The following is a 111789-nucleotide window of genomic DNA, read 5'->3' as shown; positions in this document are numbered from 1 at the left end:
CCGGCAACCGGGCGCGCGGCCGCGAGGACGCCGAGTACGAACTCCTCGACACCGGGGTCTTCGACGAGAACCGCTACTTCGACGTCTTCGTCGAGTACGCCAAAGCCGGACCGGACGACCTCCTGATCGAGATCACCGCCCACAACAGGGGCCCCGACGAGGCCGTGCTGCACCTCCTGCCGACCCTGTGGTTCCGGCACACCTGGTCCTGGGCGGGCGGCACGGCGGTGCCGGGACTGAGCGCCGTCGAGGGGGCGATCCGCGCCGACCACGAGGAACTCGGGGTGCGATGGCTGTACCACCAGGGCGGCGAGACGCTCTTCACCGACAACGAGACCGACAACGAGCGCGTCTTCGGCAGCCCGAACACCACCCCGTACGTGAAGAACGGCATCGACCGGTACGTCGTCCACGGCGCGACGGACGCCGTCAACCCCGCCCGCACCGGCACCAAGGCCACCGTCCACCACGTGCTGACGATCCCCGCCGGAGACAGCGCCCGGATCCGCCTGCGCCTGACGGACACCGAACTCCCGGACCCCTGGGGCGGTTTCGACGACGTCCTCGGCCTGCGTCGCACCGAGGCCGACACCTTCTACGCCGGCGTCATCCCGCCCGCCACGGGGGAGGAGGAGCGGCGGCTCGTCCGCCAGGCCCTCGCCGGGATGCTGTGGAGCAAGCAGTACTACTACCTCGACGTCGAGCGCTGGCTCGCCGAGCACGGCGTGGACCCGCTCGCCGCCGACCCGCGGATCCGCAACAGCTCCTGGTACCACATGGTCAACGACGAGATCATGTCGATGCCGGACACCTGGGAGTACCCCTGGTTCGCCGCCTGGGACCTCGCCTTCCACACCCTCGCCCTGTCCATGGTCGACATCGGCTTCGCCAAGTCCCAGCTCGACCTGCTGCTGCGCCGCCTCTACCTCCACCCCAACGGCCAGATCCCCGCGTACGAATGGAACTTCGGAGACGTCAACCCGCCCGTGCACGCCTGGGCGGTCCTGTTCGTCTACGAACTGGAGAAGCACCGCACCGGCCACGGCGACCGCGCCTTCCTGGAGAACGCCTTCCAGAAGCTGACGAAGAACTTCACCTGGTGGCTCAACCGCAAGGACCCCGACGGCAACAACGTCTTCCAGGGCGGCTTCCTCGGCCTCGACAACATCGGCGTCTTCGACCGCAGCGCGCCGCTGCCCACCGGCGGCCGCCTCGACCAGGCCGACGGCACCGCGTGGATGGCCCTGTACTGCCAGAACCTCCTCGACATCGCCGTCGAACTCGCCGTGGACAACCCGGTCTACGTCGAGCAGGCACAGATGCTCTTCGAGCACTTCGCGTGGATCGCCGTCGCCCTGAACCGCATCGGCCAGGACAACACCAGCCTGTGGGACGAGGAGGACGGCTTCTTCTACGACGTCCTGCGGCTGCCTGACGGCAGTGCCACCCGTCTGAAGGTGCGGTCCCTGGTCGGCCTGATCCCGCTCGCGGCGACCAGCCTCGTCGGCGGCCGGGCAAACCGGGCGTTCCCCGAACTCGTCGAGGGAGCACAGGACTTCATCCGACGACACCCGGCCGTCGAGGCCTTCGTCGCCCAGCAGGCAGCCGACCACCCCGACACCGACGGCCGCTACCTCTTCGCGCTGTTCGGCGAGGACCGGCTGCGCCGCGTCCTGGCCCGCATGCTCGACGAGGACGAGTTCCTCGGCCCGCACGGCATCCGGTCCCTGTCCAGGTACCACGCGAAACACCCGTACACCTTCGACGTGCACGGGCAGACCTACGGCGTCGGCTATCTGCCCGCCGAGTCCGACTCCGGGATGTTCGGCGGCAATTCCAACTGGCGCGGCCCGGTGTGGTTCCCGATGAACATCCTCCTCATCCGGGCACTGCTGAACCTCCACGCCCACCACGGCCCCGGCTTCACCGTGGAGTGCCCGACCGGCTCCGGACGGCGGCTCAACCTGTACGAGGTCGCCCGCGAGATCTCCGACCGGCTCACCGCCACCTTCCTGCCCGACACCGACGGCCACCGGCCGGTGCACGGCGGTCGGCCGGTGTTCGCCGAGGACCCGCACTGGAAGGACCTGGTCCTCTTCTACGAGTACTTCCACGGCGACAACGGCACGGGCCTCGGCGCCAGTCACCAGACGGGCTGGACGGGCCTGGTGGCGGCCACCGCGACCCTCTTCCACGCCATCAGCGAGGAGGACTGGCAACGGGGCGGACGGGAGTCGCTGTCATGACGGTCGTCCTAGAGATCAACACCCTGGTGTGGCTCGGCGAGTTGAGCCGCCGGTACGGGCGTGACATCACGCTCGGGGAGGTACCGGAGGAGGTCTGGGACTCCCTGGTGCTTCCCGGTGCCGACACGGTGTGGCTGATGGGCGTGTGGGAGCGCAGCCCGGCGGGACTGCGGATCGCGTTGCAGGACGAGGGGCTGACGGCCTCCTTCCGCGACGCCCTCCCCGATGTCACCGAGGCGGACATCGCCGGATCGCCGTACTGCGTACGGAACTACGTCGTCGATCCGGTGCTGGGCGGCCCCGAGGGCCTCGCCGCCGCCCGTGCGCAACTGGCCACCCGTGGAATGGGGTTGCTCCTCGACTACGTGCCCAACCACATCGCTCCCGACCATCCCTGGCTCACCGAACGCCCCGACTGCCTGATCCGGGGCAGCGCGGAGGATCTCGCCCGCGACCCGGGAGCTTTCATCGAGACCGGCGGCGGGATCTGTGCCCGCGGTCGCGACCCCTACTTCCCGCCGTGGCCGGACGTGGTCCAACTGAACGCCTTCGGCGAGGAGTTGCGGACAGCGACCGTCGAGACCCTGGCGTCCATCGCCGACCAGGCCGACGGCGTGCGCTGCGACATGGCGATGCTGCTGATGAACGACGTCTTCGCCAGGACCTGGGGCGACCGCGCGGGCACGCCACCGGCCGAGGACTTCTGGCCGTACGTCATCCCCCGGGTACGAGAGCGCCACCCCCGGTTCCTGTTCGTGGCCGAGGCCTACTGGGACCTCGAAGGGACCCTCCAGCAGCAGGGCTTCGACCACTGCTACGACAAGCGCCTCTACGACCGCCTCCTGCACCAGGACGCCGACTCCGTCCGGGCCCACCTCGACGCCGACCTCACCTATCAGCGCGGTCTCGTCCGCTTCCTGGAGAACCACGACGAACCACGGGTCGCCGCGGTGGTCCCAGGGGACCGGGAACGCGCGGCCGCCGTGGCCGTCGCCACGCTGCCCGGCGCCACGCTCTGGCACGAGGGCCAGTTCGAGGGCCGCAAGGTGCGGCCACCGGTGTTCCTGAGCCGCAGACCGCAGGAAACCGTCGACGAACCCCTGCGCGCGTTCTACGGCCGTCTGCTGACCGCCGCCGCCGCCGTGCGCCGGGGCGAGTGGCGGCTCGTGACCCCCGTGGGCTGGCCCGACAACGACACCCACGGCCGGCTCCTCGCCTGGACCTGGACCCACACCGACGCCCGCCACCTGGTCGTGGTCAACGACTCCGACGGACCCGCCCAGGCCCGGCTGCCCCTTCCGTGGGACGACCTGCGCGGACGGGCACACCGCCTGACCGACCTGCTCGACGGGGTGGTGTACGACCGTGACGGAGACGAACTGAACGACTCCGGACTGTTCGTGTCGTTGCCGGCCTGGGGGTGCCACGTCCTCGAGTGGTGAGGGCCACAGCACGGGCGTACGGTCGTACGGAGACCATGAGCAGCGACCCGCAGGCCAGTTCTGCACCACGGACCACCCCACCGGACTCCGGCGGCGGTGGCAACGTCATTGCGCTGCTGGTCATCGCGTCCTGCCAGCTGATGGTGGTCCTCGACATCACCATCGTGAACATCGCGCTCCCGGACATCCAGCGCTCCCTGGACTTCTCCACGACGAGCCTGGCCTGGGTGGTCAACGCGTACACCCTCACCTTCGGCGGACTGCTGCTGCTCGGCGGCCGGGCCGGCGACATCCTCGGCAGACGGCGGGTGTTCATCTTCGGCGTGCTGCTGTTCGTGCTCGCCTCCCTGCTCGGCGGACTCGCCCAGAACGAGGGCCAACTCCTCTCCGCACGTGCCCTCCAGGGCGTCGGCGGCGCCATCGCCTCCCCGACCTCGCTCGCGCTGATCAGCACGACCTTCCGTGAAGGCCCCGAGCGCAACCGGGCGTTCGGCGTCTTCGCCGCGGTCTCCGCGGGCGGCGGCGCGATCGGACTGCTGGCCGGAGGGGTCCTCGTCGAGTGGCTGAACTGGCGGTGGGTGCTCTTCGTCAACGTGCCCATCGGACTGCTCATCGCGCTCGCCACGCCCCGCTGGATCCGCGAGTCCGAACGCCACCCCGGCAACTTCGACATCATCGGCGCGCTCACCGCCACCGCCGGGATGGTGCTGCTGGTGTACGGCTTCATCCGGGCCGCGCAGGAAGGCTGGCGGGACACCCTCACCCTGTGCTCGTTCGCCGCGGCGGTCGTCCTGCTCGTCGCGTTCGTGATGATCGAGAAGCGTTCCCGGCAGCCCATCACCCCGCTGCACATGTTCGCCGACCGCAACCGCGCGGGCACCTACGGCATCATGCTGTGCCTCGCGGCGGCGATCTTCGGCATGTTCTTCTTCCTGACGCTGTTCGTGCAGAACGTCCTCGACTTCAGCCCGCTGGCCACGGGGTTCGCGTTCCTGCCGGTCAGCGCGGTCATCGCGGTCGGCGCCGGACTGGCCTCCCGGTTCCTCCCCATCTACGGTCCCAAGCCGTTCATGGTGGGCGGAGCCATCCTGGCCGCGATCGGGCTCGGCTGGCTGACCCTCACCGACGTCCACTCCACCTACGCGGGGAGCGTCCTCGGACCGATGCTCGTCTTCAGCCTCGGCATGGGCATGGAGTTCGTCTCGCTGACCCTGATGGCACTCTCCAACGTCCCCACCGAGGAGACCGGCGCGGCCTCCGGACTCCTCAACGCCACCCAGCAGGTGGGCGGTTCACTGGGTCTGTCCATCCTGGTCACGATGTTCGGCACGGCCAGCACCAACGAGGCGGAGAAGCAGATCCCCCGCTTCCTCTCCCAGGCCACCCCGGCCGAGCACCGGATCTTCGAACGCACCGGGCAACTACCGGGATCGTGGGGCGACGAGGTCCTCACCGCGGGCGCCTCGGCCGCCTTCGTCATGGCCGCCATCTTCACCGTGCTCGCCGCGCTCATCGCGATCGTGGTCATCCAGGTCCGCCCCTCCGACCTGGAACGCCTCAAGGGCGGGCCGCCGCTGCCGCAGGGATGAGCCCCAGCCGCTGCGCGTGCAGGACCGTGCTGACGCGGTCGTGGGTGCCGAGCTTGCGGTAGATGTTCGCGATGTGCTTGTGGACCGTACGCTCCGATATCCCGAGCCTGCGGCCTATCGACAGGGCGGTCAGCGCGTCGCCGAGCAGGACCAGCACGGTCGACTCCCGGGGTGTGAGCGCCAGGTCCGCGGCCTGCCCGGACGACGCGTCGAGCCGCCGCAGGAGCTGCCGCTGCTGCTCGACGGCGGCGAGCAGCGGCTGCAACTGCTCGGCCAGCCGCAGCTCGTCGTCGCTGAAGTCCCGGCCCGAGCGGTAGACCAGGCACCCGGTGATCGGGGTGGTCGAGCCGGGCAGAGGGATCCCCAGCACGTGGTCCACGTCGAGGAGATCGTCCAGCAGACGCGCGGTCGGGCTCCCCGGCCAGGCACGGCCGGCCACCCGGCCTGCGGTCACCGGGGCCCGGTCCGCCCGGCTCGCGTAGTGCGCCGCCAGGGGGTAGCCCGCGCGCAGCAGGACCGTCTCCTCGTCCCCGATCACGGTGAACTCTGCGGTGGCGGCGGGGGACAGACCGAGGGTGCCCTCGCTCTCGTTCCAGTCGTCCAGCTTGTAGATCAGGGCGTCGCCACCGCACAGGGCCGGCAGATCCGCGGCCAGCAGCGGCCAGAGCTGCTCCGGGTCGCGTTCGTGGAGCGCGGCCACGGCGACCGACAGCACCCGCTCATACGCAGTTGTACCCATACCGGCCCCGTACCTCGCTGACCCACACTTCATCCCGACAACATCGATGTTGTCGGCATGACTCCAGCACATCGACGCTACGGCGCCGCAGCGGGGGAGACCGGGCACGGGTGGGGATGCCTGAGTCTCTCCTTTTTCGTGCGGGCCGCCGGCACGGGGGACCGGCGGCCCGCGCCACGCCTCACGACCAGGGGCGGGTCAGGCGGGGCGGATCGCGCTCCGGATGATCGACTCGCCGGTCGGGTAGATCGACTCCTCGCGGATCGAGGCCCCGGGGCCGGGCGCGTGGATCATCATGCCGTTGCCGGTGCACAGGCCCACGTGGCTGAAGTCGTCGTGGAAGAAGACCAGGTCACCGGGTTGCATCGCGTACAGCGGGACCGCCGTGCCGGTGCTCGCCTGACCGAGGGAGGTACGCGGGAGGGAGACACCCGCGACCCTCCAGGCGGCCTGCGTGAGACCGGCGTTGTCGTACGACCCCGGGCCCGCCGCACCCCAGACGCAGGGCTTGCCGATCTGGGACCGGGCGAAGGCGAGCACCTGGATGACCTTCGAGTCGTAACCGGGGTCCGCGGTGGGGAGCGAGGCGGGGGCGGCGCTCTGCGGCGGGGCCTGCCACTGCGGTTCGGGGGAGCGGGGGGAGGGGATACCGGGAGCCGGGGCGACCCCGGCGAGCGAGGTGCCGAGGTCGGTGGAGTAGTCGGCGAGCGGGGTGGGCTGGGGGGTGTAGCCGGGCAGCGGGACGGCGAACTGGCCGCTGCCGTTCGGGAGGGCGGTGCTGAACTGGCCGGTGCTGTCGGGGAGCGGGGCGGCGAACTGGCCGCTGCTGAACTGGCCGGTGCTGTCGGGGAGCGGGACGGTGAACTGGCCGCTGCCGTTCGGGAGGGCGGTGCTGAACTGGCCGGTGTCACCGGGGAGCGCGGTGCTGAACTGGCCCGTGGGCTCCGGGATTGCGGTGGCGGATGGCTGCGCCGGGTACTCCGGCAGGCCCGTGGTGAGTTGCCCGGTGTACTCGGGGAGCACGGTGCCGATCTGCCCTGTGTACTCGGGCAGACCCGTGGCGACCTGGGTGGCGTACTCCGGTGTCCCGGTGGGGAGTTGACCGCCGCCCTGCGTCCCGTACCCCGGGAGGCCCTGGCCGGTCTGCGTGCTGTACTCCGGGAACCCGGTCTCGAGCTGCGGGACGCTCACGGCAGGTATCTCACCGGTGCCGGTGAGCGGCTGGGGCGCCGGGTCCGGTGTCCACACGGGGGGCTGTTCCGGCGCGGGCGGAAGGGCGAGCATCGGCTTGGCGGTCAGCTCGGGCACGGGCTGTTCGACCGGCTTCGGCGCGCGTGCCGCGGGAGCCTCCGCGGGACGCTGACGACGCGTCTCGGCGGCGGGGGCGGGCAGCCGGTCGCCCGGCAGGGTCGCCTCGACGAACGGACCCAGCTTCGCGCGGCCCACGCCGTACCACTGCTTGGCGAGGGCTTCGAGAGCGGGCTCGCCCCCGGACCTGCGGCTGCCGCCGCTGGTCGAAGGGGTACGGCCGCGGGTGCTCGACGCCCTGGTCGCAGCCGCGCGGGTGGCGTTGTACGTGCCGGAGTCCGTCTCCGCGCGGTCGTAGAGGTTGGTGATCCGCCGGTCCACCTCGTCGCGGCTCGGCGCCTCGTCGGCCGCGGCGTTCCCGGTCTGGGAGAGAAGGGCCGCGGAGGCCATCGCGGCCGTCGCGAGTGCGGAGTTGCGCTTGGCCGGGAGGCTGAACCCTCCATTGCGCGAAGTTCGATCCGGCGCCATGAAAGATGTGCCCCTTCCGTCGTGCTGTTCGACGTAAACCTAACCAACTTGTGAGGCTCACGTGAAGATTGAAGTGTGAAAAGGGTGAGATGTAACTGTGACCTTCGTCGCGTGCGCCCGTTCCCGCAGGTGAGGGAGTCAGCGTCGGACGCGCTGTCGGCGCCAGGCATCGTAATGGTCGAGAACCGTCTCCTCCACCGGCCGGTAGACAAGGCCGAGTTCGGTCACGCTGCGGCTGTTGTCCACCTCGAAGCGGATGCCGAGATGCTTGCGGATGTAGTCCTGGGTGAGCCCGAACGCGGGGCCCAGGACCCGCACCGGCCAGTGCGGGAGCGCGGTCCGCGGAAGCCGCCGGTCGCGGGGGTACCGGGCGCGGATGACACGGGACATCTCGTGGAACGACGTCATGGTCCGGGCGGCCAGGATGTAACGGCCCTTCGCGTCGGGCTTCTCGGCGGCCGCGATGTGCGCGTCGGCCACGTCACGGACGTCGACCGTGGTGAAGCTGAAGTCCGGGGCGCCGTAGAAGAAGTAGCCCTTGAACAGCTCCTCCAGGAGGAAGAGGCTGCCGGACTCGGAGGCGGGGGTGAGGGAGGGGCCCAGGATCAGACCTGGGTTGACCGAGACCATCCGCCAGCGGCTCTGCGCGGCCTCCGCGTCCCACGCGGCGCGCTCGGCAACGGTCTTGGCGTAGTGGTACGGGTTGTTCTCCACCGTGCTGCTGGTGTTGAAGTACCGCTCCGACAGGATCCGCCCCTCCATGTCCCGTACGTCGGAGTAGTCGCCGAAGATCGCGCCGACCGTGGAGGTGAAAACCAGCCGTTCCACGGACGGCGTCCGCTCGATGCCGGCCAGGACGTTGCGCGTGCCGATCAGGGCCGGGTCGACCATGTCCTTGCGGCCGTCCTTGATCTTCTCCGGCATGAAGAAGGGTGAGGCGACGTGGAAGACCACCCGGCAGCCGGCCATGGCCGCGTCGAAGGAGCCCTCTTCGAGGAGGTCGGCCTCGAACAGGCTGAGTGCGCCGGGGAATTCGTCCTGCATGTCCCGCAACGGCCGCACCTTCGCCGGGTTCGCGAGGCTGCGCACGGTGGCGTGCACCTCGTAGCCGCGCTCCAGCAGCCGCCGCACCAGATGACTGCCGACGAACCCGCTGCCGCCGGTCACCAGGACCCTGCCCGACTCCGCACCCATGTCGCCGCTCCTCCGCCCGGGGATGACATTGAAGCACCGGGGGATCTTCCGCGGCAGGCGGTCCGTCACACCACCCGCAGGGCCACGGGTGTCCTCAGCGGTCGCCGTTCAGAACGCGGTCCGCGTTCGCCGTCCGGGTGCGGATGGCGTCCTTGGCGTGGGCGAGTTCCGGCCCCTTCGAGGCCATCATCCGCCGCTGGTAGGCGGTGTCCACGGTGAACCAGACGCCGATCACGTTGGTCTGCCGCTTGCACGCCACGTCCGCCTCGGCCAGGGCGATCTCCTGCCGGGTCGGCGCCGGGCCGGTGAACCGGGGGTCCTTGCCGGGAGCGTCGGTGGGGGCCGCGTAGGAGTATCCCCGCTTCCGCATACAGGCAGACCATGCGCGGAAGACCGCCCTGACGCGGGGGTCGGCGCGCGACTTCTGGTAGCTGACGATGTTGATCTCGTCGGCCAGCGGGTCGTTGCCGAGCGGACGGCCACCGGTCAGCCGGGCGGTCGCCCGTCCCTGACAGCCTCCCTCCGGTACCGCCCGGCCGTGATAACGGCTCGGGGCCGGTGTGCCGTCGGCGGTGCGTCCCGTCAGTACGGCCAGCGCGTCGGCGTCCGGTTGAGCGGCGGAGGACTCCTCGGTGGGCTGGGCGGCGGAGGACTCCTCGGTGGTCCGCTGCCGGGCGTCAGGAGCGAAGTGGTACCCGAGGCGGGCCGCGAGCGCGGGGTCCGTGATGCCATAGCGGCGATCCATGTTGGCCGCGTTCTTCATGCCGGGGGGCATGCCCCCGCTGTCGCCCGAGCCCGGACCGGGGTCGGGCCACGCGAAGCCGAACCGGCGCATGCAGGGGGCCACCAACTCCTGGCGGGCGCGCAGGATGGCGGACATCTGGCGGTTGGTGACCAGGTAGGGCTCGATCGGCAGCACCAGGGCCTTCACCCCGAGGATCACCGGGATGCCTGCCACCGGCGGAAACTCCTCGCCGACGTCGGTGCCCTGGTGTGTCGTGCCGTGCGCGGACTCGCGGGGCCGCGGGCTCGCGGCCCCGTCCGAGCAACCGGTGACGGCGACGAGACCGGCCAGGACGCCGAGGGTCGCAGCGGCGCGAACTCTCCTGCTGGCGACGGCTGTTGATGGTGCGCGCATGGACGTGCCCCTCCTTCGGGCGGGCAGACGGGAGTGGTGGGTCCGACGAGGACGGCCGGCCGCGGCGGGCCGGGGAGAGGTCTCCCCAGCCCGCCGCGGCGTGCACCGGGTCAGCCCACCAGCGTCCAGCTCAGCGAGGCGTTGTCGTTGCGCACCCCGACCTTCAACTGGCGTGCCTCGCCCGGGGAGAAGGTGTCCACAGCGCCCTGGTAGTTCTCGTTGTACCAAATGTGCGCGGCCCAGCGCTGGTCGTTGTTCCACGCCCGGTTGACGTTGTTCTTCACGCGCTGGCCGTAGCCGTCGACACCGCTGTTGAAGGTGTCCGCGGCGAAGTCCGGGGTGCCGCTGTAGTAGGCCCTCCAGGCGCTGTTGGCCGCGGTGCTGTAGTAGAGGTAGATGTTTCCGTCCCAGGCCGCCCTGGCGGGAGCGGCCGCGGCCTTGGCCGTGGCGGGCGCGGAGGTCTTGCGGAGCTGGTCCGACTTGGTCGGCGCGGCCGTGGCCGAGCCGACGCCGGTCAGCAGGAGCGCGGCGGTGGCCGACCCCGCCACAACGGCCGAAAGAGTACGCGTCCTCATGGTTCCCTCCCTGGAAGATCCTGTTCAGGAGCCGGCTCGGTGGCCGACCCGGGTTCCGAGCTTTCGGCCCAGGTCGTGGGCATGTCGAGATGTTTCCCGACGACCACCGTCAACGGGAAACAGGGAAACACCCGCCTCTGATCGCTGCCCGGGCCCCAACTGGCCCGCCTGTAGCGTGGAGTTGGGGCGGCGGTGCGAGACGTGACCGACGGGGGGACACGGGCCGCCGCGGGGGAGGTGGCGTGGTCGAGAACCCGCACACGACCGGGGACAGGACGGCGGACGGTGCGACCGGAGAAGGGGGTGGCGGTGGTGCGCCGCCTGACTTTCCCTCCGAGCTGAGACGGCTGCGACAGGAAAGAGGGCTGTCGCTCACCGCGCTCGCTCAGCGGGTGCACTACAGCAAGGGGTATCTCAGCAAGATCGAGAACGGTGCCAAGCCGGCCACGGCGGACGTCGGGCGCCGGTGCGACGAGGCGCTGCACGCGGGCGGCGCTCTCCTGCGGCTGCTGCCACAGGCCCCCGCCGGGGAGAGGTCAGGCCGGTCCGAGGGGCCGGAGCGGGAGTGCCCCTACCGTGGCCTGGCCGCCTTCACCGCACGGGACGCCCGCTGGTTCTTCGGGCGCGAACGGACGACCGCCGCACTGGTCGACCGGCTCTTCGAACGCGTGGGCCACGGACCGCTGTTGCTCGTGGCGCCCTCGGGAGCGGGCAAGTCCTCGCTGCTCAACGCCGGACTCGTGCCCGCCCTGCGGAACGGCGCGCTGCCGATGGCCGGGTCACGCGACTGGCCGGTCGTGGCCCTCACCCCGACGGCCCGCCCGCTCGACGAACTCCTGTCCCGCACCTCCGCGACACTGGGGCTGGACCTGGCTGTCACGGCCGCCGAACTCCGCGAGGACCCGTCCCGGCTCTCCACGGCGTTGGCGCGGGCACGGCACCGAGCCGCAGGTGAGGACCTGGCCCCGGCCGACCGTGAACCGCCGCCCAGCCGACTGGTGTTGCTGGTGGACCAGTTCGAGGAGGTCTTCACACTCTGCCCGGACGAGGGCGAACGGCGTGCCTTCATAAGGGCGTTGTGCGCCCTGTCGACGTCGGTTCAGAGGAAGGTCGCCGAGCCGGGCGTGGCTTCGTCCGCCGTGGTCATCGGCATGCGGGCCGACTTCACCGGTCGCTGCCTCGACCATCCCGAACTGGCCGCGGAGTTCGCCGCCGGGCTCTTCGTGCTGCGGCCGATGACCGTACGCGAACTGCGCGAGTCGATCACCCTCCCCGCCCGGCAGGCCGGCCTCGAACTCGCGCCCGGCCTCGTCCCCCTGCTGCTGCGGGACGTGGGACTGCGCTCGGATCCGACCGCCGCGCCACACCCATCGCACGCACCGCACGCACCGCACTCACCGCGGCCGGCGGACGGACCGCCCGACCACGACGAGTCCGCACCCGCCCCGCCCGGCGCCCTCCCCCTGCTCTCCCACGCGCTGCTGGCCACCTGGCAGCGCGGGGACGGGCGGACCCTGACCATCACGGACTACGAACTGAGCGGCGGTATCCAGGGTGCTGTCGCGAGGACCGCGGAGACCGGCTTCGCCCGCCTCTACCCCGCCGAACAGACCATGATCCGCCAGGCCCTTGTGCGACTGGTCCAGCTCGGTGACGGCAGCGAGGAGACCCGCCGCAGACTCGACCGCGCGGTGCTGCTGGACCAGCTCCCCGACCCCGCGGCCGCGGCCGCGGCCCTCGACGCCTTCGTCCGGGCCCGGCTGATCACCGTGGACCGGGACACCGTCGAGATCACCCACGAAGCGCTGCTGCACGTCTGGCCCAGACTGCGCGGCTGGATCCACGCGGACCGGGCCGGACTGCTCATCCGGCAGCAACTCGCCGACGCGGCGGCCGAATGGGAGCGCGAAGGGCGCGACCCCGCCCTGCTCTACCGGGGGCCCCGGCTCGCCACGGTCGCGGAGTGGTCACGGGAGGTCGCGGACCGGGCCGAACTCGGGCCGAGAGAGGCGGAGTTCTACGAGGCGAGCCGGTCCGAGGAACTCCGGAGGCAGCACGCCGACCGGCGCCAGGCGCGTCGGCAACGCCGCCTGCTGGCCGTGCTCGCGGCTCTGCTGGGCCTGGCCGTCACCGCCGGGGGACTCGCCTACCAGCAGCGGTCCGAGGCGCTGCGGCAGAGCCGGGTCACGCTCTCGCAGTCACTGGCCGTACGGTCCACCGCGATGGCGAGCGCCCAGCCGGAGGCCGCCCTGCTGCTCGCCGCCGAGGCCTACGCCACCGAACCGACCATGGAGGCCCGCGGCGCCCTGCTCAGCACCCAGGCGCAGTACTTCGCAGGCCGGTTGACCGGGCACGCGGGGCCCGTCAACGCCGTCGCCTTCGCTCCCGGCGGCGGTCTGCTGGCGAGCGGCAGCAGCGACGGGACGGTCAGGCTCTGGCGGACCGCCGAACGCCGGCAGACCGCGGTCCTGACCGCGCCCGGCAAAGTGCGCTCGGTGGCCTTCAGCCCCGACGGGCGCACGCTGGCCGCGGGGGTCGTGGGAGCGGCGGGCGGAACCGTGCGGGTGTGGGACGTTCCCGCGCGCCGGGTCGTCGCCACCCTCACCACCGACACCCCGGTGCGGGCCGTCGCCTACGCCCCCGACGGGCGGACCCTGGCCTCGGCGGACTCCGACGGCACGATCACCCTGTGGCGGGCCGGTGGTGCCCATGACCGGGTCGCCGTCTTCAGGGGGCACCGGGACGCCGTCAACGCCCTGGCCTACAGCCCCGACGGACGCACCCTCGCCTCGGGCGGCTCCGACCACACCGTGCGGCTGTGGGACACCGTCCGGCACCGGCCGCTGGCCGTTCTCGCCGGGCACTCGGCCGAGGTCCTGGGCGTGGCGTTCGCTCCCGACGGCCGCACGCTCGCCTCGGGCGGCGCCGATCGGGTCGTACGGCTGTGGGACCGCGCACGGCTGCGGAGCACCGCCGCGCTGACGGGTGCCAGCGACGATGTGAACGCGGTCGCCTTCACCCCTGACTCGACCACGGTGATCGGCGCGGCCGGGGACGGCGCGGTGCGCCTGTGGGACGTCCGCGGGCAGCGGATCACGACCGTCCTGTCGGGGCACACCGACTACGTCCTCGGGGTGGCGGCGGGGACCGGCGGCACGCTGCTGGCCACGGCCGGGTTCGACGAGTCCGTAGTGCTGTGGGACCTGAGCCGTTCGGCGCTGACGGCCCGGCCGTTCACGGAGGTCTGGCACGCCGCGTTCAGCCCGGACGGGCGGACCCTGGCCACCGCCGACGCGGATCACACGGTGCGCTTGTGGGACGTGGCCGGGCGTCGGGAGCTGGCGGTGCTGCGGGGGCATGCGGGCGCGGTGTTCTCGGTGGCCTTCGCCCCCGACGGACGCACCCTGGCCTCGGCCGGCTCCGGAGGCGCCGTCCGGTTGTGGGACGTGGCCGGGCGTCGGGAGCTGGCGGTGCTGCGGGGGCATGCGGGCGCGGTGTTCTCGGTGGCCTTCGCCCCCGACGGACGCACCCTCGCGTCCGCCGGCCTCGACGGCACGGTCCGCCTCTGGGACGTGGCCCGGGGCAAGCCGCTCGCCACCCTTCTCGGACACACCGACTTCGTGAACGCGGTGGCGTTCAGCCCCGACGGCCGTACCCTCGCGAGCGCGAGCGACGACCTGACCGTACGGCTGTGGGACGTGCCCCGCCGGCAGCCGCTCGCCACGCTCCGCGGACACACGGGCGCCGTACGCGCCGTGGCGTTCGCCCCGGACGGGCGCACGCTGGCCAGCAGCGGCAACGACGGCACCGTGCGGCTGTGGGACCCCGCGGGGCGCCGGGCCCTGGCCACGCTCACCGGGCACACCGGCTCGGTCCGCGGACTCGCCTTCGCCCCGGACGGGCGGACACTGGCCAGCAGCGGTCATGACGGCACCGTGCGCCTGTGGGACACACGGGCGCGAGAGCCGGTGGCCACGCTGACCGGTCATACCAACGCGGTGTGGGGCGTGGCCTTCGCCCCCGACGGCCGGACGCTCGCCAGCAGCGGTGTCGACGGCACGGTACGGCTGTGGAACCCCGACGTCCGCGACCGGGCCGCAGCGGTGTGCAGACTGACGCGCGCCCAGGAAGGCCCCCGCTGGCAGCAACTCGTCACGGACCTGCCCGTGGACCGCTGCCGGAAGGAGAACTGACCGGGAGAGGGGCGCCCGGAGCCACCCGGGCGCCCTTCCCACGGGGGCGACTCACCAGCGGGGCAGCCGGAGTTCGTAGTCGGGCCGGAAGCGGCGCATGTATCCGGTGTCGTCCCGGCTGCGCATCCCGGAGCCGACGTACAGGCGGTGCAGCCGCTCCAGGACCTCGTGGTCGAGCTCCACGCCGAGGCCGGGGCCGGTCGGGACCGTGACCTCGCCGTCGCGGAACTCCAGGACGCCCGGGCGGATCACGTCGTCGGCGTGGTTCCACGGGTAGTGCGTGTCGCAGGAGTGGTCGAGGTTCGGGATCGCCGCCGCCACATGGGTCATGGCGGCGAGGCTGATGCCGAGGTGCGAGTTGGAGTGCATCGACAGGGCCAGGCCGAACGCCTCGCAGACGGCGGCCAGTTCACGGGTGCGGCGCAGCCCGCCCCAGTAGTGGTGGTCCGTCAGCAGCACCTGGATGGCGTTCTGTTCGACCGCCGGCCTCAGATGCTCCCAGGCGACCACGCACATGTTGGTGCCCAACGGCATCGGCGCGTCCTTCGCCACCGCCGCCATCCCCTCGATGCCCTTGGTCGGGTCCTCCAAGTACTCCAGGACACCGTCGAGTTCACGCGCCACGTACCTCGACGTCTCCACCGTCCACGCCACGTTCGGGTCCAGCCGCAGCGGCTGTCCGGGGAACGCCTCCGCGAGCGCCCGGATCGCGGCGATCTCCTCGTCCGGAGGGAACACCCCGCCCTTCAGCTTGAAGGACCTGAAGCCGTACCGCTCCTGCATGAGCCGGGCCTGCTCGACGATGCCCGCCGGGTCCAGGGCCTCGCCCCACTCGTCCGCCACGGCGGCGCGGCCGTCGAGAGCGGGGTGCTCGGCCCACTTGTAGAAGAGGTACGCGGCGAACGGCACCGAGTCCCGGACCCGGCCGCCCAGCAGATCGCTGACCGGGCGGCCGAGCAGCTTGCCCTGCGCGTCGAGACAGGCCACCTCCACGGCCGAGGTGGTCCAGCCGCGCTCGTGCGAGGAGGGCACGGTCGGCAGCAGCGCGGCGTCGATCGCGGCCGAGACGGCAGTCGAGTCGAAGACGTCCATGCCCACGACGACCTTCGCCGCCGCCTCGAGCCGTTCCAGGCGGGCCACCCCGCCCGGGGACTCGCCCAGGCCCACCGTGCCGTCCTCCAGGACGAGTTGGAGGATGATCCGCAGGGCGAGCGGTTCGTGCACGCCGTTGGAGTTGAGCAGGGGCGGGTCCCGGAAGGCGATGGGAGTGACGATCAGTTCCTTGATGCGGGTCGGGTCGCTCATGCGCCGACCACCTCCAGTCCACGGTCGATGAGCTTCGCCAGCCGCGCGAGGTGCTCGGGGCCCGGATCGACGAGGGGTGCCCGTACGCCCCCCACGTCCAGGCCACGCAGGGCCACTCCCGACTTGACCAACGCCACGGCGTACCCCGGTACTTCGTCGCGGAGCCGGACGAAGGGGCCGTAGAACTCGTCGAGGAGCATGTCCACGAGCGGTCGGTCGCCCGCGGCGAGCGCCCGGTGGAAGGCGAGGGCGATCTCGGGCGCGAAGGCGAACACGGCGGAGGAGTACAGGGGGACGCCGATGCCCCGGTAGGCGGGCGCCGTCGTCTCCGCCGTCGGCAGGCCGTTGAAGAACTGGAAGTCCTCCGTGCCCGGCACGGCCCGCACCGCGCGCACGACGCGGTGCATGTGCTCGATGTCGCCGAGGCCGTCCTTGATGCCGGCCACCTTGGGCAGCGCGGCGATCTCGGCGGCAGTCTCCGCGCTGAGGCGGGCGGTGCCGCGCTGGTAGAAGATCACCGGGAGGTCGCTCGCGGCGGTGACCTCCTCGACGTAGCGCACCAGGCCCTGCTGCGGGGCCCTCACCAGGTACGGCGGGAGCAGCAGGACGCCGTCGGCGCCCGCGCGCGCCACGCGGGCGGCCTGGTCGCGGGCGACCGGTGCCGGGCCGCCCGCGGCGGCGAGTACCGGTACCCGGCCCGCGGTCGTCTCCACCGCGACCCGGGTCGCCCGCTCCACCTCGTCCGAGGTCAGGGCGTGGAACTCACCGGTGCCGCAGGCGACGAACACACCGCCCGCACCGGCCGCGACGCCGTTCTCGATGTGCCGGGCGAGGCGTTCCTCGTCCAGCGAGCCGTCCGCGGCGAACGGTGTCACCGGGAAGAACAGCACTCCTTGGAACTTCATGTCTCCCTCGTCATCACGGTGGTCTCAGCCCTTGGTGGCACCGGCGGCGATGCCGGTGACCAGCGAGCGCTGGAGGAGCAGATAGACGATCAGGCTGGGGATCAGGGCGATGACCGCACCGGCCAGCACCACACCCGAGCCGACCACGGGGTCGGTGCGCAGGGTGGCCAGGGCGACGGTGACCGTGTAGTCGGTGGGGTCCTTGGCGGCGATCAGGGGCAGCAGGTACTGGTCCCAGATCATGATGAAGCCGAGCACGCCGGCCACGCCCAGCGCGGGCCTGCACAGCGGCAGGACGATCTGCCACAGCATCCGCAGCTCGCCGACGCCGTCCAGGCGGGCCGCCTCCTCGATCTCGTCGGGGATGTCCCGCATGAACTCGGTCATCATCATCACCGAGAAGCCCCAGGCGCCCAGCGGCAGGATCACGCCCCACACCGTGCCCTTGAGGTCCAGATGCAGCACCGGCACGTCACCGAGGACCAGCGACAGCGGGATCGCGATGACCTCCTCGGGCAGCATCAGCGTCATCATGAACAACATCATGATCAGTGCCTGACCGCGGAACCTGTGCCGCGCCAGCGCGTACGCCGCCAGGGTGCACACGACGAGCTGGAGCAGCAGTCCGCCGCCCGCGATGACCAGCGAGTTGCCGAGGTAGTCCCACATGCCCTGGGCGGCCGCCACCTTGAAGTTCGACAGGGTCGTGCCGTGCGGCAGGAACGACAGCGAGGAGCCGCTGGGGTGGGTGGTGAAGGCGCCGGAGAAGATCGTCAGGAAGGGCGCCGCGAACACCGCGAGGGCGATCACACAGAGCAGGACGCGCAGGCCCCAGGCGAGCCCGGGCCGGTCGTCCCAGCCGAGCGCGGTGTCGAAGCGGGCCGGGGTGCTCCGGTGGCCCCGGGTGCCCCGGCCGGCCGGGGTGTCGGCGGCCGTGGGCCGGACGGAGTCGATGACGGGAGCGCTCATCGCGCTGCTCCCCTCTTGCGGAGGCGGTTGACCATGACGGTGAGCAGGAGCGTCACGCACAGCAGCACGACCGAGGCCGCCGAGGCGCCGCCGATGTCGTTGCGGGTGAAGCCCAGGGTGTAGGCCCGGGTCATCCACACCTCGGTCGACCCGGCGGGGCCGCCGCCGGTGAGGACGTAGACCTCGGTGAAGACACGCAGACCGCGGATGGTGGCGAGGGTGAGCACGATCATCAGCGCGGGACGGATCGCGGGGAGCGTCACGTACCGCAGCCGCTGCCACAGCGAGACGCCGTCCATCGCCGCCGCCTCGTACAGCGAGCGGTCCACGCCCGCTAGACCGGCCAGGAAGATCACCATGTTGTACGGGGCCCAGATCCAGATGCCCATCGCCATCGTCGAGTACAGCGCGATGTTCGGGTTGTCGAGGAACTGCACGGTGCCGAGCCCGAGGAAGTGCAGCCCGCTGTTGATCAGGCCGTCCGAGGTCGGGTAGTACATCAGCCGCCACAGCTCACCGACGACGGCGGTCGCGGTGACCGCGGGCAGGAACACGGCGGTCCGCAGGATCCTCAGCGAGCGGGCCTGACCCTCCAGCAGCAGCGCGAGGGCGAAGCCGGCCACGATCGCGCCGACCGACTGCCCGATCCCCAGGACCAGGGTGTGCCCGATGGCCTCCTGGAAGCGGTGGTCGGTGAGGACCCGGGTGTAATTGTCGAGGCCGATCCACCGGTCGCCGAGGAAGGGCCGCACGTCGAAGAAGCTGAGCCAGATGCCCTTGGCCATCGGCCAGAACTTGAAGACGAGCGCGAGCAGCAGACCCGGGGCCAGGAACAGCCAGGGGACGACGGCCTTCTTGCTGAGGGCCCTGCGCGCTGTGAGGGCGGGTACGGTCGCTGTCATTTCAGCAGGTCCTGGTCCTTGAGGTCACCGGCGAGGGTGTCGTTCAGTTCCTTGAGCTGGGAGCGGACGTCACCGCCGCAGTACGTGAAGATCGAGTTGAGGGCGTCGGCGGTGTCCTGCTTGATGGGCGCGAAGTCCGGCGCGTTCGGGAACTGCTCGGAGGCGGTCTCGTAGGCCTTCTGCACGACGCTCCAGCGGGGGTCGTGCCGCACCTCGGCCGCGTCCAGGGTCGAGTTGACCGGGATGCGGACGACCGGCTGGTGGCCGTCGACGCTGGTCATGGCGATCCGCTGGCCCTCCGGCGAGACCAGGAACGCGGCCAGTGCCAGCTCCTGCCGGTCCTTGCCGGTCCTCGCGCCGAGGTAGACGTTCTCGCCGTCGGCCAGCACATCGCCGCCGGCCGGGCCCGCGGGGGCGGGGACGACCTCGTACGTCTTCCTGCCGGGCGTGGTGTCGTAGGTGGTGATGTTGTACGGCCCGGTCAGGTACATCCCGGCGTTGCCGTCCTGGAAGTTGGTGGCGGTGCCCGTGACGGCGGTGATCGCGCCGGGCTGGACGATCCCCTTGGCGCCGCAGAAGAGGTTGTCCTTCATCCACGTCACGGTGTCGACGGCGGCGGCCGAGTCCATGGCGGGGGAGTACTTGCCCTTGCCGTCCGGCTTGATGATCTGCGCGCCGCCCTGCCACAGGAAACTCGAACCCCACATGGCCGCGTAGCCGTTCTGGGCGCTGGCCGGGGCGACGATGCCGTAGGTGTCGGCCCTGCCGTCGCCGTCGGGGTCCTCGGTGGCGAAGGCCTTCGCGACCGAGAGCATCTCCTGCCAGGTCGTGGGCGCCTTGAGCCCCAGCTTCTTCAGCCAGTCCTTGCGGATCATGAGGGTCTGGGCCTGACGGGAGTACGGGATGCCGTAGTGCTTCCCGTCGACGCCCACCGTGGAGGACCAGGACTTGGCGGTGATCTGGTCGCCACCCGCGAGCGCGTGCGGATCGATCGGCTTGAGCAGCCCCTGGCTCTGGTAACTGCCCATCAGGGCCGTGTCGTTGATCATCACGTCCGGCAGGTCCTTGGTGGACGCCCGGCTCTGGAGCTGCTGGTCGAAGGTGATGACCGGCTGGTAGTCGATCCTGATGCCGGTCTTCTTCGTGAAGGCGGCGAAGACCCGGTCGTAGGTGGCGGCGTCGTCCGGATTGCTCCGGGTCCACACTTCCAATGTGTTCGGATCGCTGCTGCCCGCGGCGTCGGAGCCGGAGCCACAGGCGGCCGTTCCGAACATCAGTCCCGCGACGGTGGCAGCCGCGGCCAGGCGGCGTCGTCGTCGGCGATCGCCCATGGACACTCTCCGCTCAGTTCATATCCGTGAACGTCCTTCACGGATCTAAATGATCGGCCAAGCTACGGATCCCTCTTTCCGTATGTCAAGACATGGCCGGGAGTCTTCACAGAGGCTGTGCAGGAGCCCCTCGGGCACCATGGGGGCTGTGCTGACGAGGGAGGTCCAGGTGTACGACGACGATGACGGCCCGGGTGCGGCGGCGGCGCGGCTCACCGGCCGGACGGCGACCGGGGAGCGCCCGGTGTCCGGCGCGCTGACCGAAGTCACCCTCGACGACGGCCGGCCGGTGATGGTCAAGCGGGGCGAGGCGCCCGGCGAAGTGGCGGCCGAAGCGGCGGGTCTGCGCTGGCTGGGAGGGGCGGGGACCGGGGGCGTGGGGGTACGGGTGCCCCTCGTGCACGGCCATGACGACCGGTGGCTGGTCACGGATCTGGTGCCCCGGGGCCGGCCGGGCCGGGACGCGGCGGCCGGCCTGGGACACGCGCTGGCCGCCCTGCACGCCGCCGGTGCCCCCGCCTTCGGTTCGGCGCCGCCCGGCGGCCCGCGGGAGGCGTACATCGGGCGGGCGCCGATGCCGAACGTCGAGGGCGCCGACTGGCCCGAGTGGTACGCCGGGCACCGGGTGCTGCCGTATCTGCGGAGCGCCGTGGACGACGGCACCATCGCCTCGGGGGAGGCACTGGTGATCGAGCGGCTCTGCGAACGGCTGCCGGACCTGGCGGGCCCCGCCGAACCGCCCGCCCGGCTGCACGGCGACCTCTGGAACGGCAACGTCCTCTGGGGCGCCGACGGTCACGCCTGGCTGATCGACCCGGCCGCGCACGGCGGCCACCGCGAGACCGACCTCGCGATGCTTCACCTGTTCGGCTGCCCGCACCTGGACGAGGTGCTGCGCGGCTACGAGCGGGCCGCACCGCTCGCCGACGGATGGCGGGACCGCATCGGACTGCACCAGCTCTTCCCGCTGCTGGTGCACGCCGTGCTGTTCGGGCGCGGATACGCGGAGCAGGCGCTCAGCACGGCGAAGGCGGCCCTGGAACGGTGAGACACCGTCCGGGACCGCCTGGGCTCGTGACGTCGCGGTGAGGAGAGCGAAGGAACTGGGGCCGTTGCAAGGCCGGTTTTCGAGACCGGTGAGAAGGAAGCCCCTTCATGGCCTCACCACGAGCGTCACATCGAGGACGAGGAAAGCGGAAGGACTGAAATCCGAGCCCCATGGGGTCTCATCGCAAGTGAGAAGGAAGCCCTTCCATGGCCTCGCCATCCGTAACGCTAACAGTCACTCGGGGATCAAGTCGCGCAGATTTTCCGCGGTGATCACCACCGAGTCCGGGTGTAGACCCTCGGGCCGCTCCAGACCGACGTAGGTCACCGGCTCGTCCGGTACCGCCGCGGCGTCCCACGTCGACACGTCCGTACCGCCGTTCGCCATCAGCCCGGTCAGGTAACCGACCGTGAGCTGCTCGCCCTCGACGACGGAGCGCAGCAGGTTCGCCACCGACACCTGGTTGCCCTCGACGCGGTTGTACGCCGGATGCCCCTTCAGGTACAGGTGCAGCCACTTGGCGTGCCAACTCCCGTCCTCCGCACGCCGGAACGCCAGCGGCAGCGCCACCCGGCCCGGACCGCGCAGCTCCGACTTCATGCGCACGGTACGGGGCTCGAAGGGCCGCCCCTTCTGCTCGCCCTCGCGCAGCATGAACCCGAAGAACGACTCCTCGGCCTCCTCGAACTGCTCCCCGGCGAAGATGTTGACCTGCGGGACGACATACGTGCCGCGCACGTTCCCGAGCCTCAGGTCGATGAACTCCGAGGCGCCGTCGGGGGCGTTGGTGATGTCACCGGAGTGCTCGCCCTCCACCGCGCGGAGATTGGTGTACGACAGCCACGACACCGTGTCGTACTCCGCGTCCAGCAGCAGCGCCGACAGGTCGTAGTCGGTGACGCGCTGCTTCTGCTTCCAGTACACGAAGAACCGCAGCAGCTCCCCGTCGACCCGCGAGACGGACCCCCGCGGCAGCACGCCGAGCCCGGCCGCGGTCGCCCGCCCGCTGAGCGGAAGCGCCACCCCGAGCACCTCGGGATCCACCAACAGCCGCTCAGGAGACGGGAGTCGGCGGGCCGTCTCCGCGTCGAGCACCGCGATCAGACGCTTGCGCTCGTCCTCCGGTACGGCCCGACGCGCGTCGTCGGTGACATGGGCGCGCCCGCCCCGGTTGATGAAAACCCGCTTGCGGCCCGTCTCCTCGGCCCGGTTGTGCAGGTACTCACGCACCGACAGCACGACCCGCCCGGAGACCTCCGGTGCGACCTCCTCGACGGCGGCCACCACGGCGTCCCGCTCCTCCTGGCCGGCGGCGGAACGCAGCAGCCGGTCCAGCCCGCGGAACAGCTTGCCCGGCGCGGACTTGAGCAGCTCCGCGGCCCCGGTCACGTCACCGGCCTCGAACAGCGCCTCCACCCGGCCGTCGAAGGAGTACGCCTTCTTCTCGCCCCGGGCGACGGCGAACACCTCGGCGGCATGCGGCCACCGCGGGTACTCGTGCGGGTGCAGACGCTCGCCGAGCCGCTTGAAGGCCTCGCGGTGCGCGAGGACGTCGGCGAGCTTGGCGGGAGCCCCGGCGACGACCTCGTCCAGTCCCGCGAGCAGGGCGCGGCGCACAGGCCGGGACATCGTGCGGAACCGGGTCGGCTGCTGAAGGCTCACGTCCCCGTCCGACACCGCGCAGGCCAGCCGCAGCACATCGGTCACGGTGTCCAGCAGCGGAGCCGAGCCCACCTTCAGCCGGGCCGCGTTGACCACGGCACGGTTCTCCCGGACCGGGATCGTCTCCGGCTGGGGGCCGTCCGCGCAGTGCCCGGCGAGCACCCCGAGGTCGGCCAGAGGCTCCTCGCCCAGCGGGGTGCTGCTGCCGGCCAGCGCCAGATACAGGGCGGTGACCTCGGCTTCCAGAGGCTCGCCCAGGTGCAGGACGGTCAGCCGGTCGCCCGCCGCCGCGAGCAGCTCGTCGTGCGCGGCCAGCATCTCCTCGTAGGTGTGCTGGTAGGTGCCGTACGACGGCAGCGTGAGCAAGTTGATCACACCGGTGCGGAGCTGGGCGATGATGCCGGGTCGGGCCTTGCGGTCCTCCAGCGCCTCGGTCACGCAGCGCGTCCAGAACTCGAAGGTGTCCGGGACGTTCGCCGGGAAGTCGACGAAGTAGACGTTGTGCCGCACATGGTCGCCGACCAGCTCGCGGACGGTGGCCAGGGTGCGGACGGCGGTGTCGACGACCGTGCCCTCGGACAGCCCCGACAGCGTCCTCAGCGCGTCGGCCGACAGCTTGAAGCCGACGGACGTCAACGCGGCGTCGAACTGCCGCGCGGCGACGTCACCCGCCCCGGCGGGACCCGCGGGGGCGGGGATGCGCAGGGTGTGCCGGATGACCAGGCGTTCCAGACGGTGGATCATGCCGGAATGGTCGCAGAGGTGTTCGACCGGGCGCATCGGAGTTTTCCGGGGCCCGCGGAGGGTGCTCGCTCATGAGGGGCACGGGCAGGGGCTAGTCCTCCTGCTGGGCCTTCTTCTCCTTCAGGCGGGCAGTCTCCTTGCGGACCTCCGCCTGCGTGGCGCGCTCCTTCTCCAGCCACTCGGGGCCGGCCTCGCGCAGCGCCTCGATCTGCTCGGTGGTGAGCGCCTCCGTGATCCCGCCGCGGGCGAGTCCGGCGATGGAGACACCCAGCCGGGCCGCGACGACGGGACGGGGGTGCGGGCCGTTGCGTCGCAGGTCCTGGAGCCACTGGGGCGGGTTCGTCTGGAGCTCGTTCAGCTCGGCGCGCGAGACGACACCCTCCTGGAACTCGGCAGGGGTGGCGGGGAGGTACACACCCAGCTTCTTCGCCGCGGTCGCGGGCTTCATCGTCTGGGTGTTCTGGTGCGACGTCATGGCACCAAGACTATCGGCCGCGCACGAGACGTCCGACCACAGTGGGTAACCTTGCCGCGTGACAGACTCGCCAGCATCCCCGTCCTTCCGGCTCGCGTACGTCCCTGGGGTGACGCCCGCCAAGTGGGTGCGGATCTGGCAGGAGCGTCTGCCGGACATCCCCCTGGAGCTCCTCCAGGTGACGGCTTCCGAGGCCTCCGACGTGTTGCGCGATGGCCGCGCGGACGCCGGGCTCGTGCGACTCCCGGTCGACCGTACGGTGTTCAGCGCGATCCCCCTCTACACCGAGACCACGGTCGTCGTCGTCCCCAAGGACCACGTGGTGACCGCCGCCGAGGAGATCACCTTGGACGACCTCGCCGACGAGGTCGTCGTCCATCCCCTCGACGACGTCATCGGCTGGGAGCGACCGCCCGGCGAACCGGCCTTCGAACGTCCGGCCACCACGGCCGACGCGATCGAGCTCGTGGCGGCGAACATCGGCGTCCTCGTCGTCCCGCAGTCCCTGGCCCGCCTCCACCACCGCCGTGACCTCACCTACCGCCCCGTCACCGACGCCCCGGAGTCCGCCGTCGCCCTCGCCTGGCCCGAGGACGCCACGACGGACCTGGTCGAGGACTTCATCGGCATCGTCAGGGGCCGGACCGTGAACAGCTCACGGGGACGGACACAGTCGAAGCCGGAGCCGGAATCAAAGAAGGGACCAGCCGGAAAGGGCGGCAAGCCGGGAGGGGGCGCCGGGAAGGGCGCGGCGCGTGGAGCCTCCGGCGGGGCCAGGGCCGCCAGGGGAGGCTCCGGGAGGTCCGGCGGAACCGGCGGCGGGTCCGGCAGGGCCGGCGGCGCCAAGGGCGGCGCGGCTGGTCGACGGGGCAAGCCCAAGCGCAGGGGGTAGGCGCCCTGGCCGTTACGGCTGCGACGGCGGCCACGGCTGGGATCGCCGCCACGGCCTCCCGCCTTCCCGCCCCTCGAGCCGCCCCCTCAGGCGCCGTCACCCCCGAACACCCCGTCCGCCCCGAACACCGCCCCCGCGAACCGTTCCCCTATGAGCCGGTGCGTCGCCGCGTCCGGGTGGAGGTCGTCCGGGAGCGGGAGGTCGGCCGCGTCGGGCTCTCCGTACAGCTCACGGCCGTCCAGGTAGTGCAGGTGCGGATCCTCGGCGGCCCGCTGCTTGACGATCCGGGCCAGTTCCTCGCGGATCACCTGGAGGGTCAGCTTCCCGGTGGCGCGCTCCGCCGGGTCGCCCATCGTCCTGAACCGGAACCGCCCCTCCTCGATCTCGCTGAAGTCCGGGAAGCAGGGCCCCGGCGTCTCCTCGTGGATCGGGCACAGGATCGGCGAGACGACCAGCAGGGGTGTGTCCGGGTGGCCCTCGCGGACCGTGTCGAGGAAACCGTGGACCGCCGGGCCGAAGGCCCGCAGCCGCATCAGGTCATGGTTGACGATGTTGATGCCGATCTTGAGGCTGATCACGTCGGCGGGGGTGTCCCGCACCGCCCGGGCGGTGAACGGGTCGAGCAGTGCGCTGCCCGCGAGGCCCAGGTTGATCAGCTCCACCCCGCCCAGCGTCGCGGCGACCGCAGGCCAGGTCCGTGAGGGGCTCGCCGCGTCGGAGCCGTGGCTGATGGAGCTGCCGTGGTGGAGCCACACCCGGCGGTCGGTGGGAGGTGCCGGTTCGACGGGTGCGTCGGTGCGCAGGGCGATCAGCTCGGTGGTCTCGTTGTGCGGCAGCCATATCTCGACGTCCTTGACCTCGCCTGACAACCCGTCGAACCGCACGGTCCCGGGCGGGCCCGGCCGTGTCTCGGAGGTCCCCTCGGTCATGTCGACGGTGATGACGTTGCCGCCGAGCACGCTGCCCTGACCGGCCGGTCGCCCGTCGACCACCAGGTCGTACAGGCCGTGCGGCCGCGGTGGCGCACCCACGTAGGTCCGCTTGGTCGGCAGGCTCTCCAGCTCCACCACGGTGGCCCGGGTGCGGAAGACCAGCCGTACCCCCGCGGGCTGGGACTCGGCCATGGCCAGCTGTTCGTCGGTGTTCTGGGCGCGGGCCCGCGCGGGCAGCCGGTGCGGCAGCACACCGAGCTCGGTCCGCTCCACGTCGAGGGCGCCGCGCAGCAGGTCGGCGGTGACGGGTGTGGTGATCCAGTCGGGCATGTCCTCAGCCTGTCGGTCAGCGGGTGGGCCAGTTGCGCAACAGCGTGTCGAGGGCGTCCAGGATGCGTCTCCAGGACTCCTCGGAGTCGGGGGAGCTGTGGCTGAACCCGCCTGCCCCCTCCAGGCTGGCGTATCCGTGAAAGGTGCTGCCCAGCAGCCGTACGGCATCGGTCTGGGCGGGTTCGGGCAGGTCGTATCCGCGCAGGATCGCCCGCATCATCTGCGAGTGCCGTACGCCCGCACTGAGAGCCGCAGTCTCGGGGTCGAGCCTCGTCCGGGCAGCCTCGGCGCGGCCGGGATGTGCGTGGGCGTAGTCGCGGTAGACGTCGGCGTACGCGATCAGGGCGTCCTTGCCGGCCCGCCCGGCCACCGCGTCGGCGGAGAGGTCGGCGAGCTCCGCCAGGGCGAACAGGCAGATCCGGGTCCTGAGGTCCTGCGAGTTCTTGACGTGCGAGTACAGGCTCGCGACCTTCACGTCGAAGCGCCGGGCCAGCTCCGAGACGGTCACGTGCTCGAAGCCCACCTCGTCGGCCAGCTCCGCGCCCGCCCGGACCAGTCGTTCCGTCGTCAGCCCTGCCCGTGCCATGCATGTCCTCTCGTCCGCCTGAACCGATTATGTGTTTGCCTAAAGCTTTTAGGCAAACTAGCGTGAAGTTATGGAACCGCTGACCGAGCAAGAGATCCGCGCCGCCTTCGTGAACTGCACCAAGGGTGAGGCGAAGCGCCTGTCCGTCCCGCGCGACCTGGCCGAGCGGCCGTGGGAGGACCTCGACTACCTCGGCTGGCGCGATCCGCAGGCCCCCGACCGCGCCTACCTCGTGACCGTGCTGGAAGGACGCCCGAGGGCCCTCCAGCTACGGGCCGGTGCGCGCGGTTTCTCGCAGACGCGCAAGAGCATGTGCTCGATGTGCCTGACCACCCACACCGGCGGCGTCTCGCTGATGGTCGCCCCGAAGGCGGGCAAGGCCGGGCAGCAGGGCAACTCGGTCGGCGCCTACATATGCGAGGACCTCGCGTGTTCGCTGTACGTGCGGGGCAAGCGGGACGCGGGGGCTGGCGCGCGCCTGCACGAGACGCTCACGCTGGAGGAGAAGGTCCAGCGGACGGTCACGAACCTGGCGGCGTTCGTCGCCAAGGTGCTGGGGTCGTGACGATGCCGCGTTCCGGAGGTATCCCGAGTGGCCCGGAGGACTTCAGGCCGCCCCCGTCACCCACGCGAACGCCGCCCGCGCCGTGAACTCCGCCTGGCCTCCCCGCAGCAGCAGGCCGGCGTGGGCGAAGTCCGGTGCGTCGGCCTGGGCGGGGACGTACGGGATCGCGACGCAGCGCATTCCGGCCGCGTGTGCGGCGGCCGCGCCCGGGGCCGCGTCCTCCAGGACCACACAGTCGGACGGAGCCGCACCCAGCCGGCGGGCCGCCTCCAGGAAGATGTCCGGCGCGGGCTTGCCGTGGGCGACCTCGTCGGCCGAGACGACCGTCCGCAGATACGCGTCCAGGCCCGTCCCGGCCAGGATCGCCTCGATGGCCTCCCGCGACGACCCAGAGGCCACGGCCATCGGCACCCCCTCGGCCGCGAGCAGCTCCACGAACCTCCGCATCTCGGGGTACACGCGCGTGGCGGCCCGGGCCAGCTCCAGATAGCGCCGGTTCTTGTCCGCGAGCAGCTCCGCCACGGACGCCCGCAGTCCGTACAGCGACTTCCACCGCGCGACCGTCTCGCGCGTGCTGATCCCCACGTACCGCTCGTGGTCGGCCCAGCCGAAGTCCGGGACACCGTGCTCGGCGAGGAGCTGCCGGCCCGCCTCGTAGTAGTTCGGCTCGCTGTCCACGAGCGTTCCGTCGAGATCGAAGACGACCGATGTGCCGCTGAGCCTGCTCATGGCACCAGGATGACAAGGATCAACTCCGGGCCGCGCGCCCCACCGACTCCACGAGCGGCAGCAGCCGGTGCGCGACCCGCTCCCGCAGCGCCACCTCCGTACGCGTCCGCACCACCCCCGGTAGGCTGATCACCGTCTGGATGACGTCCTCCAGATGCGCGTTGTCCCTGGCCACGACCCGCGTCAGCAGATCCCCGCCGCCCGCGATCGAGAACGCCTCCACGATCTCCGGCACCGCAGCCAGCGCGTCCCCCACGTCGTCCAGCCGCCCCTGCGTCACTTCGATGTGCACGAACGCCAGCACCGGATGCCCCAGCGCGGCGGCCGACAGCGAGGGTCCCGTCCCGGTGATCACCCCGTCCCGCTCCAGGCGGTCCAGCCGGGCCTGAAGTGTCCCGCGGGCCACGCCCAGAATCCGGGCGTACTCCCGCACGCTCGTCCGCGGCTGCTCCAGCAGCAGTCGCAGGATCCGGGTGTCGAGTTCGTCCACGGCCATGCCGTACGACCTCCCGCGCTCACTTGGTCCGATGGTCCGCCGATGGACGCCTCGGGACCGCTCTTCCTGTACCAATGGCCCAGCATATCCGGGCTCGCTTGAGCCGACAGTGGTGAGGATGCTGCAATGAGCCCGTCGATGGCGCTGCGGATCCCCGCGGCGCCTTTTCCATGCCGGTGTCCGGTGAGTTCCAGGGGGCGGTACGTGCTGAAGAGGGTGTTCATGGCTCCGGACCCGGGGCGGGTCCGGCTGCGCTTCGCCGCGCGAGCGGTGCTCGGCATCGGTGGCGCGGTCGTCGTGTGCGGCCTCGCGGGGCACTCCCTCACGGGTGCCGTCGCCGGTGGCCTGGCCGCACTGCTCGCCCTGTTCACCGTCACGGACGCCACCGTGCGGGGCCAGGCGGTCACCACCGCGCTGCTGCCCGTCGTCGGCCTGCCGGTGCTCACCGCGGCGGCCGGGCTGCACGACCACCCCGTCGCCCGTGACCTCACCTTCCTCGCCGTGGTCGGCGTCGGCGTCTACGCCCGCCGCTGGGGCCCGCGCGGGCACAGCCTCGGGGTCTTCGCGTTCATGACCTTCTTCGTGGCGCAGTTCCTGCACGCAGGCACCGGGCACCTGCCCGAGCTGTACGCCGCCGTCCTGCTGTCCGTCCTCACCGCGGCCGCGGTCCGCTTCGGACTGTGGTGCTACGAGCGTCGGCTGCCCCCGGCACCCGCGCCCGCCCCGCCCGCCGGCACCGGCCTTGCCCGCGCGACCACCCGCCAGGCGGTCCAGGCCACGGCCGGCGCGGGCTTCGCCCTCGTCGTCGGACAGTTGATCTCGGGACAGCGCTGGTACTGGGCCGTCGGCGCCACCTGGTGGATCTTCGTGAACACCACCTCGCGCGGCGAGACCCTGGTGCGCGGCTTCCGCCGTGTCCTCGGCACGCTGATCGGCATCGGACTCGGTCTCCTCGTCGCCGTACCACTGCACGGGGCCCCGGCCCCGACGGCCGTACTCGTCGCCGTCTGCGTCTTCGGCATCTTCTACACGGCCGCCGTGTCGTACACCTGGATGATGCTCTGGGTCACCCTGCTCGCCGAGCTCCTCTACGGCCTTCTCGGCGTCCTGGAGCCCGGTCTGCTGGTCCTGCGCCTCGCGGAGACCGGCGTCGGTGCGGTCGGTGCCGTCCTCGCGGTGCTCTTCGTGCTGCCGATCACCACCCATGCCGTCACCGACGCCTGGATCCAGCGCGCCCTGCGCTGTGTGCACGTCTGCACGGCCGAGGCGGCGGCCCGGCTCGCCGGCGTGCCGGACGCCGACCCGGCCGGCCGGGTGGCCGAACTGGAGCAGCTGCTCGGCAGGGTCCGTCTCTCGGTGGCCCCGCTGGTACACCCCCTCACCCCCATGTCGGCCCGCAAGCGACGCGCCCGCCGGGTGCTCGCCCTCCTCGACGACTGCGCCCGGGAGATCCGCGGCCTGGTCGCCGTCGCCGCCGACCCGGAGGCCTCGCACGACGCCCGGCTGGCCGCCGCGTGCTGGCGGGTGGAGGCCGCGGTGGAGGCGCTCACCGGCGGCAGGGACCTCCCGGTGACGGACCGCCCGCTCGCGGAGGAGCCCGCGCTGGCCCATCTCCACGGCCTGGAAAGGGCGCTCGCGGAACTGGCCACGCCCCTGCGGGCGCCGTCGGGCTCACGGCTGGTCGGAGCCTGACGCCGGCTCCCCGGACGCCCGCTCGTCCGCTGCGCCTGTGAAGGTGGCCGCTGCTGGTCTCGACTTGTGAATCTCGACTTGTGAAGATGACCGGTGCTGGTCTAGACCGGTCGTGATCGACTGCTACCGTCGCCCCGAACGGCACAGGACCGAGAGGGGACCACGGTGGCAGAAGGCGGCGGGCGGCGACGGGCCTACATCGGGTCGTTCACGGCGGCCGGGGGCCCCGGCATCGTGACGGCGACCGTGTTCCCGGACACCGGGGCGCTGAAGGCCCTGGGGGCCCTGAAGGGCGTGCCCGATCCGTCGTACCTGGCCCTGTCGGCCGACCGCGAGGTGCTGTACGCGGTCAGCGAGACGGCCGAGGGTGCGGTGGCCGCGTACCGGGTGACCGGCGAGCGGCCCGAGCCGGCGGGCCCGCCGGTGCAGGTGGACGGGGACAGCCCGACCCATCTCGCGGTGCACGGCGGGCACGTCCTCACCGCCAACTACGGCTCCGGCAGCGTCACCGCCGTGCCCCTGCGCGCGGACGGCGCCCTCGAGGCCGCCCCCTCCGCCGTGCTCCGGCACACCGGGTCGGGGCCCCACACACCCCGCCAGCAGGGCCCGCACGCCCACCAGGTGCAGCCCGACCCCAGCGGCCGGTGGATCGTCACCGTCGACCTCGGCACCGACTCGGTACGGGTGTGCACGCTGACGGACGGCACCCTCGCCGTCCACCGCGAGATCGCCCTGCGACCCGGCTCCGGCCCCCGTCACCTGGCCTTCCATCCCGGCGGCCGCCACGCGTACGTCCTCAACGAGCTGACACCGACCCTGACCGTCTGCCGCTGGGACGCCGAGGAAGGGCTCCTGAGGCCCCTGGGCGAGACACGGGTGCTGGCCGGCCCCCCGGCGGGCAACGCCTACCCCTCGGGCGTGGTCGTCTCTCCCGACGGCCGGTTCGTGTGGACCGCCACCCGTGGCGAGGACGTCCTGTCGACGTTCGCCGTCGAGGGCGACGAACTGCGGCTGGTCGGCACGGTCTTCTGCGGCGGCGACTGGCCCCGGGCGCTCGCCGAGTCCGGCGGATACCTGTACGTGGCCAACGAGCGCTCCGGCGAGGTGACCTGGTTCGCCGTGGACCCGGACACGGGCCTTCCCCGCTACGAGGGCTCGATCGACGTACCGGCCGCGTCCTGCGTCGTCTTCGGCTGACATCGCGCCCGCTCGCCCCACGGCCGCCCGCTGTGCCCGGGGGCCGGACCGCCGTACACATGCCGAAGGGGCCACCGCACACATGCCGAAGGGACCGCTCCGACAGCTGGAGTGGTCCCTTTCGGCACAAGCGGCGTTCAGGCGCGGTCAGCGCACCGGCGCGCCCTGCGCCTGCTGCGGGGCGATGCCCAGCGCGGTCGTGTACTTGGCGAGGGCGAGCTTGCCGATCGCCGGGTAGGGGCCGAGCGGATCGGCGGCGGAGCAGCCGGCCTCCTTGGCGGCCTCCTCGATCACGGCGGGGTCGATCTCCGGCCCTATCAGGTAGGGCGCCAGCGCCAGCTGCTGCGAACCGGAGGACCGCAGCTGGTCCGCGATGGACGCGATCGAGCCCTCCTGGTCGAGCGCCGCCGCCATCACCGGCACCGCGAGGCGCGCGGCGAGCAGCATGCCCGTGATCCCGGCCGCCTGCACGGCCTCCTCGCCGCCCACGGCCGCCAGGACGATGCCGTCCGCGGCCGTGGCCACGGTGAACAGCCTGGCCCGGTCCGCGCGGGCCAGCCCGGCCTCGGACAGCCGCACGTGCAGCGCCTCGGCGAGCAGCGGGTGCGGGCCCAGCACATCGGTGAGGTCGGCGGAGATCCGGCTGTCCATCACGGCCTGGCGGATCCGGCGCAGCAGCGCGTTGTCCGGGCCGGCGAGCAGCGGCACGACGACGGCGACGGGACCCTCGGGCTCCCTGACGTCCACCCCGGCGGCCTTGGCCTGCTCGTAACGGGCCGTGCGCTCCTCGGCGGCGTGCACCAGGACGCCCTGGAGCGTGGGGAACTCCGAGTCGTCGCCGTCGAGGTAGCCGATCCGGGCGTCGAGGCCGGGCAGCTCGGAGCGCGCGATGCTCACGACCTCCTCGGCGAGACCGCGCGTGGCAGCACCGGGCGTGCCCGGGACCGCGAGGACGAGCGCGGGCGCGCCCTCGGGAGCCGCCAGGGGCTCGGGTCGGCGGTGCCGCCCGGGCTGGCGAGGTCGCGGCATTCGTACTGGCAGGCCGGACGCGGGCCCAGTGGGGGAGCTCATGGCGACGCATGTTACTGGTTTCCTGGGCTTCCCTGTTCGGGGAGGGTGCAGGTGAGCGGTATCCGTCCGGTTTTGTCTGATGAGTTACGTCCCCTTCAGCCCCTCTTTGGGGTCACCAGGTGCACCATCGACTCGTCACTCGGCAGGGCGAACGAACCCTGCGCCAGTTCTGTGGCGATCTGTACCGATCCTTCCAACGGCCCGCCCGCCGCGGGGACGTTCCGGGCGTGCGGCAGCAGCCGCCTCAGCTCTTCCTCCAGCGGGACGACGAGTGCGGCACCCGTCCGGAACAAGCCACCGGTGAGACAGACACGCGGTTCGCCCTCCGTCGGGCAGACCGCGGCCGCCGATCCGGCCATGTGCCGGGCCGCCTCGCGCAGGATGCCGCTCGCGACCGGGTCGAGGTCGGCGCAGGCGGCCACTTGGGGCGCGAAGGAGGCGAGCACGGCGGCCCGGTCCGGCCTCGGGTAGAGCTTCCCGGGCAGCTCCCGCAACGGCCCGAACATCTCTTCGGCCAGCGCCAGCAGGGCCGCGGAGCCGCCGGGCCGCCCGTCGTGGGCGCGCAGCGCGGCCTCCAGCCCGGCCCGCCCGATCCACGCCCCGCCGCCGCAGTCGCCCAGCAGATGGCCCCAACCGTCCGCGCGGCGCCATTCCTTGAGGTCGGTGCCGATCGCGATCAGACCGGTGCCGGCCGCGATCACCGCGCCGGGGCGCGGGCCGAGGGCGCCGGTGTAGGCGGTCACCGCGTCCGCGACGAGCGCGACGGTCCGGACCCCGAACTCCCGGGCCAGCGCGGCGGGCAGCTCGGCCCGCAGGGCGTCGCCCAGGGTCGCCATACCGGCCGCTCCGACGACGGCCGTGCCCAGCGCGGTCACTCCCGCCTCGGGCAGCAGGGACCGGACCATGGGCACGAGCTGTTCCATCAGATGCGCCGGATCGATCCCGCGCGGGCCCGTCCGCACGGGCACCCCGGACTCCCGCGGGGCCGTGGCCTCCCGCCCCGGGACACCCACGACCGCCCGCAGACCGGACCCGCCGGAGTCGACGGCCAGGAATCCTTCCGCCACGAACTCGCCCCTTTCCCGGCCGTCGGCCCCGTGAGCCGGCGGCCGCGTGAGCCGCCAGCGCTTTGAGCTGTCGGCCCCGTGAGCCGGCGGCCGCGTGAGTGGAGGAAGAGTAGCGGCCCGGGGGGCCTGGCTTCCCTGCGTACACGGGGTGTCGGTGCGGGCCAGTAGGGTGACGCGCTGTGGCACCACGACCTTTGCATGAACTAGTTGAAGCGGGCTGGGCGAAGGCCCTGGAACCCGTGGCCGAACGCATCGCCGCGATGGGGGACTTCCTGCGGGCCGAGATAGCGGCCGGCCGGACTTACCTGCCGGCCGGACAGAACGTGCTGCGAGCCTTCCAGCAGCCCTTCGACGACGTACGCGTCCTGATCGTGGGTCAGGACCCGTACCCCACGCCGGGGATGGCCATCGGGCTGAGCTTCGCGGTGGCGCCGGAGGTGCGCTCGCTGCCGGGGAGCCTGGAGAACATCTTCCGCGAGATGCACTCCGACCTCGGGCTGCCCAGACCGTCGAACGGCGACCTGACGCCGTGGACCCGGCAGGGCGTGCTGCTGCTCAACAGGGCGCTGACGACGGCCCCGCGCAAGCCCGGAGCGCACCGCGGCCAGGGCTGGGAGGAGGTCACCGAGCAGGCGATCCGCGCTCTCGCGGCGCGGGGCAAGCCGCTCGTGTCGATCCTGTGGGGCCGTGACGCGCGCAATCTGCGCCCGCTGCTGGGGGAGTTGCCCGCGATCGAGTCCGCGCATCCGTCCCCGATGTCGGCGGACCGGGGCTTCTTCGGCTCCCGCCCGTTCAGCCGGGCGAACGACCTTCTCGTCGGGCAGGGTGTGCAGCCGGTGGACTGGCGGCTTCCCTGAGGCGTCGGTCCGGGCCGGTCGAGCGGACGACGCGCCGCTCGACCAGCCCTACGCGGCACTCAGGGGCAGATCAGCAACCCGTGGCGTTGTAATTCCAGAACGCGGCCCTGGTCTGCGGACCGGCGATCCCGTCGGGGGTTCCGGCGTTCTCGCCGACATTGTTCAGGAACTTCTGGAGCGCCGTGATCGTATTGCTGCCGACGATTCCGTCGACGGTACCGGCGTTGTAACCCCAGGCGTTCAGCATGCGCTGCGCCGCTTTCCAGCTGTTGGTGCCCAGCTGCCCGTCCTCGGTACCGGCGTTGAAGCCCCACGCGTTCAGGCAGCTCTGCCAGTTCTTGGCCCGGGCGGTGTCCAGGCCGAGGTTGTTGACCGCGAGGGGTGCGAGCCGCGAGCTGCTGACCGCGGCCGTGGCGGCGTGCTGCGGGGCCGCCACGCTCGCACCCGCTCCCGCGAGGCCTCCCAGGGCGATGCCGACGACGGCGCTGGTGGTGACGAGTGTCCTGGCCAGATAAGTTCGCACTGCTTTCTCTTTCCTGTCGACTGCGACGGATATGACGCGACCGCCGGTGCCTGCGGTCGCGTCGACCACAGCGTGCCAGGGGAAATGCGCTCGAATCCCGTGCTCATGCGAGCTTCTTTTTCGTATGACTGAATACGGGCCAAATTCTGCGAATGCGCCGCAGGGGATCTGCTTCAGGAATCCGCGAACTGTGGCCGATAAGCCACTTGTTCGTCGGACGTGGTGGTGAGGGGCCTCGGCACGGTGGTCAAGCACCGCAGGCCGACCGGGGGCTCGCCGAAATCCGGCTGCGTGCTCCCCTCCGCGCCGCCTACCGTGCCCTTGTGGAGGATCGCGAAGTGCTGAGCGGCGGAATCAACGAGGTCGTGCGCGAAGGGGACCGCGTCAGACGCCCGGCGGCTCCATGGAGCGCGACCGTGCAGCGGTTCCTCGCCCATCTCGCGGCGGCGGGGTTCACCGGGGCACCGCGGCCGTACGGGGTGAGTGAGGACGGCCAGGAGGAGATCGTCGAGTTCCTGCCCGGAGAGGTCGGGCACGACTTCGACGCGCCCCAGGTGCGCAGCGACGCGTCGCTGATCGCCGCGGCCCGGCTTCTGCGGGACTTCCACGATGCTTCGGCGAGCTTCCTGCGACTTCCCGACGACGTATGGCAGTTCGCACCGCGCGAGCCCGCGGAGGTCGTCTGTCACGGCGACGCGGCCACCTACAACACCGTCTTCCGGGACCGGCTCCCGGTCGCGTTCATCGACTTCGACACCGCCCACCCGGCCCCGCGCCTGTGGGACGTGGCGTACACCGCCTACCGCTTTGTGCCGCTGTACGCCCCGGACGCGGCCGAACCCTCGCTGCCCATCCCCGAGGGAAGGCGCCGCCTGAGTCTCTTCGCCCACGCCTACCGCCTGTCCGAAGCGGAGCGAGCGACACTTCCCACTGTCGCGGGGGCACGGCTGCGGGCGCTGGTGGAGTGGATGCACGCCGAAGCGGCGGCGGGTCGCACGGCCGTACAGCGGCACGTCGCCGAGGGACACGACCAGCGGTACCTCACGGACGCCCGGTGGATCGAGGAGACCTACGGGCCGGACACGGACGGGCGCCCGTAGTCCCCGCAGGCTGCTTTCACGCCGGATACGCGTGGGTCTGCGTCGCCTTCACCGTGGCCCATACGCCGGCCCCGGGGCGCAGGTCGAGTTCCGCGGCGGCGATGGTCGTGAGGTCGGCGGCGAGGGGGAGCGGGCCGGTGAGCGCGGCGCGGATCTGGTCGCCGTGGGTCTCCAGTCCGGCGACCTCGCAGCGCCAGAGGTTGCGGGCGCTGGAGCCGGTGGGCCGGTCCCGGTGCAGGGTGACCGCACTGGGCGGGAAGGCGACGAAGACGGGACCGGTGAGGTCCTCCGTGGTGGTGACCTCCGCCCCGCCCGCCACCCGGACGGTGTGCCCCTCCGCCTCGCCCCGGTAGAGGTTGAGGCCGACCAGGTGGGCGATGTAGTCGGTGCGGGGATGCCGGGCGATGTGCGCCGGGGTGCCCTCCTGGACGATCCGGCCGTCCTCGACGACGACGAGGCGGTCGGCCAGCACCATGGCGTCCAGCGGATCGTGCGTGACGAGGACGGCGACCGCCTCGAACTCGGCCAGATGGTGCCGGAGCTGAGCCCGGACCTCGAGTCGGGTGCGGGCGTCGAGGGCGGCGAGGGGTTCGTCGAGCAGGAGCAGTCGCGGGTGCGTGGCCAACGCGCGGGCGAGCGCCACCCGTTGGGCCTGGCCGCCCGACAGGCGCCGGGGCTTGGCGGACGCGTGCGCGGTGAGGTCCAGACGTTCCAGCCATACGGCGGCCTGCGCGCGGGCCGCCGCCCTGCTCGCCCCGTGACATCGCGGGCCGAAGGCCACGTTGTCCAGTGCGCTCAGGTGCGGGAAGAGCAGATAGTCCTGGAAGACGACACCGACCGGGCGGGACTCCGGCGGTGTGCCGTCCAACTCGGCTCCGTCCAGCCGCAGATGACCGGCGGACAGCGGTACGAGACCGGCGAGCGCGCGCAGCGCCGTGGTCTTGCCGGCGCCGTTCGGGCCGAGGAGCGCGACCACGTCACCGGGGGCCGCCGCGAGGGTGACGTCGAGGTGGAAGGAGCCGCGCTCGACCACGAGACGGACGTCCAGGCCCGCAGCGGCGCCGGTTTTGCCTGTCTCGGTCATTGGGGGCTCATCCAGCGGTCGCGCAGTCCGGCCAGGACCGCGACGGAGACGGCGAGCAGGACCAGGCTGAGGGCGATCGCGGACTCCGGGTCGTTCTGGAGGGCGAGGTAGACGGCCAGCGGCATGGTCTGGGTACGGCCCGGGAAGTTGCCCGCGAAGGTGATCGTCGCGCCGAACTCGCCCAGCGCACGCGCCCAGGCCAGGACCGCGCCGGCCGCGACGCCGGGGGCGATGAGCGGGAGGGTGACGCGGCGGAACGCGGTGAAGGGGGACGCGCCGAGCGTGGTGGCGGCCTCCTCGTAGCGGGGGTCGGCGGCGCGCAGGGTGCCCTCGACGCTGATGACGAGGAACGGCATCGCCACGAACGCTTCGGCGATCACCACCCCGGTGGTGGTGAAGGGCAGCGTGACGCCGAACCAGGAGTCCAGCCACTTGCCGACGACCCCGTTGCGGCCCAGCGCCATGAGCAGGGCGACACCGCCGACCACCGGTGGCAGCACCAGCGGCAGGGTGACCAGGGCCCGTACGAGTCCGCGGCCGGGGAAGTCCACGCGGGCCAGCAGCCAGGCCAGCGGCACCCCGATCACCAGACACACCGCTGTCGCCGCCGTCGCGCACACCAGGGAGAGCCGGAGCGCCTGCCAGACCTCGGGGCTGGTGAGCAGGTCGGGCATGCTGCGCCAGGGAGCCCTGATCAGCAGAGCGACGAGCGGCAGGGTCAGGAAGGCCAGGCCGATCAGGGCGGGCACGAGCAGCGGCAGCGGAGCACCGCCGCGAGCCCGCCGACTCCCACGCAACCCGGAGGCACGGCGTCGCCGCGGGCCACCGGTGACGGTGTCCGCGGCGTCGGTGCGGCGGGGGGAGCTGAGCGTCATGGCTGGAGGAACCCGGCCGCGGTCAGGACCTTCTGGCCCTCGGCGGACCGCACCAGCGCGATGAACGCCTTGGCGGTCTCGGTGTTCTTCGACTCCTTGAGCAGGGTGATCGGGTAGGCGTTGATGGCGTCTGCGGACTCGGGGAACTCCACACCCTCCACCTTGTCACCTGCCGCCCTCACATCGGTCCGGTACACGACGGCCGCGTCGGCCTCCTTCAACACCACCTTGTTGAGAGCCGACTTGACGTCCTCCTCGTAGGACACCGGGGTGAGCTTCAGCCTGCTCGCCGTGAGCGCCTTCTTGGCGGCGGCGCCACAGGGGACCGTCCTGTCGCAGAGGACCACCTTCAGGCTCTTGTCGGTGAGGTCCTTCAGCGAGGCGACCTTGGCGGGGTTGCCGGGCAGGGTGGCGATCTCCAGCTGGTTGCGCACGAAGGTGGCGGGCGCGCCGGCGTTGTCCTTGGCGTCCGTGACGGCCTTCATCGTCTTGGGGCTGGCGGAGGCGAACACGTCCGCCGGTGCCCCGCCGGTGATGGAGGCGGCGAGTGAGTCGCTGCCGCCGAAGCTGAAGGTGACCTTCGTGCCGGGGTGCGCCATCTCGAAGTCCTTGCCCAGCGTCGTGAAGCTCTCCTTCAGCGAGGCCGCGGCGAAGACGGTGATGTCGCCGGAGACCTTCGTCCCGGACCCCGACTGCGCGGAGCCCGACTTCGCAGAGCCCAAGTCGTCGGAGGAGGAGCAGGCGCTCAGGGCCAGCAGCGCGGCGGTGCCCAGGGCGGCCGCCTGTACGGGCCGACGGCTGCGGGCGTGCACGGAACGGGTCATCACGGGTCCACTCCTCAAGGTCCTCACGGACCCCACTACGGCCTCGCGGCCTGGCCAACGGTCGCTCGACGTCACGCTCGGCGGTGCGACTCCCACGGTCGATCATAGTGCCGCAGATGCGAGGCCAGAGTCTCCTGTGTCATCGCATGAGCCGGAACCTTGATCCATCAGGTTGGCATGTGCGTTTGTACGGACGACATGCTGGAGGCCGTCGGGGAGACACCGCCCACCGGGATACTTGATCCATGGGGAGTGTGGCGGCGTTGTACCGCTATCCGGTGAAGTCGATGCTGGGCGAGGCCGTGAGCGCGGTGGCGGTCACGGAGCGCGGGTTCCGCGGGGACCGGACACATGCCGTGCTCGACGGGACCGGCGCGGTCGCCAGTGCCAAACACCCGCGCAAGTGGGGTGCCTTGCTGCGCCTGCCGCAGCCGGTGGGACGACCGCGGCAGCGTACGGATCGTCCTGCCCGACGGGACCGCACTGCCGGTCGAGGACCCTGAGCTGCACGTACGGCTGTCCGAGGTGCTGGGCCGCAAGGTCTTCCTGTCGGCTGGCGCGCCCGACCACAGCAGACTCGAACGTGCCGTGCCCGAGTACGAGGGCGGGGTCCCGGACGTGGTGCGGGAGTCGGCGTCCGTCGATGCCACCGGGACGAGCATCACGACGGGCAGCGTCGCCCCGGGCACCTTCTACGACTTCGGCCGGGTCCATGTCCTCACCACGGCCTCCCTCGCCCGGATGCGCGAGGTCCATCCCGCCGGGGACTTCGACGCCCGGCGTTTCCGGCCGAACATGGTCGTCGACACCGGCGGGGAACCGGGTTTTCCCGAGGACACCTGGCCGGGCGCCCGGCTGCGGGCCGGCGAGGCGCTGTTCCGGGTGGTGGTGCCCACGCCCCGCTGCGTGATCCCGACCCTCGGCCACGACGAGCTCCTGCCGGACCCGGGCATCATGCGCGCGGTCGCCCGCGAGCACCGGATCCCCGTCCTCGACCTGGGCCGGCTCTCCTGTCTCGGCGTCTACCTGGACGTCCTCGAGGCGGGCACGGTCCGGGTGGGCGACACGGTCACCCTCTGCTGAGGCCGCCCCTGGCACCTCAGGGTCACCTCCTGCCGGCATAAGCCACGGAGGTCCGGATCAGCCGATCACCGCCGCCCGTACACACAGCACGTCCGGCAGATGGGAGGCCAGCTGCCGCCAGCTGTCGCCGTCGTCGGCCGAGGCGTACACCTCGCCGTTGCGGTTTCCGAAGTAGACGCCGGCCGGGTCCGCGTCGTCCGTGCACATCGCGTCCCGCAGCACCGTGCCGTAGTGGTCCTCCTGCGGCAGCCCCGCGGTCAGGGGTTCCCAGCTCCTGCCGGCGTCCGCCGTGCGGAACACCCGGCACCGGTGGTCGGCCGGGACCCGGTCCGCGTCGGCGTTGATCGGGAAGACGTACGCCGTCCCGCCACGGTGCGGGTGCGCGGCCGTGGCGAAGCCGAAGGTGGACGGCAGTCCCTCGCCGATGTCCGTCCAGTGGGCGCCCGCGTCGTCGCTTCTGTACACACCCCAGTGGTTCTGGAGATACAGGCGGTCCGGGTCGGCCGCGTCCCGCGCGACCTTGTGCACGCACTGGCCGAACTCCGGGTTCGGGTCCGGCAGGAACACCGCGGAGACACCGGAGTTGGACGGCTCCCAGCTCGCCCCGCCGTCCTTCGTACGGAACACCCCGGCCGTGGAGACGGCCACCGTGACCGCACGCGGGTCCCGCCGGTCGGTCAGGACGGTGTGCAGGCCCTCACCGCCGCCGCCCGGCACCCACTTCGAGCGCGTCGGGTGCTCCCACAGGGGCCGGACCAGCTCGAAGCTCTCCCCACGGTCCTCGGAGCGGTACAGCGCGGCCGGTTCCGTGCCCGCGTACACCACGTCCGGCTCGGCGGCCGCCGGGTGCAGCTGCCAGACCCGCTCCAGCGAGGCCCCGGTGTCCTTCGGGAACTTCACCGCCGGCTGGGCGGGCTCGGTCCAGGTGCGGCCCAGGTCGTCGGAGTGGAACACGGACGGCCCCCAGTGCGCGCTGTCCCCTCCGGCCAGCAGTCGCGGGCGCTCGCCCCGGGTGTCGATCGCCACCGAGTACACGGCCTGCGCGTTGAAGTAAGGGCTCTCGTCGAACTCCCAGGTGCCGCCGCGCGCCCGCCCGATGAACAGACCCTTGCGTGTCCCCACGGCAAGCAGCTTCTCCGTCATTCCGGTCACCTCCGCTGTGCTTCGACGTCTTTGTCCCAGCCACCGGCCAGTCTGCACCCCACCACTGACAGTCACCTCTGGAGACGGCTTCGCCGCAGGTCAGAGCAGGTAAAGGCGGGGATGATAACCGTCCGCCGCGCTTGACGGGCGGCTTTCGCCAAGATGCCCGCGCGGGCGCACGGCCGGGGGACGGTGGTGACGGAGAACTCGCCGAGACCCGTGAGCATCGAGGGGAACTCTCCCGTATGGAAGAGCGGTCCGGCATGTTCGTGCGCCCGTCGCTCATGAGGAGGATGCCTTCGATGGCGTTCCGTGGTCCCAAGGTCTGGCTGTGGCGGTGGCGGCGCAATCCGCTCAGACGCCGTGCCGACACCCTCGAGGCGTGGGTCCTGCTCGGTGCCTGGCTGCTCACCCTGTTAGCGGGAGTGGGCGCGGGGCTGGCGGTGAGCCGGGCCGTCGAGCATCAGCTGGCGCGGGAGCGCGTCGAATGGCAGCCGGTCGTGGCCCGGCTCACCGAACACGCTCCCGGCACGGCCGATCCGGGTACGTCAAGCGGCGAGCGGGTCTGGGGCGAGGTGGCGTGGACCGGGGCCGACGGCTCCGAACACAGGGGTCAGGTCCGCGTCGACCCCGGCAGCACCCAGGGCACGCCGGTCACGATCTGGACCGACGCCCAGGGCCGTCTGATGACCCAGCCCGCGACCGAGGGCCAGGCCCAGATCCGTGCCGCGCTCATCGGTGCCCTGGTCGGTGTCAGCACCGCCGCCGTCCCCTTCGTCGGCGCCCGAGTCCTCCGCGGCCGTCTGGAACGCCGCCGCCTGGACCAGTGGGACACGGACTGGGCCCACTTCGGCCCCCTGTGGGGCGGGAGACGCGCGGACGGGAGGTGAGCGGCGGGGGCGAGGGCCGGTCCGGGGTGTGAGCGGCCGGGGAATGGCCGTCCAGATCATCGGGGGCGCCAGGGGCATGCCCTCCGGCCCCGGACACTCACGTCCTCCGGCCACGGACACCCATGTCCTCCGGCCACGGCCAGTCACGCCTCGGCCGCCTTCGGTCACCCACGCCCCGGCTTTGGGTCACCCACGCCCCGGGCTTTGGGTCACCCACGCCCCGGCCTTCGGCCACCCCACGCCCCCTCGCCGGGTCACTCCGGCCCCGGCGCCCCCGCCAGCACCTCCCCGCACGCCTGCACCAGCCGTTCGTCGTCCAGCACGTCCTGGCTCCCGCGGCCGCCGCCCGGCAGCGCGAGATGCCGTCGCCGGGCGGTGACTTCCGCGCGGACGAGATCGTGCAGCGGCGCGCCCGCGGGACCCAGCGCGGCGAGGCAGGACGTGATGGTCCGGCGCGTGTACGGGTTCTGCGTCCAGGCCGCTCTCAGCACCGGCGCGGACAGGTCCGCGTCCCCACTGATCCGCCACACCGCGCATGCGGCGGCGACCCGATCCCACAGGTCGTCCGCCCGGACCGTCCGCCCCAGCTCCGCCAGGGCCGGAGCCGCCGCGCGCCCCAGCCGTGCCAGCGCTCCCGCGGCGGCCCGTCGCCGTGGCCGCCCTTCGGCCAACTCCGCGGTCAACACGGGCAGTACGGCCGACGCGTCGCCCTCCACGGACCACAACGGCCCCGCCACGACCGCCGCGTACTCCGTCCCCAGCAGCTGACGCAGCACCGATAGGACCTCGGGCGCGTGGGCGCCCGCCCCCTCCTTCCCGATGGCGTCGAGCGCACGGACTGCCGACTCCACGACCGCGTCTCGCAGCCGCGCCCCCGCCGGCACGCCGCGCAACACCCGCAGCACCTCCGGCACCGCCTCCGCGTCACCCAGCGCGGCCACCGCCGACAGCAGCGGTACGGCCCGCTCGAACAACCCGGGAGACTCCAGAGGAGTCTCGCCCAGCCGTCGGCGCAACGCGGGGGCGAGGGGGACGGCGGAACGGCCCAGACGGCCGATCACATACCCCAGATCGTCCGGAACGACAGGACCGTCCAGCACCTCCGACAGTACCGGCACCGCCCGGCGGTCCCCGCTCCTCGCCAGTGCCTTGAGCGGGCCGCCCAGTGTCGGCGCCCCGCGCTCCCACCGCCGTACCCAGAGATCGGGGCGGGAGGCCACCAGAGTGGCGAGGTCGTCGGCGGCGGGGGCGGCCAGGGTGTGGAGATCCTCCAGGACGGACACCGCCGCCTCCCGCAACCGGCCCTCCTCCACACCGAGTTGAGCGCCAATCAGGGACACCGGCTCGGCCCAGTCGGCCCGCCACTCGCGGAAGAGGCCCGCCGCCATCCATACGGCGTTGCAGCGGTCGACGACGTCCGGGCTGGTCAACTGCCCCCGGATGAGGGCTTTCCGCAGGTCGACCCGGTCGCCGAGACCGCGGTGCAGGGTGCGCAGCAGCTGCGAGCCCTCCTCGTCCGACGGCCGTAGCCGCCGTAACCGGCTCGCGAGGGTGTCGGAGTGCGGACAGCCGACGCCGTCCCGTCCGGCGGACCGCCGCGCGGAACGCTCCCTGAGCAGTCCGACGGCGACGGGCACCAGGTCCACGGGCAGGTGGTCGGGGGCACAGGCAACGAGCTGGCCGAGTGCTGCCAGTCGCAGTCCCGGGGCGTACGGCTCGGAGCTGAGGTTCGTCAGCAACTCCAGTGCCTCGGAAGCGTGTCCGGGACGGCGCCGGACGAACAGACCCAGGCTCTCGGTGAGGGCTTGCAGGACCCGGTCGTCCCGCTCCAGGGCGCAGCGCTCCCGCAACAGCCCCAGCACACGGGCCGGTTCGTCGAGGAAGCCCACGAGTGCGGCGGGTGCGGCCCGACGGACGGAGGGGTCGGCGTCCCCCGCCAGCCGGACGAACACCTCGGCGCCGGCCCGCACCCCGACAGCGGCACGCGCGCACAGGTCGCCGTCCGCGGCGACACGCGCCGAGGGCCCGTCCTGAAAGCCTGCGGAGTCCGGGGTCCCGTCGTGGAAGCCCGCGTGGCCCGGGACCCCGTCCTCCCGCCCCTCACCCCCGATGCTCACCAGCAGTTCGACGATGCCGGCCCGGTCCGCGACCTCCCCGCTCGCCACGAGCGCGAGCAGAAACGGAACGCAGGCCAGGGTCGAGTCGTACACGTCGCCCTGGTGGTGCACGGCGCCGTACATCCCGTCGAGGGCGGTCTCCCGCTCGTGCCGGTCCGCGGAGGCGAGTCCCCGCAGCAGGGCGGGTACGTCCTCCGCGCTGCCGTACGCATGCCGCAGCGAGGCCCAGTCGACCTCGTCGATCCCCGTGAACACGTTGTCCTCCCCAGGCGAAGCACCAACTGATCGGAGTCTGCACCACGGGACTGACAACGAAGCGGAATCGGTGGGTGACGGTGAGCGATCCGGACAGTGCGGGGGCCGGTTCTCGCCAGGAGGTCCTGGAACGGCCTCAGTTGTCGCCGGGCAGCGCCCTCGCGAGGACCGCGTCCAGGTCCGTGGCGTCTGGCAGGGTGCCGAAGGCATGGCCCCAGTCGCCGCCCAGCCGGCTCGCGCAGAACGCGTCGGCGACCGCGGCCGGGGCGTGCCGGACGAGGAGGGAGGCCTGGAGCGTCAGCGCCATGTGCTCCACCAGGCGTCGGGCACCTGTCTCGGACGCCGTCGTCAACAGGTCCTTCAACCGGGCCACGGCCGCGTCCAGACGGGCGTCCGCCCCCTGGGCCAGGGCGAGTTCGCCGAACAACGCCTCAGCGGTCTCCGGCTCGCGGCGCAACGCCCGCAGGACGTCGAGGGCGTTGACGTTGCCCGACCCCTCCCAGATCGACAGCAGGGGCGCCTCCCGGTAGTGCCGGGGCATGCCCGACTCCTCCACGTAGCCGTTGCCGCCGAGGCACTCCAGGGCCTCCGCGGTGAAGGCCGGACCCCGCTTGGTGACCCAGTACTTGCCCACCGCGGTGGCGATCCGGCGGAACGCCTGCTCACCGGTGTCCCCGCGCACCGCGCGGTCGGCCGCGCCCGCCAGCCGTAGCGTGAACGTGGTGGCGGCCTCGGACTCCAGCGCGAGGTCGGCCAGGACGTTGCGCATCAGCGGCTGGTCGACCAGCCGGGCGCCGAACGCGCTGCGGTGCCGGACGTGGTGGCCGGCCTCGACGAGAGTCTTGCGCATCAGGGTCGCCGACATCGTCACGCAGTCCAGGCGCGTGCAGTTGACCATCTCGATGATCGTCTTGACGCCCTGTCCCTCGGGACCGACGAGCCAGGCCACGGTCCGGTCGAACTCGGGCTCGGACGAGGCGTTCGACCGGTTGCCGAGCTTGTCCTTGAGGCGCTGGATGCGGAAGGTGTTGCGGCTGCCGTCCGGCAGGATCCGCGGCACGAGGAAGCACGACAGCCCACCGGGCGCCTGCGCCAGCACCAGGAAGACATCGCACATCGGGGCCGAGGTGAACCACTTGTGGCCGCGCAGGGTGTACACGCCGGGCTCGGCGGTCGGCGTGGCCGCCGTGGTGTTCGTGCGGACGTCGGAGCCGCCCTGTTTCTCGGTCATCCCCATGCCCGCCAGCAGCCCGCGCTTCTCGGTCGGGACCCTGAGGTCCGGCTCGTACACGCGGCCGGTCAGCAGGGGTTCGTAGACCTTCGCCAGGTCCGGTTCCCGGCGCAGTGCCGGGATGGCCGCGTACGTCATCGACGTGGGACAGCCGTGGCCCGCGTCCGTGTGCCCCCACACCAACCCGCCCGCGGTGCGGGCCACATGGGCGCCCGGCCGGTCCTCCGCCCACGGGGTGCCGGCCAGCCCTTCGGCCACGGCGGTCCGCAGCAGGTGGTGCCAGCCCGGATGGAAGTCGACCTCGTCGACACGGTTGCCGTAGCGGTCGTGCGTGCGCAGCACCGGCTCGTGCCGGTTGGCCAGATCCGCCCACTCCTGGGCCTCGGCGGAGCCCGCCCGCAGCCCGAGCCGCCGCACCTGCTCCTCGGCCCAGCCGGCGCCCTCGCGGCGCAGCCCCTCCAGCAGAACGAGGTCGGCGGAGGCGTCGTAGGGAGCGAAGGGCGGCGGCTGGTTGGTGACGGTGTGGGTGGCGGACGCATCGAGCGCGGGTGGAGAGGCCATGGAGACCATGTTGCACATGCCCTGCGGTCGTAGCAATAGTGCAACAGGACGTACAGTGACTGGCCATGCGGAGGAACGTGTCGGTGCGGCCCGGTGGGGTGGACCTGCGACCGCTCTCCGCGCGGTCGGTCGTGCTGAGCCTGCTGCTCGGCGCGCATCCACCGGAGATGCCGGTGAAGGACCTGATCCGCGCGGTGGAGCCGTTCGGGGTCGGCGGCTCCACACTGCGAGCCGCGCTCAGTCGGATGGTCGGCGCCGGTGACCTGCGGCGCGCCGACTCCGTCTACGGCCTCAGCGACCGTCTGCTCGCGCGGCAGCGCCGCCAGGACGACGCCGTGCACCCCTCCACGCGCGCGTGGAGCGGCGACTGGGAGATGGTCGTGATCACCGCGACGGGCCGTGGCCCGGCCGAACGCGCCGAGCTGCGCGCCCGGTTGACCGCCCTCAGGCTCGCGGAACTCCGTGAGGGCGTCTGGCTGCGCCCCGCCAACCTGCTACGGCGGCTCCCCGACGACCTCGACGCGGTCGCCCAGCGCTGCACGGCCCGCCCCGAGGGCCCTGGGCCCGAGCTGGCCGCCGCGCTCTGGCCCCTCGACCTCTGGGCAGCCGACGCCCAGGCGCTGCTCGCCCATGTCGCCCGCGCGGAGGGGCCCGCGGACCGGCTCACCGGGTTCGCGGCGGTCGTACGGCATCTGCTGGCCGATCCGGTCCTGCCGCCCGAACTCCTGCCGCCGGACTGGCCCGGAGCGCGGCTGCGGTCCGCGTACGAGGCCTACCGGCGGGAGCTGACGGACACCGTCCCCCAGCGCGATCGGCCTGTGTGACACGGAGGCCGTACGGAGCGTCGGGCGGAGACGCTCCGTACGGCCTTCTTCACCTGCCGACGGGACTACCTGTAGGTGATGTCGGAGGTCGTGTACTTGCAGTAGGTGCCGTCAGGGTCCTTGCCGTTGGTGGTCGGCTCCTTGCCGGTGTTGTTCCCGATGTACTTCTGGCACGGGACGATCTTCTTGCCGGAGTCGCCGACAATCGTGATCTTCTTCAGGGTCGCGCTGTCGCCGTAGTTGGTGTTGATGCCGACGAGCTTGTTCCCCGAGTAGGTCGCCTCGATGGTGTTGAGGTTGATCGTCCTCTTGTACTGCGTCGAGCAGTTGCCGCAGGAGCGCACGAAGGTGCCGAAGTTCTGCACCGCGAAGTTCGACACGTTGAGCGTCCCGGCCCCGTTGAACTGGAACACCTTGTCGCTGGCCGACCGCGCGCCACCGCCGGAGACGGTGTACACGTTGGACGACGAGGAGCCGCGGAAGGTCGCCGCGTCCTCGCCGACGTCCTCCCACCACACGTTCTGGAGCGTGCAGCTGCCCGCGCAGTGGATGCCGTCGGCGGCGGGCGCCCCGATGATGACGTTCTTGAGGACGGTCCCGGCGGCCAGGTTCAGGATCGGCCCCTGGTCCTCGTCCTGGCTGCCGCTGCCCAGGTCGCCGGTGCCGTACAGGCGCTTCATCCCGTAGTCCTTGGTGCCGGACAGCTGGATGGTCGAGGAGACCGCCTGGCTGCCGTTCGCGGAGGGCCAGGTGGCGGCGCTCGCGGCCGGCGCCTGCATAGTCATGATCATGCCAAACGGGAGGCCGAGTGCGGCCGCGGCTGCGGTCAGCGCACGCTTATGCGCGCGTGGAGGTTTTGAAGAAGTCATGTCCCGAGTCCTTCTTCCGTAGGGGGTGGACGGTTGAACGATGTGGGCGGTCAGAGCTTTCCGGCACCCGCGCCGCCGGTCACCGAGGCGACGACGGAGGAGGCGGGCTCGGCGGTGTAGCCGTACGGCGCGGCGGTGAAGGTGCCGACGCGGGAGATCTCGGTGGCGGCTCCGCCGAGGTCGTTGCCGCGCAGGTTGGCGTAGCCGTCGACGTCACTGCTCCGGTTCGTGGTGACGGCGACTCCGGTGCCGCGGAAGACGTTGTTCTCCACGAGCATCTGGGCGCCCATCCGCGAGTGCACCGCGGTCTCGGCGCCGACGACGTAGTTGTCGTAGAAGTGCCCGGTGCCGAACCGCAGACTGGGGATGCGCGAGTTGACGTTGTCGAACCAGTTGTGGTGGTACGTCACCTTCAGATGGCCGGTGTCCTCGCTCGCGTTGTTGTCGCTGTGGCCGACGAGCGAGCCCTTGAAGTGGTCCTTGAAGGTGTTCCAGGAGACCGTGACGTTGTCCGAGGCGTGATTGATGTCCAGCAGACCGTCGTAGTAGTCCTTGTCGTGATCGCGGTCCGCCGAGAAGGAGTTGTGGTCGATCCACACCTTGGTCGAGGCCTGCACCTCGATGCCGTCGGCGGGCGCGAGGGGCTTGCTGATGTTCAGGTTGCGCACCACGACGTTCGTGACCTTCTTCAGCCGCAGTCCGCCGCCGGTGAACCCGGACGACGAACCGACGCCCACCACCGTGGTGTTGGAGCCGACGTCGACCGTGCCGCTCAGTGGGATCAGGCCGTTGACCTTCACGACCTTCGCCGTGCCACCCGTGACGGCGGTCTTGAAGGCGGCCAGGGTCGAGACGGTCACCGCCGAAGCGCTGCCGCCGCCGGTGGTTCCGGCGCCGAAACCCATGGGGGAGGTCTCGGCGGCCCCGGCCGGCTGCGGGACGGCCAGCGCGGCCGCCGTCGCGAGCACGGCCGCACCGGCGGCCAGAGCGGATCTTTGCGCGTGTGCACGTGGGGGGCGAGTACGCATGCGGGTGCGTCCCTTCGTGGTGCCTGTGTGGAGCCAGATTGGACATGTACGTGATCAGTGATCGACATGCTGAACATCAGATGCAGTGCGAAGCGGTGACGTGTGGCTCGGGCACCGCCGAAGTGTTCACATCGCTGAACGGAAGGTAGGGGGCAAGCGCTTTCTAGTCAACGCTTTGCGCCTGGCGAATTCTTTCGACGTGTGGGAGCGCTTCCATGGCGGCCATGTGCATGCCACGATGCTCGCCGGACGCTTCCCCTCCGAGAGATCCCCCCATCATCCCGCTGAAGGAAAGGGGCATCGACGTGTCCGCCACCCCCCACAACTCCGCGACGAGGCGGCTGTGTTCGGCGTTGACGGCCGTGCTGTCGTTACTCGCGGCGGTTCTCCTCTGTGCACCCACCGCCTCGGCACGCACCGAGGCGGTACCGGCCGCGACCCTCACCGAGGTGACGGGCTTCGGTACGAACCCCAGCAACCTCCAGATGTACCTGTACGTGCCGGCCAACGTCACCCCGCACCCGGCCGTCGTCGTGGCCGTTCACTACTGCACGGGCTCAGGACCGGCCATGTACAACGGCACCGAGTGGGCCCGACTGGCCGACACCCACGGCTTCGTGGTGATCTACCCCTCGGTCACCCGCGCCAGCAAGTGCTTCGACGTGTCCTCGCCTCAGGCGCTGAAGCGAGGCGGCGGCAGCGATCCCGTCGGCATCAAGTCGATGATCGACTGGACGGTCCGCACCTACTCCGCCGACACCGCCAGGATCTACGCCACCGGCAACTCCTCCGGCGCGATGATGACCAACGTCCTGCTCGGCGACTACCCGGACGTCTTCGCGGCGGGCGCGGCCTTCGCCGGCGTCCCCTTCGGCTGCTTCGCGACCACGGACGGCTCGGAGTGGAACAGCGCCTGCGCGGGCGGCACGATCATCCGCACCCCGCAGGAGTGGGGCAACCTGGTGCGCGCCGCCTACCCCGGCTACACCGGCCCCCGGCCCCGCATGCAGGTGTGGCACGGCACCGAGGACGACGTGCTGCGCTACCCCAACTTCGGGGAGGAGATCAAGCAGTGGACGAACGTCCTCGGCGTCGGTCAGACGCCCGCGGCCACCGACTCGCCCGTCTCCGGCTGGACCCGCACCCGCTACGGCGCCACCGGTGACCGCGCCCCCGTGGAGGCCGTCAGCCTCCGGGGCGTCGGCCACAACGCCTACGGCGCGGGCATGGCCGCCCGCGCCCTGACCTTCTTCGGTCTGGACGGCGGCGGGTCGGCACCCCAACCCGAGCCCGGCGCCTGCAAGGTGACGGCCACGACCAACGCCTGGAGCACCGGTCTGACGGCGTCGGTCACCGTCACCAACACCGGCACCTCGGCCATCGACGGCTGGCGACTCGCCTTCACCCTGCCCGGCGGCCAGACCATCACCGGCGGCTGGGGCGCCACGTACACGCCGAGTTCGGGGGCGGTTACCGCCACGAACGTGTCGTACAACGGGACGATCGCCCCGAACGCGAGCGTCGGCATCGGATACCAGGCGAACCACGGCGGCAACAGTGCGGCGCCGAGCGGCTTCACGCTCAACGGGAAGGCGTGCACGGCGGGTTGAGCACCGTGCGCCCCTGGGTGGGACGTCCGGTGTCAGACCGAGCGGTGGTACTGGTCCGGCACGTGGACGTCCCCGCCCAGCTCGCGCGCCGCGTGCCGGGCCCAGGACGGGTTGCGCAGCAGCTCGCGGCCCAGCAGGACCGCGTCCGCCTCGCCGTTGGAGAGGATCTTCTCCGCCTGCTCGGCGTCCGTGATGAGGCCCACCGCGGCCACCGGCAGGGTCGTCTCGGCCTTGACCCGGGCGGCGAAGGGGACCTGGTAGCCAGGGCCGACCGGGATGCGGACGCCGGACGCGTTGCCGCCGCTGGAGACGTCCAGGAGGTCGACGCCGTGCGCCTGGAGGTCGCGGGCGAGGCGGACGGTGTCGTCCGGGGTCCAGCCGCCCTCGGTGAGCCAGTCGGTCGCCGAGATGCGGAAGAAGAGTGGCTTGTCGTCGGGCCAGACAGCGCGCACCGCGTCGACGACCTCCAGCGCGAAGCGGGTGCGGTTCCCGTAGGAGCCGCCGTACTCGTCGGTACGCCGGTTGCTGTGCGGGGAGAGGAAGTTGCCGATCAGGTAGCCGTGGGCGCCGTGGATCTCGGCGACCTCGAAACCGGCGGCGAGGGCACGGCGGGCCCCGTCCGCGAACTGTCCCACCACTGAGGCGATCTGAGCTGTCGTCAGTTCCGACGGGACCGGGTGCCTCTCGTCGAAGGCCACCGGGCTCGGGCCCAGCGGCTGCCACCCCAGGTGGTCCGGGGCGAGGGGCGCGCCGCCCTTCCAGGGCTGGTCGGTGGCGGCCTTGCGGCCGGCGTGGGCGAGCTGGATGCCCGGGACCGTGCCCTGCGAGACCAGGAAGCGGGTGATGCGACGGAACGCCTCGACCTGGGTGTCGTTCCAGATGCCGAGATCGTAGGGGGAGATGCGGCCCTCGGGGCTGACGCCGGTGGCCTCGACGATGACCAGACCCGTCCCGCCTGCCGCGCGGGCCGCGTAGTGCGCGAAGTGCCAGTCGTTCGGGGCGCCGGTCTCGGGACCCTCAGGAACCGCCGAGTACTGGCACATCGGCGGCATCCACACCCGGTTCGGGATCGTCACATCGCGCAGGGTGAAGGGCTCGAAGAGTGCGCTCACGGCGGGCTCCAATCGTCATAGGACCGGTGCTGGTCGACTCGTACGATAGGCATCGTAGTACGCCAGATGTCAAACTACGAGAGTTCTCGTACTATGGGCTCGCCCGAAGCTTTCCCGGAACACCGGTAGACCGGAAGAAGTGAGCCGCCGTGACCTCCCCCGCCGTCAGCAGCCGCGATCTTCCGCACCCCGGGCGCGACGAGATCCGCCTGGAGGGCGTCCTGCACGCGCTCTCCGACCCGATGCGTCTGCGGATCGTGCGGGAACTCGCCGCGGCCGGCGCCGAGCTCTCCTGTTCGCACTTCGACCTGCCCGTCACCAAGTCGACGACCACCCACCACTTCCGGGTGCTGCGCGAGAGCGGGGTGATCCGCCAGGTCTACCAGGGCACGGCCAAGATGAACGGCCTGCGCGGGGACGACCTAGACGATCTCTTCCCGGGGCTTCTCGACGCCCTCCTCGACGCCGCCGCCCGCCAGGCCGTCCGGGTCGGGAGCGGCTGAACCGGACCGCGCGGGAAGGTGGTTGAAAAGCAGGTTCAGCACGATCGCCGTCAGGCAGCCCGCGCTGATCCCGCTGTTCATCACCGTCTGGAACCAGTCGGGGAACTTCCCGTAGATCGTCGGGACCCCGACCGGCAGCACCCCCATGGCGACCGAGACGGCCACCACCGTCAGGTTGTTGTTGCCCCTGAAGTCCACCTGGGTGAGGGTCCTGAGGCCGCTCGCCGCCACCGTCCCGAACATCACCAGGCCCGCGCCTCCGAGTACGGGTGCCGGAATCGCCGCGACCACCGCGCCCAGCTTGGGCAGCAGACCCAGCAGCACCAGGATGCCGCCGGCCGTGGCGACGACCCAGCGGCTGCGCACCCGGGTCATGCCGACGAGGCCGACGTTCTGGGCGTACGCCGTGTACGGGAAGGTGTTGAAGACGCCACCGAGCACGGTGGAGAGGCCGTCCGCGCGCAGACCGTCCGCGAGGGAGCGCGGCTGCACCTTGCGGTCCGTCATCTCGCCGACCGCGATCAGGTCGCCGGTCGTCTCGGTCATCGTCACCAGCGCCACCACCAGCATCGACACGATCGCCGAGAACTCGAAGGTGGGCGCACCGAAGTGGAACGGGGTGCTGATCCCGACCCAGTCGGCGTCCCCGACCCCGTCGAAGTCCGTGAACCCGAAGGGCACGGCCACCGCCAGACCCACCCCGATGCCGATCAGTACGGCGATCCGGCTCAGGAAGGCCGGGGCGAACCGCTGCACACCCAGCACCACCACCAGCACGAACACGGCCAGCGCGATGTTCTTCGGCGCGCCGAAGTCCGCGGAGCCGGCGCCACCGGCCACCCAGTTGCCCGCGACCGGCAGCAACGAGATCCCGATGATCAGGATCACGGTGCCGGTGACCAGGGGCGGGAAGAAGCGGAGCAGCCTGCCGAAGACCGGTGCGAGCAGCATGATCGCCAGTCCGGCGACGATCACCGAGCCGTAGATCGCGGGCAGTCCGCCGCCGGTCGTACCGATCAGCACCATCGGTGACACGGCCGCGAAGGTGCAGCCCTGCATGATGGGGAGCCGTACACCGAAGCGCCAGAAGCCGACGCACTGGATGAGTGTGGCGATGCCGCACACCAGGAGATCGGCCGTGATGAGGTACGCGAGGTCGGCGGGCGACAGCTTCATGGCGCTGCCGACGATCAGGGGCACGGCAACCGCGCCGGCGTACATCGCGAGGACGTGCTGGAGGCCGAAGGCGGCGAGCTGCCGGACCGGGGGGACTTCGTCGACGGGGTGCGGGGTCATGGCGGGGTGCTGGGTCATGGGGGGACCGTAGGCTCCTTGCACAGTTTGTTGATTTCGAGGGCGTTGCGGGTTCGTTGCCGGGTGCGGGCTCGTTGTGGCCGGTCGTGCCCGCGCGGCGGCAGCCGCACATGGCCACGCCCCGCTCCCCTAGATGCCGTGAGCGGCGTTCAGAAGGGACTGCCAGTCCGGAAGCTTCACCACGCGTCGGCCCAGAGACGCGCCCAGTTCCGCCTCCGCGTGCTCTATCGCGCACCACCCCGCCCATTCCACCGGCTCGACACCGTCCGCTCGCAGCGCGTCGAGCGGGTCGCCGGGCAGTTCGCGCTGTACGAGGGCGGGGGCGTCCTCGAGCAGGGAGGCCACCGTCTCCTTGGCGTCCGGGCGGTTGGTGCCGATCACTCCGGTCGGGCCGCGCTTGATCCAGCCGGCCACGTACTCGCCCCGCATGACGAAGCAGCCGCGCACGACACGGCCGTCGACGTTGGGTACCGTGCCGCTCTCCGCGTCGAACGGCAGTCCCTCCACCGGCAGGCCCCGGTAGCCCACCGACCGCAGCACCAACTGCGCCTCGATCTGCTCGAATTCACCGGTGCCACGAACGCCCCCGCTGCCGTCCGGCGCGGTCCGTTCGAAGCGGACCGCGCCCACCCGGCCGCCGTCGGCGAGGAGTTCGACCGGGCGGAGGAAGAAGCGCAACGAGATCCTGCGGGGTGCCGGCCGTGGGGCGGCGGCCGCCCAGCCCCGCAGCACCTCCACGTTCCGGCGCTGCGGCGCGGGCAGGGGAGCGGGGTCGGGATACGCCGGGTCCAGTGCCAACTCGTCTTCCCGCACCGCCACTTCGACGTCCGGCAGCGAGCCCAGCTCGCGCAGCTCCTTGGTGGTGAAGCGGGCCTGGGAGGGGCCGCGCCGGCCCACCATGTGGACGTCGGTCACCCCGCTCGCCGCCAGGGCGGTCAGCGCGGACTGCGGGATGTCGGTGGCGCTGAGCTCCGTCGCCCCGCGCGCCAGCATCCGGGTCACGTCGACCGCCACGTTGCCCACGCCGATGACCACCGCCGAGCGGGCGCCGGCGACGAAACCGTCGGCCGTGGAGTCGGGGTGCGCGCTGTACCAGGACACGAACTCCGTGGCCGACCAGCTGCCCGGCAGGTCCTCGCCCGGGATGCCCAGATGGCGATCGGTCGCGGCGCCCACGCAGTGGACCACCGCGTGGTACAGCTCGCGCAGCCGCGCGGCGGGCACTCCGCCCGGACCGATCCCGACTCCGCCGAGGAACCGCACCCGGTCGTGCTCCAGGACGGTGCGCAGGGTGTTCTGGAGCGACTTGATCTTCTCGTGGTCCGGTGCCACGCCGTAGCGCACCAGGCCGTAGGGGCAGGGCAGCCGGTCGAGGACGTCCACGAGCACCTCGGGGTCCTGCTGGACGAGGCTCTGGGCGGTGTAGCAGCCGCTGGGCCCGGAGCCGATGACGGCGACACGCAGCACGGCTGAACTCCTTACGAGAGGAGTCGCTGACCTCTTCAGGATCGCACCGCCGGAGCTGCTCTGACAGGGTGCCGGAGGGACCTCGGCGTGCGTGTCCGTTCGTATGGAATGTGATCATGCGGTTACTTTGCGTGTGTGCTAGAAGCATCCTTTCTTAATCTTTCTGATCGTTGTCCGACGGACGGCAGCGTGTCCGTGTGGCCCGCGTGGGAAGTGCGGGAGGACGGGGGCGCGATGGCGTGGTTCCACGTCCGGCTGGCCTTCGCCGACGGCGCCAGGGTGGACACGCTCGCGGTCGTGACCGAGGACGGTGTGTCCCTGGAGGACGTGCGGGCACAGCCCGCGCTGTCGCTCGACGACCTGGGTGTGCTCGCCGACTGGATCGAGGGGCCGCTCTTCGAGGCGTGCGGCAGGGAGCCCGGGGCGGAGGTTGGTGCAGAGGCGGCCGGTTCGCGCCGCGCCCGCCCGGCCTGGCCCCGCGGGATGGAGGGGCGCTGGCTGATCGCGCAGGAGTACCGGGCCGCCCAGGAGGACGGCGTCGACCCGGTCCTCGCGGTGATGTGCGCGACCGGGCACAGCCGCCGCAAGTCGCTCCGGCTCATCTCGCAGGCGCGCGACGCGGGGTTTCTGACGCCGCGTCACGCACGGCGCTGAGAAGTCCCGTTGGGCAGGCCCGGGCGGCCCCGTCGGGCGGTCTCGTTGGGCGCGGGGCTCAGAGCATGTCCCGCATCCGGTTGATCTCGCTCGTCTGCTGGGCCACCACGTCGTCCGCCATCTCCTCGATCCGGATGTTGTTGCCCTGCCCCTTCACCTCCGTCGCCATGGTGATCGCCCCCTGGTGGTGAGTGATCATCAGGGTGAGGAAGAGCTCGTCGAACGCCTTCCCCTTCGCCGCGCGCAGGTTCTTCAACTGGGATTCGGTCGCCATGCCGGGCATCGCGGTGTGCATGTGCCCGTCGCTCTTCCCGGACTTGCCGTGCTCCTTCAGCCAGGCCCTCATCGACTCGATCTCCGGCCCCTGGGCGGCCTGGATCCGCTCGGCGAGGGCCTTGAGCTGCGCCGACTCGGCCCGCTGCGGCACCAGTTCGGTCATGTCCAGGGCCTGGGCGTGGTGCGCGATCATCATCCGCGCGTACGAGACGTCCGCCGAGTTGGGAGTGTCGTCGTCGGCCCGTTGTTCCTCCGCGTCCTGTGCGGAGAGCGTGCGGTTCGCCTCACCCGGCTTGCCCGGGACCAGGACCGAAGGCCCGGTCGCCGAGGCTGACTTGGGGTCCGCGTCGGAGTCGCAGCCCGTGAGGGCCAGGGCTGCGACAGCTGCCAGGACGGCCGTCACGTACCGCACACGGCCGAAAAGCACAGTACTCACCCATGGTCCTCTCATTACAGGTTCGTTGCCCTCTTTTGATCTGTGCATGGTGCAGACGATACTGCGGTGACGCGTGAACCGTTCCACATGAACGGCACAGGGAGGAAACAGTGATCCTGTTGAATGAGTCCCGAACCCGGCACAGACGTCTGGGAGTTGCCGCGGCCGCCGCAGGTCTCCTGGCCGCGCTGCTGACCGCCGGTCCGGCCGTCGCGACCCCCGACCCCGGGGACGGGCCGGCCGCGAGCAAGGGGGTGTCCAGGAGCGCCGAGGCCGAGGTGCGCGCGGCGATAGCCGACGGGGAGATCCCCGGCCAGGACGAGATCGTCCACTCCGCCAACATCGAACACCTCGTCAACGTCCCCAAGGACGCGCTGCCCGGCACCAATTCGGACCTGGCCTTCCAGGGCCGGTACGCGTTCGCCGGCAACTACGACGGCTTCCGCATCTTCGACATCAGCAACCCGAAGGCGCCGAAGACGATCGCCCAGGTGCTGTGCCCCGGCTCGCAGAACGACATCTCCGTCTCCGGGAACCTGCTGTTCCTCTCCACCGACTCCTCGCGCAGCGACAGCAGTTGCAACAGCACCACCCAGCCGGTGACCGAGAAGTCGTCCTGGGAGGGCATGAAGGTCTTCGACATCAGCGACAAGCGCAACCCCAAGTACGTCGCCGCCGTGGAGACCGCCTGCGGTTCGCACACCCACACGCTGGTGCCGGAGCGCAGGGACGTCTACCTCTACGTCTCCTCGTACTCCCCGAACGCCGCCTACCCCGACTGCCAGCCCCCGCACGACGGCATCTCGGTCATCAAGGTGCCGCGCAACGCCCCCGAGCAGGCGGCGGTCGTGAACTTCCCGGTGCTCTTCCCGGGTGAAGGCCCCGACGGCGGCGGCAACCCCGGCGCACCTACCAACCCGGGCGTCTCCAAGACCACCGGCTGCCACGACATCACGGTGCTCCCGGACAAGGACCTCGCGGCGGGTGCCTGCATGGGTGACGGCATCCTGTTCTCCATCAAGGACCCGGAGCACCCGAAGGTCATCGACCGGGTGCAGGACAACGTGAACTTCGCGTTCTGGCACTCGGCGACCTTCAACCAGAAGGCGAACAAGGTCGTCTTCACCGACGAGTTGGGCGGCGGCGGCGCGGCCACCTGCAACGCGGCGATCGGCCCGAACCGCGGCGCAGACGGCATCTACGACATCGTCGGCAAGGGCGACAAGCGCAAGCTCGTCTTCCGCAGCTACTACAAGATCCCCCGCTACCAGGCCGACACCGAGAACTGCGTCGCCCACAACGGCTCGCTGATCCCGGTCAAGGGCAAGGACCTCATGGTCCAGGCCTGGTATCAGGGTGGCGTGTCCGTCTGGGACTTCACCGACTCGTCGAAGCCGCGGGAGATCGCGTACTTCGAGCGCGGTCCGCTCAGCACGACCACCATGCAGACCGGTGGGACCTGGTCGGCGTACTACTACAACGGCTACATCTACTCCAACGACATCGTCAAAGGCTTCGACGTCCTGAAGCTCAGCGACAAGCGGACGGACCCGGCCAGGAAGGTGCGGCTCGGGGAGCTCAACGTCCAGACGCAGCCTGACTACTTCGACTGATCCCCGGTCTCCGGGCCCGTATCGAAGAACCGCGACAGATCCGCGTCACACGTCCCGCCGGGCGCCTCGGTGCCCGGCGGGGCGCCCTGCTCCCAGTCGAGCCGGTACCGCGTGAACAGCTCGGCGCGCAGGGTCGCGAGGGGCATCGGGACGTTGGGGACGACCATGGCGTAGACCGCGCCCATGAGCTGGGAGCGCAGCATCGGGTAGTCGGTCTCGACCGTCTGGGAGCCGTGCCGCTCCATGGTGTCCCGCAGCAGTTCGGCCAGGCGCTGCTGCTCCGGGCACTGCACGAAGCCGTCGGTGTCCAGCAGGCCGGCCATGTGCTGACGCATCAGCACGGTCCGGTCCCGGGCCAGGCCGAGGACGGCGTCGATGGCCCGCGCCATCCGCTCCCTGCCGTCCTCGGTCCGCGGCTCGCGTTCCAGGGCCTCCTCCAGCGTGCGGTGCATGAGCCGGTGCACGGCGGACTGCACCAGCCGGCGCTTGCCGGGGAAGTAGTACGACACCAGACCGCGCGCCGAACCCGCCCGGTCCGCGATGTCGCCGAGGGTCGTGGCCTCGTAGCCGCGCTCGGAGACCAGCTCGATGGCCGCCCGCAGAAGCCGCTCCCGGGAACGGCGGCGCAACTCTTCATTGACCAAGGGGCTGCGCGGGGACATGCTTAACTCCTGCGTTGACTGGCTATCAGCCAACTATACTCAGCGCATCCGGGCAGGCCCGCGAAAGGCCTGTTCGGACTGCCGCCTGCTCTGGGCGACGCGGGGGATCGTCCAGGGTGGGCGAGCTTATGCCCCATTAGTGGCCTCAGGCGACCTTCCAGGCGGGGTGACCGCCCCGTTTTCGGCCGTCGATTTCCGGGCTCCGATCCAGGTTCTCAGCCCACCAGATCCAGCACCGGCCGCAGCCCGTCGGGGCGTTGGGACACCGGCAGATGGTCCACGAAGTGCACCCCGCAGCCCAGGGCCGCCGCACCGCCGTCCGCCCGCCGGTCGTCGCCGACCATCAGCGCGTCCCCCGGCTCGACGCCGAGCGCCGCGCAGGCCGTCTTGAAGAGCCTGGCGTCCGGCTTCTGGACCCCGTGCTCGTACGACAGCACGTACGCGTCGACGTACGGATCGAGGCCGTGCGCGCGGAAGACGGGCCGGAGGTCCCAGCCGATGTTGCTCACCACGCCCACCCCGATCCCGCGCTCGCGCAACGTGCGCAGCACCTCGGCGGCGTCGGGGTACGGCTGCCAGGCGGCGGGCGCCATGTGCCGTTCGTAGAGGGCGTCGTGCAGGGCCGGGTCCGGCAGCGGGACCAGCCGCGAGAGTCCGAGGTAGGCCGCCCGGTGCAGTTCGGCGCTCTCGTCCCGCACCCCCCACACCGCGGCGACCTCGTCCGGCATCCGTATCTGGGGCGCCGCCCCTCCGGGCAGCGCCCCCGCGCTCTCCAGCGCCTGCACGGCACGCGCCAACTCGGCCTCGTCGAGGGTGAGTCCCGCCTCGTCGAGGACGGCCCGCAACCAGGACTCGGTGGACTCGATCCGGAAGAGGGTGCCCGAGAAGTCGAAGAGGACGGCAGTCATGCGGCGATCCTAGGCGTACGTGCTCAGCCGTCGTGCGGGCCCGCCCCCGGCTTCAGTTGTCGCGCGGGCCCGCCCGGCCCCCAACGCCGGTGGACCAGGACCGCCAGCGCCACCAGGGTCGCGCCCAGGACCCACCCGCCCAGCACGTCCGAGGGCCAGTGGACGCCCAGCCAGATGCGCGTCAGGCCCACGCCGACGACGGAGAGCACGGCGACTGCCAGGGCCGTGCCCCACAGGGTGCCGCGGACGCCCTCATCACGCAGGAGCCACAGCAGGAGGCCGCAGACGACTGTGGCCGTCAGGGCGTGTCCCGAGGGGTAGGCGGCGAAGTGCGCGGTGTCGACGGGGTCCGGCCAGACGGGGCGTTCGCGGCCGACCGCGGCCTTCAGGACCTGCTGGACCAGGGTGCCCACCGCACAGGCGGCCACCAGCCATACGGCCGTCCAGCGGGCGTTGCGCCGCCACACCAGCCAGATCGCCGCGACCGCGGCCAGGATGCGCATCGTCCAGGGGTCCCAGACCCAGTCGGACAGGATCCGGAAGACATGCGTGAGCCCCGGTTCGTCCACCGCCCAGCGGTGGGTGGTGTCGGCGATGTCGCCGTCGGCGGTGAGCAGCGGGCTCCACCCGGCGACGACCAGCACGAGCAGCAGAACCGAGCACAGGGCGAGGACACCGGTGGCGCGAGCCGTGGTCCGGTGCTCCGGCGGTCGGGGAGGGGAGGCGACGGACGGGGTGTGCATATCACCGATCCTCGCCGACCGGTGCGCCTTGAGGCGAATCCCCGGGGTCGGGGCGACTCCGGGCGGCCGCGCCGAGGACGACCGTGCGGCCGTGCCGAGGACGACCGTGCGGCCGCGACGGAACCGACCGTGCGGCCGCGACGAAGGCGATCGGGCGGCTGCGACGAGGGTGATCGGGTGGCTGCGTTGAAGGTGATCGGGTGGCTGCGCTGAAAGCGGCAGGCCCGGCGTGGCCCCGTCTCACATGGTCAGCAGCATGGCCACCATCGCGATGCCCATCGACAGCCGGCACGCCCGCGCGAGCTCGGGCCGGTCGGCCCAGCCGACGGCTCCGACGCCGGCGGTCGCGGGTACCAGACGGACGCCGGACAGCAGGACGTATCCGGTGAAGTAGAGGAGCAGCAGGCCCGTCACCAGGGGCACTCCCGCGCCGGCGTGGTGTCCGGCCGAGGTCGCCATCACCACCGCCATGTAGACCATGGCTCCGGCCCCCACCAGGTGATGCAGATGGTGGGCGCTCGTGCGGGCCGCCCACAGCGCGCGCAGCGCGGCGGCTCCGAACACGGCTGTGTAGAGCGGCCAGGCCCACGACGGCGGTGTGAACACCGCGGTCGGTACGGCCATCGCGGCCATGCCGAAACCCATCAGCGCCTCGCCGCCCGCGGTCCGGCGCTGTTCCTCGACACCGCTGCGCATGCGCAGCAGGCAGTACGCCCCGGTCGCCGCGCAGAGTGCCACCAGCAGCCAGCCGGGCGAAGCCGGTCCGTGCACGTCCACCTCCCCCGTCGACGGTCGGTCAAGGAATGCCCGGGCCGTGCGGCGCGCAATCGAGCGCAAGGGTGTACGCGGGGAGCGTGCGACGGAGCACACCAGGTCGGAGCAGGTGCCGTCAGATCGTTTACTGGTAAAACACCTGTTAAGGTTGTGGCCATGAACGCCCGTCTCCCGCTGGCCGGTGTGCTGCGCCTGGGCAGGCCCTCGGACATCTGGTTCAAGCCCGCCCTCAGCGTGGTCGTCGCGGTCGCCCCGCCCAACCTGACCCTGCTGGCCCTCGGCCGGCTCGATCTGGCGATGTACACCATGGCCGGTTCCCTATGCGCCCTGTACGCGCACAGCCGGCCCTACGCCGCCCGGGCCCGCGCCCTGGCCTGGGTGCTGCTCGGCATGGTCACCGGCCTCGGCGTCGCTCTGGTCACGGCCTCCCTCACCGGCAGCGCGGTCGTCCTCGTCACCGTGGGCGCCCTGCTGGCCGCCGTGCAGAAGGCCCTGTGCGACGCGACCCGGATCGGCCCGCCGGGCCACGTGATCCTGACTTTCATCAGCTCCGCCGCCCTGTTCGCCCCGCAGACCCTCGCCCAGGTCCCCGGCCACCTCGCCCTGGCCCTCGCGGCGGGTGCCTGGGCCTGGCTGATCTGCATGGCACCCGGCCTGCTGCGCCCGCACGGCCCGGAGCGACGGGCCACCGCCCACGCGCTGCTCGCCGCCGCGGCGTACGTGGAGAGCCGAAGCGCCCACACAGGCCGGGCCGAGGCGAGCCGGGGCGCCCACACCGACCTGACTCCCGAGAGCCGGACCGCCCACACCGCCGTCCAGGCCGCCTGGCACACCCTCCTCTCGCGCGGAGCCCGCTCCGAGACGAGGCGTGCCCTCGAACGCCTCGTCGTCCGCGCCGAGATCGCCCTCGCCGCCCCCGCGGACACGGACCCGGCCCGACTGCGCGCCTGGGCCCGCGCACTGCGCGGCAACGGACCGGTGCCCAGGACGCCGTACGACGACGAACTCCTCGGCGTGGACGTCGAACTGGCCCTCCCCGCCCACCCCTGGTGGCGCGCCCTCGGACCCCTTGCCCCGATCGCCGTACGCACCGCCCTCGGCTGCGCCCTGGCCGGAGACGCCTCCCTCGCGCTCGGCGTCGGCCGCCCCTACTGGGCGCTGGTCACCGCGGCCTCCCTCTACCAGGCCAACATCACCCTCACCTGGAGCCGGGGCGTCCAGCGGGTCGTCGGCAACCTCGTCGGGGTGCTGGTGTTCGCCGCCGTGGTCCCGCTCGCGCACCTCGGGGCGGTGGCGCTCGTGCTGTGCTGCCTCGCGTTCAACTTCGGCGCCGAGGCGCTCATCGCCCGGAACTACTGGCTGGGCAGCATCTGTGTGACCCCGATGGCGCTGCTCATCACCGAGTTCGTCGGGTACCAGGAGCCGGGCCGGCTGATCACCGAGCGGCTCGTGGACACCCTCGTCGGCGCCGTGGTCGGATTCCTGGCCGCCGTCGCCGTCACCAACCGGCGGGCCGGCGACCGGGTCGAGCTGGCGCTGGCCGCCGTGGAAGCGGCGCGGGAGCGCACCGCACGGCTCCTCGCGGAGCCGCGCCCGGCGCCCGGCGCGCTCGATCACGCCCGGTGCGCCCTCGCCGCCGCCCTGGTGGATCTGCGCGCCGGAGTCGAGGCCGCCTCCGGCGAATGGTGGCAGCGGGCCCTGCCCCAGGAGAGGGTCGTGCACGCCGAGCGGAACGGACACCGTACGCTCGCCGCGACGGTCCGGCACCACAGAGCGGAGGGCGCAGACGCATGACGGCACCGAACGGACGATCGGCGGACACGGCGAGGAACGACACCGTCGCCGCCGTCGTCCGGCAGTGGCAGACCGTCCACCCCGGCCTCGACACCGGCCCCATGGAGATCATCGGCCGGGTCAACCGCTGCGCCGCCCTCCTCCAGCAGGCCGAGGACGCCCCGCTGCGCCGGGCCGGGCTCAGCCGCCCCGAGTTCGACCTGCTGGGCGCCCTGCGGCGCACCGGCCGCGAACTCACCCCCGGCGACCTGGCCCGCGAGACCTTCTCCTCCGGTGCCGCCGTCACCAAACGTCTCAAGCAGCTGACCGAGCGGGGGCTGGTGGAGCGCCGGGGCGACACTCGTGACCGGCGGGTCGCCCACGTCCGGCTCACCGACGCCGGGCGCGAGCTGGTCGACGGGATCCTGCCCGAGCAACTGGCGTACGAGACGGCCGTGCTGTCCGTCCTCGCCCCCGAGGCGCGGGAGGAACTCGCCACCCGGCTCGGCGAACTGCTCGCCCGTCTGGAGGGCAGCCTCGGGGTGCTGAGGGCCTGACTGGAGGGCGGCCCGGGAGCGCTGCGGGCCCGACTGGAGAGCTGCCCTGGAGTGCTGCGGGCCTGACGCCCGACCTGCGGTTTCGGAAGTTCTTGAACTTGTCGCCTGTTGACGCGGCGCCTCCCCGGTTCCTACGTTCGTCCAGGTCGGTGCGGATCATCGTCGGATCATCGACCGTCGTGCGGAATATCGAACGAAGGAGGGTTGCCGTGGCAGTCGAAGTCCCCACCCCCGACCGGCTCACCATCGACCTCGGCACCGAGACCGGCCCCTTCCACGGTGGAGCGAGCGGCACGCTCTACGGCCTCTACGGCGACGGAGTGCCCAGCCGTGTGGTGGTCGAGGGCATGTACCCGCGCACGGTGACCACCAAGGCCCAGGACGGCGTCCAGCATCCCGGCGGCGACGCCCTGGAGATCCTGCCGCCCTTCGTGGCGGCCGGCGGCAAGGACGTCTACGTCTATCTGCCCGACTTCTACCGCGGCTTCCCCTATGAGTGGCCCGGCGCCACCGGCGAGGAGCGGCTCGCCGGACACCTGGACGTGATCCGCCGCCAGGTCGAACACGTCCTCACGCTGGGGGAGTTGAGGTCCCACGTCGTGTACGTGCCGTTCAACGAGCCCGAGGGCAACATGTTCGGCGAGGGGGAGTGGAGCTACGACGGGGTCTCCTGGCGGACCCGGCCCGACCACTACTTCGGCGCCTGGGAGGCCGCCTGCCGCCTCATCAAGGACCTCGACCCGGACGCACGCATCGCCGGACCCAACACCTGCATCCTGTACCCCGAGGTCAGGGACTTCCTGGAGTTCGCGAAGTCCCGGGACGTGCTCCCCGACATCGTCACCTGGCACGAACTGTCCTCGCCCGCCGAGGTCCGCACCAACATAGCCAAGTACCGTGCTCTGGAGCGCGAGTTGGGCATCGGCCCGGTGCCCGTCAACATCAACGAGTACGCCCACAACTACCACGTCTCGGTCCCCGGCCAGATGATCCAGTGGATCGCCGCGATCGAGGAGTCCAAGGTCGACGCCGACCTCGCCTACTGGAACATCGCCGGCAATCTCAACGACTCGGCGGTGGAGGCGAACAAGGCCAACGGCCAGTGGTGGCTGTACAACGCCTACGGACAGCTGACCGGCAACACCGTCCGGGTCCTCGCCCCGCACCCCAACGTGCAGTACACCCTCCAGGGCGTCGCCACCCTCGACCGCGAGAAGCGGCAGGCCCGGGCGCTGTTCGGGGGAGCCGGCGGCGCCGCCGACCTCGTCTTCGAGCACGTGGACGAGGAGGTCTTCGGCACCGCGGTCCACGCACGGCTCGTGGAGATCCCCTGGACGGGCCAAGTGGGCTCCTCGGAACAGCCGTTGCGGCTGCGGGACGAGGAACTGCCGGTCGTCGAAGGCAGGGTGACGGTCGGTCTGAGCGGCCTCGACACCATGTCGGCCTACCAGGTGATCCTGTCGCCCGGCGGCAACGGGGCCGCGTCGCTGCCGCCCGCGGTGCGCTGGCGGGGGACGTACGAAGCCGAGGACGCGACCTACACGGGCGGCGGCTACACGAGGAACGGGCCCGAGGGCTCCCCGTCCGCCGTCGACCGGTTCGCCACCTCCGGCGGCTACCACGTGGGCGGCCTGCGCACCGGCTCCGACGGGGTGCTCGCCTTCGACGTCGAGGTCCCGCAGGACGGCACGTACGACCTGCTGGTGTTCGCCAATTCGCACAATCTCGCGGACCTCGTGCGCGAACAGGGCCCCACCAACGTCTTCCTGCGCGTCGACGGCGAGGACCCGCGCGAACTGCGGCTGCCGCTCGGCTACAAGTGGGCGGTGTGGGGGCACACCGACACGCGGGTGCGGCTGACCGCGGGCCGGCACCGGATCACCCTCGCCGCCCAGGACCCCGATCTCGGTGTCACCCAGGGCGACGCGGTCGTCGACAAGCTGGACCTCGTTCTGCGGGGCGAGGACGAAACCGCCCTGTACGACGCCGAGTTCGCGGACCTCGGCGGTGGCGCCCGGGTCAGCCACGCCCATCGAGGTGCCTCGGGACCGGGAGTCGCCGTGCTCCCGCGCGGCGGCACCGTCACCTTCTGGGCGCACGCGGCCGACGACGGTGAGGCCTCCGTGACCCTCGACGTACTCGGGCCCGGGGAAGGGGTGTTGAACGTCAACGGCGAGGAGATCGGACGGGTCGAGCGCGGTGCCGTCCCGCTCTTCCTGGCCGGCGGCGTCAACAGGATCACCGTCACCGGCACCTCGGACCGCCTGATCGTGGACCGGCTGCGGATCGCCCCTTCGCGCGGACTGCTGCCCACGAGCGTGTACGCCGCCGAGGAGGGCGTCCTGACCGGGACCGCGAGGGTGGTCGGACACTCCTGCGCCCACGGTGGCAAGGCGGTCGAGGGAGTCGGGGCCGGTCCGGCCAACGCGCTCTCCCTGACGGTCACCTCGGACCGCGCCGGGCGCCATGCGCTGACCGTGCGCTACTCCAACGGCGAGCAGCCGCCGTCCACGCACTACAACCCGGACCCGGTCTGCCGCCACGCCGACATCTCCGTCAACGGCGGCCCCGCGCACCGGGTCCTGTTCCCCACGACCTTCCACTTCAACAACTTCTGGACGCTCGCCGTGCCTGTCACGCTGCGCCCGGGCCCCAACACCCTCACCTTCACCTCCGACCGGCTCCCCGACCTGGTGGGCGGCACCGAGGACGCCTACGGCCGGCGCTCCGCGTACGCCCCCGTCATCGACCAGGTGACGGTGACACCGCTGGCCCAGGGGGAGGAGCCTGCCTGACCGGGGCCGAACCCCCGCGGCTCAATCCCGCCCGGCCGCCGCCGCAAGCCCGATTTCCGTGGCTCAACCCCGCCCGGCCTCCGTCACAAGCTCAATCTCCGCGGCTCAATCCCGCCCGGCCTCCGTCACAAGCTCAATCTCCGCGGCTCAACCCCGCCCCGCCGTCGCCGCGAGCTTCCGCAACCGCCGCCAGTTCAGGCGGGGTTGTTCAACCGGCACCCCGGGTCGTTTCCGCGGTACGCGGACGCGCAGTGCCCCGGGGGCGATACGGCAGTGGACCGGGGTGGGCAGGACCAGGGCCTCGCCGTCGACGCCGACCTCGATCTGCGTCCGGTCGGCATCGACGACCGCCTCCCGCGCGGAGAGCACCACGAGCCCCTGCGGATCGGGAGCGAGCAGCATTGCCGCGACCTCGGCCGCGCTGTCCACCTTGACGCCGAGCACACCGAGTCGCCCGGAGTCGAGCCGTCGGCGCCGGCCGAGACCCGCCAGGTCGCCGGTGCGGTAGGCGTTGTTGCTCACCAGCAGCGCCTGCGGTCCGTCGAGGGTCGTGTCGCCGACCCGCGCGGTCAGACGCGGGCCCCGCTGGCGGGTGAGCAGGTCTGGCAGGAGCTCCAGAGTGGTGCCGATCTTGTCGTCGCGGTAGGCGGGACTCTGCACGACCGCCGCGTACGCGCCGAAGGAGGCGTTGTTGACGAACGGATGGTCCCCGGCGAAACCCAGGTCCACGTGCAGTTCGACCCCGTCGGTGAGCGCGTCCAGGCAGGTCGACGGGTCGGTGCGGTCGAGGCCGAGGTCCATGGCGAAGTGGTTGCGGGTTCCGGCCGAGATGACGAGGAAGGGCAGGTCGTGCTCGGCGGCGACGGCGGCGACCAGCGCCTGGGTGCCGTCACCGCCCGCGACGCCGAGCAGGTCGGCGCCCTCCGCCACGGCCGCCCGTGCCAGCGCGGTCACGTCCTGGTGCTCCTCCGGGTCGAGCAGCACGACCCGCGCCCCCAGCCCCTCGGCCCTCTCCTTCAGTGCGAACCGCTCGACCTTCCCGCCCCCGGAACGGGGGTTCATGATCAGGAACGGCCGCTCCACCGGCCGCGCCCGGTGCTCCTTCGTCCGGCGTGGAAGGCGGCCGGTGCTGCGCAGCGCGTACCGTCCGCTCGACACGGCCACGGTCCACAGCGCGAGCGACAGCAGGAGCACCCAGCCCAGCGTCACCGCGAACAGCAGCACGAGGAGGGTGGGCGTGACGGCCGCGACCACGGCCGCCAGCCAGCGCTCGGGGCCGCGCCGGGTCAGCGTCCACCACAGCGCCGCCGCCGTGACGACCGAGCCCGAGAGGCCGGCCGCGAGCAGTAGTACTCCGCCGAGTCCGCCGTAGGCGAGCGGCAGCAGGACAGCGAGCGCCGCCGCTGCCAGCGACACCCGGGCGGCCCAGCGCTGTCCGTCCCAGGCCGCGCCGGTCAGGTCCACGCTCATCCACTCCTCCACTGCTCGACGCCCTCGGGGCGACGGCGGTCGGCGGAGCATATCCGGGCCGGAGGAACGAACGGTGTCGCGCGGGATGCGGTCAGATTCCGGGCCGGTACCGGATCGGATGGTCCGCCGGCACCTCCACCAGCACGATCGGTGTCCCGTCCGGGTCCGCCACCCACATCTCGACCAGCCCCCACGGCTCCTTCACCGGCGGCCGGACGATCTCGACGCCCTTCGCGAGCAGCTCCTCGTGGGCAGCGGTCACGTCCGGGACCTGGAGCCACAGCCGGACGTCCGCGGCGGGCGGTGCCTCGGAGCGTCCCGACAGTTCCAGGAAGCCGCCGCCGAGGAAGTAGACGGTGCCCCGCTCCGGGCCCGTCCCGAACTCGCGGTACACGGCGAGGCCCAGCTGGTCGCCGTAGAAGACGCGGGAACGCTCCGGATCGCTGGGCCGCAGCAGGACGCGGCCGCTCAGTACGTGCACCATGCGGGCGAGCCTATCGGGGGCGTTACGCTCGGCCGTGCCCGAGTCGTGCCGCTGAAGTGGAGATGCACCCCATGGAGACCACCGCCGGACTCACCTTCCGTGACGCCACGGACGCCGATGTGGACACCCTCGTCGCGCTGGTCGAGTCGGCCTACCGGGGAGACGACAGCCGGGCCGGGTGGACCACGGAGGCGGACATCCTGGAGGGTCAGCGCACCGACCCCGAGGGCGTGCTCGCGGTCATCAAGTCGCCCGACAGCCGGCTGCTGACCGTGGAGCGGGACGGCCGGGTCGTCGCCTGCTGCCAGCTCGAACACCGGGGCTCCTACGCCTACTTCGGGATGTTCGCGGTCAGCCCGGCGCTCCAGGGCGGCGGCCTCGGCAAGGTGGTCATCGCTCAGGCGGAGCGGCTGGCCGTCGAGACCTGGGGCGTCACCGAGATGCACATGACGGTGATCTCCGTGCGCGACGAGCTCATCGCCTGGTACGAGCGGCGCGGCTACCGCCGTACGGGAAGGATGACGCCCTTCCCGTACGGCGACGAGCGCTTCGGCATCCCGCAGCGCGCGGACCTCCGGTTCGAGCTGCTGGTCAAGCCGTTGGTGTGACGTTCCTGCCGCGGGTCAGGCGGTGAAGCGGCCGGTGCGCTTGATCTCGGGGTAGTCGGTCGTGGCGCCGTCCAGCTCCAGCGCGCGCACCAGGCGCAGGTGGTCCTGGGTGTTCACCACCCAGCCGATGATCTTCAGGTCCGCCTTGCGGGCCGCCTCCACGACCTCCAGGGTGAGGCGGCGGATGTTGAGGCAGACGGTCCCGGCGCCGGCCTCGACGGCGCGCTCCACGATGTCGGGGCCGAACCGGCTGCCGATCAGCGCGGTCCGTACGCCGGGCACGAGCCGGCCGATCTCGGCGATCGCCTCGTCGTGGAACGAGGACACCTCGACCCGGGAGACCAGGTCCCGCCGGAGCATGACCTCGGCCAGGGCCCGGGCCGCCGCGATGTCCTTGATCTCGGCCTGGAGCGGTGAGCGGACGGTGTCCAGCACCTCCTCGAACACCGGCACCCGTTCCCCGCGCCCGGCGTCCAGGGCGCGCAGCTCGGTGAGGGTCTTCTCGGCGATCGGGCCGGTTCCGTCGGTCGTGCGGTCCACGTGGGTGTCGTGCATGACGACGAGGGCGCCGTCCTTGCTCAGGTGCAGATCGAGTTCGATGACGTCGAGGCCGGCCTGCTGGGCGGCGACGAAGGAACGGAGGGTGTTCTCGGGTTCGGTACCCATGACTCCGCGATGACCGATGGTAAGGAAGTTCAAGGTTCAACTCGCTTCCGTCGACGGCGGCTCGGTGCAGGGCCGCAGCCTAACGGCTACGCCGTGTGATGGACCCGCGCGTACATGAGGGATCGCGGCGATCTGGGGAAACCCGTAACTCGTACCCGCAATCGCGGTGTTCATGGCACTCGACAGGAAAAAGTTCGGTGACCATTGCGTTGCGCAGGATAACTTCCCGTGGTCGCTCTTGCTGGAAGGAAGGCCGTATGTATACGGTCTCCATACGCGAGGTTCTCCCGTGGAGGATGGGACATGACGGAAATTCTTGTGCAGGCGACGACGGGGGAGAAGGTTCCTCCCATGGACAGGGTGGTGGAGCACCCGGCATGGCCTGTGCTCAAGGATGCCGTGGAGCGGATCCGGCCATGGCAGTCCAAGGACGGGTCGATCGACTTCGAGGCCGAGGGCGCCCCCGCCCGCTCCGACGCCGAGGCCGCCGTCCGGCGTGTCGTCGAGGCCGTCGAAGAGCTGTCCCCGCTGCTCCCGCACGACGCCGACTACCACGCGGCCCTCGTGAAGGACCTGCGGCGCTGGGCCGAGGGCGGCTTCGCGGTGCCCGACTTCCTGGACTCCCTGCTGGCCTTCCAGCCCGCCGCGAACCGCGCGGACGGACTCCAGCACCTGGTCGTCTTCGCGATGTACACGCAGAACGGCAACCCCGACCGCAACCTCGAGGCGGTCGTGCTGCGCATGGTCTGGCCCGACTGGCTGGCCGAGCTGGAGCGCACCCGCTACGACAACCCGCTGTTCTGCGGCATCAAGTTCGAGGACTTCACGGCCGGTTACGACACCAACTCCGCCGTCCTCTTCCCCGAGACCATCGCCGTGCGCGAGGCGCCGGAACGATTCTCCTGGGGTGGCATCTTCTGCGACCGCGAGGCCGCCCGCTTCCGCCGCGTCACCGACGCCGCGGTCGGCATCCTCGGTCTGGAGCTGCCCGAGGACATCGCCGCGATGGTCCACGACCAGAAGCGCTGCGAGGAGGCCTTCGTGCTGTGGGACATGGTCCACGACCGCACCCACAGCCACGGCGACCTGCCATTCGACCCGTTCATGATCAAGCAGCGCCAGCCGTTCTGGATGTACGGCCTCGAAGAGCTGCGCTGCGACCTCACCGCCTTCAAGGAGGCCGTGAAGCTCCAGGAGGACGGCGTCCCGCAGGCCCGTGACGTGCAGTACGCGGTCCTGTTCGACCGCATGTTCCGCTTCCCGGTCACCGGCGAGCGGGTGCGCAACTACGACGGCCTCGGCGGCCAGCTCCTCTTCGCCTACCTGCACAAGCACGACGTCGTCCGCTGGACCGACAACAAGCTGTTCATCGACTGGCAGCGCGCCCCGCAGGTCACCAACCAGCTGTGCGCCGAGATCGAGGACCTGTACCGGGCCGGCATCGACCGCCCGAAGCTGGTCCACTGGTTCGCCGCCTACGACCTGGTCTCCCAGTACCTCGCCCCGCACCCCGGATCCCGGTGGGCCAAGGGCCCGGACGCCCTCGACCTGTCCCAGCCGCCCCGGAAACTCGTCGATGACGTGCTTCCGGACGAGTTTCCGCTGAGCATGTTCTATGAGGCCCTCTCCAAGAAGCTCAGGAACGTGATCGCCTCCACCCGGGGCATCACGGCGGAGAGTGCCGAGCAGGTCGCCGCGTGAGCGACCGCACCACAACTGCTCAGGAGGCGAAGCGCATGGTGGGGAACGGAGCTCTCAGCGGTGCGGTGATCGCGGTGGCCGGAGCGGGCGGCCCCGCCGGCCGGGCGGCACTGCTGCGCCTGGCCGAGGCGGGCGCGACCGTCGTCGGCGCCGACAACGACCCCGAGCGGCTCGCGGAGGCCGTGGACGCGGCGCGCTACGCGTCCGGCGGCGCCACCGTGACCGGTGAGCCGGTCGACCTGCTCGACCTGGGATCCACCCAGGACTGGGCCAGGCACATCGAGAAGGACTTCGGCCGGGTCGACGGCCTGGTCCACCTCGTCGGCGGCTGGCGCGGCAGCGAGACCTTCATCAAGTCGAGCCTGGACGACTGGGACTTCCTGGAACTGCTGCTCATCCGCACCGTGCAGCACACCTCGCTGGCCTTCTACGAGGGCCTCCAGCGCAGCGAGCGCGGCCGGTACGTCCTGATCAGCGCGGCCGGCGCGACCAGGCCGACCGCGGGCAACGCCTCGTACGCCGCCGCCAAGGCCGCCGCCGAGGCCTGGACGCTCGCCCTCGCCGACGCCTTCCGCAAGGCCGGGGGCGCCGACGGGCCGACGTCGGCTGCTGCGATCCTGGTGGTGAAGGCGCTGGTGCACGAGGCGATGCGCGCCGAGCGGCCCAACGCGAAGTTCGCGGGCTTCACCGATGTCGAGGAGCTGGCCGAGGCCATCGTCGGGGTCTGGGAGAAGCCCGCCGCCGAAGTGAACGGAAACCGTCTGTGGCTGACCGAGAAGCCGTGAACCCGACCGCTTTCACACAGGCAAGCCGCCGTCACGACCCGCAGGTCCGCGGCTTCGCCAGCGACAACTACGCCGGGGCCCACCCGGAGGTGCTCGCCGCCCTGGCCCTCGCCAACGGCGGGCACCAGGTCGCGTACGGCGAGGACGACTACACCGAGCACCTCCAGAGCATCGTCCGCAGCCACTTCGGTGCCACGGCGGAGGCCTTCCCGGTCTTCAACGGCACCGGCGCCAACGTCGTCGCGCTCCAGGCGGTCACCGACCGCTGGGGCGCGGTGATCTGCGCCGAGAGCGCGCACATCAACGTCGACGAGGGCGGCGCCCCCGAGCGGATGGGCGGCCTGAAGCTGCTCACCGTGCCGACGCCGGACGGCAAGCTCACACCCGAGCTGATCGACCGGCAGGCGTACGGCTGGGAGGACGAGCACCGTGCGATGCCGCAGGTCGTCTCGATCACCCAGTCCACCGAGCTCGGCACCCTCTACACGCCGGACGAGATCCGAGCGATCTGCGACCACGCGCACGCGCACGGCATGAAGGTCCACCTGGACGGCTCGCGCATAGCCAACGCGGCCGCCTCCCTGGACGTGCCCATGCGGACGTTCACCAACGCGGTCGGCGTCGACATCCTCTCGCTGGGCGGCACAAAGAACGGCGCGCTGTTCGGCGAGGCGGTCGTGGTGATCAACCAGGACGCGGTCTCCCACATGAAGCACCTGCGCAAGCTGTCGATGCAGCTCGCCTCCAAGATGCGCTTCGTTTCGGTGCAGTTGGAGGCCCTGCTCGCCAAGGACCTGTGGCTGCGCAACGCCCGCCACGCCAACGAGATGGCCCAGCGCCTCGCCGAGGGCGTGCGCGCGGTCCACGGCGTGGAGATCCTCTACCCGGTGCAGGCCAACGGCGTCTTCGCCCGACTCCCGCACGACGTGAGCGAACGCCTCCAGAAGCGCTTCCGCTTCTACTTCTGGGACGAGGCCGCGGGCGATGTCCGCTGGATGTGCGCCTTCGACACGACGGAGGACGACGTGGACTCGTTCGTGGCAGCGCTCAAGGAGGAGATGGCCCGGTAGGACCGTGAGCCCGGGCGCTCCTGTGCTTGCATGGCGGCGTGAACGCGGAGCGCCGGGTCCGGCCCAGGACCGATGACGACGTCGAGGCATGCGTACGGGTGCTGGAGGAGGTCCACCGCGGCGACGGCTACCCGGTGAACTGGCCTGCACGGCCCGGCGACTGGCTGTCGCAGCCGGCCGGGCTCGGAGCCTGGGTCGCCGAACTCCACGGCCGGGTGGCCGGCCATGTCGGTCTCTCCTCCAGCGCCGAGGACGACATGGCCCCCGGGCTCTGGAGCGAACGGCACGGCACGAGCCGGGAACGGGCCGCGGTCGTGGGGCGGTTGTTCGTCGCCCCGTGGGCCCGAGGGCAGGGGATCGGCGCGCTGCTGATGGCCCGGGTGACGGAGGAGGCGCGGCATCGCGGACTGCATCCGGTGCTCGACGTCGTCGCGTCCGACGCCGCCGCGGCGGCCCTGTACGAACGGCTGGGCTGGACGCGGCTGGCCACGGTCGAGCAGCGGTGGAGCGCCTTCCAGACGGTAACTGTCCACTGCTATGCGGCGCCTGCATAAATATACTGAGCATCGTAAATTGATTGACTCGGCAGTGATCCTTTTCCTATGCTCTGCGGGCATGGAGCTGATCCAGAACACCCCCGACCTGTCCGCCTACTTGGCGGCCGACGACGTCATCGATCATGACCATCCGGTGGTCCGGGAGGTCGCCGCGCGGCTCGCCCAGGAGGCCGTGGACTCGTATTCCTATGCGCGACTGGCCTTCGAGTTCGTCCGGGACGCCGTCCCGCACTCCCAGGACTCCGGCGATCCGCGCGTCACCTGGCGGGCGTCGGACGTGCTGGAGCAGGGCACCGGCATCTGCTACGCCAAGGCGCACGCGCTGGCCGCCCTGCTGCGCGCCGAGGACATCCCGACCGCTCTCTGCTACCAGAAGCTGGATGTGGTGCACGGTCTGGTCGCCGTGCGCTTCAACGGCGCCTGGCACCGCCAGGACCCCCGGGGCAACAAGCCCGGCGTGGACGCGCAGTTCTCCTTGGACGGGGAGCGGTTGGCGTTCACGCCCCAGCCGGAGTCCAGCGAGATGGACTACCCGGTCCTGTACGCTGAACCGCACCCAGCGGTCCTGGCGGTCCTGAAAGCGGCCCCGGACCGCCCGCACCTCTGGCAAACGCTCCCCGTCGCACTCCGAGGCACTCCATGACCCTCTCCCTGACCGTGTCCGACGAGGTCCGTGCCCTCGCGCCGGGCTTCACGCACCTGGTCGTCGAGGCACACGGTCTCGTCAACGGGCCCAGCACCGAAGCCAGTTCGGCGCTCCTCGACGACGCGGCCCGCCGTCTCGCCGTACGACTGGACGGGCGCGCCCCGCACGAGGACCCGCACATGGCGGCCTGGCGGGAGGTGTACACGGCGTTCGGCGCGAAGCCGTCCCGCACCCGCAACTCCGCGGAGGCGCTGGCGAAGAGGGCGCTGTCGGGGGCGGGCCTGCCGCGCGTCAACCGTCTGGTCGACCTCTACAACGCGATCAGCGTCGCCCACCTCGTCCCCGTCGGCGGCGAGGACCTCGACCGGATCCAGGGCGGCATGCGCCTCGTACGGGCCACGGGTGACGAGGAGTTCGTGACGGTGGCCGCGGGGGAGGAGGTCGTCGAGGCCCCCGAGGCGGGGGAGGTGGTGTGGCGCGACGACGCCGGTGTGACCTGCCGGCGCTGGAACTGGCGCCAGGGGCCCCGCACCAGGCTCACGGAGGAGACGGTCTCGGGGATCTTCCTGCTGGAGAGCCTGGCGCCGATGCCGGTGGCCGACGTGGAGCGGGCCGCCGCCGAACTGGCCGAACTGATCGAGAAGTTCAGCCCGGGAGCACGGATCGAGACGGCGGGGGCGGCACGCTAGCGGGCCTCGGCCTCGCGCACCGCCTCCGGCGTGGGTGCCGTCCCCCCGAGATGCGCCGGCATCCACCAGGTGTCGTCCGGCCCCTTCGGCCGTACGGGATACGCCCGCTGAGCCGCTTCCAGCAACTCGTTGACACGTTCGCGGACCTGACGGGTGATGGCTCCGGCGTACTTGTCCCGGGACGCCTCGATCGCCTCGCCGACCCGGATCGTGATCGGGATGTGGCTGCGCTTGAAGTTGCGAGGGTGCCCCTTGGTCCACAGCCGCTGAGTGCCCCAGACGGCCATCGGGATCAGGGGGACGCCCGCCTCCTGCGCCATCCGCGCCGCACCAGACTTGAAGCTCTTCAGGGTGAAGGACTGCGAGATCGTCGCCTCCGGGAAGACCCCGACGATCTCACCCGACCGCAGCGACTCCAGGGCGTGGGCGTACGCCGTCTCGCCCTGCTGGCGGTCGACCGGGATGTGCTTCATCCCGCGCATCAGCGGACCCGAGACCTTGTGGCGGAACACCGACTCCTTCGCCATGAAGCGCACGAGACGCTTCTGCGGGAGCGCGGCCAGGCCGTTGAAGACGAAGTCCAGGTAGCTGATGTGGTTGCTCACCAGAACGGCGCCGCCCGAGCGCGGGATGTTCTCCGAACCCTTGCAGTCGATCTTGAGGTCCCAGGCCTTGAACAGCGCCTGGGCGAATCCGACGACGGGACGGTAGACAAGCTCTGCCATGGGCGGGGTGAGCCCTTCCTGCTTCGCCGGGGGAGGGGGCCCGGCATTAAGTTACGCAGCCGTAGGTTTACGGCATCTCGCAGATCGTGCCCCAATAACGGGCGGGGAGCCAGTCCTGGTGCCCGACGCGGGCGAGATTCTCGTCACGTCCCTCCAGTGATCCACCTTGGGCTTTTAAGCCGCCTTTACTCGGCACGTACCGCCACCCGCCGCACGAGCAGGTACATCTCGCAGCCGAGGCAGTACCCGAACACGGCATTGAGGAAGGCCGCCGCGAGGGCCGCCCCGGTGGCGGCGAGTCCCAGCCACTCCGGCCCGATCCCGTACCCCACGAGTCCGAGGGCGGCGAAGGCGAGGCCCACCGCCTGCGCGAAACGCGGCGGTTGGGGCGACTCGAACTCGGTCGGCGGCCCGATCCGCGGCCGTACCACCTTGCGGAACAGCCAGCCGTAGGGCGAACGCCCGACCCCGCCTGCCGCGCCCAGCGCGAACGCCAGCGTCTGCCAGGCCAGCAGCCAGACGCTGCCCGTGATCAGGACGGCCGCCAGAACGACGGTCGTCACGGCCGCTCCGAAGCGCGGCCCCCTTGCGTCAATGTCCATGAATCAAGCATTCCGCAACGGAAAGACTCAGGGGAGGCGGGAATCTTTGCAGTCTCGTGAATGCTTGTGCAGGTGATGACCGGACTCGTGGTGTGTGGGGTGGTGCTCGCGGCGGCGAGCGCCTACGGAGTGCTGCAACGGCGGCGGAGCGGGAGAGTACGGGTGCGCGGGCGCGACGACGGCAAGAGGCTCGGCGCCGCCGAGTTGGGTGCGGAACTCGGTGCACGCGCCACGCTCGTCCAGTTCTCCAGCGCCTTCTGCGCACCCTGCCGGGCGACCCGGCGGGTGCTCGGCGAGGTCGCCGGCATGGTTCCCGGAGTGACCCACGTCGAGATCGACGCCGAGAAGAACCTCGACCTGGTCCGTGAGCTCGACATCCTCAAGACGCCGACCGTGCTGGTCCTCGACGCCGGCGGCCGGGTCGTCCGCCGGGCCGCGGGGCAGCCGCGCAAGGCCGACGTCATCGCGGCGATCGGGGAGGCGGTTTGACGCGGGACGAGCGGACGGTGAGGCATCTCCCAGATGCCGGAACGTACTTGACTGCGCGCCGCACCTATCGTCAACCTGACCGTATGCCAACGGAACTCCTTCTGTACGGGCGGGTCCACGTCGACCTCGCCCGCACCGCGAGCGCGCGCTGTCCGGCTTCTTGAGCAGCCACGGTCCCGCTCGCCACCCCTCGCAGAAGGATTCCCGCATGACGGCCATCTCCGACCCTGGCACCGCCCGGCTCGCCTCTCCCGACCTCCTGCGCTCCCTCTTCCGGCGGCACGCCGCGGGCGTCGCCGTGATCACCGCACGGGGTGACGAGGGTCCGGTCGGGTTCACCGCCACCTCTCTCGCCTCGGTCTCCGCCGAACCGCCCATGCTCTCCTTCGGGATCGGCACGGGCGCCTCCAGCTGGCCCGCGATATCCCGGGCCGAGCACGTGGGGGTGCACATACTGGGCGAGCACCAGAAGGAGCTGGCCGCCACCTTCGCCCGCAGCGGCGCGGACCGCTTCGGCGCGCCCACGGCCTGGCACGAGGGACCCGAGGGCGTCCCCGTCCTCGACGACGTCCTCGCCTGGACGGTCTGCCGGGTGCACACGCGTGTGCCCGCCGGGGACCACCGCATCGTGCTGGCCGAGGTGCGGATCGGCGACCCCGCCGGGGTGGGCCGGCCTTTGCTGTACCACCAGGGCCGCTTCAACGCCCTGCGCGACTGATCCGCCGCGGCCGGTCCAAGGGGCCGCACTTCAGCGGATCGCGTGACCGATCGGATCGTCGGCTCTTCCTCTGGTATGCGCGCCCGTCGAGTTCCGATTACGCTGCGTTGCAAAGGTCACAGTTCAAAGCGCTTGCTTAGCGGGCACGTAGTGGGTGTACTGGCGAGTAATATTTCGGCCGGAGCGCAGCCCGCCCCGACCGGGATCGGCCGCTTGGGGCGCCTATGCTGCCTGCAAGAGGCAGCCGAGAAATGACGATGCAGTAGGAGAGCCGGCGTGAGCTTGAGGATCGTTGTCACTGTGAAGTACGTGCCCGACGCCACTGGCGACCGGCACTTCGCCGATGACCTGACCGTCGACCGGGACGACGTGGACGGTCTGCTCTCCGAGCTGGACGAGTACGCGGTCGAGCAGGCGCTACAGATCTCCGAGAACTCCGACGACGACGTCGAGGTCACCGTCCTGACCGTGGGCCCCGAGGACGCCAAGGACGCGCTGCGCAAGGCGCTGTCCATGGGCGCCGACAAGGCCATCCACGTCGAGGACGACGACCTGCACGGCACCGACGCCCTCGGCACCTCCCTGGTGCTGGCCAAGGCGATCGAGAAGGCCGGCTACGACCTGGTCGTCTCCGGCATGGCCTCCACCGACGGCACCATGGGCGTCGTTCCGGCCCTGCTCGCCGAGCGCCTGGGCGTCCCGCAGGTCACCCTGCTCTCCGAGGTCTCGGTCGAGGACGGCACCGTCAAGGGCCGCCGCGACGGCGACGCCGCCTCGGAGCAGCTGGAGGCGTCCCTGCCGGCCGTGGTCTCGGTGACCGACCAGTCGGGCGAGGCGCGTTACCCGTCCTTCAAGGGCATCATGGCGGCCAAGAAGAAGCCCGTGGAGTCCTGGGACCTGTCCGACCTGGACCTGGAGGCCGAGCAGGTCGGCCTCGAGGGCGCCTGGACCAAGGTCGACTCCGCCGCGGAGCGTCCGGCCCGCACCGCCGGCACGATCGTCAAGGACGAGGGCGAGGGCGGCAAGCAGCTCGCCGAGTACCTCGCGAGCCAGAAGTTCATCTAAGGGTCTGGCCCGCTGAGGCTCAACCCCCCTTCCGCCCCTCAGACTTCGCAATCCGCAGGAGAGCATTCCCATGGCTGAAGTTCTCGTCTACGTCGACCACGTGGACGGTGCCGTCCGCAAGCCCACCCTGGAGCTGCTGACCCTCGCCCGCCGTATCGGCGAGCCGGTCGCCGTCGCGCTGGGCAACGGAGCCGCCGACACCGCCGCCGCCCTCGCCGAGCACGGCGCCGTCAAGGTCCTCACCCACGACGCCTCCGAGTACGCCGACTACCTGGTCGTACCGAAGGTCGACGCCCTCCAGGTCGCCGTCGAGGCTGTGTCCCCGGCCGCCGTCCTGGTCCCGTCCTCCGCCGAGGGCAAGGAGGTCGCCGCCCGTCTGGCGCTGCGCATCGGCTCCGGCATCATCACCGACGCCGTCGACCTCGAGGCCGGCGACGAGGGCCCGGTGGCCACCCAGTCGGTGTTCGCCGCCTCCTTCACCACCAAGTCCCGCGTCTCCAAGGGCACCCCGGTCATCACCGTCAAGCCCAACTCCGCCGCCGTCGAGGCCGCCCCGGCCGCCGGTGACGTCTCGGAGCTGAGCGTGACCTTCTCCCCGCAGGCCACCGGCACCAAGGTCACCGGCCGCACCCCGCGCGAGTCGACCGGCCGTCCGGAGCTGACCGAGGCCGCGATCGTGGTCTCCGGCGGCCGCGGTGTCAACGGCGCCGACAACTTCGCGATCATCGAGGCCCTCGCCGACTCCCTCGGCGCGGCCGTGGGCGCCTCGCGTGCCGCGGTGGACGCGGGCTGGTACCCGCACACCAACCAGGTCGGCCAGACCGGCAAGTCGGTCTCCCCGCAGCTGTACATCGCCAACGGCATCTCCGGCGCCATCCAGCACCGCGCGGGCATGCAGACCTCGAAGACCATCGTGGCCGTCAACAAGGACGCCGAGGCCCCGATCTTCGACCTGGTCGACTACGGCGTCGTCGGCGACCTCTTCGACGTCGTCCCCGCCCTCACCGAGGAGATCAAGACCCGCAAGGGCTGATCCCGGCTCCGGGCGTACGAGGCCCCCGTGACCGCCGACGCGGTCGCGGGGGCCTCGGCTCATCCCAGGGTCACCGTGGCCTGCACCGGAAGGTGGTCGCTCGGGTACTGCCCGTCGAGCGCGAAGGTGTTGACGGAGGCCCGGTGGACGGTGACGCCGGGGGTGGTGAGGATCCAGTCGATGCGGTCGCCGTCGGGCGTCAGGGGCTTGTAGCCGTGGAAGGTGGCGTACTGCCGGCCCCGCTCGACAGCCGCGTCCCAGGTGTCGACCAGCCCGTCGGCCAGCAGGATGTCGTACGCCCGGTTGTCGTGGGCCGTGGCGTTGAAGTCGCCGGTCACGACGACCGGCAGGGCGGGGTCGAACCCGGCGATCGTCTCGCCGAGGAGCTGCGCCGACCGCTCGCGCGCGTACTGGCCCACGTGGTCGAAGTGGGTGTTGACGACGTAGAACTCCCGGCCGTCGGCGCTCCGGTCGCGGAAGCGGACCCACGTGAGGATCCGGGGCAGCGATCCGCCCCAGGTGTTCGAGCCGATCACCCTCGGGGTGTCGGAGAGCCAGAGCGTGTCGTGCTCGACGGGGGCGAGGCGCCGGTTGTCGTAGAAGACCGCCGTGGACTCGTCCCGGCTGCCGCCCTCGCGGCCGGTGCCGATCCAGTCGTAGCGCGGTCCGAGGTCGGCGTGGATGTCCAGCAGTTGCTGGTAGAGGCCTTCCTGGGTGCCGATCAGTGTGGGCGTCTCCCGGCGCAACAGGCGGCGCATCACCGGGCGGCGGGTGGCCCAGCTGTTGGGTTCGGCGGTGTCGGCGTACCGCAGGTTGAACGTCATGAGATCGAGTCGTCGGTTGGACGGTCTGGCGGCCGAGGCCGGCAGCGTGCCCATCAGCGGCACGATGACGGCGGCGGCCACGGCGGTTCTGAGCCCCATGCGACGCGTCAATCTGTGGGTGTCCGGCATGTGAGGTCCCTCCCGACGGACCAGGATGAATGGTCGAACCGGAGTGTGGAAGACGGCGTAGGGGTTCTCGGCAGTTCGGATGAACGCGATCGCTCATGCTGTGGACAGGGTGTTGACCGTCGGGAAGCTTCACGGATAACTTCGTTCTACGGATTGTTGATTCCGTAGAGCGGAAAACTGGAGGGTGCAGCATGGGTCAGGGCCGGCAGGAGCAGGTCGCGACGAGCCTCGCGGGTGCCGTCAGCGAGGAGATCAGCGCCTCCCTCGCGCCGGTCGACGCCGAACTGGAGCGCCGCTACCCCGGCGACCCCGGGACCCGTCAGCCCGTGCACACCGTCTACGTCCCCGGCGACGCCTTCGCCGCCGACACGATCCGCACCTGGGGCGACCGGGCCCTCGCCGCCCTGGACGAACACGCCCCGGACGCCGGGTCCTTCGCCGCCGTCCTCGGGCTGTCCGACGAACTCGCCGAGCCCGTGTACACGCGCGTGCGCGCCAAACTGGAGCGCGAGCCGATCGAGGACCTCCGGGTCGACTTCGAGGACGGCTACGGCCCACGCCCGGACGCCGAGGAGGACGAGACGGCGGCCCGCGCGGCCCGTCTGATCGCCGAGGCGTACGAGAACGGCACGGCGGCGCCGTACATGGGCATCCGCATGAAGTGCATGGAGGCGGCCGTCCGGGACCGCGGCATCCGCACCCTGGACGTCTTCCTCACCGGCCTGATGGCGGCGGGCGGGCTCCCCGACGGGCTGGTGCTGACCCTGCCGAAGGTGACGTACGCCGAGCAGGTCGGGGCGTTCACGCGGCTCCTCGAGGCCTTCGAGAAGGCGCACGGACTGGACTCCGGACGGCTCGGCTTCGAGATCCAGATCGAGACCAGCCAGTCCATCCTCGCCGGCGACGGCACCGCCACCGTCGCCCGTATGATCCGGGCCGCCGAAGGACGCGCCACCGGACTGCACTACGGCACCTTCGACTACAGCGCCTGCCTCGGCGTCTCCGCCGCCCACCAGGCCAGCGACCACCCCGCCGCCGACCACGCCAAGGCGGTCATGCAGGTCGCCGCCGCGGGCACCGGAGTACGGGTCTCGGACGGCTCCACCAACGTGCTGCCCGTCGGCCCCACCGCGAAGGTCCACGACGCCTGGCGGCTCCACTACGGCCTCACCCGCCGCGCCCTGGCCCGCGCCTACTACCAGGGCTGGGACATGCACCCCGGCCACATCCCGACCCGGTACGCGGCCGTGTTCGCCTTCTACCGCGAGGGCTTCGAGCAGGCCGCCGCCCGGCTCGCCCGGTACGCGGGCAGGGTCGGCGGTGACGTCATGGACGAGCCCGCCACCGCCAAGGCGCTCAGCGGCTATCTGCTGCGCGGGCTGGACTGCGGTGCCCTGGACATCGGGGAGGTGGCCCGGCTGACCGGTCTGACCCGCGCCGACCTGGAGGGGTACGCGGCCCCGCGGCGCGGCGACCTCACCGTCGCCGACCGGTAGCCGGACACGTCGCCGCCGGCCGACCGGTAGCCGCGCACGTCGCGGACCTGTCACAGTCGCAACCTCGCACTGGAGTTGTCACCCCTGCCCCGTAGTCTGTGTCGCACGCATTGACGTGTCACAGGAACGGGGCAGCGGTGTCTTCGGGGGAGACCAACGGAAAGGGCCAGGACGACGCCGGTCGGCTGCTGGCCGGGCGATACCGGGTCGTGGGCCAGCTCGGCCGCGGCGGCATGGGCGTGGTCTGGCGGGCGGTCGACGAGGTGCTCGGCCGCGAGGTCGCGGTCAAGGAACTGCGCACCTACAACGACGCCGACGGGCCCGAACTGGCGGATTTGCGGCTGCGGATGCAGCGCGAGGCCCGCGCGGCGGCCCGGGTCCGGCATCCCGGAGTCGTCGCGGTGCACGACATCGGTGAGGTCGAGGGACGCCCGCTGATCGTCATGGAGCTGGTCGAGGGCCCGTCCCTGGACCAGGTGCTGCGCAGGAGCGGACCCCTCGACCCCCGCGAGGCGGCCGGCATCGGCGCCAGGGTCATGGACGCGCTCGCCGCCGCCCACCGGGCCGGTGTCCTGCACCGGGACGTCAAGCCCGGCAACATCCTGCTCGACCGCTCCGGCCGGGTGCTGCTCACCGACTTCGGCATCGCCACCATGGAGGACCCGGGCGACGGCGCCGCCACCAGCCTCACCCGCACCGGTCATCTCGTCGGCTCCCTCGACTACATGGCCCCCGAGCGCGCCCAGGGCGCGGATCCCGGGGCGGCCTCCGACGTCTGGGCCCTCGGCGCCACGCTGTACGCGGCCGTCGAGGGAGCCGCGCCGTTCCGCCGCACCTCGACGTTCTCCACGCTCACCGCGATCGTCGGTGAACCGCTGCCCGAGCCGCAGCGCGCCGGGCCCCTCGCACCGGTTCTGCGACGCCTCCTCGACAAGCGGCCCGAGGCGCGTCCCGGGGCCGAGGAGGCCCGCGACCTGCTCCAGGCCGTGGCGGACGCCCCCGCCACCGACAGCGCGACGACCACTCTGCGCGGTACGGAGGCGCAGGAGACGCGGGTGCGCACGGAGCCGGGCGGCCCGGCCCTCCCGGCCGCCTTCCGGATGCCGGGAGCGGCGGGAGCCGCCCCCGGACCGCAGTCGTCGGAGGGGACGGGGGCCGGCAGTCCGTCGACCGATCCCACGGCGGTGCCGGGGCAGGGGGCCGTGACGCCGGCCGCGACCGGGTTCGGCGCCGCGGAGCAGGGTCATGCGGCCGAGGTCCACGCTCCGGGCGCGGGCTTTCCCACGGCTCAGGTTCATGCTCCGGGCGCGGGGCTTCCCGGCGCGCAGGGCGGGGCTCAGGGCGGCGGATTTTCCGGGGCGCAAGGCCTGGTTCCGGGACAGGCCGGCCCTCTCGTGCACGGACCGGGCTCGCAGGTCTCCCAGGAGCAGCCGCCGACCGCCGCGATAGCCGCTTCCGGCTCACCTCGCCGCAAGGGGCGGGCCCTGCTCGCCGCCGTGGCCGTCGCCGTCGTGCTCGCGGCGGCCGGGACGACCGCAGCGCTGCTGAACGGCTCGGGTGAGGCCGATGCCGACGCCCGGCCGATCGGGTCCGGGGCGAGCCCGTCGGCCTCCTCCACCCCGTCCGGGCGGACCGACGCCGACCGTTCCGCCGGCCCCAAGCCCACGGGCGGGGACGAGAAGAAAACGCCGAGCGCGAAGGCGACCTCCGGCGACAAGGGCGGCGGCTCCGACCCCACGAGCGGTGCCTCCCCGTCCGCCAAGGCGACCTCCGGAGGCGGCACTTCGGGGAAGGGCGACGAGCACGGCGGCGGCTCCGGCGAGTCGGGGGGCGGCGGTCCGACCGGCGACCCCAGCACTCCAGCCCCGGCCTGCACGGCGATCGGCGGCGGCAAGTACAACTGCACGGTCTGGAAGACCGCCAAGTCCTACACGGCCTCCGGCGCCGAGGCCGGGGTCCTCTACGCGGGCACCAACTATTTCTTCTGCCAGTCGAACCTGGGGCGCCGCGAGACCTCGGGGGAGTGGACCAACGTGTGGTGGGCCAAGACCGACGACGACAGCGGCAACACCGGGGTGTACGTCAGCGTCGTCTACGTCAAGGGCGGCGGCAACGACGAGCCGGTGCCGGGGCTCCCGGTCTGCTGAACCCTCAGGTACCGCTCCAGGCCGGACTCCGTCACCCGTTTCTCCTCGGCGAAGAGCCGGGTGCCGGCCTCGCACCGCCTGCGGTCGGCGCGGGCCCGGGTCACGAACTCCTCGGGTGTGACCCCGAACAGGTCTCTCAACCGGGCTGATCCCACGAGGAGTTCGGTGAGCAGCGCCCGCTGCCCGGGGTGGGTGCGGGGCAGGCCGGTGCCGTCGTGCAGCACGCCGTGGCGGTTGACGTAGGAGTGGACGCCGGGCAGGGTCACGCCGTCCTCCAGCTCGACCCGCACCTCGGGCGAGGGCAGCCAGGCGCGGCCGTAGTTGCCGTTCCTCAGGGGGACGCCTTCGCTCGCGTCGACGACCGCGAGCTGCTCGGCGTCCAGCCAGATGACGAACAACTCCCGTGTGGAGCCCGGGGCGTGGAAGGGAGAGGCGGAGACGTATCCCATCCGGCTGACATGCGCGGACACCCCGACGCCGACGCCGGTCACCTGTGCCCTGACCATCGGGACCGGAGAGACGATCCCGAACTCGGCCATCTTGTGCCGCAGTTGCCCGGGGCTGGCGTTGGACCCGATCGCGAGGACGGGGGTGCGGTCCTCGTGCACCAGCCGGTCGAGCGGGTGCAGCCGGTCGCCGTCGAGCAGCACGGAGCGCGTCGGCCAGGCGCCGGGGTAGCGCAGCGGATGATCACGCGGGGCCTCGGCGAGCCCCAGCGACTCCAGGGAAGGGGCGGCGGCCGGGTCAGGGCTCCCCGCCTCCGGCGCCGCCCTCTCGCCGTCGCCCCTGTCCAGCCACGTCACCTCACCCACTCGACGATTCTCCCCGCTCCCCTGCACTTCGCTCAGTCCGCCGGAGGCAACTCGCCCGAGCCGCGCGTGATCAACCGAGTGGGCAGTTCGATGCGTTCCGGGGTCAGGAGCGTGCCGTCCAGTTGGCGGAAGAGCCGTTCCGCGGCCGTGCGGCCCAAGGCCGCCGCGTCCTGGGCGACGACCGTGACACCCGGCTGGAGGAGGTCCGCGAGCTCGATGTCGTCGAAGCCGACGAAGGCGACCCGCCGGGTGTGCTCGGCGAGGACGCGGACCACGGTGACCGTCACGCGGTTGTTGCCGGCGAAGATCGCGGTGACGGGGGACGGCCCGGAGAGCATTTCCTCGGCCGCCCGCCGTACCCGCTCGGGGTCGGTGACCCCCAGGGAGGTCCACGCGTCCTCGACCGCTATGCCCGCGTCCTCCATCGCCGCCCGGTACCCGCGCAGTCGCTCGGCGGCGGTGTGGATGCGGGGCATGTCGCCGATGAAGCCGATCCTGCGGTGCCCGTGCGCGATGAGGTGGGCCACCCCGTCCCGCGCCCCCCCGAAGTTGTCGGACAGGACCACGTCGGCGTCGATCCGGCCCGCCGGACGGTCCACGAACACCGTCGCCACGCCCGCTTTGAGCTCCGGCTCCAGATACCGGTGATCGTCGCCGGCCGGGATCACCACCAGCCCGTCCACGCGCCGCGCGCACAACGCCAGCACCAGCTCCTGCTCCCGCTCCGGGTCCTCCGCGCTGGAACCGTTGATGAGCAGCGCCCCGTTGGCCCGGGCGACCTCCTCCACCGCACGGCTCAGCGGGCCGTAGAAGGGGTCGGCGAGGTCCTCCAGGACCAGGCCGATGCTCGCGGTACGCCCCTTGCGCAGCACCCGCGCGCTGTCGTTGCGGCGGAAACCGAGCGCCTCGATGGCCTCCTTGACCCGGTGCTCGGTCTCGGCCGTGACCCCCGCTTCGCCGTTGACCACGCGGGAGACCGTCTTGAGCCCCACGCCGGCCCGGGCGGCCACGTCCTTCATGGTCGGGCGGTTGCCGTACCGGGTCGCGGAGAGACGGTCTGCTCGGCTGTGGGTCTCGGGCACGATACGGCGTCCTGTCCTGTCGGGATGCGGTGGTCGCAAAGGGGTGTGGCGGCCCATGATTTTGTATGAGGATGTGGCGTCGAGCATAGAGCCTGGACAACGTTGTCAGATGCAGGAGACACTGTCCACCGCAATCTGCTGGCCAGCGCCCCCACCGCGAGACCGGCCCCTCCATTCCTCAAGGTGACGCGGAGAACTGACACTGATGCACACCGACCTCGTGGCTGCGCTCGACATCGGCGGCACCAAGATCGCCGGGGCGCTGGTGGACGCCCACGGCCGGATCCTGCACCGCGCCCAGCGCGCCACACCCGCCCAGGAGGACGGCGAGACCGTCATGCGCGCCGTCGAGGAGACCGTCGGCGAGCTGACCGGCTCGCCGCTGTGGGGACGGACCGGCGCCCTCGGTATCGGCAGCGCGGGTCCGGTGGACGCCTCCACCGGCACGGTTAGCCCGGTGAACGTGCCCGGCTGGCGCGACTATCCGCTGGTCCGGCGGGTCCAGGAGGCGGCGGGCGGGCTCCCCGTCGAGCTGATCGGCGACGGTGTGGCGATCACGGCCGCGGAGCACTGGCAGGGCGCGGCACGCGGGCACGACAACGCGCTGTGCATGGTCGTCTCGACCGGTGTCGGGGGCGGTCTGGTGCTGAACGGCCAGTTGCACGCCGGTCCGACCGGGAACGCCGGTCACATCGGGCACATCAGCGTCGACCTGGACGGCGACCCGTGCCCGTGCGGTGCGCGCGGCTGTGTGGAGCGCATCGCGAGCGGTCCGAACATCGCCCGCCGCGCGCTGGAGAACGGCTGGCGGCCCGGCCCGGACGGCGACACCTCCGCCGCCGCGGTGGCCGAGGCGGCCCGGGCCGGTGACCCGGTCGCCGTGGCCTCCTTCGCGCGGGCGGCCCAGGCGCTGGCCGCCGGTATCGCCGCCACCGCGACCCTCGTCGAGATCGACATCGCCGTGATCGGCGGCGGGGTGGGCAAGGCCGGAGACATCCTCTTCGAGCCCCTCCGCAAGGCCCTGGGCAGCTACGCGACCCTGTCCTTCGTCCAGCGCCTGACGATCGTGCCCGCGCAGATGGGCACGGACGCGGGCCTGGTCGGGGCGGCCGCGGCGGCGCTCGCCCGGCAGTCGGACACCGCCGCGGCCCTCTGACGGCGGGGGCGGCGGTGCGGTGGCGGAACGTTCCGCCCGGTGAGTGAGGCGGCTGGGCGCGACCCAGGTGGGACGTTCCACCCGGTGGGCGGAGTGCCGGGCGTGACCCATCGCGCGTGGTCGCGTTGATCAGCTCATGAAGAAGCGCAGCATGCTCGCCATCGCCTCCCTCGCCACCGGCTTCGTCGTCGCGGCGGTCACCCCCTCGCACGCCGCGGGCGGCGCACTCGGCGACCTCGACCTCGACAGGACCCTCACCGCCGTCGACCCCCACCACACCATCGCCGACGCCAGTCTGGACGGCGTGGAGGAGAGTGCGCTGGGGGACAACGTCTGACGGGGCCCGCCCCCGCGAGGCCACGGCGCCGGAGCTCTCGAAGGAGGGCTCCGGCGCCGTTTCGTGTGCTCTCAACTGCGGCTGGTTTCCGTGGCAGGGTGGAACGGGCAAGCCACAGGGGGCCAAACAGAAGAGGGGGAGTCCGTGATCGTCTGGATCAACGGCGCGTTCGGTGCGGGGAAGACCACCGCCGCACGGGAACTGATCGAACTGATCCCGAACAGCACGCTCTTCGACCCCGAGGAGATCGGCGCAGCGGTCGTGCGCCTGCTGCCGCCCAAGCACCTCGCCGAGGTCGGCGACTTCCAGGACCTGCCGATCTGGCGACGTCTGGTGATCGACACGGCGGCCGCGATGCTCGCCGAGCTCGGCGGGACCCTCGTGGTCCCCATGACCCTGCTGCGCCAGGAGTACCGCGACGAGATCTTCGGTGGCCTCGCCGCCCGCCGGATCAGTGTCCGGCATGTGCTCCTCGCTCCGGCGGAAACGATCCTGCGTGAACGAATAGCCGGGCGGAGCGCCACACCGGCCCTGCCGCTCGGCGCGACGGGACAGGGCCACTGGGCGGACGACCGCATCGAGCCCTACCGGGCCGCCCTCGCCTCCTGGCTCACCACCGACGCCCATCCGATCGACACCAGCGCGCTCACCCCGTACGAGACGGCCGTCCGGATCGCCGAGGACCTCGGTGCCGGGACCGTGCCCGCGTGCGACATCGTGCAGACCCCGGAGCCCACCGCCGAGACGGTGGCCGCCGGGGTCCTCCTCTTCGACGAGCAGGACCGCGTGCTGCTGGTCGACCCCACCTACAAGGCCGGCTGGGAGTTCCCCGGCGGAGTCGTCGAACCCGGCGAGGCGCCCGCGCGGGCCGGGGTGCGCGAGGTCGCCGAGGAGACCGGCATCCAGCTGGACGACGTACCCCGTCTCCTGGTCGTCGACTGGGAACCGCCCGCGCCTCCCGGGTACGGCGGACTGCGGCTGCTCTTCGACGGCGGACGGCTCGACTCCACCGAGGCGGGCCGGGTCCTGCTGCCCGGACCCGAGCTGCGCGGCTGGTGCTTCGCGAGCGAGGAGGAGGCCGCGGAGCTGCTGCCGCCGGTGCGCTACGAGCGGTTGCGATGGGCGCTCAGGGCACGGGAGCGCGGGGCCGCCCTGTACCTGGAAGCGGGGATTCCGACAGGCTGAGGACCGTTCGGGGCCCCGTCGGCGTTCGCGGTCGGCGGGGCCTTGTCGCGTTCGAAGCACGTTCGGATCTGGCAAGTGGAAGGCGAGAACCCGCCAAGGGAATCGTCGCGTTACCTCCATGTCAGAGCTAACGGAACACCCCGCCCTCGCCAACTCTTGGCAACGAGCGCAAACAATCCCCTTTTCGGTCATTTTCCGGCTTGACCGGCCTTCCGGCATGTTGCGACAGTCCCGCTCAGCCTCACGGCGCCGACAACGGCCGGCGACCGACGCCTTTTCCTCCAGGGGACAGCCTCATGCCGAGACCCCCGCGCCCGCTTCAGCACATACCCGGGACGTCCGCACGATGACGACGCAACAGCAGCCGATGCCCGCCACCGGCGCCACGCAAGCAGCCGGCGAACCCTCGCCGACCCCGCTGAGCGACGGCACCGCCATCACCGGACGGTCGCCCGCCCGCATGGCCTGGCGGCGCATCAGACGCGACAAGGTCACCATGGCCGCGTTCGTGATCACGGTGCTCTTCATCCTGATCGCGCTGCTGGCGCCGGTCCTGACCGACATCACCGGCTGGGGCCCGATCACCCCCGACGGGAAAGCGATCAATCCCGACACCGGCAACTTCCCCCGCGGTTCGCTGGGCGGCATCAGCCTCACCCATCTGCTGGGCGTCGAACCGGGCACCGGCTACGACCTGTTCGCCCGGATCGTCTACGGCCTGCGCACCTCGCTCTTCGTCGGCTTCGCCTCGGCCGTCCTGTCCACCGTCGTCGGCGTCGTGGCCGGCCTCGCGGCCGGGTACTCCGGCGGCTGGGTCGACTCCGTGCTATCGCGGATCATGGACGTGATGCTGGCCTTCCCGCAGCTGCTGTTCATCATCGCGCTGACCCCGGTCATCCAGAACGCGATGCAGACCAACGACCACGGCGGCACCGACGAGAACCTCCGGCTGCTCGTCCTCGTCCTGAACATCGCGGTGTTCGCCTGGGCCTACACCGCCCGCCTGGTCCGCGGACAGGTCCTGTCCCTGCGCGAGCGGGAGTTCGTCGACGCGGCACGGATCATGAGCGCCGGCAAGTGGCACATCCTCTTCCGGCAGTTGCTGCCGAACCTGTGGGCGCCGGTGCTGATCTCGTTCGCGCTGGCCGTCCCGCAGAACATCACCACCGAGGCGGCCCTGTCCTACCTCGGCGTGGGCGTCATCCCGCCCAACCCGGACTGGGGAGCGCTGCTCTCGGACGCCTCCCAGTTCTTCCTCCAGGACCCCATGTACCTGTTCGTTCCCGGAGTCCTGCTGCTGATTCTCGTCCTGGCGCTGAACCTCCTCGGCGACGGCGTCCGGGACGCCCTGGACCCCCGCGCGGCCCGCGGCTGACGCGGTCCCCCTCAACACCGGCGCATGCGGCCCCACTTGAGCCGTCGTCGCCGAGCCGTAGAAGAACGGAGTGTTACCTCATGACGCGCAGAAGGCGCTCGATCGCGCTCACGGCCACCGCCGTGGCGATCGCCCTGGGGGCCACCGCATGCGGAGGCTCCTCCAGCACCAGCGGAAGCGGCTCCCCGGCCAAGGGCGGCACCCTGACCGTCCTCGACCACGCAGACTTCGACCACCTCGACCCCCAGCGCGTCTACACGACCGAGGGTTCGAGCATGGACCAGGAGCTCGTGCGCACCCTGACCGGCTGGGACGAGACGGGCTCGACGCCCAGGCTGGTCGGCGACCTGGCCACCGACACCGGAACGCCCAGCGCGAACGACACGGTGTGGACCTTCCACCTGCGCAAGGGCGTCACCTGGCAGGACGGCACGGCGGTCACCTCGCAGGACGTCAAGTACGGCGTCGAGCGGACCTTCTCACCCGACATCAACGGCGGCCCGCCGTACGCCAGTCAGTGGCTGGTCGGCGGCTCCTCCTACAAGGGCCCCTACTCGGGCAAGGAACTCGCCTCCATCCAGACGCCCGACGCGTCCACCATCGTCTTCCACCTGAACCAGCCGGTCGCCGACTTCAACCAGACGACCGCCATGCCCGGTTGGTCGGGGGTGCCCAAGGCGCACGACACCGGCGCCACGTACGACACGCACGTCTGGTCCGACGGGCCGTACATGATCAAGTCGTACACCAAGAACAAGGAACTCGTCCTCGTCAGGAACACCCACTGGAAGCAGTCGACCGACCCGATCCGGCAGCAGAACGTCAACGAGATCGACGTGCAGCTCGGCCAGGACCAGTCGGCGATCGACCAGCAGATCAAGTCCGACGCGGGCACCGCCCAGACCTCGATCATGCAGTGGCCGATCGCGGGTTCCGACCTGACGACGATCACCAATGACCCGTCCCTGAAGTCACGCCTCTACAACATCCCGGCGCCCGGCATCAACTACCTGGCCATCAACACCACCCGGACCAAGAACCTGAAGGTCCGTCAGGCCATCGAGTACGCGATCGACAAGACCACCGTCCGCGGCGCGTTCGGCGGTTCGGCGTACGGCGCCTACGCGAGCACCATGCTCAGCCCCGGCATCGGCGGCTACCAGAAGTTCAACTTCTACAGCGCCGACCCCGCCGGGGACCTCACCAAGGCCAAGGCGCTGATGAAGCAGGCCGGCGACCCCAAGCTCACCATGTCGCTCGCGGTCGAGAACACCCCCACCCTGGAGCACTTCGGCGACGCCGTGAAGACCTCGCTCGCGAAGATCGGCATCACGGTGAACATCACCCCGATCGACGCGGCGAACTACTTCAGCAACATCGACAACGTCAAGAACCAGTACGACCTCACCTGGGGCGACTGGATCGCGGACTGGCCGAACGCCTCCACCGTGCTGCCCGTCCTCTTCGACGGACGTCAGATCGCGAAGCTGCCGCAGTCCAACCAGGACCTGTCGTACCTGAACGACCCGGCCGTCAACGCGCAGATCGACAAGATCGCCAAGATGACGGACGTCAAGCAGGCCGACGCCGCCTACGGCGCCCTCGACCAGCAGATCATGAAGGACGCCGCTGTGATCCCGCTGATGTACATGAAGTTCAGCGATCTGGCGGGCTCCAAGGTCGGCGGAGTCATCTCGGACCCGATCCTCGCCGAGCCCAGCCTGGTCCACGTCTACGTCAAGAGCTGACGCACCCCTCCCAGCCCCGCCGGCGGTCCCGGCCGGCGGGGCACCCCCTCTCACGTCAGGGTCCAGCACGACATGCTTCGTTACCTCATCCGGCGCCTGCTGGCAGCGGTCGCGATCCTCCTGGTGATCACCGTGATCACCTTCGTGATCTTCTTCGCGCTGCCGTCCGACCCCGCCCTCCTGGCCTGCGGCAAGACCTGTTCGCCGTCCCGGCTGGCCGAGATCAAGCATTCGCTGGGGCTCGACCAGACCTTCCTCAAGCAGTTCTGGGAGTTCTTCAAGGGACTCTTCGTCGGCCGGGACTTCGGCGACGAGAGCGTGCACATTCACTGCGGCGCGCCCTGCCTCGGCATCTCCTTCCAGACCGACACCCCGGTCCTGACCACCCTCCTCGACGACTTCCCCGCCGACCTCTCGCTGGGTCTCGGCGCGGCGGTGTTCTTCCTGATCCTGGGCGTCGGCCTTGGCACGGTCGCCGCCGTCCGCCGGGGCAAGGCCGCGGACAAGGCGGCGGTGGGACTCGCCCTGCTCGGTGTCTCCGTGCAGATCTACTTCGTCGGACTGCTGCTGCTCTACCTGTTCGTCGACAAGTGGCAGATCCTGCCAGCCTCCGGCTACACCCCGATCACCCAGGACCCGGGCGCCTGGTTCCAGGGGCTGATCCTGCCCTGGTTCACCCTGGTCATCGTCTACCTCGCGCTGTACACCCGGCTCACCCGCTCCTCCATGCTGGAGGTCTTCGCCGAGGACTACATGCGCACCGCCCGCGCCAAGGGCCTGTCGAGTCGGCGCGTCGTCCTCAAGCACGGTCTGCGGGCCGCGATCACCCCGATCATCACCATCTTCGGCATGGACGTCGGCTCGCTGATCGGCGGCTCCGCGGTCATCACCGAGTCGGTGTTCGGCATCAACGGCATCGGCAAGCTCGCGGTCGACTCGGTACAGAACTCCGACCTGCCGGTCATCCTCGGCACCACGCTCTTCGCGGCCACCTTCGTCGTCCTCGCCAACGTGGTCGTCGACGTGGTCTACGGCCTCATCGACCCCCGTGTCCGCCTCGCCTGAGCCCCTCACCCGCAGCAAGGAAAGCCCGTGTCCCTCCTGACCTCACCGCAACCGGCGGCCGCCGACGACGCGGCCGCGCCCTTCCTCGACGTACGGGACCTGCGTGTGCACTTCCCCACCGAGGACGGGATCGTCAAGTCCGTCGACGGCGTCTCCTTCACCCTGGAGAAGGGCAGCACTCTCGGCATCGTCGGAGAGTCCGGCTCGGGGAAGTCGGTCACCTCGCTGGCCCTGCTCGGACTGCACAAGGGCACGCGCGCCCAGGTCTCCGGCGAGATCCGCCTGGACGGACGGGAGTTGGTCTCCCTGCCCGAGCACGCCATGCGCTCGCTGCGCGGCCGTACCGTCTCCATGATCTTCCAGGATCCGCTGTCCGCGCTGCACCCCTACTTCACCGTCGGCGCCCAGATAGCCGAGGCCTACCAGGTCCACCACAAGGTCTCCAGGAAGGAGGCCCGGGAGCGGGCCGTGGAGATGCTGAAGCGGGTCGGCATCCCGCAGCCCGAGCGCCGGGTGCGGGACTACCCCCATCAGTTCTCCGGCGGTATGCGCCAGCGCGCCATGATCGCCATGGCGCTGGTCTGCGACCCCGAACTGCTCATCGCCGACGAGCCCACCACCGCCCTGGACGTCACCGTCCAGGCGCAGATCCTGGACCTGATCCGGGACCTCCAGGAGGAGTTCGGCTCCGCGGTCATCCTCATCACCCACGACCTCGGGGTGGTGGCCGACATCGCCGACGACATCCTGGTGATGTACGGCGGCCGCCGCATCGAGTACGGCACCGTCCACGACGTCCTCAAGGAGCCCCAGCACCCCTACACCTGGGGCCTGTTGGAGTCCATGCCGCAGATCACCGGGGACGTCGGACGCCGGCTGAACCCGATCGCGGGTTCTCCGCCGAGTCTGATCAACCCACCCCCCGGCTGCGCCTTCCACCCCCGCTGCACCTACAAGGGCTGGGTGCCCGACGGGCGTTGCGCGGTCGACCGGCCCGAGCTGGTGGCCGTCCCCGGCACCGGACGGCACCTCGCCGCCTGCCACCTCACCCCCGAGACCCGGCAAGAGATCCGCGTCCGTACGGCCACGGGGGCCGCGCAGTGAGCGCGGCGGACGAACAGGAGCAGCCCGTGAGCACCACCCAGCCCGCCGTCGGGGAGCACCTGCTCGAAGTCAGCGGCCTCACCAAGCACTTCCCGATCCGCCGCGGGATCGTCTTCCAGCGGCAGATCGGGGCCGTGCACGCCGTCGACGGCATCGACTTCACGGTCGGCGCGGGCCAGTCGCTCGGACTGGTCGGCGAGTCCGGCTGCGGCAAGTCGACCACGGGCCGGCTCATCACCCGGCTGCTGGAACCCACGGCCGGGAAGGTGATGTTCGACGGGGAGGACATCACCCACACCCCGGAGAACCGGATGAAGGAGGCCCGCCGCAACCTCCAGATGATCTTCCAGGACCCGTACTCGTCCCTGAACCCCCGGCACACGGTCGGCACGATCGTCGAGACGCCGATGCGGCTCAACGACATCAACCCGCCGCAGGGGCACAAGAAGCGCGCCCAGGAACTCCTGGAGACCGTCGGCCTCAACCCCGAGCACTACAACCGCTACCCGAACGAGTTCTCCGGCGGCCAGCGCCAGCGCATCGGGATCGCCCGCGCCCTCGCACTGCGGCCCAAGCTGATCGTGGCCGACGAGCCGGTCTCCGCACTGGACGTGTCCATCCAGGCGCAGATCGTCAACCTGCTCCAGGACCTCCAGCGGGAACTGGGCATCGCGTTCGTCTTCATCGCCCACGACCTCGCCGTCGTACGGCACTTCTGCGAGCGGGTCGCGGTGATGTACCTCGGCAAGATCGTCGAGGTAGCCGACCGGCAGACCCTTTACACCGGGCCCCGGCACCCCTACACCCACGCGCTGCTGTCCGCGGTCCCCGAGGCCGACCCGGACGCCGTGCACCGGCGCGAGCGCATCCGGCTCGCCGGGGACGTGCCCTCACCGGTCGACCCGCCCTCCGGCTGCCGCTTCCGCACCCGCTGCTGGAAGGCCCAGGAGCGGTGCGCGACCGAGGAACCGCCGCTGGTACGGCTCGGGGGCAACGCGGAGGGCCACTTGACGGCCTGTCACTTCCCGGAGGAGCCGAGCGTCGAGGCACGCGCCGAGGACATCGTGCTCGACCCGGCGCTGACGGCCCTGGAGGACAACGCGTCAGCCGCCTCGTGAGGGTAGGGAGTCAGCCGGCTCTCCTGCTCCAGGCGCCGGTTGAAGTCCCCCACGACGACGGCGAGCCGGGCGTGACGTGAGATGAGCTCGGCGGCGGCCCGGGGGATCCCCTCTGGCCGCCTGCCGTCCGCGCATGCGCGAATGAAGTCCTCGCGCTCGTCCCGGTCGAGGCCGTACTGGTCGACGACCAGCCAGTGGACGAGGTACGAGAAGACGTAGGCGCGGTCGTAGGGGCAATGCCGGTCGAAGAAGTCGCGTTCCCGCGGGTCGAGTCGGAAGCGGCCGGACAGGGAGAGGCCGTAGTCGGTCAGGTGGAGCCGGTGCCCGTCGGTGAGGATGTTGCGGAAGTGGGCGTCGAAGTGGACGAGTTGCTGCTCCCGCAGGAATCCGGTGACGGCGTCGAGCCCCTGCTCCACCAGGGCGCAGGCCGAGTCGGCGTCGTCCGTGCGCAGTTGTGCGTGGAACCAGTCGTGGAGGGTGTGCGGCACATACTCCAGGAACAGGGTGAGGCTCGCGGACGCGGTTCGCAGCGCTTCGAGGCGGTCACGTCCGCCGCCCCAGTAGGCCACGGTCCGCTCCCCGTCGGCGAGTTCCTCGGGCAGCGGCTGCGGAGTGTCGGGAAGCACGCGCCAGTGGTGGAGCAGCGGAAACCCCGGGAAGCGGCCCGACCGGACCCAGTTCGTCGTCATCTCGTGCACGGCCAGCTCTCGCCAGGCGCCGAAGCCGGGGCTGCCGATCGCACCGAAGCCGTAGTGGCAGTGGACCGGCAGGTCGAAGACGTTCGCTGTGGAGCGGACGTGGTGCGGGCGGAGTTCGGTGTCGGTGAGCGGTACCCGCTTCACGAACACCTGCACCCCGTCCATCTCCAACAGCACCGCCCGCCCGCCGATACCGGTACCGGCGGGCGTACCCGACGCCACCAGCTCCGCGAGGTCGCCGTCGCTCAGGAGCGCGAAGGTGGTGGCGAGGTCGGCGTGGGTGCTCAGGCGCGCGGGGGAGGTCATGCCTTCAGGATCGGCCCCCGGATCAGCTTGCCGCGTAGTTGCGCAGGAACAGGGCCTCCGCGATCGACAGGCGCTCCAGCTCCTGCGGGGAGACGCTTTCGTTCACGGCGTGGATCTGGGCCGCCGGCTCGCTGAGGCCGATGAGGAGGATCTCCGCGTGCGGGTAGAGCGCCGCGAGGGTGTTGCACAGGGGGATCGAGCCGCCCTGGCCGGCGTACTGCATCTCCTGGCCCGGGTAGGCCACCGCCATCGCGTCGGCCATCGCCGCGTAGGCCGGACTGGTGGTGTCCGCGCTGAACGGCTGGCCCTGGCCGACCTGTTCGATGCTCACGCGGGCGCCCCACGGCGTGTGCGCCTCGATGTGGGCCCGGAGCAGCTTGTTCGCCTCGGCCGCGTCGATGCCCGGCGGCACCCGCAGGCTGACCAGGGCGCGGGCGCTCGCCTGCACGGACGGGGTGGCGCCGACCACCGGCGGGCAGTCGATGCCGAGGACCGTGACCGCCGGGCGGGCCCAGATGCGGTCGGCGACCGTGCCGTCGCCGATCAGCTCGACGCCGTCCAGGACCTTCGCGTCCTTGCGGAACTGCTCCTCGTCGTACGCGAGGCCCTCCCAGGACGCGTCCGGGGTGAGCCCGTCGATCGTGGTCGAACCGTCCTTCGCGCGCAGCGAGTCCAGGACCCGGATCAGCGCCGCCAGCGCGTCCGGGGCGGCACCGCCGAACTGGCCCGAGTGGAGGTTGCCCTCCAGGGTGTCGATCCGGACCCGCATCATGGTCATGCCGCGCAGGGTCGCGGTCACCGTCGGCAGACCGGTGCGGAAGTTGCCCGCGTCGCCGATGACGACGGCGTTCGCGTCAAGGAGCCCGGGGTGCGCCTCCGCGTACCGCTCCAGGCCGCCCGTGCCCTGCTCCTCCGAGCCCTCGGCGATGAACTTGACGTGCACCGGGATCCCGCCGTCGGCCTTGAGGGCGCGCAGCGCGAGCAGGTGCATGATCAGCCCGCCCTTGCAGTCGGCGGCCCCGCGCCCGTACCAGCGGCCGTCCTCCCGCTCGGTGAGCTCGAAGGGCGGGGTCTGCCAGCCCGCCTCGTCCAGCGGGGGCTGCACGTCGTAGTGGGCGTAGAGCAGGACGGTCTTCGCGCCCTCGGGGCCCGGCAGGTAGCCGTAGACCGACTGGGTGCCGTCCGGGGTGTCGAGCAGGGCCACGTCCTGGAAACCCTCGGCGGTGAGCGCGTCCGCGACCCAGTTCGCGGCGGCCTCGCTCTCGCTCCTCGGGAACTGCTCGAAGTCCGCCACCGACCTGAACGCCACCAGTTCGGTGAGCTCCGCCCGCGCCCTCGGCATCAGCGAGGCGACGGTCTCGGCGACCGGATTCGACGACATGGGCACGCTCCTTGTGGGTGCGACGTTGTACCTGTGAGTGCCGTAGATCCTCCCACAGTGGGTTGTGGGCGGGCCCGCCGTAGGATGCGGGAGACAGGTGCGGCAGCGGCTTGATCAGGAGCAGTAGACCATCGTGAGCAGCGAGAACTCTTCGGCGGGCGATCCTTCGACGGACGGCTCTTCGGCGGCCGGCCCCTCGGCGGGCGGCTCCCCGGCGGACGGCGCCCGGGACGAGGCGCAGCGGGTGTGGGACGTCGTCGTGGTGGGCGCGGGACCCGCGGGGGCCTCGGCCGCCTACGCGGCAGCGGTCACGGGACGGCGGGTGCTGTTGCTGGAGAAGGCCGAGCTGCCGCGGTACAAGACGTGCGGCGGCGGCATCATCGGCCCCTCGCGGGACGCGTTGCCGCCCGGCTTCGAGCTGCCCTTCCGGGACAAGGTGCACGCGGTCACCTTCTCGAACAACGGCCGGTTCACCCGCACCCGCCGCTCCAAGCAGATGCTGTTCGGGCTGATCAACCGGCCCGAGTTCGACCAGCAGCTCGTCGAGCACGCGCAGAAGGCGGGCGCCGAGTTGCGCACCGGCGTCACCGTGCAGCGCGTCGAGCAGCACGGCTCGGCGGTGCCCGACCGGCGCACGGTCGCGGTGGTGCTCCAGGGCGGCGAGACCGTCCTCGCTCGGGCGGTCGTCGGGGCCGACGGCAGCGCCAGCCGGATAGGAGCGCATGTCGGGGTCAAGCTCGACCAGGTCGACCTCGGTCTGGAGTCGGAGATTCCGGTGCCGGAGACCGTCGCCGAGGACTGGAAGGGGCGGGTTCTCATCGACTGGGGCCCGATGCCCGGCAGTTACGGCTGGGTCTTCCCGAAGGGGGACACCCTGACGGTCGGCGTGATCTCGGCGCGCGGTGAAGGCGCGGCCACCAAGCGGTACCTGGAGGACTTCGTCGCGCGGCTCGGCCTCGCGGGGTTCGAACCGAGCATCTCCTCGGGCCACTTGACCCGCTGCCGTGCCGACGACTCGCCGCTCTCGCGCGGGCGGGTGCTGGTGTGCGGCGACGCGGCGGGGCTGCTGGAGCCGTGGACCCGTGAGGGCATCTCCTTCGCGCTGCGCTCCGGCCGGCTCGCGGGGGAGTGGGCGGTACGGATCGCGGAGGCCCATGACGCGGTCGACGCCCGGCGCCAGGCGCTGAACTACGCGTTCGCCATCAAGGCGGGGCTCGGCGTCGAGATGAGCGTCGGCAAGCGGATGCTGACCGCGTTCGAGCGCCGCCCCGGCCTCTTCCACGCGGCGCTGACGGGTTTCCGGCCCGCGTGGAACGCGTTCAAGGAGATCACCCAGGGCGCGACCTCGCTGGGTGAGCTGGTCCGGGGACGGCCGATGGCCCAGCGGGCGCTGGCGGCGCTGGACCCGCGTCCCGCGGTGGCCCCCGAGGGCGGGGAGGTCAGTTCTTGACCGTGATGCGGAACACGGGGTGGTCGGGCGCGATGCGGCGCAGTTCGGCGTCGGGGGAGTCGGGGCCGACCCCCTTGAAGAAGACGCCGACCTCGGCCTTCCAGCGCTTGAGGTAGGCACGCAGGAGCGGGACCTTGTCGTCGTCGCTCACCTCGGTCGCGGTGAAGACCTCCACATGCTTGCCGAGGTGCAGTTCGCCGCCGCCGGCCGCGCGCATGTTGTGCGTCCACTGGACATGGCCGCGCGGCGCCACCAGGTACTGCCGGCCCTCCACCGTCAGCAGGTTCACCGGGGTGGTCCGCCACTCGCCGCTCTTGCGGCCGCGGACCGCCAGGACACGGGACCCCCAGACGCTGAGGCCTCGGCGGGTGAGCCAGGCCACCATGCGGTTGAAGACGTTGACCGTGAACCAGCCGGGCTTCTGGACGTGCGTGGACATGAGGATCCCCCATTGTTTGAGAGAGCAGTGCTCTCGTTTTCGTTGGCATCAGTCTGCATGGATCGGCATGGCAAAGCAAGAGCAGTGCTCTCGATTGTGTGCACCGCTCTCTGTCTGTGCGAGACTGAAGCCCATGAGCACCACACAGGGCGCCCGGGCCCGCGCCCGGATCGAAGTCACCGCAGCCATCAAGGACGAGGCGCGCCGCCAGCTCGCGGCCGAGGGGGCGGCCAAGCTCTCGCTGCGGGCCGTGGCGCGCGAGCTGGGGATGGTCTCCTCCGCGCTGTACCGCTACTTCCCGAGCCGCGACGAACTGCTCACCGCGCTGATCATCGACGCGTACGACTCGCTGGGGGAGAGCGCGGAACGGGCCCATGAGGCGGCAGCGGGAGGGGAACCGCTGGACCGGTGGGTCGCGGTGTGCGAGGCGGTCCGCGGCTGGTCCCTCGACCATCCGCACGAGTACGCGCTGATCTACGGCTCCCCCGTCCCCGGCTACACCGCGCCGCAGACGACGGTCCCGCCCGCCGCCCGGGTCGGCCTCCTCCTGATCGGTGTGGTGCGCGACGCCCACCACACCCCGGGCGGCCTGCGCCCTCTTCCCCCGCTGCCCGAGGAACTCCGCCCCGAGGCCGACCGCGTCGCCGCCGACCTCGCTCCCGACCTCCCGCCCGAGGCGGTCACGGCCCTGGTGGCGGCCTGGTCCCAGCTCTACGGCCTGGTCGGCTTCGAGCTCTTCGGCCAGTTCAACCGGGTCGTGGAGGACCGCGCTCCGTTCTTCCGCCATGCGGTACGGCAGCTGGGGTGGGGCGTGGGGCTGCGGTAGGGCTTTCGGGCGCGTCGCACGGGCCTGCGGCTCGCGTGGGTCCCACCGTCCTACGACGCGGGTACCTGCGGCTCCCGTACTTCGCCAGGAGTACGGGTGATCACCCCGCTCAGAGGACGCCCGGACCGGTACGGGGCCCTAGCGTGGCTGTCATGGACGGTGTGCGGGGCATGCGGGGGGATCGTTCGCCGTGGTGGCAACGGTTCGGGGGTGAGCGGCGGCAGAGCCGGTGGCCGTGGGTGTCCACCCTGCTGCTGACCCTCTTCGTGCTCGTGGGGTCGAACTTCGCGGCCCACCAGCAGGCCGGGGCACAGGCACTCGATCCGTTCGCGCGGGCGCTCCTGGTGATCGGCTCGGGGCTGCTGCTGTGGCGGCACCGGCACCCGGTCCTCGTCGTGTTCGGGACCGCGGTCGCCGCCGTGCTGTACCTGGGCGCCGGGTATCCCTACGGGCCCGTCTTCCTCCCCGTCGCCCTCGCCTGCTTCGGCGCCGTCGTGGCCGGACACCGCAAGGCCGCCTGGAGCGCGCTCGGAATGCTCTGGGCCGGGCACGTCCTGGTCGCCCACTGGCTGTACCGGTGGCTGCCGCCGGACCACGACTCCGCCGCGCCCTGGGGACAGGAGGGCGTGGTCGCGGCCTGGGTGGTCGCGATCGTCGCCGTGTCGGAGCTGGCCCGCACCCGGCGCGAACAGTGGGCCCGGGAACGCGCCGAACGCACCCGGGCCGCCCGGCGCCGGGCCGACGAGGAACGGCTGCGGATCGCCCGCGAACTCCACGACGTCCTCGCGCACAGCATCTCCGTGATCAACGTCCAGGCGGGCGTCGGCCTCGCCCTCCTCGACTCCGACCCCGAACAGGCCCGCACCGCGCTCACCACCATCAAGGCCGCCAGCAAGGAGGCGCTCGGCGAGGTCCGCCAGGTCCTCGACACCCTGCGCGCCCCGGGCGACGCGCCCCGCGCCCCCGCCCCGGGGCTCGACCGCCTCCCCGAGCTGACCTCCCAGGCCGCGGCCGCCGGCCTCACCGTCGAAGTGACGGGAACGGCACCGCCCCTGCCGCCCGGCGCCGACCTGGCCGCCTTCCGCATCGTCCAGGAGGCGCTCACCAACGTCGTACGGCACTCGGGATCGCGGCACGCCCGCGTGCGGCTCGATCACGACAAGGACGCCCTACGGCTCCGTATCGACGACGACGGACCCGCGACCGGCGCCGACGCGGGCGGCAGCGGCAACGGCCTGGCCGGAATGCGGGAGCGGGCCGCGGCGCTCGGTGGCACCATCGAGGCGGGCCCGCGTCCCGACGGAGGGTTCCGGGTGCTCGCCGTACTGCCGCTCAAGGTGAAGGCCAAGGAGGACGACCGGTGATCCGCGTACTGCTCGCCGACGACCAGTCACTCGTGCGGGCGGGCTTCCGGGCGCTGCTCGACGCCCAGCCGGACATCGAGGTGGCCGGGGAGGCCTCCGACGGCGAGGAGGCGGTCCGCAAGGTGCGTGAACTGCGGCCCGACATCGTCCTGATGGACATCCGGATGCCGCTGCTCGACGGCCTCGCCGCGACCCGGCGCGTCACGGAGGACACCGCTCTCGGCGAGGTGAAGGTGGTCGTGCTCACCACCTTCGAACTGGACGAGTACGTCTTCGAGGCGATCCGCTCCGGAGCCTCCGGCTTCCTCGTCAAGGACACCGAACCGGAGGAACTCCTGCGTGCCGTGAGGGCGGTGGTCGGCGGGGACGCGCTGCTCTCCCCGGGGGTGACCCGCCGTCTGATCGCCGAGTTCGCGGCCCGCTCCAAGGAGCCCGCGGCCGACGGGGCCCTCGCCGAACTCACCGAGCGGGAACGGGAGGTGATGGCGCTGGTCGGTATCGGCCTGTCCAACGACGAGATCGCCCGGCGCCTGGTCGTCAGCCCCCTGACCGCCAAGACCCACGTGAGCCGCACGATGGTCAAGCTCGGCGCACGCGACCGGGCCCAACTGGTGGTGCTGGCCTACGAGTCGGGACTGGTGCGGCCGGGCTGGCTGGGCTGAGCGCCCTCCCGCCGGAACCGCACCAGCACGCTCACGACCCGCGCAAAGAAGAGCAGGGGAGCGAGGACGAGTCCCGCGCGGAGCAGCAACAGCTCGACGGAGCGCGGAAGTTCGAACAGCAGCGCAGGTCCGGCCACCGCCCCGAACAGCACCGCGGCCGCGAACAGCGCGCTGCACAGGGCGTATCCGATCTCCACGGTGATGGCATCCCGCTCGGCCTGGCTCCTGCGTCCCCCGTACGTCTCCATCCCCGAAGTCTCACAGCCGTGCGCCCGGCCGAGCAAGCATGCTCCGCCGGGCGCACGGTGTCGGAGGCGTCCCCCTAGTCCCCCTAGTCGCGCTAGTCGCGCTAGTCGCGTACGGCGACGCGCTCCGCCTCCCGCGCAGTGGACTTGGCGACCACGACCGACGGCTGCGGCCGGCGCGCGGTGCGGACTCCCGTGAGGGTGATCAGCAGTCCGGCCGCGGCTACGGCCGTGACCACGATCAGTCCGGGGCGGTAGCTGTCGAGGACGGCCTGCGGGGTGGCGTGCTCGGGGGCGCCCGCGGTCACCACGGCGGTCACGACGGCCAGGAAGATCGCACCGCCCACCTGGACCGAGGTGTTGAGCAGCCCGGAGACCATGCCCTGCTCGTGGTCCTCGACGCCGTTGGTGGCCTGGATGTTCAGCGAGGGGAAGACCAGCGCGCAGGCGGCGCCGATGAGCAGCATCGACGGCAGGATCGCGGCGGCGTACACGGGGCTGAGGTCGACGCCCAGGAACAGCGCGTACCCGACGACCATCAGTGCGAAGCCGGCCGGGATCAGCCGGTGGGTGCCGAACCGGTCGACGATCGAGCCGACCTTCGTGGAGGACACCGCCACCAGCGCGCCGGCGGGCAGGAAGGCCAGCGCGGTGTGCAGCGCCGACCAACCGAGCAGTGACTGCATGTACAGGGTCACCAGGAACTGGAAGCCGACGTACGAGCCGAAGAAGGCCATGGCGCCGAGCTGGGCCCGGAGCTGGGTGCCGGAGCGCAGCACCCCGAGGCGGATCAGCGGGCCCGGCGAGCGCCGCTCGACCCGGACGAACACGGTGAGCAGGACGGCCACGGCGAGGAAGGACAGCAGCGTGCGGGCGGAGGCCCAGCCGGACTCCGGGGCCTGGACGACGGTGAAGACCAGCAGCAGCATCGAGGCGGTGCCGAGTACGGCGCCGGGGACGTCGTAGCCGTTGTGGTCCTTCTCCCGGGCGCTGCGCGGCAGCAGCTTCAGGCCGGCGACCAGGGCGAGGAGCGCGATCGGGGCGGGCAGCAGCATGGTCAGCCGCCAACTGGCCTCGGTGAGCAGGCCGGAGAGCACCAGGCCCATGGAGAAGCCGGTGGCGGCGCAGGTGGTGTAGATGGAGAGCGCGCGATTGCGCAGCGGGCCCTCGGGGAACGTCGTGGTGATGATGGACAGGCCCGCGGGCGCGGTGAAGGCGGCGCTCAGGCCCTTGATGAAGCGGCTGGCGATCAGCAGCGGTCCCGAGTCGACGAGGCCGCCGAGCAGCGAGGCGACCGCGAAGACGCCGAGGGCCACCAGGAAGACCTGACGGCGCCCCAGCAGGTCGGCGGCCCGGCCGCCCAGGAGCAGGAGACCGCCGTAACCGAGGATGTAGCCGCTGACGATCCATTGCAGCGTCGAGGTGGAGAGGTCCAGGTCGGCGCCGATGGAGGGCAGGGCGACGCCGACCATCGACACGTCCAGCGCGTCCAGGAACATGGCGGCGCACAGCACCAGCAGGGTGCCCCAGAGCCTGGGTGTCCAGCGGACCGCTGAGGAAGGGTCCGCGGGGGTGGTGAGCGGAGAGGTCATGCCGAGGACACTACATGCGTATGCATCGAATGCAAACGCATTTAATTCCGATGCAATAATCTGCGTTCTCTGCTACGGTGCCGCGCATGGTGGCGAAGAAGCCCGGGCGGGAGCTGGCGGAGCAGTGGCGGGACATCCTGGCCCTGCACGCGCGCACGCAGTGCGAACTGGACCGCGCGCTGCACGGCCACGGCCTGTGCGCGAGTGACTTCGAGGTGCTGGACGTACTGGCCGACGGCGACTGCGCCTACCGGGTCCAGGAGATCTCCGAGCGCGTCCACCTGAGCCAGAGCGCCCTGTCCCGGCTGATCGCCCGCCTGGAGAAGGACGGCCTCGTCGAACGCGGGATGTGCGCGGAGGACCGCCGGGGCGTCCGGGTGTCGCTCACCCCGAAGGGACGCGCGCTGCATGGCGACGTCCTTCCGGTGCAGCGCGCGGTCCTCACCAGGATGCTGGAGCCCTCCTAGTCCCCGGCGGCCTTCCTGTCCCCGGCGGCCGACTTGGTCCACGGCGGCCCTCCTGGCCCCGGCGGCCCTGTCAGTCCACGGCGGACCGCTGCCGCCAGAACTCGGCGACCGAGGCGTCCCCGGTCACGCGGGGGAACGGCAGCCGGTTCCACATCGCCAGATACAGGTCCGCCGCCGGCCCGGACACCTCGCAGTCGGCGGGCCCCTGCTCGCCGCGCTCCGCCGCGGGCGGCTCCTCGGTCAGTCGTACGGTCCACACCGCGCCGTCGGTGTCGTTCGCCCGCACCCGCAGGACCCGGGGCTCGGCGCTGCGGGCCCCGCTCTTGGTGCGGGCGTGGAACCCGCGCAGCAACTCGTCGATGCCGTCGGCCGCGAAGTCCTGCCCGAGTCCGCCGGAGGTGCCGCCGTGGGCCGCCTCCGCGTCGAAGCGGTGCACGGCCGTCTCGTGCGCCTGGCGCCGGGCCCAGAACGCCAGCGGTGAGGGGGCCGGCAGGAAGTGCCAGCACTCCACGTCGGGTGCCGCCGAGTCGAGCGTGTCGACCAGACGGCGGTGGCCGGTGCGGAACCAGGTCAGCAATTCCTCACCGTCCAGGGCGGGTTCTTCGGCCATGGGGCGGAACGCGGTGTGTCCCTCGGCCACGAACGCGGTCGCCCAGCGATGCACCACCCCCGTGTGCCGGAGCAGATCCCGTACCTGCCACTCCGGGCAGGTCGGCACCTTGGCGTCGGTGCCCGCCTGCTCTGCGGCGGACGCCAGCGACCGGCCTTCCCGCTCCAGGATCCGGATGAACTCGGCTGTCTCCATGGGGGGAGTGTGCCCCACGGCGGCGCCCGGCGGGACTACCAGTCGCGGGCCGCCGCCAGCAGGTGGTCGCGGACCACGGCCACGTGCGGGTTGCCGGAGGTGCCGGGACGCTGCACCAGGAAGCTGGTGTTGATGGGCGGGTCCTCGGGATCGTGCAGCAGGACCAGTGATCCCGACGCCAGTTCGGCGGCGCACAGGTAGCGGGGCAGCACGGTGAATCCGGTGCCGCCGACGACGGCGGCCTTCACCGCGTTCAGGTCGGGCATGGTCACCTCGGGCTGCCGCACCAGGCGCCCTCCGAACACGTGCCGCCAGTACCGGCGCACGATGGGCAGGTCCTCGGCGTAGGCGACGAGGGGGACGGCGTGCAGGGCGGCCTGGAGGCGGGCGGTGGTGCCGGGTCGCTCCGCTCGGGCGGGGGAGGCGAGCCGTTCCGTCCGCGTGGCGGTGAGCCGGTCCGCCTGGGTGGGGGACGTGACCAGGACGAACTCCTCGTCGGTCAGGGGCAGGGCCGTGAGGGCGCGGCCGCGGGGCCGGTAGGTGGCGATCACCAGGTCGTGCCGGCCCGCGCGCAGATCCTCCAGGAGCGGTTCGGTCAGACCCGGCGTGATGCGCAGCCGTACCCCCGCGTCCACCAGCGGAGCCAGCCCCGGCAGCACGCAGCGGGACAGCAGCTCGGCGGGGCCGGCCAGGTGCACCGGCTCGGCCGGGGTGTCGTCCGTGCCGTCGGCCGGCCCGGCGACCGCGGCCAGCTCGTCCAGGGGCCGCACGAGCCGGGCGGCGAGCTCGTCCGCGTGCGGTGCCGGGGTCACGCCCCGCGCCTGGCGCTCGAACAACTCGTGGCCCAACTGTCTTTCCAGACTGCGGATCTGAGTGGTGACCGTGGGCTGCGAGAGGCCGAGAAGTCGGGCGGCGGCGGTGAAGGAGCCGGTGCGGTGGACCGTCAGGAACGTCCGCAGCAGATTCAGGTCCAGCGGTGCGCCGACGCCCCGCACGGGCTCTCCGGAGCCATTGGTGTTCCTATCCCTCATATGCGCCAGCCTATTGGCCCGCCCAGGCGGGGCGGGGCTACGGTTTCACCATGTCGAAGATCCTTTTTGTGATGACCGGCGCCGACCACTGGACGCTGGCCGACGGTTCGCAGCACCCCACCGGCTTCTGGGCCGAGGAGGCCGTCGCCCCGTACGAGGCCTTCAAGGCCGCCGGCCACGAGATCGTGGTGGCCACCCCCGGCGGAGTCGTACCGACCGTGGACAAGGGCAGCCTCGCCGCCGAGGTCAACGGCGGGCAGGAGAACGCCGACCGGATCGCCGGGGTGCTCGCCTCGGCCGCCGAACTCCAGCGGCCCCTGCGCCTGGAGGACGTCCGGCTCGACGACTACGCGGCCGTGTTCTACCCCGGCGGCCACGGGCCGATGGAGGACCTGGCGGTCGACGCGGACTCCGGCCGGCTGCTCACCGCCGCCCTGGAGAGCGGCAAGCCCCTCGGTGTCGTCTGCCACGCTCCCGCCGCGCTGCTCGCCGCGACCGGCGCCGACGGCTCCAACGCGTTCGCCGGGCGCCGGGTGGCCGCGTTCACCAACGCCGAGGAGACCCAGGCGGGCCTCGCCGACAAGGCCAAGTGGCTGCTCCAGGACCGGCTCACCGAGGCGGGTGTGCTGGTCGACGCGGCCGAGCCGTGGGCTCCGCACGTGATCGTCGACGGCAACCTGGTGACCGGGCAGAACCCGGCGTCCTCCGCGCCGCTCGCTGTCGAACTGCTGAAGAAGCTGGGCTGAGGCCCCGGGGCGGGGCGGGCGGTCGGCCCGAGGCCGGGGGCGCCTGCCCGCCTCGTCGGCCGCCTGGGGAGGCGCTCAGATGTCCAGGGCGGGCAGAACAACCGCGTCGACGTAGTCCCGGACGAAGGCGGGGTCGGCCGGCTCGGCCTCCGCCAGCTGGTGGGCGAGCAGCAGGCCGACGAGCGTGTGCGGGACGAAGCGCAGGGCCGGGGTGTCCGGGGAGACCTCACCCCGCTCGACGGCATGTCCCAACATCTCGGCGAGAGCGGTCAGTTCGGGGAACACGAACAGCTCGCGCAGCGCCTCGAGCAGGTCGGGGTGGGCGGGGGAGACCTGGACGAGCCCGCGCAGCAGTGCGGTGTCCCGCTCCATCCGCCGCTTGCTCAACCGGTCCACCACCGCCAGGAAGTCGCCGCGCAGCGAGCCGGTGTCGATACCGGCCAGGGCGACCGGCTTCTCGTGGCGCAGCGCCTCGGCGACCAGCTGCGGCTTTCCCGTCCACTGACGGTAGAGAGTGGCCTTGCTGCACCGGGTGCGGGCGGCGACGGCCTCCATGGTGAGACCGTCGTAGCCGACCTCCCGCAGCAGGTCGAGGACGGCCGTGTACAGCTCCGCCTGCCGCGCCCGCGTCAGCTTGCTGCGGCGGCTGCCGGGGACGCGGGCGGTGCCGGTGCCGTCCCTGTCGCTGCCGACCATGCCCACCTCATCCAAACGAAACGGTTTCGTACACGTTCAGATTACTCCGCGGTTGTTCAATACGAAACCGTCCTGACGGTGCAGCGGGTCCCGGGGTGAGCCTCTGAAGCTCCTCAAGTCGCTTGGCGGGGGCGGGACATGACCGTCACGATGATCCGCATGCCAGGAATCACGGGACTGAACAAGAAACACAACTTCGTGCTGCTGCTCCGGGACGCCGACGTCGTCCGAGCGGCCCTGCGGCAGGCGCTGGCCGAGGCCACGCCCGAGGAGCGCCCCGGGCTGGAACGCGCCGCCGCCCTCGTCGAGTCCACCGCGGCCGCCACCGGGACGGACTTGCGCGCCCGCTGGGTCCGCTCCCGGCTGGCCGACGTCGGCTTCACGGGTGACATCACCTCGGTGGCGGCGGTGCGTGCGCTGCGGAAGGCGGAGCCGAAGCTGAGTCTGGCGGCCGCCGTCCAGCTGCGGGGGGAGGCGGTGGCTCACGCGGAGTGATGCAACGGGTAACTGATCGCGAACAGACCGCGCGGACCAGCCGTTCTTCCGCGCAGAACGGTTCCTTCCTGCGAAGCTCGGTGTGTGACGTACGTAGTGACTGTGGACACCCGCATCCCGGAAGGCACTCCGGAGATGGACCCCCTCCAGCGAGCGGGCGCCGTGGCGCTCCTCGAGGACGGATTCCAGTCCGTCAAGTCCCTGGAGGGCGCCGACGGTGCGGAAGCCGAGCTCCTCGACAGCATCGTGGCCGTCCACCCGGACGGCGCCCTGCTGAAGGTCTTCGTGGACGCTCCGGCGCTGGAGTTCGCCGAGGACGCGGTGCAGGTCCTGGTGGACGAACTGCTGGAACGTTCCGAACTGCTCGCGGACTGGCGGATCGAGCGCTGCGAGGTCGAACTCCACCAGGATCTCGCCAAGGAGAGCCTCGACGCCGCCGACGGTCCCGACGCCCCGCCCGACGACCCGGCCGCCCGCAAGGCCCGGCACACACAGCCCCCGGCCGGTGAGCGCGTCGGCGAGGAGTACGACGCGGACGTACGGGCCAAGTCCGTTCGGAACCGGATGTTGGAACTGGCGGATCAGCTGCGTTCGTTCCCTCCTGCCGTCTTCGGCGTGCTCGACGGCGCGGAGGGGCGGGAGGGTGAGGCCGGGGGCTTCTCCGTCTCGCCGGAGGGTGCCGCGCTCGTCGCCGGCGCGCTCGTCCTCGCGACCGACGTCCTGGTCGCCGAGCTGTTCGAGGACGTGCAGGTCCTGACGCAGGAGGACAGCAGCGTCGCCGAATGCGAGGGGCCCCTGTGGCACCTGGAGCGGCTGCCCGACCGGTACGCCCTGCGCTACGACGCCCTGTTCGCCCGCCGCTTCCTGGTGACCGTGATCGCCCTGACCACCCGCTTCACCGACGGAAGCTTCCGGCGGCCCGGCTGTGTGGCCGAGGAGCTCGCCCTGCGGTTCCTCCTGCGCGAGGCGACGGCGACCCTGGAGGTCTACGGCCTTCTCGACGACGACGTCTCGGCGGCGCTCGACGCCTTCGCCGGGCTCGTCTTCGAGGACATGGATCACGAGTGGCTCTACGACTGCTCGATGGACGCCGAGGACGAGGAGGCGCTCGGCAATCCCCTCGGGGTCGAACTCGTGGCGTTCGAGGAGTGGTTCACGCCGTTCGACGAGGGCCGGTACGTCCACCCGTCGGTGGCCGACGGTCCCGACGGGGCGCGCCGGTAGGGCTCCCGCTCTCCCCGGACCCGGAGCGCCCGGCTTCGGCCCGGTGCCCGGGCGGGGCGTCCACGGGCCGGCTCTCCACCAGCCGCTCGCCGTCCCCGGTCCGCTCGACCAGCAGGAGGTGTGCGGCCGGCATCCCGCCGTACGCGCCGATCCAGTCCCGGAACTTGTCGCGGGCCGTGGCCTCCCGGGACCACCAGCGTGCATCACCGGGCGGCCGCTGGAGGACACCTTGAGGTGGAAGCGCTGCGGATCGGGCGCGGGGGTCATGTGAGTCTGATCCCGCGCGGTCTGTGCGGCTCACGGGCGATGTATCCGAGCGCCTCGATCCGGCCCAGGTGGTAGTGCACGGAGGAACGGCTGCGCAGTCCGACCCACGCGCCGATCTCCCGAACGGTGGGGGCTTCGCCGCGCTCGGCGATCGACTCGCGGATGCAGCGCAGGATCTGCTCCTGGGTGCCGGTGAGGTAGTCGACCCTGTGGTTCGCCATGGTCGAATTAGATCGCGTGTTCGAATTTGGCGGCAAGTCGACATGATCGGTATGCGGGAGTGAGGGGGTGCGGTTGCCATGAGTCGGCAGGGAGCCGCTGGTCAGGGGTGCGTCCGGACAGTGAGTAAGTGGGTGATCGCCCAGGCTCCGCCAACCCCCGACACGCCTTGTCCCCGCCAACCCCCGACACGCCGTGTTCAGCCCGCCGCCCGGCGGGTCAGCAGGGCGATGGCCGCGGCCGTCGCGGCGAGGACCGCAACGCTGGTGAGGGCGGCGGGCAGGGAGAGCCAGTCGGCCATGAAACCGATCGCGGGCGGGCCGAGGAGCATGCCGCCGTAGCCGAGGGTGGAGGCGATCGCGACCCCGTCCGGTCCGGCCAGCCGGCCCGCACGCTCGACGGCGACGGGGAAAAGGTTGGCGAGGCCGAGCCCGGTGATCATGAAGCCGAGGAGTGCGGCCCAGACGGAGGGGGCGAGGGCGCCGAGCAGCATGCCGAGTGCGGCGGTGGTGCCGCCGCCCGCCAGCGTGCGGGTCTGGCCGAGGCGTTCGAGCAGCTTCGTGCCGGTCAGGCGGCCGATGGTCATGGCGAGCGCGAAGCAGGAGTAGCCGGCCGCGGCGACACCCGGTGCGGCGTCGAGGTCGTGCTCCAGGTGCAGCGCGCTCCAGTCGGCCAGGGCGCCCTCGCCGTAGGCCGTGCACAGGGCGATCAGGCCGAAGGTGATGACGAGACCGCGGGTACGGGGGTCCGGGCGGCGGGGTGCGGAGGGCGGGTGGCTGGTGTCCTCCGGAGCGCTCGGTGGCTGGACGCGCAGCAGGGTCCGGCCCGCGACGGCGGTGACGAGCAGCCCGATCACGCTGAGCCCGAGCAGGTGCCGGACGGGGGAGAGACTGCCGGCGACCAGTCCGCCGAGACCGGCGCCGATCATGCCCCCGAGACTGAAGGCGGCGTGGAAGCTGGGCATGATCGGCCGGCGCAGGGCAGTCACGAGATCGACGGCGGCGCTGTTGAACGCCACGTTTAGGCTGCCGTAGGCCGCGCCGAACAGCAGCAGGACGGTGCCGAGTGCCACCGCGGAGTGGGTCAGTGGCGGCAACGCGACGCTGAGGGAGAGCAGGACGGCGCAGGCGACGGTGACGCGGTGGGTGCCGTAGCGTCCGCACAGGCGGCCGGTCAGCATCATGGTGATCACCGCTCCGGCCGACACGCCGAGGAGGGCGAGGCCGAGGGCGCTGGCGGAGGCACCCGTCTGTTCCTTGATCGCGGGGATGCGGACGACCCATCCGGCGAAGATGAACCCATCGAGGGCGAAGAAGACGGTGAGGGCGATGCGGAGCCGGCCTAGGTCGCTGCGACGGCCCCGCACGGCGTTGTGCGACCGGGCTTTGTTTATTTGCGGCACAAAATCAGGGTAGGTGGGCGCTCGGTTGTGGGCAAGGGTGTTCGGTTGAGCGTTGAGCGGTGACGGGGGGCTTGGAGCGGAGGCGGGGCTGCGGCGGTTCGGGTACGCAGGTGTCTTGCACGGCGGTCTGGCCCAGCCTGTCCGCTTCGCTTCCACGTCAACGAATTCGCGCCGATCTGCATGTCGACTTCACTTCGGTGCCGTTGAGTCGACCGTGCCGGTGGGGATACTGGGGCCAGGCGGACGATCCGCCGCCCTGCCGGACGGCGGCGAGGGCCCGGTCCGTTCGGCGGGCCGGTGGCGCGGAGCGGTCCCTCGGGGGTGAGGGGAGCCTCTT

General features: G+C 71.6%; 104 protein-coding genes (1 of these 104 cut by a window edge). 51 read left to right on the top strand and 53 right to left on the bottom strand.

The features are described 5' to 3' along the window. The 3 genes in view from IF54_RS0123815 to IF54_RS0123805 are tightly spaced (at most 35 nt apart) and all read left to right on the top strand, a layout consistent with a single transcriptional unit that may run on beyond the window. A protein-coding gene (locus tag IF54_RS0123815; protein ID WP_030321974.1) for an MGH1-like glycoside hydrolase domain-containing protein crosses the window boundary here: on the top strand, positions 1 to 2246 show its 3' portion. The gene continues 439 nt to the left of window position 1, outside the view; the window shows 2246 of its 2685 coding nt (coding positions 440-2685); the start codon falls outside the window, past its left edge; its stop codon occupies positions 2244 to 2246. Further along, positions 2243 to 3688, top strand: coding sequence for an alpha-amylase (locus IF54_RS0123810; protein ID WP_030321972.1), 1446 nt, complete (start codon positions 2243 to 2245; stop codon positions 3686 to 3688). Before IF54_RS0123815 ends, IF54_RS0123810 begins: the two co-directional genes overlap by 4 nt. A 35-nt stretch (positions 3689 to 3723) precedes the next feature. Continuing rightward, the gene (locus tag IF54_RS0123805) at positions 3724 to 5277 is read left to right on the top strand and encodes an MFS transporter (protein ID WP_199821238.1); all 1554 of its coding nucleotides are present in this window, start codon (positions 3724 to 3726) and stop codon (positions 5275 to 5277) included. Here IF54_RS0123805 and IF54_RS0123800 read toward each other — a convergent pair. From IF54_RS0123800 to IF54_RS0123780, 5 genes are all read right to left on the bottom strand, one after another. After that, positions 5246 to 6016 carry a response regulator transcription factor gene (locus IF54_RS0123800; protein WP_030321968.1) on the bottom strand — a complete coding sequence of 257 codons (771 nt, stop codon included), beginning with the start codon at positions 6014 to 6016 and terminating at the stop codon, positions 5246 to 5248. The two genes, IF54_RS0123805 and IF54_RS0123800, sit on opposite strands and share 32 nt — an antisense overlap. Before the next feature lie 198 nt (positions 6017 to 6214). Then, the gene (locus IF54_RS0123795; RefSeq protein ID WP_030321966.1) at positions 6215 to 7792 is read right to left on the bottom strand and encodes an NlpC/P60 family protein; all 1578 of its coding nucleotides are present in this window, start codon (positions 7790 to 7792) and stop codon (positions 6215 to 6217) included. A 138-nt stretch (positions 7793 to 7930) separates the two neighbouring features. After that, the gene (locus IF54_RS0123790; protein WP_030321963.1) at positions 7931 to 8986 is read right to left on the bottom strand and encodes an NAD-dependent epimerase/dehydratase family protein; all 1056 of its coding nucleotides are present in this window, start codon (positions 8984 to 8986) and stop codon (positions 7931 to 7933) included. A gap of 94 nt (positions 8987 to 9080) precedes the next feature. Then, the gene (locus tag IF54_RS0123785) at positions 9081 to 10124 is read right to left on the bottom strand and encodes a hypothetical protein (protein WP_030321961.1); all 1044 of its coding nucleotides are present in this window, start codon (positions 10122 to 10124) and stop codon (positions 9081 to 9083) included. Between the two features lie 110 nt (positions 10125 to 10234). Further along, positions 10235 to 10699, bottom strand: a complete 465-nt coding sequence (locus tag IF54_RS0123780) for a hypothetical protein (protein WP_234439043.1) — start codon at positions 10697 to 10699, stop codon at positions 10235 to 10237. A 242-nt stretch (positions 10700 to 10941) separates the two neighbouring features. Between IF54_RS0123780 and IF54_RS0123775 the strand changes: the two genes are divergently transcribed. Beyond that, positions 10942 to 14892 carry a helix-turn-helix domain-containing protein gene (locus IF54_RS0123775; RefSeq protein WP_030321958.1) on the top strand — a complete coding sequence of 1317 codons (3951 nt, stop codon included), beginning with the start codon at positions 10942 to 10944 and terminating at the stop codon, positions 14890 to 14892. Positions 14893 to 14943: 51 nt separating this feature from the next. On the opposite strand, the gene IF54_RS0123770 is transcribed toward IF54_RS0123775, so the two are convergent. Genes IF54_RS0123770 through IF54_RS0123750 form a run of 5 tightly spaced genes read right to left on the bottom strand, consistent with a single transcriptional unit; the run spans position 14944 to position 20304 of the window. Next, positions 14944 to 16197 carry a glucarate dehydratase family protein gene (locus tag IF54_RS0123770; protein WP_030321956.1) on the bottom strand — a complete coding sequence of 418 codons (1254 nt, stop codon included), beginning with the start codon at positions 16195 to 16197 and terminating at the stop codon, positions 14944 to 14946. Next, positions 16194 to 17102 (bottom strand): 5-dehydro-4-deoxyglucarate dehydratase, encoded by a 909-nt coding sequence (locus IF54_RS0123765; RefSeq protein WP_030321955.1) that lies wholly within the window; start codon positions 17100 to 17102, stop codon positions 16194 to 16196. The genes IF54_RS0123770 and IF54_RS0123765 overlap by 4 nt, the downstream gene beginning before the upstream one ends. A 24-nt stretch (positions 17103 to 17126) precedes the next feature. Beyond that, on the bottom strand, positions 17127 to 18071 hold the full coding sequence (locus tag IF54_RS0123760) for a carbohydrate ABC transporter permease (RefSeq protein ID WP_030321954.1): 945 nt from the start codon (positions 18069 to 18071) through the stop codon (positions 17127 to 17129). Next, the gene (locus tag IF54_RS0123755; RefSeq protein ID WP_030321953.1) at positions 18068 to 18973 is read right to left on the bottom strand and encodes a carbohydrate ABC transporter permease; all 906 of its coding nucleotides are present in this window, start codon (positions 18971 to 18973) and stop codon (positions 18068 to 18070) included. Before IF54_RS0123755 ends, IF54_RS0123760 begins: the two co-directional genes overlap by 4 nt. Beyond that, a complete protein-coding gene (locus IF54_RS0123750) occupies positions 18970 to 20304 on the bottom strand; it encodes a sugar ABC transporter substrate-binding protein (protein ID WP_030321952.1) in 1335 nt (444 codons plus the stop codon). Before IF54_RS0123750 ends, IF54_RS0123755 begins: the two co-directional genes overlap by 4 nt. A gap of 169 nt (positions 20305 to 20473) precedes the next feature. Here IF54_RS0123750 and IF54_RS0123745 point away from each other — a divergent pair, with 169 nt between their 5' ends. Then, positions 20474 to 21352 (top strand): fructosamine kinase family protein, encoded by an 879-nt coding sequence (locus IF54_RS0123745; protein WP_030321951.1) that lies wholly within the window; start codon positions 20474 to 20476, stop codon positions 21350 to 21352. 234 nt (positions 21353 to 21586) lie between these two features. On the opposite strand, the gene IF54_RS0123740 is transcribed toward IF54_RS0123745, so the two are convergent. Together IF54_RS0123740 and IF54_RS0123735 are read right to left on the bottom strand one after the other, a co-directional pair. Further along, positions 21587 to 23758, bottom strand: coding sequence for a TerD family protein (locus IF54_RS0123740; protein WP_030321949.1), 2172 nt, complete (start codon positions 23756 to 23758; stop codon positions 21587 to 21589). 91 nt (positions 23759 to 23849) lie between these two features. Continuing rightward, positions 23850 to 24233 (bottom strand): DUF5997 family protein, encoded by a 384-nt coding sequence (locus IF54_RS0123735; protein ID WP_030321947.1) that lies wholly within the window; start codon positions 24231 to 24233, stop codon positions 23850 to 23852. Positions 24234 to 24291: 58 nt separating this feature from the next. On the opposite strand from IF54_RS0123735, the gene IF54_RS0123730 reads away from it, so the two are divergent. After that, entirely contained in the window at positions 24292 to 25125 is an 834-nt protein-coding gene (locus tag IF54_RS0123730) for a LysR substrate-binding domain-containing protein (protein WP_030321946.1), read from the top strand. Between the two features lie 86 nt (positions 25126 to 25211). Here IF54_RS0123730 and IF54_RS0123725 read toward each other — a convergent pair whose 3' ends face one another. Together IF54_RS0123725 and IF54_RS0123720 are read right to left on the bottom strand one after the other, a co-directional pair. Continuing rightward, entirely contained in the window at positions 25212 to 26387 is a 1176-nt protein-coding gene (locus tag IF54_RS0123725; protein WP_030321944.1) for a GDSL-type esterase/lipase family protein, read from the bottom strand. Between the two features lie 16 nt (positions 26388 to 26403). After that, positions 26404 to 26973 carry a TetR/AcrR family transcriptional regulator gene (locus tag IF54_RS0123720; RefSeq protein ID WP_030321942.1) on the bottom strand — a complete coding sequence of 190 codons (570 nt, stop codon included), beginning with the start codon at positions 26971 to 26973 and terminating at the stop codon, positions 26404 to 26406. A gap of 70 nt (positions 26974 to 27043) precedes the next feature. Here IF54_RS0123720 and IF54_RS0123715 point away from each other — a divergent pair, with 70 nt between their 5' ends. Then, a complete protein-coding gene (locus tag IF54_RS0123715) occupies positions 27044 to 27538 on the top strand; it encodes an FBP domain-containing protein (protein ID WP_030321940.1) in 495 nt (164 codons plus the stop codon). Between the two features lie 42 nt (positions 27539 to 27580). On the opposite strand, the gene IF54_RS0123710 is transcribed toward IF54_RS0123715, so the two are convergent. After that, the gene (locus IF54_RS0123710) at positions 27581 to 28267 is read right to left on the bottom strand and encodes an HAD family hydrolase (protein WP_030321939.1); all 687 of its coding nucleotides are present in this window, start codon (positions 28265 to 28267) and stop codon (positions 27581 to 27583) included. A 19-nt stretch (positions 28268 to 28286) separates the two neighbouring features. Further along, positions 28287 to 28763 (bottom strand): Lrp/AsnC family transcriptional regulator, encoded by a 477-nt coding sequence (locus IF54_RS0123705; RefSeq protein WP_030321937.1) that lies wholly within the window; start codon positions 28761 to 28763, stop codon positions 28287 to 28289. 204 nt (positions 28764 to 28967) lie between these two features. On the opposite strand from IF54_RS0123705, the gene IF54_RS0123700 reads away from it, so the two are divergent. Then, complete coding sequence (locus tag IF54_RS0123700; RefSeq protein WP_030321933.1) at positions 28968 to 30455, top strand: FUSC family protein; 1488 nt, start codon at positions 28968 to 28970, stop codon at positions 30453 to 30455. Between the two features lie 165 nt (positions 30456 to 30620). After that, on the top strand, positions 30621 to 31652 hold the full coding sequence (locus IF54_RS0123695; RefSeq protein WP_030321931.1) for a lactonase family protein: 1032 nt from the start codon (positions 30621 to 30623) through the stop codon (positions 31650 to 31652). Between the two features lie 147 nt (positions 31653 to 31799). Here IF54_RS0123695 and IF54_RS0123690 read toward each other — a convergent pair whose 3' ends face one another. Then, on the bottom strand, positions 31800 to 32723 hold the full coding sequence (locus tag IF54_RS0123690; protein WP_063754952.1) for a sirohydrochlorin chelatase: 924 nt from the start codon (positions 32721 to 32723) through the stop codon (positions 31800 to 31802). A gap of 95 nt (positions 32724 to 32818) precedes the next feature. Beyond that, positions 32819 to 33790 carry an N-acetylglucosamine kinase gene (locus IF54_RS0123685; RefSeq protein WP_030321927.1) on the bottom strand — a complete coding sequence of 324 codons (972 nt, stop codon included), beginning with the start codon at positions 33788 to 33790 and terminating at the stop codon, positions 32819 to 32821. Positions 33791 to 33969: 179 nt separating this feature from the next. On the opposite strand from IF54_RS0123685, the gene IF54_RS0123680 reads away from it, so the two are divergent. Then, on the top strand, positions 33970 to 34647 hold the full coding sequence (locus IF54_RS0123680; RefSeq protein WP_028809551.1) for a uracil-DNA glycosylase: 678 nt from the start codon (positions 33970 to 33972) through the stop codon (positions 34645 to 34647). A 70-nt stretch (positions 34648 to 34717) separates the two neighbouring features. Here the strand turns inward: IF54_RS0123680 and IF54_RS0123675 are convergent, their stop codons facing one another. Next, complete coding sequence (locus IF54_RS0123675) at positions 34718 to 35170, bottom strand: peptidoglycan-binding domain-containing protein (RefSeq protein ID WP_030321924.1); 453 nt, start codon at positions 35168 to 35170, stop codon at positions 34718 to 34720. Between the two features lie 323 nt (positions 35171 to 35493). On the opposite strand from IF54_RS0123675, the gene IF54_RS0123670 reads away from it, so the two are divergent. Further along, entirely contained in the window at positions 35494 to 36270 is a 777-nt protein-coding gene (locus IF54_RS0123670) for an aminoglycoside phosphotransferase family protein (RefSeq protein WP_234439042.1), read from the top strand. A gap of 16 nt (positions 36271 to 36286) precedes the next feature. Here the strand turns inward: IF54_RS0123670 and IF54_RS0123665 are convergent, their stop codons facing one another. From IF54_RS0123665 to modA, 3 genes are read right to left on the bottom strand one after another with little or no spacing between them, the layout of a single operon-like run. Continuing rightward, positions 36287 to 37354: an ABC transporter ATP-binding protein gene (locus tag IF54_RS0123665; protein ID WP_030321922.1), complete on the bottom strand. Its 1068-nt coding sequence runs from the start codon at positions 37352 to 37354 to the stop codon at positions 36287 to 36289. Continuing rightward, on the bottom strand, positions 37351 to 38229 hold the full coding sequence (locus IF54_RS0123660; protein ID WP_030321920.1) for an ABC transporter permease: 879 nt from the start codon (positions 38227 to 38229) through the stop codon (positions 37351 to 37353). The genes IF54_RS0123665 and IF54_RS0123660 overlap by 4 nt, the downstream gene beginning before the upstream one ends. Then, a complete protein-coding gene (gene modA / locus IF54_RS0123655) occupies positions 38226 to 39053 on the bottom strand; it encodes a molybdate ABC transporter substrate-binding protein (protein WP_030321918.1) in 828 nt (275 codons plus the stop codon). The genes IF54_RS0123660 and modA overlap by 4 nt, the downstream gene beginning before the upstream one ends. Before the next feature lie 245 nt (positions 39054 to 39298). Here modA and IF54_RS43495 point away from each other — a divergent pair, with 245 nt between their 5' ends. Further along, positions 39299 to 39556, top strand: coding sequence for an MOSC N-terminal beta barrel domain-containing protein (locus IF54_RS43495; protein ID WP_324616565.1), 258 nt, complete (start codon positions 39299 to 39301; stop codon positions 39554 to 39556). Next, on the top strand, positions 39462 to 40136 hold the full coding sequence (locus IF54_RS39730) for an MOSC domain-containing protein (protein WP_234439041.1): 675 nt from the start codon (positions 39462 to 39464) through the stop codon (positions 40134 to 40136). The genes IF54_RS43495 and IF54_RS39730 overlap by 95 nt, the downstream gene beginning before the upstream one ends. A 57-nt stretch (positions 40137 to 40193) precedes the next feature. Here the strand turns inward: IF54_RS39730 and IF54_RS0123645 are convergent, their stop codons facing one another. After that, on the bottom strand, positions 40194 to 41279 hold the full coding sequence (locus IF54_RS0123645) for a WD40/YVTN/BNR-like repeat-containing protein (RefSeq protein ID WP_030321916.1): 1086 nt from the start codon (positions 41277 to 41279) through the stop codon (positions 40194 to 40196). Positions 41280 to 41581: 302 nt separating this feature from the next. Here IF54_RS0123645 and IF54_RS0123640 point away from each other — a divergent pair, with 302 nt between their 5' ends. Beyond that, entirely contained in the window at positions 41582 to 42169 is a 588-nt protein-coding gene (locus tag IF54_RS0123640; protein ID WP_030321908.1) for a hypothetical protein, read from the top strand. Between the two features lie 254 nt (positions 42170 to 42423). Here the strand turns inward: IF54_RS0123640 and IF54_RS0123635 are convergent, their stop codons facing one another. After that, entirely contained in the window at positions 42424 to 44541 is a 2118-nt protein-coding gene (locus IF54_RS0123635) for a hypothetical protein (protein WP_030321907.1), read from the bottom strand. A 136-nt stretch (positions 44542 to 44677) separates the two neighbouring features. Then, complete coding sequence (locus tag IF54_RS0123630) at positions 44678 to 46342, bottom strand: acyl-CoA dehydrogenase family protein (RefSeq protein ID WP_030321906.1); 1665 nt, start codon at positions 46340 to 46342, stop codon at positions 44678 to 44680. Positions 46343 to 46398: 56 nt separating this feature from the next. On the opposite strand from IF54_RS0123630, the gene IF54_RS0123625 reads away from it, so the two are divergent. Beyond that, a complete protein-coding gene (locus IF54_RS0123625; RefSeq protein WP_030321905.1) occupies positions 46399 to 47157 on the top strand; it encodes a PaaX family transcriptional regulator C-terminal domain-containing protein in 759 nt (252 codons plus the stop codon). Between the two features lie 65 nt (positions 47158 to 47222). Here the strand turns inward: IF54_RS0123625 and IF54_RS0123620 are convergent, their stop codons facing one another. Both IF54_RS0123620 and IF54_RS0123615 read right to left on the bottom strand, forming a co-directional pair. Next, positions 47223 to 48026 carry a pectate lyase gene (locus IF54_RS0123620; protein WP_030321904.1) on the bottom strand — a complete coding sequence of 268 codons (804 nt, stop codon included), beginning with the start codon at positions 48024 to 48026 and terminating at the stop codon, positions 47223 to 47225. Positions 48027 to 48076: 50 nt separating this feature from the next. Beyond that, positions 48077 to 49054 (bottom strand): pectate lyase family protein, encoded by a 978-nt coding sequence (locus IF54_RS0123615; RefSeq protein ID WP_030321903.1) that lies wholly within the window; start codon positions 49052 to 49054, stop codon positions 48077 to 48079. 305 nt (positions 49055 to 49359) lie between these two features. Here IF54_RS0123615 and IF54_RS0123610 point away from each other — a divergent pair, with 305 nt between their 5' ends. Continuing rightward, positions 49360 to 50664: a PHB depolymerase family esterase gene (locus tag IF54_RS0123610; protein WP_030321901.1), complete on the top strand. Its 1305-nt coding sequence runs from the start codon at positions 49360 to 49362 to the stop codon at positions 50662 to 50664. Between the two features lie 32 nt (positions 50665 to 50696). Here the strand turns inward: IF54_RS0123610 and IF54_RS0123605 are convergent, their stop codons facing one another. Then, the gene (locus IF54_RS0123605) at positions 50697 to 51776 is read right to left on the bottom strand and encodes an NADH:flavin oxidoreductase/NADH oxidase (protein ID WP_030321899.1); all 1080 of its coding nucleotides are present in this window, start codon (positions 51774 to 51776) and stop codon (positions 50697 to 50699) included. 149 nt (positions 51777 to 51925) lie between these two features. Here IF54_RS0123605 and IF54_RS0123600 point away from each other — a divergent pair, with 149 nt between their 5' ends. Continuing rightward, a complete protein-coding gene (locus IF54_RS0123600; protein ID WP_030321898.1) occupies positions 51926 to 52279 on the top strand; it encodes an ArsR/SmtB family transcription factor in 354 nt (117 codons plus the stop codon). Here IF54_RS0123600 and IF54_RS0123595 read toward each other — a convergent pair. Beyond that, positions 52199 to 53593: a nucleobase:cation symporter-2 family protein gene (locus IF54_RS0123595; protein WP_030321897.1), complete on the bottom strand. Its 1395-nt coding sequence runs from the start codon at positions 53591 to 53593 to the stop codon at positions 52199 to 52201. The two genes, IF54_RS0123600 and IF54_RS0123595, sit on opposite strands and share 81 nt — an antisense overlap. A gap of 129 nt (positions 53594 to 53722) precedes the next feature. Beyond that, entirely contained in the window at positions 53723 to 55060 is a 1338-nt protein-coding gene (locus tag IF54_RS0123590) for an FAD-dependent oxidoreductase (protein WP_030321895.1), read from the bottom strand. A 189-nt stretch (positions 55061 to 55249) separates the two neighbouring features. Here IF54_RS0123590 and IF54_RS0123585 point away from each other — a divergent pair, with 189 nt between their 5' ends. Next, positions 55250 to 55714: a DUF6214 family protein gene (locus IF54_RS0123585; protein WP_030321893.1), complete on the top strand. Its 465-nt coding sequence runs from the start codon at positions 55250 to 55252 to the stop codon at positions 55712 to 55714. A gap of 58 nt (positions 55715 to 55772) precedes the next feature. On the opposite strand, the gene IF54_RS0123580 is transcribed toward IF54_RS0123585, so the two are convergent. Then, positions 55773 to 56441, bottom strand: a complete 669-nt coding sequence (locus tag IF54_RS0123580; protein ID WP_051735504.1) for a DUF305 domain-containing protein — start codon at positions 56439 to 56441, stop codon at positions 55773 to 55775. 95 nt (positions 56442 to 56536) lie between these two features. Between IF54_RS0123580 and IF54_RS0123575 the strand changes: the two genes are divergently transcribed. Further along, a complete protein-coding gene (locus IF54_RS0123575; protein WP_030321888.1) occupies positions 56537 to 58039 on the top strand; it encodes an LVIVD repeat-containing protein in 1503 nt (500 codons plus the stop codon). Here IF54_RS0123575 and IF54_RS0123570 read toward each other — a convergent pair. The 4 genes from IF54_RS0123570 to IF54_RS0123555 form a co-directional block, all read right to left on the bottom strand. After that, positions 58027 to 58701 (bottom strand): TetR/AcrR family transcriptional regulator, encoded by a 675-nt coding sequence (locus IF54_RS0123570; protein ID WP_030321887.1) that lies wholly within the window; start codon positions 58699 to 58701, stop codon positions 58027 to 58029. The genes IF54_RS0123575 and IF54_RS0123570 overlap by 13 nt on opposite strands. A gap of 215 nt (positions 58702 to 58916) precedes the next feature. Further along, positions 58917 to 59609 carry an HAD family hydrolase gene (locus IF54_RS0123565; RefSeq protein WP_030321885.1) on the bottom strand — a complete coding sequence of 231 codons (693 nt, stop codon included), beginning with the start codon at positions 59607 to 59609 and terminating at the stop codon, positions 58917 to 58919. Between the two features lie 23 nt (positions 59610 to 59632). Continuing rightward, positions 59633 to 60352 carry a phosphatase PAP2 family protein gene (locus IF54_RS0123560; protein ID WP_030321883.1) on the bottom strand — a complete coding sequence of 240 codons (720 nt, stop codon included), beginning with the start codon at positions 60350 to 60352 and terminating at the stop codon, positions 59633 to 59635. A 240-nt stretch (positions 60353 to 60592) separates the two neighbouring features. Then, positions 60593 to 61123, bottom strand: coding sequence for a DUF5134 domain-containing protein (locus tag IF54_RS0123555; protein WP_030321881.1), 531 nt, complete (start codon positions 61121 to 61123; stop codon positions 60593 to 60595). 159 nt (positions 61124 to 61282) lie between these two features. Here IF54_RS0123555 and IF54_RS0123550 point away from each other — a divergent pair, with 159 nt between their 5' ends. From IF54_RS0123550 to IF54_RS0123540, 3 genes are all read left to right on the top strand, one after another. Next, complete coding sequence (locus IF54_RS0123550) at positions 61283 to 62920, top strand: FUSC family protein (protein WP_030321880.1); 1638 nt, start codon at positions 61283 to 61285, stop codon at positions 62918 to 62920. Then, on the top strand, positions 62917 to 63456 hold the full coding sequence (locus IF54_RS0123545; RefSeq protein WP_030321879.1) for a MarR family winged helix-turn-helix transcriptional regulator: 540 nt from the start codon (positions 62917 to 62919) through the stop codon (positions 63454 to 63456). The genes IF54_RS0123550 and IF54_RS0123545 overlap by 4 nt, the downstream gene beginning before the upstream one ends. A gap of 209 nt (positions 63457 to 63665) precedes the next feature. Then, positions 63666 to 66251, top strand: coding sequence for a cellulosome protein (locus IF54_RS0123540; protein WP_030321876.1), 2586 nt, complete (start codon positions 63666 to 63668; stop codon positions 66249 to 66251). 147 nt (positions 66252 to 66398) lie between these two features. On the opposite strand, the gene IF54_RS0123535 is transcribed toward IF54_RS0123540, so the two are convergent. Both IF54_RS0123535 and IF54_RS0123530 read right to left on the bottom strand, forming a co-directional pair. Further along, the gene (locus IF54_RS0123535; protein WP_030321874.1) at positions 66399 to 67721 is read right to left on the bottom strand and encodes a diacylglycerol/lipid kinase family protein; all 1323 of its coding nucleotides are present in this window, start codon (positions 67719 to 67721) and stop codon (positions 66399 to 66401) included. Between the two features lie 91 nt (positions 67722 to 67812). After that, positions 67813 to 68205: a VOC family protein gene (locus tag IF54_RS0123530; RefSeq protein WP_030321871.1), complete on the bottom strand. Its 393-nt coding sequence runs from the start codon at positions 68203 to 68205 to the stop codon at positions 67813 to 67815. A 71-nt stretch (positions 68206 to 68276) separates the two neighbouring features. Between IF54_RS0123530 and IF54_RS0123525 the strand changes: the two genes are divergently transcribed. Next, a complete protein-coding gene (locus tag IF54_RS0123525) occupies positions 68277 to 68813 on the top strand; it encodes a GNAT family N-acetyltransferase (RefSeq protein ID WP_030321869.1) in 537 nt (178 codons plus the stop codon). 15 nt (positions 68814 to 68828) lie between these two features. Here IF54_RS0123525 and IF54_RS0123520 read toward each other — a convergent pair whose 3' ends face one another. Further along, a complete protein-coding gene (locus IF54_RS0123520; protein WP_028809547.1) occupies positions 68829 to 69512 on the bottom strand; it encodes a glycerophosphodiester phosphodiesterase in 684 nt (227 codons plus the stop codon). Between the two features lie 270 nt (positions 69513 to 69782). Between IF54_RS0123520 and IF54_RS0123515 the strand changes: the two genes are divergently transcribed. From IF54_RS0123515 to IF54_RS0123490, 6 genes are all read left to right on the top strand, one after another. Continuing rightward, positions 69783 to 71180, top strand: a complete 1398-nt coding sequence (locus IF54_RS0123515) for a DUF6421 family protein (RefSeq protein WP_030321867.1) — start codon at positions 69783 to 69785, stop codon at positions 71178 to 71180. A gap of 35 nt (positions 71181 to 71215) precedes the next feature. Next, a complete protein-coding gene (locus tag IF54_RS0123510) occupies positions 71216 to 71965 on the top strand; it encodes an SDR family oxidoreductase (RefSeq protein ID WP_030321865.1) in 750 nt (249 codons plus the stop codon). Further along, positions 71962 to 73035 carry a threonine aldolase family protein gene (locus IF54_RS0123505; RefSeq protein ID WP_030321862.1) on the top strand — a complete coding sequence of 358 codons (1074 nt, stop codon included), beginning with the start codon at positions 71962 to 71964 and terminating at the stop codon, positions 73033 to 73035. Before IF54_RS0123510 ends, IF54_RS0123505 begins: the two co-directional genes overlap by 4 nt. Positions 73036 to 73073: 38 nt before the next feature. Beyond that, entirely contained in the window at positions 73074 to 73589 is a 516-nt protein-coding gene (locus IF54_RS0123500) for a GNAT family N-acetyltransferase (protein WP_030321860.1), read from the top strand. A gap of 61 nt (positions 73590 to 73650) precedes the next feature. Further along, positions 73651 to 74235 carry a transglutaminase domain-containing protein gene (locus IF54_RS0123495; protein WP_030321858.1) on the top strand — a complete coding sequence of 195 codons (585 nt, stop codon included), beginning with the start codon at positions 73651 to 73653 and terminating at the stop codon, positions 74233 to 74235. Then, on the top strand, positions 74232 to 74927 hold the full coding sequence (locus IF54_RS0123490; protein ID WP_030321856.1) for a B3/4 domain-containing protein: 696 nt from the start codon (positions 74232 to 74234) through the stop codon (positions 74925 to 74927). Before IF54_RS0123495 ends, IF54_RS0123490 begins: the two co-directional genes overlap by 4 nt. Here IF54_RS0123490 and IF54_RS0123485 read toward each other — a convergent pair. Both IF54_RS0123485 and IF54_RS0123480 read right to left on the bottom strand, forming a co-directional pair. Further along, positions 74924 to 75652, bottom strand: a complete 729-nt coding sequence (locus IF54_RS0123485) for a lysophospholipid acyltransferase family protein (RefSeq protein WP_030321853.1) — start codon at positions 75650 to 75652, stop codon at positions 74924 to 74926. The two genes, IF54_RS0123490 and IF54_RS0123485, sit on opposite strands and share 4 nt — an antisense overlap. Before the next feature lie 185 nt (positions 75653 to 75837). Next, positions 75838 to 76254: a DUF4395 domain-containing protein gene (locus tag IF54_RS0123480; protein ID WP_030321851.1), complete on the bottom strand. Its 417-nt coding sequence runs from the start codon at positions 76252 to 76254 to the stop codon at positions 75838 to 75840. 75 nt (positions 76255 to 76329) lie between these two features. On the opposite strand from IF54_RS0123480, the gene IF54_RS0123475 reads away from it, so the two are divergent. The 4 genes from IF54_RS0123475 to IF54_RS0123460 all read left to right on the top strand — a co-directional run bounded on the left by IF54_RS0123475 (position 76330) and on the right by IF54_RS0123460 (position 79559). Next, positions 76330 to 76743 (top strand): thioredoxin family protein, encoded by a 414-nt coding sequence (locus IF54_RS0123475; RefSeq protein WP_030321849.1) that lies wholly within the window; start codon positions 76330 to 76332, stop codon positions 76741 to 76743. 208 nt (positions 76744 to 76951) lie between these two features. Continuing rightward, complete coding sequence (locus tag IF54_RS0123470; protein ID WP_030321840.1) at positions 76952 to 77461, top strand: flavin reductase family protein; 510 nt, start codon at positions 76952 to 76954, stop codon at positions 77459 to 77461. Positions 77462 to 77737: 276 nt separating this feature from the next. After that, positions 77738 to 78526, top strand: coding sequence for an electron transfer flavoprotein subunit beta/FixA family protein (locus IF54_RS0123465; protein WP_030321838.1), 789 nt, complete (start codon positions 77738 to 77740; stop codon positions 78524 to 78526). A gap of 70 nt (positions 78527 to 78596) precedes the next feature. Beyond that, positions 78597 to 79559: an electron transfer flavoprotein subunit alpha/FixB family protein gene (locus IF54_RS0123460; protein ID WP_030321836.1), complete on the top strand. Its 963-nt coding sequence runs from the start codon at positions 78597 to 78599 to the stop codon at positions 79557 to 79559. Positions 79560 to 79618: 59 nt separating this feature from the next. Here the strand turns inward: IF54_RS0123460 and IF54_RS0123455 are convergent, their stop codons facing one another. After that, entirely contained in the window at positions 79619 to 80512 is an 894-nt protein-coding gene (locus IF54_RS0123455) for an endonuclease/exonuclease/phosphatase family protein (protein ID WP_030321834.1), read from the bottom strand. A 191-nt stretch (positions 80513 to 80703) separates the two neighbouring features. Here IF54_RS0123455 and IF54_RS0123450 point away from each other — a divergent pair, with 191 nt between their 5' ends. Next, positions 80704 to 82008 (top strand): DUF6986 family protein, encoded by a 1305-nt coding sequence (locus tag IF54_RS0123450; RefSeq protein ID WP_030321831.1) that lies wholly within the window; start codon positions 80704 to 80706, stop codon positions 82006 to 82008. 137 nt (positions 82009 to 82145) lie between these two features. After that, positions 82146 to 84155 (top strand): serine/threonine-protein kinase, encoded by a 2010-nt coding sequence (locus tag IF54_RS0123445; RefSeq protein ID WP_030321829.1) that lies wholly within the window; start codon positions 82146 to 82148, stop codon positions 84153 to 84155. Here the strand turns inward: IF54_RS0123445 and IF54_RS0123440 are convergent. Next, the gene (locus tag IF54_RS0123440) at positions 84101 to 84838 is read right to left on the bottom strand and encodes a hypothetical protein (protein ID WP_234439045.1); all 738 of its coding nucleotides are present in this window, start codon (positions 84836 to 84838) and stop codon (positions 84101 to 84103) included. The genes IF54_RS0123445 and IF54_RS0123440 overlap by 55 nt on opposite strands. 161 nt (positions 84839 to 84999) lie before the next feature. Further along, positions 85000 to 86049, bottom strand: a complete 1050-nt coding sequence (locus IF54_RS0123435) for a LacI family DNA-binding transcriptional regulator (protein WP_030321825.1) — start codon at positions 86047 to 86049, stop codon at positions 85000 to 85002. 205 nt (positions 86050 to 86254) lie between these two features. Between IF54_RS0123435 and IF54_RS0123430 the strand changes: the two genes are divergently transcribed. The 8 genes from IF54_RS0123430 (at position 86255) to IF54_RS0123395 (ending at position 95137) form a co-directional block, all read left to right on the top strand. After that, positions 86255 to 87205 carry an ROK family protein gene (locus IF54_RS0123430; RefSeq protein ID WP_030321822.1) on the top strand — a complete coding sequence of 317 codons (951 nt, stop codon included), beginning with the start codon at positions 86255 to 86257 and terminating at the stop codon, positions 87203 to 87205. Between the two features lie 136 nt (positions 87206 to 87341). Then, entirely contained in the window at positions 87342 to 87542 is a 201-nt protein-coding gene (locus IF54_RS0123425; protein ID WP_030321820.1) for a hypothetical protein, read from the top strand. Positions 87543 to 87686: 144 nt separating this feature from the next. Then, complete coding sequence (locus IF54_RS0123420) at positions 87687 to 88727, top strand: NUDIX hydrolase (protein WP_030321818.1); 1041 nt, start codon at positions 87687 to 87689, stop codon at positions 88725 to 88727. 346 nt (positions 88728 to 89073) lie between these two features. Further along, positions 89074 to 90102, top strand: a complete 1029-nt coding sequence (locus tag IF54_RS0123415) for an ABC transporter permease (RefSeq protein WP_020137065.1) — start codon at positions 89074 to 89076, stop codon at positions 90100 to 90102. 80 nt (positions 90103 to 90182) lie between these two features. Next, positions 90183 to 91850 carry an ABC transporter substrate-binding protein gene (locus IF54_RS0123410; protein WP_030321816.1) on the top strand — a complete coding sequence of 556 codons (1668 nt, stop codon included), beginning with the start codon at positions 90183 to 90185 and terminating at the stop codon, positions 91848 to 91850. 72 nt (positions 91851 to 91922) lie between these two features. Next, positions 91923 to 92915, top strand: coding sequence for an ABC transporter permease (locus IF54_RS0123405; protein WP_030321814.1), 993 nt, complete (start codon positions 91923 to 91925; stop codon positions 92913 to 92915). A 27-nt stretch (positions 92916 to 92942) separates the two neighbouring features. Then, the gene (locus IF54_RS0123400) at positions 92943 to 94019 is read left to right on the top strand and encodes an ABC transporter ATP-binding protein (RefSeq protein ID WP_030321812.1); all 1077 of its coding nucleotides are present in this window, start codon (positions 92943 to 92945) and stop codon (positions 94017 to 94019) included. Further along, positions 94016 to 95137: an ABC transporter ATP-binding protein gene (locus tag IF54_RS0123395; protein WP_030321809.1), complete on the top strand. Its 1122-nt coding sequence runs from the start codon at positions 94016 to 94018 to the stop codon at positions 95135 to 95137. The genes IF54_RS0123400 and IF54_RS0123395 overlap by 4 nt, the downstream gene beginning before the upstream one ends. Here IF54_RS0123395 and IF54_RS0123390 read toward each other — a convergent pair. Both IF54_RS0123390 and IF54_RS0123385 read right to left on the bottom strand, forming a co-directional pair. Continuing rightward, the gene (locus tag IF54_RS0123390; protein ID WP_037820433.1) at positions 95038 to 96141 is read right to left on the bottom strand and encodes a hypothetical protein; all 1104 of its coding nucleotides are present in this window, start codon (positions 96139 to 96141) and stop codon (positions 95038 to 95040) included. The two genes, IF54_RS0123395 and IF54_RS0123390, sit on opposite strands and share 100 nt — an antisense overlap. A gap of 22 nt (positions 96142 to 96163) precedes the next feature. After that, entirely contained in the window at positions 96164 to 97522 is a 1359-nt protein-coding gene (locus tag IF54_RS0123385) for a dipeptidase (protein WP_030321805.1), read from the bottom strand. Positions 97523 to 97766: 244 nt separating this feature from the next. Here IF54_RS0123385 and IF54_RS0123380 point away from each other — a divergent pair, with 244 nt between their 5' ends. Further along, entirely contained in the window at positions 97767 to 98972 is a 1206-nt protein-coding gene (locus tag IF54_RS0123380) for a geranylgeranyl reductase family protein (protein WP_051735509.1), read from the top strand. Here the strand turns inward: IF54_RS0123380 and IF54_RS0123375 are convergent. Next, positions 98962 to 99411: a nitroreductase family deazaflavin-dependent oxidoreductase gene (locus IF54_RS0123375; RefSeq protein WP_030321802.1), complete on the bottom strand. Its 450-nt coding sequence runs from the start codon at positions 99409 to 99411 to the stop codon at positions 98962 to 98964. The genes IF54_RS0123380 and IF54_RS0123375 overlap by 11 nt on opposite strands. A 133-nt stretch (positions 99412 to 99544) precedes the next feature. Between IF54_RS0123375 and IF54_RS0123370 the strand changes: the two genes are divergently transcribed. From IF54_RS0123370 to IF54_RS0123360, 3 genes are all read left to right on the top strand, one after another. Continuing rightward, positions 99545 to 100237, top strand: a complete 693-nt coding sequence (locus tag IF54_RS0123370) for a TetR/AcrR family transcriptional regulator (protein ID WP_030321801.1) — start codon at positions 99545 to 99547, stop codon at positions 100235 to 100237. A 152-nt stretch (positions 100238 to 100389) separates the two neighbouring features. Then, a complete protein-coding gene (locus tag IF54_RS0123365) occupies positions 100390 to 101601 on the top strand; it encodes a sensor histidine kinase (RefSeq protein ID WP_030321800.1) in 1212 nt (403 codons plus the stop codon). Continuing rightward, positions 101598 to 102263, top strand: a complete 666-nt coding sequence (locus IF54_RS0123360; protein WP_030321799.1) for a response regulator — start codon at positions 101598 to 101600, stop codon at positions 102261 to 102263. The genes IF54_RS0123365 and IF54_RS0123360 overlap by 4 nt, the downstream gene beginning before the upstream one ends. On the opposite strand, the gene IF54_RS0123355 is transcribed toward IF54_RS0123360, so the two are convergent. Both IF54_RS0123355 and IF54_RS0123350 read right to left on the bottom strand, forming a co-directional pair. Continuing rightward, positions 102224 to 102511: a DUF6332 family protein gene (locus IF54_RS0123355; protein WP_030321797.1), complete on the bottom strand. Its 288-nt coding sequence runs from the start codon at positions 102509 to 102511 to the stop codon at positions 102224 to 102226. The two genes, IF54_RS0123360 and IF54_RS0123355, sit on opposite strands and share 40 nt — an antisense overlap. A gap of 101 nt (positions 102512 to 102612) precedes the next feature. Beyond that, complete coding sequence (locus IF54_RS0123350) at positions 102613 to 104100, bottom strand: MFS transporter (RefSeq protein ID WP_030321795.1); 1488 nt, start codon at positions 104098 to 104100, stop codon at positions 102613 to 102615. Positions 104101 to 104186: 86 nt separating this feature from the next. Here IF54_RS0123350 and IF54_RS0123345 point away from each other — a divergent pair, with 86 nt between their 5' ends. Beyond that, entirely contained in the window at positions 104187 to 104567 is a 381-nt protein-coding gene (locus IF54_RS0123345) for a MarR family winged helix-turn-helix transcriptional regulator (protein ID WP_030321793.1), read from the top strand. 70 nt (positions 104568 to 104637) lie between these two features. On the opposite strand, the gene IF54_RS0123340 is transcribed toward IF54_RS0123345, so the two are convergent. Continuing rightward, entirely contained in the window at positions 104638 to 105372 is a 735-nt protein-coding gene (locus tag IF54_RS0123340) for a maleylpyruvate isomerase family mycothiol-dependent enzyme (protein ID WP_030321791.1), read from the bottom strand. Between the two features lie 35 nt (positions 105373 to 105407). After that, positions 105408 to 106403, bottom strand: a complete 996-nt coding sequence (locus IF54_RS0123335; RefSeq protein ID WP_030321788.1) for a LysR family transcriptional regulator — start codon at positions 106401 to 106403, stop codon at positions 105408 to 105410. Positions 106404 to 106453: 50 nt separating this feature from the next. Between IF54_RS0123335 and IF54_RS0123330 the strand changes: the two genes are divergently transcribed. Beyond that, positions 106454 to 107149 carry a type 1 glutamine amidotransferase domain-containing protein gene (locus IF54_RS0123330; RefSeq protein ID WP_030321786.1) on the top strand — a complete coding sequence of 232 codons (696 nt, stop codon included), beginning with the start codon at positions 106454 to 106456 and terminating at the stop codon, positions 107147 to 107149. A 75-nt stretch (positions 107150 to 107224) separates the two neighbouring features. Here the strand turns inward: IF54_RS0123330 and IF54_RS0123325 are convergent, their stop codons facing one another. Continuing rightward, positions 107225 to 107845: a TetR/AcrR family transcriptional regulator gene (locus IF54_RS0123325; RefSeq protein ID WP_051735503.1), complete on the bottom strand. Its 621-nt coding sequence runs from the start codon at positions 107843 to 107845 to the stop codon at positions 107225 to 107227. 159 nt (positions 107846 to 108004) lie between these two features. On the opposite strand from IF54_RS0123325, the gene IF54_RS0123320 reads away from it, so the two are divergent. Beyond that, positions 108005 to 108340: a hypothetical protein gene (locus IF54_RS0123320; protein WP_030321782.1), complete on the top strand. Its 336-nt coding sequence runs from the start codon at positions 108005 to 108007 to the stop codon at positions 108338 to 108340. An 84-nt stretch (positions 108341 to 108424) separates the two neighbouring features. Continuing rightward, positions 108425 to 109564: a hypothetical protein gene (locus IF54_RS0123315; RefSeq protein WP_030321781.1), complete on the top strand. Its 1140-nt coding sequence runs from the start codon at positions 108425 to 108427 to the stop codon at positions 109562 to 109564. A 263-nt stretch (positions 109565 to 109827) separates the two neighbouring features. Here IF54_RS0123315 and IF54_RS0123310 read toward each other — a convergent pair whose 3' ends face one another. Both IF54_RS0123310 and IF54_RS0123305 read right to left on the bottom strand, forming a co-directional pair. Continuing rightward, positions 109828 to 110052 carry a LexA family protein gene (locus IF54_RS0123310; RefSeq protein ID WP_030321780.1) on the bottom strand — a complete coding sequence of 75 codons (225 nt, stop codon included), beginning with the start codon at positions 110050 to 110052 and terminating at the stop codon, positions 109828 to 109830. 197 nt (positions 110053 to 110249) lie between these two features. Further along, the gene (locus tag IF54_RS0123305; protein WP_030321779.1) at positions 110250 to 111416 is read right to left on the bottom strand and encodes an MFS transporter; all 1167 of its coding nucleotides are present in this window, start codon (positions 111414 to 111416) and stop codon (positions 110250 to 110252) included. Between the last annotated feature and the right edge of the window lie 373 nt (positions 111417 to 111789).

The sequence above is a fragment of the Streptomyces sp. NRRL B-3229 genome (assembly GCF_000719505.1).
Lineage (GTDB): Bacteria > Actinomycetota > Actinomycetes > Streptomycetales > Streptomycetaceae > Streptomyces > Streptomyces griseorubiginosus.
The sequence above is the reverse complement of the archived record's forward strand: the minus strand, read 5'-3'. Positions and strand labels throughout refer to the sequence as shown.

What these genes read in the sequence shown, in the direction of transcription:
- IF54_RS0123330 (WP_030321786.1), top strand. Translation starts at nt 106,454, where the DNA reads ATGTCGAAGATCCTTTTTGTGATGACCGGCGCCGACCACTGGACGCTG.
- IF54_RS0123495 (WP_030321858.1), top strand. Translation starts at nt 73,651, where the DNA reads ATGGAGCTGATCCAGAACACCCCCGACCTGTCCGCCTACTTGGCGGCC.
- IF54_RS0123765 (WP_030321955.1), bottom strand. Translation starts at nt 17,102, where the DNA reads ATGAAGTTCCAAGGAGTGCTGTTCTTCCCGGTGACACCGTTCGCCGCG.
- IF54_RS0123630 (WP_030321906.1), bottom strand. Translation starts at nt 46,342, where the DNA reads ATGGTCTCCATGGCCTCTCCACCCGCGCTCGATGCGTCCGCCACCCAC.
- IF54_RS0123720 (WP_030321942.1), bottom strand. Translation starts at nt 26,973, where the DNA reads ATGGCACGGGCAGGGCTGACGACGGAACGACTGGTCCGGGCGGGCGCG.
- IF54_RS0123665 (WP_030321922.1), bottom strand. Translation starts at nt 37,354, where the DNA reads ATGACCGAGACAGGCAAAACCGGCGCCGCTGCGGGCCTGGACGTCCGT.
- IF54_RS0123375 (WP_030321802.1), bottom strand. Translation starts at nt 99,411, where the DNA reads ATGTCCACGCACGTCCAGAAGCCCGGCTGGTTCACGGTCAACGTCTTC.
- IF54_RS0123715 (WP_030321940.1), top strand. Translation starts at nt 27,044, where the DNA reads ATGGAACCGCTGACCGAGCAAGAGATCCGCGCCGCCTTCGTGAACTGC.
- IF54_RS0123545 (WP_030321879.1), top strand. Translation starts at nt 62,917, where the DNA reads ATGACGGCACCGAACGGACGATCGGCGGACACGGCGAGGAACGACACC.
- IF54_RS0123570 (WP_030321887.1), bottom strand. Translation starts at nt 58,701, where the DNA reads ATGTCCCCGCGCAGCCCCTTGGTCAATGAAGAGTTGCGCCGCCGTTCC.
- IF54_RS0123660 (WP_030321920.1), bottom strand. Translation starts at nt 38,229, where the DNA reads ATGACGCTCAGCTCCCCCCGCCGCACCGACGCCGCGGACACCGTCACC.
- IF54_RS0123460 (WP_030321836.1), top strand. Translation starts at nt 78,597, where the DNA reads ATGGCTGAAGTTCTCGTCTACGTCGACCACGTGGACGGTGCCGTCCGC.
- IF54_RS0123350 (WP_030321795.1), bottom strand. Translation starts at nt 104,100, where the DNA reads ATGACCTCTCCGCTCACCACCCCCGCGGACCCTTCCTCAGCGGTCCGC.
- IF54_RS0123515 (WP_030321867.1), top strand. Translation starts at nt 69,783, where the DNA reads ATGACGGAAATTCTTGTGCAGGCGACGACGGGGGAGAAGGTTCCTCCC.
- IF54_RS0123690 (WP_063754952.1), bottom strand. Translation starts at nt 32,723, where the DNA reads ATGAGCTCCCCCACTGGGCCCGCGTCCGGCCTGCCAGTACGAATGCCG.
- IF54_RS0123450 (WP_030321831.1), top strand. Translation starts at nt 80,704, where the DNA reads ATGGGTCAGGGCCGGCAGGAGCAGGTCGCGACGAGCCTCGCGGGTGCC.
- IF54_RS0123755 (WP_030321953.1), bottom strand. Translation starts at nt 18,973, where the DNA reads ATGACAGCGACCGTACCCGCCCTCACAGCGCGCAGGGCCCTCAGCAAG.
- IF54_RS0123530 (WP_030321871.1), bottom strand. Translation starts at nt 68,205, where the DNA reads ATGGTGCACGTACTGAGCGGCCGCGTCCTGCTGCGGCCCAGCGATCCG.
- IF54_RS0123710 (WP_030321939.1), bottom strand. Translation starts at nt 28,267, where the DNA reads ATGAGCAGGCTCAGCGGCACATCGGTCGTCTTCGATCTCGACGGAACG.
- IF54_RS0123750 (WP_030321952.1), bottom strand. Translation starts at nt 20,304, where the DNA reads ATGGGCGATCGCCGACGACGACGCCGCCTGGCCGCGGCTGCCACCGTC.
- IF54_RS0123385 (WP_030321805.1), bottom strand. Translation starts at nt 97,522, where the DNA reads ATGTCGTCGAATCCGGTCGCCGAGACCGTCGCCTCGCTGATGCCGAGG.
- modA (WP_030321918.1), bottom strand. Translation starts at nt 39,053, where the DNA reads ATGACCCGTTCCGTGCACGCCCGCAGCCGTCGGCCCGTACAGGCGGCC.
- IF54_RS0123705 (WP_030321937.1), bottom strand. Translation starts at nt 28,763, where the DNA reads ATGGCCGTGGACGAACTCGACACCCGGATCCTGCGACTGCTGCTGGAG.
- IF54_RS0123625 (WP_030321905.1), top strand. Translation starts at nt 46,399, where the DNA reads ATGCGGAGGAACGTGTCGGTGCGGCCCGGTGGGGTGGACCTGCGACCG.
- IF54_RS0123645 (WP_030321916.1), bottom strand. Translation starts at nt 41,279, where the DNA reads ATGACGGAGAAGCTGCTTGCCGTGGGGACACGCAAGGGTCTGTTCATC.
- IF54_RS0123370 (WP_030321801.1), top strand. Translation starts at nt 99,545, where the DNA reads ATGAGCACCACACAGGGCGCCCGGGCCCGCGCCCGGATCGAAGTCACC.
- IF54_RS0123740 (WP_030321949.1), bottom strand. Translation starts at nt 23,758, where the DNA reads ATGATCCACCGTCTGGAACGCCTGGTCATCCGGCACACCCTGCGCATC.
- IF54_RS0123310 (WP_030321780.1), bottom strand. Translation starts at nt 110,052, where the DNA reads ATGGCGAACCACAGGGTCGACTACCTCACCGGCACCCAGGAGCAGATC.
- IF54_RS0123565 (WP_030321885.1), bottom strand. Translation starts at nt 59,609, where the DNA reads ATGACTGCCGTCCTCTTCGACTTCTCGGGCACCCTCTTCCGGATCGAG.
- IF54_RS0123560 (WP_030321883.1), bottom strand. Translation starts at nt 60,352, where the DNA reads ATGCACACCCCGTCCGTCGCCTCCCCTCCCCGACCGCCGGAGCACCGG.
- IF54_RS0123415 (WP_020137065.1), top strand. Translation starts at nt 89,074, where the DNA reads ATGACGACGCAACAGCAGCCGATGCCCGCCACCGGCGCCACGCAAGCA.
- IF54_RS0123795 (WP_030321966.1), bottom strand. Translation starts at nt 7,792, where the DNA reads ATGGCGCCGGATCGAACTTCGCGCAATGGAGGGTTCAGCCTCCCGGCC.
- IF54_RS0123335 (WP_030321788.1), bottom strand. Translation starts at nt 106,403, where the DNA reads ATGAGGGATAGGAACACCAATGGCTCCGGAGAGCCCGTGCGGGGCGTC.
- IF54_RS0123480 (WP_030321851.1), bottom strand. Translation starts at nt 76,254, where the DNA reads ATGGACATTGACGCAAGGGGGCCGCGCTTCGGAGCGGCCGTGACGACC.
- IF54_RS0123785 (WP_030321961.1), bottom strand. Translation starts at nt 10,124, where the DNA reads ATGCGCGCACCATCAACAGCCGTCGCCAGCAGGAGAGTTCGCGCCGCT.
- IF54_RS0123790 (WP_030321963.1), bottom strand. Translation starts at nt 8,986, where the DNA reads ATGGGTGCGGAGTCGGGCAGGGTCCTGGTGACCGGCGGCAGCGGGTTC.
- IF54_RS0123390 (WP_037820433.1), bottom strand. Translation starts at nt 96,141, where the DNA reads ATGACCTCCCCCGCGCGCCTGAGCACCCACGCCGACCTCGCCACCACC.
- IF54_RS0123485 (WP_030321853.1), bottom strand. Translation starts at nt 75,652, where the DNA reads ATGGCAGAGCTTGTCTACCGTCCCGTCGTCGGATTCGCCCAGGCGCTG.
- IF54_RS0123615 (WP_030321903.1), bottom strand. Translation starts at nt 49,054, where the DNA reads ATGCGTACTCGCCCCCCACGTGCACACGCGCAAAGATCCGCTCTGGCC.
- IF54_RS0123470 (WP_030321840.1), top strand. Translation starts at nt 76,952, where the DNA reads ATGACGGCCATCTCCGACCCTGGCACCGCCCGGCTCGCCTCTCCCGAC.
- IF54_RS0123345 (WP_030321793.1), top strand. Translation starts at nt 104,187, where the DNA reads ATGGTGGCGAAGAAGCCCGGGCGGGAGCTGGCGGAGCAGTGGCGGGAC.
- IF54_RS0123580 (WP_051735504.1), bottom strand. Translation starts at nt 56,441, where the DNA reads ATGAGAGGACCATGGGTGAGTACTGTGCTTTTCGGCCGTGTGCGGTAC.
- IF54_RS0123735 (WP_030321947.1), bottom strand. Translation starts at nt 24,233, where the DNA reads ATGACGTCGCACCAGAACACCCAGACGATGAAGCCCGCGACCGCGGCG.
- IF54_RS0123805 (WP_199821238.1), top strand. Translation starts at nt 3,724, where the DNA reads ATGAGCAGCGACCCGCAGGCCAGTTCTGCACCACGGACCACCCCACCG.
- IF54_RS0123510 (WP_030321865.1), top strand. Translation starts at nt 71,216, where the DNA reads ATGGTGGGGAACGGAGCTCTCAGCGGTGCGGTGATCGCGGTGGCCGGA.
- IF54_RS0123430 (WP_030321822.1), top strand. Translation starts at nt 86,255, where the DNA reads ATGCACACCGACCTCGTGGCTGCGCTCGACATCGGCGGCACCAAGATC.
- IF54_RS0123340 (WP_030321791.1), bottom strand. Translation starts at nt 105,372, where the DNA reads ATGGAGACAGCCGAGTTCATCCGGATCCTGGAGCGGGAAGGCCGGTCG.
- IF54_RS0123760 (WP_030321954.1), bottom strand. Translation starts at nt 18,071, where the DNA reads ATGAGCGCTCCCGTCATCGACTCCGTCCGGCCCACGGCCGCCGACACC.
- IF54_RS0123355 (WP_030321797.1), bottom strand. Translation starts at nt 102,511, where the DNA reads ATGGAGACGTACGGGGGACGCAGGAGCCAGGCCGAGCGGGATGCCATC.
- IF54_RS0123490 (WP_030321856.1), top strand. Translation starts at nt 74,232, where the DNA reads ATGACCCTCTCCCTGACCGTGTCCGACGAGGTCCGTGCCCTCGCGCCG.
- IF54_RS0123525 (WP_030321869.1), top strand. Translation starts at nt 68,277, where the DNA reads ATGGAGACCACCGCCGGACTCACCTTCCGTGACGCCACGGACGCCGAT.
- IF54_RS0123550 (WP_030321880.1), top strand. Translation starts at nt 61,283, where the DNA reads ATGAACGCCCGTCTCCCGCTGGCCGGTGTGCTGCGCCTGGGCAGGCCC.
- IF54_RS0123320 (WP_030321782.1), top strand. Translation starts at nt 108,005, where the DNA reads ATGCCAGGAATCACGGGACTGAACAAGAAACACAACTTCGTGCTGCTG.
- IF54_RS0123365 (WP_030321800.1), top strand. Translation starts at nt 100,390, where the DNA reads ATGGACGGTGTGCGGGGCATGCGGGGGGATCGTTCGCCGTGGTGGCAA.
- IF54_RS0123800 (WP_030321968.1), bottom strand. Translation starts at nt 6,016, where the DNA reads ATGGGTACAACTGCGTATGAGCGGGTGCTGTCGGTCGCCGTGGCCGCG.
- IF54_RS0123535 (WP_030321874.1), bottom strand. Translation starts at nt 67,721, where the DNA reads ATGAGCGTGGACCTGACCGGCGCGGCCTGGGACGGACAGCGCTGGGCC.
- IF54_RS0123405 (WP_030321814.1), top strand. Translation starts at nt 91,923, where the DNA reads ATGCTTCGTTACCTCATCCGGCGCCTGCTGGCAGCGGTCGCGATCCTC.
- IF54_RS0123725 (WP_030321944.1), bottom strand. Translation starts at nt 26,387, where the DNA reads ATGCCCGACTGGATCACCACACCCGTCACCGCCGACCTGCTGCGCGGC.
- IF54_RS0123770 (WP_030321956.1), bottom strand. Translation starts at nt 16,197, where the DNA reads ATGAGCGACCCGACCCGCATCAAGGAACTGATCGTCACTCCCATCGCC.
- IF54_RS0123810 (WP_030321972.1), top strand. Translation starts at nt 2,243, where the DNA reads ATGACGGTCGTCCTAGAGATCAACACCCTGGTGTGGCTCGGCGAGTTG.
- IF54_RS0123455 (WP_030321834.1), bottom strand. Translation starts at nt 80,512, where the DNA reads ATGCCGGACACCCACAGATTGACGCGTCGCATGGGGCTCAGAACCGCC.
- IF54_RS0123410 (WP_030321816.1), top strand. Translation starts at nt 90,183, where the DNA reads ATGACGCGCAGAAGGCGCTCGATCGCGCTCACGGCCACCGCCGTGGCG.
- IF54_RS0123640 (WP_030321908.1), top strand. Translation starts at nt 41,582, where the DNA reads ATGGCGTTCCGTGGTCCCAAGGTCTGGCTGTGGCGGTGGCGGCGCAAT.
- IF54_RS0123780 (WP_234439043.1), bottom strand. Translation starts at nt 10,699, where the DNA reads ATGAGGACGCGTACTCTTTCGGCCGTTGTGGCGGGGTCGGCCACCGCC.
- IF54_RS0123475 (WP_030321849.1), top strand. Translation starts at nt 76,330, where the DNA reads ATGACCGGACTCGTGGTGTGTGGGGTGGTGCTCGCGGCGGCGAGCGCC.
- IF54_RS0123325 (WP_051735503.1), bottom strand. Translation starts at nt 107,845, where the DNA reads ATGGTCGGCAGCGACAGGGACGGCACCGGCACCGCCCGCGTCCCCGGC.
- IF54_RS0123425 (WP_030321820.1), top strand. Translation starts at nt 87,342, where the DNA reads ATGAAGAAGCGCAGCATGCTCGCCATCGCCTCCCTCGCCACCGGCTTC.
- IF54_RS0123620 (WP_030321904.1), bottom strand. Translation starts at nt 48,026, where the DNA reads ATGACTTCTTCAAAACCTCCACGCGCGCATAAGCGTGCGCTGACCGCA.
- IF54_RS43495 (WP_324616565.1), top strand. Translation starts at nt 39,299, where the DNA reads ATGGGGAGTGTGGCGGCGTTGTACCGCTATCCGGTGAAGTCGATGCTG.
- IF54_RS0123595 (WP_030321897.1), bottom strand. Translation starts at nt 53,593, where the DNA reads ATGACCCAGCACCCCGCCATGACCCCGCACCCCGTCGACGAAGTCCCC.